The 115,343-nt window shown below is 62.8% G+C and carries 90 protein-coding genes and 1 tRNA gene (2 of these 91 cut by a window edge); 40 read left to right on the top strand and 51 right to left on the bottom strand.

The features are described 5' to 3' along the window. Positions 1 to 766: the final stretch of a M2 family metallopeptidase gene (locus ABIB44_RS17530; protein WP_354585971.1), read on the top strand. 1,100 nt of this gene lie to the left of the window's left edge; only the last 766 of its 1,866 coding nucleotides appear in the window; the start codon falls outside the window, past its left edge; the stop codon is at positions 764 to 766. 184 nt (positions 767 to 950) lie between these two features. On the opposite strand, the gene ABIB44_RS17525 is transcribed toward ABIB44_RS17530, so the two are convergent. Beyond that, positions 951 to 2,501, bottom strand: coding sequence for an alpha/beta hydrolase (locus tag ABIB44_RS17525; RefSeq protein ID WP_354585970.1), 1,551 nt, complete (start codon positions 2,499 to 2,501; stop codon positions 951 to 953). Positions 2,502 to 2,677: 176 nt separating this feature from the next. Then, positions 2,678 to 3,658, bottom strand: a complete 981-nt coding sequence (locus tag ABIB44_RS17520; protein WP_354585969.1) for a fasciclin domain-containing protein — start codon at positions 3,656 to 3,658, stop codon at positions 2,678 to 2,680. A gap of 224 nt (positions 3,659 to 3,882) precedes the next feature. On the opposite strand from ABIB44_RS17520, the gene ABIB44_RS17515 reads away from it, so the two are divergent. Further along, entirely contained in the window at positions 3,883 to 4,788 is a 906-nt protein-coding gene (locus ABIB44_RS17515; protein WP_354585968.1) for a hypothetical protein, read from the top strand. A gap of 97 nt (positions 4,789 to 4,885) precedes the next feature. Here the strand turns inward: ABIB44_RS17515 and ABIB44_RS17510 are convergent, their stop codons facing one another. The 4 genes from ABIB44_RS17510 to ABIB44_RS17495 all read right to left on the bottom strand — a co-directional run bounded on the left by ABIB44_RS17510 (position 4,886) and on the right by ABIB44_RS17495 (position 11,178). Next, positions 4,886 to 5,608: a pirin family protein gene (locus ABIB44_RS17510; protein ID WP_354585967.1), complete on the bottom strand. Its 723-nt coding sequence runs from the start codon at positions 5,606 to 5,608 to the stop codon at positions 4,886 to 4,888. A 213-nt stretch (positions 5,609 to 5,821) separates the two neighbouring features. Then, a complete protein-coding gene (locus ABIB44_RS17505; RefSeq protein WP_354585966.1) occupies positions 5,822 to 6,652 on the bottom strand; it encodes a helix-turn-helix domain-containing protein in 831 nt (276 codons plus the stop codon). A gap of 464 nt (positions 6,653 to 7,116) precedes the next feature. Beyond that, entirely contained in the window at positions 7,117 to 9,858 is a 2,742-nt protein-coding gene (gene recQ / locus ABIB44_RS17500; protein WP_354585965.1) for a DNA helicase RecQ, read from the bottom strand. 96 nt (positions 9,859 to 9,954) lie between these two features. Then, positions 9,955 to 11,178 (bottom strand): THUMP domain-containing class I SAM-dependent RNA methyltransferase, encoded by a 1,224-nt coding sequence (locus ABIB44_RS17495; RefSeq protein WP_354585964.1) that lies wholly within the window; start codon positions 11,176 to 11,178, stop codon positions 9,955 to 9,957. Positions 11,179 to 11,281: 103 nt separating this feature from the next. On the opposite strand from ABIB44_RS17495, the gene ABIB44_RS17490 reads away from it, so the two are divergent. The 5 genes from ABIB44_RS17490 to ABIB44_RS17470 all read left to right on the top strand — a co-directional run bounded on the left by ABIB44_RS17490 (position 11,282) and on the right by ABIB44_RS17470 (position 17,985). Continuing rightward, the gene (locus ABIB44_RS17490; RefSeq protein WP_354585963.1) at positions 11,282 to 12,682 is read left to right on the top strand and encodes a sugar MFS transporter; all 1,401 of its coding nucleotides are present in this window, start codon (positions 11,282 to 11,284) and stop codon (positions 12,680 to 12,682) included. A gap of 46 nt (positions 12,683 to 12,728) precedes the next feature. Further along, positions 12,729 to 13,286 carry a hypothetical protein gene (locus ABIB44_RS17485; RefSeq protein WP_354585962.1) on the top strand — a complete coding sequence of 186 codons (558 nt, stop codon included), beginning with the start codon at positions 12,729 to 12,731 and terminating at the stop codon, positions 13,284 to 13,286. Positions 13,287 to 13,312: 26 nt separating this feature from the next. Next, positions 13,313 to 14,368 (top strand): UDP-N-acetylmuramate dehydrogenase, encoded by a 1,056-nt coding sequence (gene murB / locus ABIB44_RS17480; protein WP_354585961.1) that lies wholly within the window; start codon positions 13,313 to 13,315, stop codon positions 14,366 to 14,368. A 124-nt stretch (positions 14,369 to 14,492) separates the two neighbouring features. After that, positions 14,493 to 15,497 carry a hypothetical protein gene (locus ABIB44_RS17475; protein ID WP_354585960.1) on the top strand — a complete coding sequence of 335 codons (1,005 nt, stop codon included), beginning with the start codon at positions 14,493 to 14,495 and terminating at the stop codon, positions 15,495 to 15,497. 124 nt (positions 15,498 to 15,621) lie between these two features. Continuing rightward, positions 15,622 to 17,985, top strand: a complete 2,364-nt coding sequence (locus ABIB44_RS17470) for a phospholipase D-like domain-containing protein (RefSeq protein WP_354585959.1) — start codon at positions 15,622 to 15,624, stop codon at positions 17,983 to 17,985. A 4-nt stretch (positions 17,986 to 17,989) separates the two neighbouring features. Here ABIB44_RS17470 and ABIB44_RS17465 read toward each other — a convergent pair whose 3' ends face one another. From ABIB44_RS17465 to ABIB44_RS17430, 8 genes are all read right to left on the bottom strand, one after another. Further along, a complete protein-coding gene (locus tag ABIB44_RS17465) occupies positions 17,990 to 18,268 on the bottom strand; it encodes a hypothetical protein (protein ID WP_354585958.1) in 279 nt (92 codons plus the stop codon). A gap of 39 nt (positions 18,269 to 18,307) precedes the next feature. Beyond that, complete coding sequence (locus ABIB44_RS17460; RefSeq protein ID WP_354585957.1) at positions 18,308 to 21,295, bottom strand: MSEP-CTERM sorting domain-containing protein; 2,988 nt, start codon at positions 21,293 to 21,295, stop codon at positions 18,308 to 18,310. Between the two features lie 211 nt (positions 21,296 to 21,506). Continuing rightward, positions 21,507 to 22,133 carry a CDP-alcohol phosphatidyltransferase family protein gene (locus tag ABIB44_RS17455; RefSeq protein ID WP_354585956.1) on the bottom strand — a complete coding sequence of 209 codons (627 nt, stop codon included), beginning with the start codon at positions 22,131 to 22,133 and terminating at the stop codon, positions 21,507 to 21,509. Between the two features lie 21 nt (positions 22,134 to 22,154). After that, positions 22,155 to 22,592 (bottom strand): inner membrane protein YiaA, encoded by a 438-nt coding sequence (gene yiaA / locus ABIB44_RS17450; protein WP_354585955.1) that lies wholly within the window; start codon positions 22,590 to 22,592, stop codon positions 22,155 to 22,157. 250 nt (positions 22,593 to 22,842) lie between these two features. Then, positions 22,843 to 25,287 carry an endonuclease MutS2 gene (locus ABIB44_RS17445; RefSeq protein ID WP_354585954.1) on the bottom strand — a complete coding sequence of 815 codons (2,445 nt, stop codon included), beginning with the start codon at positions 25,285 to 25,287 and terminating at the stop codon, positions 22,843 to 22,845. A 566-nt stretch (positions 25,288 to 25,853) separates the two neighbouring features. Beyond that, positions 25,854 to 26,429, bottom strand: coding sequence for a hypothetical protein (locus tag ABIB44_RS17440; RefSeq protein WP_354585953.1), 576 nt, complete (start codon positions 26,427 to 26,429; stop codon positions 25,854 to 25,856). A 128-nt stretch (positions 26,430 to 26,557) separates the two neighbouring features. Beyond that, the gene (locus ABIB44_RS17435; RefSeq protein ID WP_354585952.1) at positions 26,558 to 26,728 is read right to left on the bottom strand and encodes a hypothetical protein; all 171 of its coding nucleotides are present in this window, start codon (positions 26,726 to 26,728) and stop codon (positions 26,558 to 26,560) included. Between the two features lie 223 nt (positions 26,729 to 26,951). Then, positions 26,952 to 27,389: a BLUF domain-containing protein gene (locus tag ABIB44_RS17430; RefSeq protein WP_354585951.1), complete on the bottom strand. Its 438-nt coding sequence runs from the start codon at positions 27,387 to 27,389 to the stop codon at positions 26,952 to 26,954. Positions 27,390 to 27,638: 249 nt separating this feature from the next. On the opposite strand from ABIB44_RS17430, the gene ABIB44_RS17425 reads away from it, so the two are divergent. Next, positions 27,639 to 27,896 carry a carboxypeptidase-like regulatory domain-containing protein gene (locus ABIB44_RS17425; RefSeq protein WP_354585950.1) on the top strand — a complete coding sequence of 86 codons (258 nt, stop codon included), beginning with the start codon at positions 27,639 to 27,641 and terminating at the stop codon, positions 27,894 to 27,896. A gap of 75 nt (positions 27,897 to 27,971) precedes the next feature. Here the strand turns inward: ABIB44_RS17425 and ABIB44_RS17420 are convergent, their stop codons facing one another. Both ABIB44_RS17420 and ABIB44_RS17415 read right to left on the bottom strand, forming a co-directional pair. Continuing rightward, a complete protein-coding gene (locus ABIB44_RS17420; RefSeq protein ID WP_354585949.1) occupies positions 27,972 to 28,724 on the bottom strand; it encodes a TIGR02757 family protein in 753 nt (250 codons plus the stop codon). 164 nt (positions 28,725 to 28,888) lie between these two features. After that, entirely contained in the window at positions 28,889 to 29,845 is a 957-nt protein-coding gene (locus ABIB44_RS17415; protein ID WP_354585948.1) for a LysM peptidoglycan-binding domain-containing protein, read from the bottom strand. A 192-nt stretch (positions 29,846 to 30,037) separates the two neighbouring features. Here ABIB44_RS17415 and kdsB point away from each other — a divergent pair, with 192 nt between their 5' ends. Next, positions 30,038 to 30,787 carry a 3-deoxy-manno-octulosonate cytidylyltransferase gene (gene kdsB / locus ABIB44_RS17410; protein ID WP_354585947.1) on the top strand — a complete coding sequence of 250 codons (750 nt, stop codon included), beginning with the start codon at positions 30,038 to 30,040 and terminating at the stop codon, positions 30,785 to 30,787. A gap of 77 nt (positions 30,788 to 30,864) precedes the next feature. On the opposite strand, the gene ABIB44_RS17405 is transcribed toward kdsB, so the two are convergent. The 4 genes from ABIB44_RS17405 to gap all read right to left on the bottom strand — a co-directional run bounded on the left by ABIB44_RS17405 (position 30,865) and on the right by gap (position 33,948). After that, entirely contained in the window at positions 30,865 to 31,305 is a 441-nt protein-coding gene (locus tag ABIB44_RS17405) for a DUF1622 domain-containing protein (protein WP_354585946.1), read from the bottom strand. Between the two features lie 152 nt (positions 31,306 to 31,457). Next, positions 31,458 to 31,793, bottom strand: coding sequence for a translation initiation factor (locus tag ABIB44_RS17400; RefSeq protein WP_354585945.1), 336 nt, complete (start codon positions 31,791 to 31,793; stop codon positions 31,458 to 31,460). Positions 31,794 to 31,891: 98 nt separating this feature from the next. Continuing rightward, positions 31,892 to 32,761 carry a diacylglycerol/lipid kinase family protein gene (locus ABIB44_RS17395; protein WP_354585944.1) on the bottom strand — a complete coding sequence of 290 codons (870 nt, stop codon included), beginning with the start codon at positions 32,759 to 32,761 and terminating at the stop codon, positions 31,892 to 31,894. 179 nt (positions 32,762 to 32,940) lie between these two features. Continuing rightward, on the bottom strand, positions 32,941 to 33,948 hold the full coding sequence (gap, locus tag ABIB44_RS17390; protein WP_354585943.1) for a type I glyceraldehyde-3-phosphate dehydrogenase: 1,008 nt from the start codon (positions 33,946 to 33,948) through the stop codon (positions 32,941 to 32,943). A gap of 317 nt (positions 33,949 to 34,265) precedes the next feature. On the opposite strand from gap, the gene ABIB44_RS17385 reads away from it, so the two are divergent. The 8 genes from ABIB44_RS17385 to bglX all read left to right on the top strand — a co-directional run bounded on the left by ABIB44_RS17385 (position 34,266) and on the right by bglX (position 47,073). After that, positions 34,266 to 34,337 (top strand) — tRNA-Glu (locus ABIB44_RS17385). A 120-nt stretch (positions 34,338 to 34,457) separates the two neighbouring features. After that, complete coding sequence (locus ABIB44_RS17380) at positions 34,458 to 35,069, top strand: RNA polymerase sigma-70 factor (protein ID WP_354585942.1); 612 nt, start codon at positions 34,458 to 34,460, stop codon at positions 35,067 to 35,069. Positions 35,070 to 35,199: 130 nt separating this feature from the next. Next, positions 35,200 to 36,243 carry a FecR family protein gene (locus tag ABIB44_RS17375; RefSeq protein ID WP_354585941.1) on the top strand — a complete coding sequence of 348 codons (1,044 nt, stop codon included), beginning with the start codon at positions 35,200 to 35,202 and terminating at the stop codon, positions 36,241 to 36,243. 129 nt (positions 36,244 to 36,372) lie between these two features. Next, the gene (locus tag ABIB44_RS17370) at positions 36,373 to 39,663 is read left to right on the top strand and encodes a TonB-dependent receptor (RefSeq protein WP_354585940.1); all 3,291 of its coding nucleotides are present in this window, start codon (positions 36,373 to 36,375) and stop codon (positions 39,661 to 39,663) included. Positions 39,664 to 39,671: 8 nt separating this feature from the next. Further along, entirely contained in the window at positions 39,672 to 41,219 is a 1,548-nt protein-coding gene (locus tag ABIB44_RS17365) for a RagB/SusD family nutrient uptake outer membrane protein (protein WP_354585939.1), read from the top strand. A 147-nt stretch (positions 41,220 to 41,366) separates the two neighbouring features. Next, positions 41,367 to 42,722, top strand: coding sequence for a glucoamylase family protein (locus ABIB44_RS17360; RefSeq protein WP_354585938.1), 1,356 nt, complete (start codon positions 41,367 to 41,369; stop codon positions 42,720 to 42,722). 159 nt (positions 42,723 to 42,881) lie between these two features. Next, the gene (locus ABIB44_RS17355; protein WP_354585937.1) at positions 42,882 to 44,639 is read left to right on the top strand and encodes a family 43 glycosylhydrolase; all 1,758 of its coding nucleotides are present in this window, start codon (positions 42,882 to 42,884) and stop codon (positions 44,637 to 44,639) included. Positions 44,640 to 44,763: 124 nt separating this feature from the next. Further along, entirely contained in the window at positions 44,764 to 47,073 is a 2,310-nt protein-coding gene (gene bglX / locus ABIB44_RS17350) for a beta-glucosidase BglX (protein WP_354585936.1), read from the top strand. A gap of 19 nt (positions 47,074 to 47,092) precedes the next feature. On the opposite strand, the gene ABIB44_RS17345 is transcribed toward bglX, so the two are convergent. The 10 genes from ABIB44_RS17345 to ABIB44_RS17300 form a co-directional block, all read right to left on the bottom strand. Next, positions 47,093 to 47,701 carry an efflux RND transporter periplasmic adaptor subunit gene (locus ABIB44_RS17345; protein WP_354585935.1) on the bottom strand — a complete coding sequence of 203 codons (609 nt, stop codon included), beginning with the start codon at positions 47,699 to 47,701 and terminating at the stop codon, positions 47,093 to 47,095. A 949-nt stretch (positions 47,702 to 48,650) separates the two neighbouring features. Further along, on the bottom strand, positions 48,651 to 48,917 hold the full coding sequence (locus ABIB44_RS17340; protein WP_354585934.1) for a hypothetical protein: 267 nt from the start codon (positions 48,915 to 48,917) through the stop codon (positions 48,651 to 48,653). Between the two features lie 464 nt (positions 48,918 to 49,381). Further along, complete coding sequence (locus ABIB44_RS17335) at positions 49,382 to 50,749, bottom strand: MFS transporter (RefSeq protein WP_354585933.1); 1,368 nt, start codon at positions 50,747 to 50,749, stop codon at positions 49,382 to 49,384. Between the two features lie 172 nt (positions 50,750 to 50,921). Beyond that, complete coding sequence (locus ABIB44_RS17330) at positions 50,922 to 51,581, bottom strand: beta/alpha barrel domain-containing protein (protein ID WP_354585932.1); 660 nt, start codon at positions 51,579 to 51,581, stop codon at positions 50,922 to 50,924. A gap of 61 nt (positions 51,582 to 51,642) precedes the next feature. Next, positions 51,643 to 52,653: a PfkB family carbohydrate kinase gene (locus ABIB44_RS17325; protein ID WP_354585931.1), complete on the bottom strand. Its 1,011-nt coding sequence runs from the start codon at positions 52,651 to 52,653 to the stop codon at positions 51,643 to 51,645. A gap of 88 nt (positions 52,654 to 52,741) precedes the next feature. Beyond that, on the bottom strand, positions 52,742 to 54,190 hold the full coding sequence (uxaC, locus tag ABIB44_RS17320; protein ID WP_354585930.1) for a glucuronate isomerase: 1,449 nt from the start codon (positions 54,188 to 54,190) through the stop codon (positions 52,742 to 52,744). Between the two features lie 392 nt (positions 54,191 to 54,582). After that, the gene (locus ABIB44_RS17315) at positions 54,583 to 55,404 is read right to left on the bottom strand and encodes a sensor histidine kinase (RefSeq protein ID WP_354585929.1); all 822 of its coding nucleotides are present in this window, start codon (positions 55,402 to 55,404) and stop codon (positions 54,583 to 54,585) included. Beyond that, positions 55,383 to 55,874, bottom strand: a complete 492-nt coding sequence (locus tag ABIB44_RS17310; protein ID WP_354585928.1) for a hypothetical protein — start codon at positions 55,872 to 55,874, stop codon at positions 55,383 to 55,385. Before ABIB44_RS17310 ends, ABIB44_RS17315 begins: the two co-directional genes overlap by 22 nt. 218 nt (positions 55,875 to 56,092) lie before the next feature. After that, on the bottom strand, positions 56,093 to 56,857 hold the full coding sequence (locus tag ABIB44_RS17305; RefSeq protein WP_354585927.1) for a hypothetical protein: 765 nt from the start codon (positions 56,855 to 56,857) through the stop codon (positions 56,093 to 56,095). A gap of 130 nt (positions 56,858 to 56,987) precedes the next feature. Further along, a complete protein-coding gene (locus ABIB44_RS17300) occupies positions 56,988 to 59,729 on the bottom strand; it encodes an alpha-L-rhamnosidase-related protein (protein ID WP_354585926.1) in 2,742 nt (913 codons plus the stop codon). Positions 59,730 to 59,848: 119 nt separating this feature from the next. Here ABIB44_RS17300 and ABIB44_RS17295 point away from each other — a divergent pair, with 119 nt between their 5' ends. After that, positions 59,849 to 60,283, top strand: a complete 435-nt coding sequence (locus ABIB44_RS17295) for a DUF4174 domain-containing protein (protein WP_354585925.1) — start codon at positions 59,849 to 59,851, stop codon at positions 60,281 to 60,283. A gap of 41 nt (positions 60,284 to 60,324) precedes the next feature. Here the strand turns inward: ABIB44_RS17295 and ABIB44_RS17290 are convergent, their stop codons facing one another. The 5 genes from ABIB44_RS17290 to galK form a co-directional block, all read right to left on the bottom strand. Then, positions 60,325 to 62,244 (bottom strand): DUF294 nucleotidyltransferase-like domain-containing protein, encoded by a 1,920-nt coding sequence (locus tag ABIB44_RS17290; protein WP_354585924.1) that lies wholly within the window; start codon positions 62,242 to 62,244, stop codon positions 60,325 to 60,327. A 198-nt stretch (positions 62,245 to 62,442) separates the two neighbouring features. After that, a complete protein-coding gene (locus ABIB44_RS17285) occupies positions 62,443 to 63,159 on the bottom strand; it encodes a 3'-5' exonuclease (RefSeq protein ID WP_354585923.1) in 717 nt (238 codons plus the stop codon). 163 nt (positions 63,160 to 63,322) lie between these two features. Further along, positions 63,323 to 64,354, bottom strand: coding sequence for a LacI family DNA-binding transcriptional regulator (locus tag ABIB44_RS17280; RefSeq protein ID WP_354585922.1), 1,032 nt, complete (start codon positions 64,352 to 64,354; stop codon positions 63,323 to 63,325). A gap of 226 nt (positions 64,355 to 64,580) precedes the next feature. Continuing rightward, the gene (locus ABIB44_RS17275; protein ID WP_354585921.1) at positions 64,581 to 65,630 is read right to left on the bottom strand and encodes a UDP-glucose--hexose-1-phosphate uridylyltransferase; all 1,050 of its coding nucleotides are present in this window, start codon (positions 65,628 to 65,630) and stop codon (positions 64,581 to 64,583) included. Between the two features lie 159 nt (positions 65,631 to 65,789). Next, a complete protein-coding gene (galK, locus tag ABIB44_RS17270; RefSeq protein ID WP_354585920.1) occupies positions 65,790 to 66,977 on the bottom strand; it encodes a galactokinase in 1,188 nt (395 codons plus the stop codon). 208 nt (positions 66,978 to 67,185) lie between these two features. Here galK and ABIB44_RS17265 point away from each other — a divergent pair, with 208 nt between their 5' ends. Then, positions 67,186 to 69,777, top strand: coding sequence for a glycoside hydrolase family 5 protein (locus tag ABIB44_RS17265; RefSeq protein ID WP_354585919.1), 2,592 nt, complete (start codon positions 67,186 to 67,188; stop codon positions 69,775 to 69,777). Positions 69,778 to 69,939: 162 nt separating this feature from the next. After that, a complete protein-coding gene (locus ABIB44_RS17260; RefSeq protein WP_354585918.1) occupies positions 69,940 to 72,444 on the top strand; it encodes a glycosyl hydrolase 53 family protein in 2,505 nt (834 codons plus the stop codon). Positions 72,445 to 72,633: 189 nt separating this feature from the next. Here the strand turns inward: ABIB44_RS17260 and ABIB44_RS17255 are convergent, their stop codons facing one another. The 6 genes from ABIB44_RS17255 to ABIB44_RS17230 all read right to left on the bottom strand — a co-directional run bounded on the left by ABIB44_RS17255 (position 72,634) and on the right by ABIB44_RS17230 (position 80,550). Beyond that, positions 72,634 to 72,846, bottom strand: coding sequence for a heavy-metal-associated domain-containing protein (locus ABIB44_RS17255; protein ID WP_354585917.1), 213 nt, complete (start codon positions 72,844 to 72,846; stop codon positions 72,634 to 72,636). A gap of 248 nt (positions 72,847 to 73,094) precedes the next feature. After that, on the bottom strand, positions 73,095 to 75,506 hold the full coding sequence (locus tag ABIB44_RS17250; RefSeq protein ID WP_354585916.1) for a TonB-dependent receptor: 2,412 nt from the start codon (positions 75,504 to 75,506) through the stop codon (positions 73,095 to 73,097). A 225-nt stretch (positions 75,507 to 75,731) separates the two neighbouring features. Then, on the bottom strand, positions 75,732 to 78,452 hold the full coding sequence (locus ABIB44_RS17245) for a PAS domain-containing sensor histidine kinase (RefSeq protein ID WP_354585915.1): 2,721 nt from the start codon (positions 78,450 to 78,452) through the stop codon (positions 75,732 to 75,734). A gap of 195 nt (positions 78,453 to 78,647) precedes the next feature. After that, positions 78,648 to 79,058 carry a hypothetical protein gene (locus ABIB44_RS17240; RefSeq protein WP_354585914.1) on the bottom strand — a complete coding sequence of 137 codons (411 nt, stop codon included), beginning with the start codon at positions 79,056 to 79,058 and terminating at the stop codon, positions 78,648 to 78,650. 635 nt (positions 79,059 to 79,693) lie between these two features. Then, positions 79,694 to 80,104 (bottom strand): hypothetical protein, encoded by a 411-nt coding sequence (locus ABIB44_RS17235; protein ID WP_354585913.1) that lies wholly within the window; start codon positions 80,102 to 80,104, stop codon positions 79,694 to 79,696. A 272-nt stretch (positions 80,105 to 80,376) separates the two neighbouring features. After that, positions 80,377 to 80,550 (bottom strand): type IIL restriction-modification enzyme MmeI, encoded by a 174-nt coding sequence (locus ABIB44_RS17230; RefSeq protein WP_354585912.1) that lies wholly within the window; start codon positions 80,548 to 80,550, stop codon positions 80,377 to 80,379. Positions 80,551 to 80,775: 225 nt separating this feature from the next. Between ABIB44_RS17230 and ABIB44_RS17225 the strand changes: the two genes are divergently transcribed. Next, a complete protein-coding gene (locus tag ABIB44_RS17225) occupies positions 80,776 to 80,973 on the top strand; it encodes a hypothetical protein (protein ID WP_354585911.1) in 198 nt (65 codons plus the stop codon). 20 nt (positions 80,974 to 80,993) lie between these two features. On the opposite strand, the gene ABIB44_RS17220 is transcribed toward ABIB44_RS17225, so the two are convergent. Then, positions 80,994 to 81,614: a BLUF domain-containing protein gene (locus ABIB44_RS17220; RefSeq protein WP_354585910.1), complete on the bottom strand. Its 621-nt coding sequence runs from the start codon at positions 81,612 to 81,614 to the stop codon at positions 80,994 to 80,996. Between the two features lie 492 nt (positions 81,615 to 82,106). On the opposite strand from ABIB44_RS17220, the gene ABIB44_RS17215 reads away from it, so the two are divergent. Beyond that, positions 82,107 to 82,562: a BLUF domain-containing protein gene (locus tag ABIB44_RS17215; RefSeq protein WP_354585909.1), complete on the top strand. Its 456-nt coding sequence runs from the start codon at positions 82,107 to 82,109 to the stop codon at positions 82,560 to 82,562. 20 nt (positions 82,563 to 82,582) lie between these two features. Here the strand turns inward: ABIB44_RS17215 and ABIB44_RS17210 are convergent, their stop codons facing one another. Next, positions 82,583 to 83,119, bottom strand: coding sequence for an RNA polymerase sigma factor (locus ABIB44_RS17210; RefSeq protein WP_354585908.1), 537 nt, complete (start codon positions 83,117 to 83,119; stop codon positions 82,583 to 82,585). Positions 83,120 to 83,187: 68 nt separating this feature from the next. Then, positions 83,188 to 86,217, bottom strand: coding sequence for a CheR family methyltransferase (locus ABIB44_RS17205; protein ID WP_354585907.1), 3,030 nt, complete (start codon positions 86,215 to 86,217; stop codon positions 83,188 to 83,190). Between ABIB44_RS17205 and ABIB44_RS17200 the strand changes: the two genes are divergently transcribed. After that, on the top strand, positions 86,151 to 86,582 hold the full coding sequence (locus ABIB44_RS17200) for a chemotaxis protein CheB (RefSeq protein ID WP_354585906.1): 432 nt from the start codon (positions 86,151 to 86,153) through the stop codon (positions 86,580 to 86,582). The genes ABIB44_RS17205 and ABIB44_RS17200 overlap by 67 nt on opposite strands. On the opposite strand, the gene ABIB44_RS17195 is transcribed toward ABIB44_RS17200, so the two are convergent. Further along, positions 86,579 to 86,959, bottom strand: coding sequence for a hypothetical protein (locus ABIB44_RS17195; RefSeq protein ID WP_354585905.1), 381 nt, complete (start codon positions 86,957 to 86,959; stop codon positions 86,579 to 86,581). The genes ABIB44_RS17200 and ABIB44_RS17195 overlap by 4 nt on opposite strands. A 540-nt stretch (positions 86,960 to 87,499) precedes the next feature. On the opposite strand from ABIB44_RS17195, the gene ABIB44_RS17190 reads away from it, so the two are divergent. From ABIB44_RS17190 to ABIB44_RS17180, 3 genes are all read left to right on the top strand, one after another. Continuing rightward, entirely contained in the window at positions 87,500 to 87,871 is a 372-nt protein-coding gene (locus tag ABIB44_RS17190) for a DoxX family protein (protein ID WP_354585904.1), read from the top strand. 108 nt (positions 87,872 to 87,979) lie between these two features. After that, positions 87,980 to 89,767: an ABC transporter ATP-binding protein gene (locus tag ABIB44_RS17185; RefSeq protein WP_354585903.1), complete on the top strand. Its 1,788-nt coding sequence runs from the start codon at positions 87,980 to 87,982 to the stop codon at positions 89,765 to 89,767. A gap of 97 nt (positions 89,768 to 89,864) precedes the next feature. Continuing rightward, a complete protein-coding gene (locus ABIB44_RS17180; protein WP_354585902.1) occupies positions 89,865 to 90,704 on the top strand; it encodes an alpha/beta fold hydrolase in 840 nt (279 codons plus the stop codon). Between the two features lie 182 nt (positions 90,705 to 90,886). Here ABIB44_RS17180 and ABIB44_RS17175 read toward each other — a convergent pair whose 3' ends face one another. From ABIB44_RS17175 to tsaD, 5 genes are all read right to left on the bottom strand, one after another. Beyond that, the gene (locus tag ABIB44_RS17175; protein ID WP_354585901.1) at positions 90,887 to 91,954 is read right to left on the bottom strand and encodes a fatty acid desaturase family protein; all 1,068 of its coding nucleotides are present in this window, start codon (positions 91,952 to 91,954) and stop codon (positions 90,887 to 90,889) included. A gap of 84 nt (positions 91,955 to 92,038) precedes the next feature. Next, positions 92,039 to 92,533 (bottom strand): HNH endonuclease, encoded by a 495-nt coding sequence (locus ABIB44_RS17170; protein WP_354585900.1) that lies wholly within the window; start codon positions 92,531 to 92,533, stop codon positions 92,039 to 92,041. 174 nt (positions 92,534 to 92,707) lie between these two features. Continuing rightward, on the bottom strand, positions 92,708 to 93,499 hold the full coding sequence (locus ABIB44_RS17165; protein WP_354585899.1) for a C40 family peptidase: 792 nt from the start codon (positions 93,497 to 93,499) through the stop codon (positions 92,708 to 92,710). A 93-nt stretch (positions 93,500 to 93,592) separates the two neighbouring features. After that, a complete protein-coding gene (gene smpB / locus ABIB44_RS17160) occupies positions 93,593 to 94,051 on the bottom strand; it encodes an SsrA-binding protein SmpB (RefSeq protein ID WP_354585898.1) in 459 nt (152 codons plus the stop codon). Positions 94,052 to 94,137: 86 nt separating this feature from the next. Continuing rightward, positions 94,138 to 95,151, bottom strand: a complete 1,014-nt coding sequence (gene tsaD, locus ABIB44_RS17155) for a tRNA (adenosine(37)-N6)-threonylcarbamoyltransferase complex transferase subunit TsaD (RefSeq protein WP_354585897.1) — start codon at positions 95,149 to 95,151, stop codon at positions 94,138 to 94,140. A 367-nt stretch (positions 95,152 to 95,518) separates the two neighbouring features. On the opposite strand from tsaD, the gene ABIB44_RS17150 reads away from it, so the two are divergent. The 13 genes from ABIB44_RS17150 to ABIB44_RS17090 all read left to right on the top strand — a co-directional run bounded on the left by ABIB44_RS17150 (position 95,519) and on the right by ABIB44_RS17090 (position 113,955). After that, positions 95,519 to 100,132, top strand: coding sequence for a translocation/assembly module TamB domain-containing protein (locus tag ABIB44_RS17150; protein ID WP_354585896.1), 4,614 nt, complete (start codon positions 95,519 to 95,521; stop codon positions 100,130 to 100,132). Positions 100,133 to 100,299: 167 nt separating this feature from the next. After that, entirely contained in the window at positions 100,300 to 101,199 is a 900-nt protein-coding gene (locus ABIB44_RS17145; protein WP_354585895.1) for a cell division protein FtsX, read from the top strand. Positions 101,200 to 101,355: 156 nt separating this feature from the next. Continuing rightward, the gene (locus ABIB44_RS17140; protein ID WP_354585894.1) at positions 101,356 to 101,691 is read left to right on the top strand and encodes a DUF3098 domain-containing protein; all 336 of its coding nucleotides are present in this window, start codon (positions 101,356 to 101,358) and stop codon (positions 101,689 to 101,691) included. Positions 101,692 to 101,773: 82 nt separating this feature from the next. Further along, positions 101,774 to 102,604 carry an undecaprenyl-diphosphate phosphatase gene (locus ABIB44_RS17135; RefSeq protein WP_354585893.1) on the top strand — a complete coding sequence of 277 codons (831 nt, stop codon included), beginning with the start codon at positions 101,774 to 101,776 and terminating at the stop codon, positions 102,602 to 102,604. Between the two features lie 2 nt (positions 102,605 to 102,606). Continuing rightward, entirely contained in the window at positions 102,607 to 103,449 is an 843-nt protein-coding gene (gene truB / locus ABIB44_RS17130; RefSeq protein ID WP_354585892.1) for a tRNA pseudouridine(55) synthase TruB, read from the top strand. A gap of 60 nt (positions 103,450 to 103,509) precedes the next feature. Further along, on the top strand, positions 103,510 to 104,463 hold the full coding sequence (locus tag ABIB44_RS17125; protein ID WP_354585891.1) for a bifunctional riboflavin kinase/FAD synthetase: 954 nt from the start codon (positions 103,510 to 103,512) through the stop codon (positions 104,461 to 104,463). Positions 104,464 to 104,621: 158 nt separating this feature from the next. Next, the gene (locus tag ABIB44_RS17120; protein ID WP_354585890.1) at positions 104,622 to 105,881 is read left to right on the top strand and encodes a carboxypeptidase-like regulatory domain-containing protein; all 1,260 of its coding nucleotides are present in this window, start codon (positions 104,622 to 104,624) and stop codon (positions 105,879 to 105,881) included. An 84-nt stretch (positions 105,882 to 105,965) separates the two neighbouring features. Continuing rightward, positions 105,966 to 107,204, top strand: coding sequence for a carboxypeptidase-like regulatory domain-containing protein (locus ABIB44_RS17115; RefSeq protein ID WP_354585889.1), 1,239 nt, complete (start codon positions 105,966 to 105,968; stop codon positions 107,202 to 107,204). After that, a complete protein-coding gene (locus tag ABIB44_RS17110) occupies positions 107,201 to 107,899 on the top strand; it encodes a CoA transferase subunit A (RefSeq protein ID WP_354585888.1) in 699 nt (232 codons plus the stop codon). The genes ABIB44_RS17115 and ABIB44_RS17110 overlap by 4 nt, the downstream gene beginning before the upstream one ends. A gap of 151 nt (positions 107,900 to 108,050) precedes the next feature. Then, positions 108,051 to 108,710, top strand: a complete 660-nt coding sequence (locus ABIB44_RS17105; protein WP_354585887.1) for a 3-oxoacid CoA-transferase subunit B — start codon at positions 108,051 to 108,053, stop codon at positions 108,708 to 108,710. Between the two features lie 58 nt (positions 108,711 to 108,768). After that, positions 108,769 to 109,935 (top strand): hypothetical protein, encoded by a 1,167-nt coding sequence (locus tag ABIB44_RS17100; protein ID WP_354585886.1) that lies wholly within the window; start codon positions 108,769 to 108,771, stop codon positions 109,933 to 109,935. A gap of 353 nt (positions 109,936 to 110,288) precedes the next feature. After that, the gene (locus ABIB44_RS17095) at positions 110,289 to 111,827 is read left to right on the top strand and encodes a carbon-nitrogen hydrolase family protein (RefSeq protein WP_502916503.1); all 1,539 of its coding nucleotides are present in this window, start codon (positions 110,289 to 110,291) and stop codon (positions 111,825 to 111,827) included. A gap of 445 nt (positions 111,828 to 112,272) precedes the next feature. After that, positions 112,273 to 113,955: an SBBP repeat-containing protein gene (locus tag ABIB44_RS17090; protein ID WP_354585884.1), complete on the top strand. Its 1,683-nt coding sequence runs from the start codon at positions 112,273 to 112,275 to the stop codon at positions 113,953 to 113,955. Positions 113,956 to 114,311: 356 nt separating this feature from the next. Here the strand turns inward: ABIB44_RS17090 and ABIB44_RS17085 are convergent, their stop codons facing one another. Next, a complete protein-coding gene (locus ABIB44_RS17085; protein ID WP_354585883.1) occupies positions 114,312 to 114,857 on the bottom strand; it encodes a GNAT family N-acetyltransferase in 546 nt (181 codons plus the stop codon). A gap of 152 nt (positions 114,858 to 115,009) precedes the next feature. On the opposite strand from ABIB44_RS17085, the gene ABIB44_RS17080 reads away from it, so the two are divergent. Beyond that, a protein-coding gene (locus ABIB44_RS17080) for an SDR family oxidoreductase (protein ID WP_354585882.1) crosses the window boundary here: on the top strand, positions 115,010 to 115,343 show its 5' end (the start). It continues 380 nt past the right edge of the window; only the first 334 of its 714 coding nucleotides appear in the window; its start codon is at positions 115,010 to 115,012; its stop codon lies off the right edge, out of view.

The raw sequence follows: 115,343 nt of genomic DNA, 5'->3' as shown, positions 1-115,343 counted from the left end.
CCTGAACAACGACCTGCGCAGCCTGATGAGCGTGGAGGCCAACACCGAGTGGTACGAAACTTCCCACCACGAGCTCGGCCACATCTTCTACTACCAGAGCTACTCGAACCCCGACGTGCCGCCGCTGCTGCGCCAGGGAGCCAACCGCGCCTATCACGAGGCCATTGGCTCGATGATGGGCCTGGCCGCCAAGCAAAAGCCTTTTCTGGTGGGCCTGGGCCTGATTGATGCCAAAACCCCGACCGACCAGACCCAGCAGCTCCTCAAAGAGGCGCTGAGCTACGTTCCGTTCATCCCTTTTGCCTCGGGTGTGATGAGCGAATGGGAAAACAGCTTTTACGCCGATAAGCTGCCCGCCGACCAGCTCAACGCCAAGTGGTGGGCCTTGTGCAAGCAGTACCAGGGCATGGTGCCGCCCACTACGCGCGGGGAGAACTTCCTCGACCCCGCCACCAAAACCCACATCAACGACGACCCGGCCCAATATTACGACTACGCCCTGAGCTACGTCATCTTGTTCCAGCTGCACGACCACATTGCGCGTAAAATCCTGCATCAGGACCCGCACGCCACCAACTACTACGGCCACAAAGAAGTGGGCGACTTCCTGCGCGACATCATGCGCCCCGGCGCGAGCCGCGACTGGCGCGTGGTGCTGAAAGAAAAAACCGGCGAAGACCTCTCGGCCCGCGCCATGGTGGCCTATTTTCAGCCCCTAATGACCTACCTGCAACAGCAGAACAAGGGCCGCAAATACACGATGTAAAGGCGCAGCCTGGCAGGTTTACCGACAGCGAGTAACTACTCAAAGTAAAACGTCATGCTGAGCGAAGTCGAAGCATCTCGCGTGCAATAGTAACTCAACCGCTAAAGAAGAGAATTACTACTGCACGCGAGATGCTTCGACTCTGCTCAGCATGACGTTCTTTTTCCTGTTTCCTACGCTGCTTCTACTGCCGGCCCAGCTGCAACACCCAGTCGCGCACCGTTTCGAGCATCACAGCCGATATCACCGGGTCCACGGTGCCATCGGCGTTGGGAATGCGCTCGGCGGCGGGCGTCTGGAACCAATGCTGCACGCCGGGCAGCCGGCGCACCGTCACGCGCTTGTTGGCTTTGAGGCCCTTTTCGAGGGCGGTGAGATTGATGGCGGCGTTCACCTCGGCATCGTCGGTGCCGTTGAGCAATAGCACTGGGCATTTCACCTCGGCCAGCGTAGGCTGGGGGTCAAAGGTGAGGTAATAGCGAAACCAAGGCGTAGTCAGGTCTTCAACCCGGCTGCGGATGAGGGCGGCGTCCTGCTCCGGATACCGCTGACGCAGCATGTTGGTAACGATGGCCTGGGCCTGGTCGCGGTTAGCCGTCAGGCGCACAATATCAAACAAAGCCCGCCGGAATTTAAGCGTAGCCTCGGCCTGCTTCCGCTCGGCGCTGCGCAGCTTCAGCGATTGCTGGGCCACGTAAGTATCTACCTGCGCCGAGTTCGAACCACTGGCCCGCAGCACTTTCGCTTGAGCGGCGATATCGGCCAGCGCTTGGCGCCGGGCCGCACCGGCCCGGGCCGTGTCGGCGGGCGTGGCGGGCTCGGGCTGGGCGGTTAGCAGTTCCAGCCCGCCCAGCCCGGCCGCCGCCATCCCCACCACAAAGGCAGGTGGCAGTTGCTGGGCCGCTGCTAGCAGGGCCACGTTGCCGCCCTCGCCGTGGCCAATAAAGCCCGTGCGCGCCGGGTCGATGCTGGGCCGCACGCGCAGAAAGCTCAGTGCGGCCTGGGCATCGCGCACTAGGTCGGCAGTAGTAGCCAACCGGCTGTCGCCGCCACTCTGGCCTATTCCCCGGTCGTCGAGGCGCAGCACGGCAATGCCTTGCCGGGCCAGGCTACTGGCCAGGTCGGCAAACAGGCGGTAGCTCCCCTGCCGGGCATCGCGGTCCTGCCCGCCCACGTCAGAAAGCAGCACGGCGGCTGGAAACGGGCCGGCCCCGTCCGGAATACTAAGCGTACCGGCCAGGGCTACGTTGCCGGCCGGGGTAGTCAGCGTCACCGTCTCGATATGGTAGGTAGTAGCTAGGGGTGCCGGCGCAGCTACCCCAGTGCCGACGGGCTGCACGGCCGCGCGGCGCAACACCAACGGCACCCGCAGGCCCGGCTGCACCCAAATACCCCGGAGTTCCTGGCTACCAGCCGCCAGCACGCAAGCGTAGCGGCAGTTCGCTTTGGCCGCAAAAAACACCACTGAATCCTCTTTCAGCGTTACCGACACGGGCAGCCGGCTCATGCGGCGGGCCGGCAAATCGAGCGTAGCAAGGAGCTTATTGGCGGCCGGCTGTTGCACGGTGAAAGCCACGGGCAGGCTACCGCCCGGAATGGGCAAAGGCCCCTGCCACAGGCCCGCCAGCCCGGGCGCATCGGGGGCGGGCAAAGCCGGCGTTTGGGCCAGAACGCCAACAGGCAAAATTCCGGCCCCAACGAGAGCCAGCGCCACCAGCAAACGGGTATGTTTCATGAAAATGTAGTGCCGCGGCCCTTTAGCGGATTCCGGCGGATAAGAAAACCCGGCGAAAGCCCCGCGGGTAGGCATGTGAAAGGCAGCGGGCACTACCAAAACCCGGCATTGGGCAGTCGAGCAAAAGTAACCGTCAGGCAGAATGCTTTGCCTGGCGGTTGCTTGTGCTCGACTGCTTAGGGCAGCAATACCCGGTCGATGACGTGTACCACGCCATTGGTGCACTGCACGTCGGGAATGCCCATGTTAGCCGGTGTCGAAATACTTTTCGACTTCACCGTGAGCACGCCGTTGCTGAACGCGCCAAGCTGCAGGCTGCCCCCCCCGAACGTGGTTACGCTGGTGCCATCGGGCAGCTCAGGAGTGAACTTATTGCCCAGGCTGCCGGCCAGCACGTGGTTGGCCAGAATGCCGGTGAGGGCCGTTACCTGCGCCGGCGTCATGTTGTTGATGGCATCGACACTGGCAATGCCGGCGTCGCGGAAAGCCTGGTCGGTAGGCGCAAACACAGTGTACGGGCCGGGCTGCGACAGCAGTCCTTCCAGCTTGCATTTCAGCACGGCGGCCACCAGCAGCGTCAGCTCGGGCTTGGTAAATACCTGGGCCGACTGCAAAGCCACGGCCGACTGCACCACGTTGCCGCCGGTGGCAATCAGCACCTTATCAATGGCATGCACCAGGCCGTTGGCGGCCTTCACGTCGGTGCCCAGAATTTTGGAGCCGTTCACGTATTTGCTGCCATCGGCGCGGATGATAATACGGCGCGTGGGCCCGAGCAGCGAAGCCGAGGTATTGCCCACCGTGAGGGAGCTACCCGCCAGCAAGCCGCTATACACGTGGTACAGCAGCGTATTGGTGAGAAAAGCCGGTTGCAGGGCCGTCAGGTCGACAGCTTCGCGGATGCCGAGGCGGTTGAAGGCAGCATTGGTGGGGGCAAAAACAGTGTAGTTGCCCTGCGGGTCGTTGGGGTTTTTGTTGCCCAGCGTGATGGCGACTCCGCCGCGAATCGCGGCGTCTTCGAGCAGCTGAAAATTGGGGTCAGTAACGGCGATGTTAGTAATAGATGGGTCAATATCTTTATTTTTTGCGCAACCGCTGCCGGCCAGGGCCAAGCCCAGCATCAGCACGCCAGCTTTGAGAGGGGTAAAAATTTTCATCGGGTAAAAAAATGGGTTGGTCGAAGATATAGGGTTGTTGAACTCAATTCGTTGATTATAAACGACTCTATCAGCGCTTTGGATTGCGCTAAGCTAAATCCAAAGATTGATATCGCGCCGTAAGTTGCAGCCATTGCTCTTTTTTGGAACTCTTTTAAATAGCTCTCAAACCCTATTACCGTCCGTCCTGTTTCGGCTTTTTTATTACCCCTGTTAAACGTTATATGAAACAATTTTCCACGCTGCTGCTGGGCACCCTACTAATGGCCGGAGCCACTCCAGCGCTCCGCGCGCAAAGCCTTGTGAGTGGCTTCATGGCGGGCAAAGGCCACGGCTCGTTCGTAGTTTCGGGCACGACCGAACGCTACTCCAGCGCCTACCTGGCCCCCGACAAAGTGAGTGGTGTGCCTGTATTTCAGGAAGTGCGCGTCAACTCCGTTAACCTCTATGGCACCTACGGCCTGACCGATAAGATTGACGCCATCCTGAGCCTGCCCTACATTCAGTCGAAAGGCCAGGCGTACGGCACCACTATCGACGACCTGAATAACCTCTACCCCACCCAGGGCTATGCCAACATCCGGCAGGGATTCCAGGACCTCACGGCTTTGCTCAAGTTCAAATCCTACTCCCGCGAAATCGGCAGCAGTATTCTCGACCTGCTGGGTGTGGTGAGCCTGAGTACCCCCGTGAGCAACTATCAAACCAACACCGGCCTGGGCTACATCATCGCCATCGGCAACCAGGCCACCAAAACCACTGCCCTGGGCGTAGCCCACCTCAAAACGGCCTCCGGCGTGTTTGCTACCGGGCAGGTGGGCTACAGCCTACGCACCGGCGACGTGCCCAACGCCCTGGTAGGCGAGGCCAAGCTGGGCTATGCCGGTCCCAAAAACTACGTCGAAGCCTACGCCGCATTCCAGGAATCGAATGGCGGAACTGACATTACCGAAAACGGTTTCGACGGCACGTTTACCGCCACCCGCGTCAACTTCGTGCGCCTCGGGGCCAGCGCCTACCGGCCCATCACCAACGGCTTTGGCCTTACGCTGGGCATCAACACCTACGTGGCCGGTCGCAACATCGGCAAATCGACGGGGGGCTCAGCCGGTATCACCTACAACTTCTAGGTTTTCCAGTTCCAAGCGGTAAGCCCCAGGCGGCCAGCCTCGTCCGAAGTCACGGATGAGGCTGGCCGCCTGGGGCTTACCGCTTGGAACTGAAGGCTTAATAATTAGCTTCCGACGAAGGCAGGTCAATCAGAATAAACTGGGCATCCGTGGAGGCCCGGATTTGCACCACGTCGTCGTCGGTCATGCGGGCCTGGTCGTTGGGGCCAAGCTCAGTACCATTCGCAAAAATGTTTCCCTCTTTTACATAGATAAAAGTGAGGCGAATAGGGAATGTTTTGAAGACGATTTCCTTCTCGGCACTCAGATTCGACCAGTACACGGTGCTGTTCGAGTTCATGTACACCACGTCTTCGAGCACTTTCTGGCCGGTCACCAGCGGCACCAGCTCGTTGGCATTGCTGCTGAGAAAGTTCAGGTCCTTCTGCTCGTAGCTGGGGGCCAGACCGCGCTGGCCGGGCAAAAACCACAGCTGGTAGAGGTGTAGGGGCTTGTCCTGCTTGTTGAATTCGGAGTGGGCCAGGCCGGTACCAGCCGTCATGCGCTGCACCTCGCCGGCCTTAATGGTCGTTTTGTTGCCCATGGTGTCCTGGTGCGTGATTTCGCCGTCGAGCACCAGCGTCACAATCTCCATTTCGGAGTGCGGATGCTGCGGAAATCCCGACTGCGCAGCCACACTATCGTCGTTGAAGACGCGCAACGGGCCGAAATGCATGTTGGTGCGGTCGAAATAATCGGCAAACGAAAACAGGAAGTAGCTGCTGAGCCAGGCGGCGGGGGCAGCGTGGTGGCGGTCGGCGGAGGAAATGTACTTGAGCATCAGGAAGGCATTAGCGTGAAGGCGAGAGTTGCGCACGGGCGGCCAACTCCATACGCAGGCGGCCGGCCGGGGTTGGCCTCATCAGCAGGACGCAAATAAAGCCCTGCCGTAGCGAACGACAGGGCTTTACTGGTGGGCCGGCCGGGCAAGACGAGGAAGGTTGTACGCTCCCTAGTTCCGGCGGGCCGGATTGAAACTTAGGGCTACTTCGCCTTACGCCTTCTTGAGCAAAGCCACCTGCTGCTGCAAATCGAGCACGAGGCTGGCCACGCGCTCCAGCGAAAGCTCGGCAATGGGGAACGTGCTGCTGATGTAGCTCTTGGCTTCCCAGATTTCGAGCACTTCATCTGCCTTCACATCATAGGGCGAAAAGTGCGGGTTGTCGGAGTGCAGCACGAACAGGGAGCCCGAACGCAGCTTGTTGTACACGCGCTTGAACACGATGCCGTCGCGCGAGCTCACCACGATGCAGGGCGTACCGTCCTTCACGCTGGCCCAGTCCTCGACGTAGCGCCCCACGATGACCGTGCCGCTGGCAATGGGCAGCATGGAGTCGCCGGCGATTTCGAAGGCCCGGTACGTGCCCGTGTTCGAAAGCATGGGCAGGCGAAACTTGGGCAGCACCTCCAGGTACTCGCGGTCGGCGTAGCCGTTGAGGTAGCCAGCAGCGGCTTTCTGGGGCACCAGCTCGATGTTCTCGTTCTGGTCCTTGTCCACGGTGAAGGCCAGCACGCGAAGCTTGCCACCGGCAGCCGGCGTGGGCGGCTCGGGCTGGTCGTCGGCGTCGGTGGGCGCGTTGGGGTCGGGCGGGGGCAGCGAGCCAATGATTTTGGTGTTCTTCTTCTTGCTGAAGTCGGTGGTGACGAGCTGGTCGAGCGTGATGCCGAACAGGCGGGCCATGTTCACGAGCGTGGCAATGCGGGGTTCGGCGCGGCCTTCTTCGTAGGCCCCCACCAGCGAGCGTTTGATGCCGAGCTTTTCGGCCATCTGGGCCTGGGTGAGGGCAAGCTCGCGCCGGCAGAATTTTAAGTTGGTATTAATCATGGGGAGGGGGCAGCAGCCGGGAATAGCGTTTGCTTCAACGCAGATTCGGCTGGTCAAGTTAGCAACGCAAGCGCAAAGTTACTAATTCATTTAGTTAATAATTTTCTGCCCACCACTTTAGCGTTTAGCTACTTGCTTTTCAACCCACCATTCGTCGTTCTGCCAACAGGGGTTCCAGCCCAAGCGGGCGTAGCGCGGCCTGAGGTGCACATGGCGGTTGCTAAGTTGGGAGCGCGTGAACACCTAAAGGGCCACGGCCATGCCCTTTTTTAAACGACCGGCACGGTGTCGGCTTCGTACCGAGCACTCACTAGCTAGCAAAAGCTCCACCGCCATAGCGGGTGGCCGGGTGGCGGTGGGCATCGGCAACGGTGCCCGGCCGCTGCTACCGAGCTAAAAAACCGATGGTCAGCCGCGCATCCTGGCAAAACGGCCCTGCGATGCCAGCTGAAACTTACCGCCCGTTACTGCCCGCGCAGGCGCTTGTGGTACAGCGCGGCCATGCGCAGCTGGAAGTAGTCGTACTTCTCGCGCAGGTGGTCGAACAGGTCGCGCAGCGTAGGGTCGCCGCCAAGTTGGGCCCGGGCGGTGAAGACTTCGGCCAGCTCCGCGTCGCTCACAAAATCGTGGATGCGCAGCTCGCGGCCCTTGGCGTAGGCGTTGTAGAGGTGGGTTTTCACGGTACTCAGGGCTAGGCCGCGGCGCTCGGAAATGTCCTCCGGCGTGAGGCCCATCTGGTGGAACTGGATGGTGGCATCCTCCGAGTCGCTCACTGATTTATCGGCTTTGTCGGTCTTGTCGGCCTTACTGGAAGGCGACAGACGCGGGCGCGGTTCCTGGAACATACTGTCCGAATCGGAGGGCACGGCCCCACCGCCTGCTTCCAAAATGAGCTTGATGAAAGCCTCGCCGTAGGTTTCGAACTTCTTCATGCCCACGCCCGATACGCCCAGCATGCCCACGCGGCTCACGGGGCGCTCGGCGGCCATTTCCTGCAGCGTGGCATCGGAGAACACCACGTAGGGGGGCACGCCCTGCTCGTCGGCAATCTGCTTGCGGAGCTTGCGCAGCTTGTCGAACAGCTGCGCTTCGGGCGTGCCGATGGCGGCGCTGGCGGCCGCGTTGGCGGCTTTTTTGCCGGCGCGGGTGGGCTTTTCGGCCTTTTCGGTGGGCTGGAACTTGCGCAGCGGCAGCGGCAGCTCGCCTTTCAATACCTGGTGGCCGCGCTCGGTGATTTTCAGGGCGTAGCCTTCCTCGTAGGCGATGTAAAACAGGCCGTCGTTTAGCATCTGGTGCACGTAGCTGTACCAGTCGAGGTAGGGCAGGTCGCGGCCCGCGCCGTAGGTTTTAATCTGGTCGTAGCCGCCCTGCAGCACGGCCTGGTTGCGCATGCCGCGCAGCACATCAATCAGCAGATTGATAGCAACTTTCTCGCGGCTGCGGAACACGGCCGACAGGGCTTTCTGGGCAATGAGCGTGCCGTCGAACGTGGTGGGCGGGTTGCGGCAGATGTCGCAGTTGCCGCAGTCCTGCGGCAGGGTTTCGGAGAAGTAGTTGAGCAGGATTTTGCGGCGGCAGCTGGCGGCTTCGGCAAACTGCTGCATGCGCTCGAGCTTAGCGGTGTTGAGCTGGGCCTGGCGGGCGGGCACGTCCTTGGTCACCATCTCGCGCATCTGCATCACGTCGGCGAAGCTGTAGAACAGGATGGCGGTGCTGGGGGCACCATCGCGGCCGGCGCGGCCGATTTCCTGGTAGTAGCCCTCGATGTTTTTGGGCAGGTTGTAGTGCATCACCCAGCGCACGTTGCTCTTGTCGATGCCCATGCCAAAGGCAATGGTGGCCACAATCACCTGAATATCATCCTGCAAAAAAGCCTCCTGGGCCTTGCCGCGCTGCAGGGGCGTGAGGCCGGCGTGGTAGTGCGCCGCCTTGATACCCTTGGCAATCAGCTTGGCAGAGATGGTTTCGCAGGTTTTGCGCGAGAGGCAGTAGATGATGCCGGGGTCTTCGGGATGCCGGCCGATGTAGTCGATAACCGCCCCCACGCGGTCCTGGCCCGGGCGCACGTTGAGGTTGATGTTGGGCCGGTCGAAGCTGGAGAGGAACACCCGGGGCTCGCGCAGGTTGAGCTGGGTGATGATGTCGCGCTTGGTGAGACGGTCGGCCGTGGCCGTGAGGGCGATGATGGGCGTGCTGGGAAAGTGCGTGCGCAGGGTTCCAAGCTTGGTGTACTCGGGCCGGAAATCGTGGCCCCAGCTCGAAATACAGTGGGCCTCATCAATGGCAAACAAGCTGATATTGACTCGCGTCAGAAACTGCAGGAAGCCGTCGCTCAACAGCTTCTCGGGCGATACGTAGAGCAGCTTGAGGTAGCCGCCCGTAGCGGCGCGGGCAATGTCGTTGGCCTCGCTCTGGCCCACGCTGCTGTTGATGTAGGCGGCGGCGATGCCGTTGGCTTTCAGGGCCTCCACCTGGTCCTTCATCAAGGCAATCAGCGGCGAAACCACCACGCAGGTGCCTTCGGAAACCACGGCCGGAATCTGGAAGCAGACCGACTTGCCGCCGCCGGTGGGCATGAGCACGACGGTGTCTTTTCCGGCCAGGATGTGCTGGATGATGTCGCCCTGCATGGGCCGGAAATTGTCGTAGCCGTAGTACCGTTTCAGGGCCTGGCGGGCGGCTTGCAGTTGCGGGGCGGGGGCTAGTTCGGGCATGTTGTTCGGGGTCACCTCACCCCCCGGCCCCCTCTCCTGCGGAGAGGGGGAGCCTGATGACTCCTGCGGTGGGGTGAATGATGGAAGGTTTTTCTGGATATCGGCTAGTACTTCGGTCAAATGGTTTAGCACTTGCTGGTTGGTGAAACGCAGTTCGCGGTAGCCTAATGCCGTTAGCGTGAAGGTACGGCCGGCATCGTATTCGGCGTTCTCGGGGGTGAGGTGAATTTCGCCGTCGAGTTCAATGGTGAGAAGGACTTTGGCACAGAAAAAGTCGACGATATAGCCCGCAATGGCGTGCTGGCGGCGGAAGCGGATGCCAAGTTTGCTATTGCGCAGTGCCTGCCAGAGCCGGTCTTCGGCGGGTGTGGGTGCTTTGCGGTTTTGGTGGGCGAACTCCTTGAGGTGCTTACGCCAGGGCTTGACTTCGGTGGTGAACACGAAGTTGGCAACATCTTCGGGACCAGTTGGAACAGGGGGTAGCGATTCCATTTGGGGAAGTTAGCGCGGCGCGACCGAATCACCTCACCCCCCAGCCCCCTCTCCCGCGGAGAGGGGGAGCCTGACGGCTCTTTTCTATTTTCCCTTTTACTCCTCGTCTGCATTGTCTGCGCCGCCGTGGCTCCCCCTCTCCGCGGGAGAGGGGGCCGGGGGGTGAGGTGACGGCGTCCGCCGGCTCCCCCCATACAGCTCATACTTCAGCAGCCGGCAGTCAATCGGCCCGTTGAACAGCGGCACCCGCCGCGCCGGCTTCAGCCCGATGCGCTTGGCCGCTTCCAGATTCCCGGTGAACACAAACGCATTGTAGCCCTGGAAACCTGATTTCAGCGTATCGCCAATGGTTTTGTACAGGGCATCCATTTCGGCCTCCTCGCCTATTCGCTCGCCGTAGGGCGGGTTCATCAGCACGATGCCGGGCTCCTCCTTGGCGGGCGCGGCGGCATCTTTCACATCGCGAACGGACAAGCGAATGCAGTCCTCCAGGCCAGCGGCTGTGATGTTGGCCGCCGCCATCTCGATGGTTCGCGGGTCGAGGTCGGAGCCGGCGAGGTAGGCCTGCGGCTCGTCGAGGCGCTGGGCTTTGGCCTCCTCGCGCACCTTTTCCCACAGCTCAGGGTCGAAGTCGTACCAGTTTTCGAAGCCAAACTTGCCCTGGTGGAACAGGCCGGGCGCGATGCGCTGGCTGATGAGGCCCGCCTCGGTGAGGATGGTGGCCGAGCCGCACATGGGGTCAATCAATGGCTTTTTGCCATCCCAGCCCGAGAGCAGGACCAAGCCGGCGGCCAGCACCTCGTTCAAGGGAGCTTCGTTGGTGTGCTGGCGGTAGCCGCGGCGATGCAGCGAGTCGCCGGCCGCGTCGAGGCTGAGGATGACTTCGTTCTCCGTCATGCGCAGGTGCAGGCGGATGTCGGGGGTGCGGGTGTCGATGCTGGGCCGCTCGCCGGTACGGGCCCGAAATTGGTCCACGATGGCATCCTTGGTGAGCTGGGCCACGAAGAGCGAATGCTCAAACGTGGAGCGGTTGACCACGGGCGTTATGGCAAACGTCTGGCCGGGGCCAATGAAATCCTGCCAGTCGATGCGGCTCACCTCGCGGTACAAAGCTTTTTCATCGGCGGCATAAAAGGCGGCAAAAGGCCGCAGCAGGCGCATGGAAAGGCGGCTCCAGAGCGCGGCTTCATACAGCAGGCGGTGGTCGCCGATGAACTCGACGGCCCGCGAGCCGACGTGGGTAATATCGGCTCCGAGGGCGTAAAGCTCGTCGGCGAGCAGTTCTTCCAGGCCGAACTGGGTGGTGGCGGTAAGGTGCATAGTTCGGCAAAGGTCGGCAGAAAGTGTAGCGCATGCTTTAGCTTGCGCCATCAAACCCGTCACCTTCCCACCGGGCGCACGCCGAAGCATGCGCTACGCACCTATGGCCCTCGCTCCTTCCTCCTCCGCTCCCATCGCCACCGCCGCGCCGGCCCGCTCCTACGCCGGCCCCATGGTGCTGATGACGACCCTGTTCTTTCTGTTCGGGGCCGTCACCAACTTCAACGACGTGCTGATGCCGTATTTGAAAGACGTGTGCCAGCTCACCGATTTGCAGTCCTCGGCGGTGCAGTCGGCTTTTTTTGGGGCGTATTTTCTGATGTCGTTACCGGCTGGCTGGGTCCTGAAGAAGCTGGGCTACCAGCGTGGCATTGTGGTGGGCCTACTGGTGATGGCGGCCGGCGCACTACTGTTCATTCCGGCGGCCGATTCGCGCGCCTTTGCTCTGTTTCTGACGGCGCTGGCCACGCTGGGCGCGGGCATCACGTTGCTGCAAGTGGCGGCCAACCCGTACGTGAGCATTCTGGGGCCGGCGCGGGGCGCGGCGGCGCGGGTGAGCGTGGTGGGCGTGGCCAATAACTTCGGTGGGGCCTTATCGCCACTGGTGGGCGGGCTGGTGCTGTTCGGCGGCTCGGTGGCCCTTAAGGCCCGGCTAGCCGCTTTGCCGCTGGCCGAGCGGCTGGCCGAAGAGTCGCAGCTCGTGAAGGGGCCTTACATCGGCTTAGCTGTGTTTCTGGTGCTGCTGGCGGCGCTGTTTTTCTTCCTGGTGAAGCTGCCCGACATCGAAGGCATCCCCGAAGAGGCGGCCGAGGAGGCACGGCCTATGGCAGCCGGGCGCACGTCGGCACTCGCGTTTCCGCACCTGGTACTGGGCATCGCGGCCATCTTTGTGTATGTTGGAGTCGAGGTTGGTCTTGGTTCATTTCTCATTCGCTACGGCGAGTCGCAAGGCATCAAGCAGCTTTCGGCCTTCACCCAAAGTCTGGTGCAGGGGCTGAACGTGGCCACTAACTACGCGTTGGTGCTATTTGGCAAAGAGCCCTCGGCTATTGATACCACGGCTGGCTTCACCAAGGCGGTGGGCGCGGTGCTGGTGTCGTCGTATTGGTTCGGCTCGCTCATTGGCCGGGTGGTCGGCATTCCCCTGCTGCTCAAATTCCACAACCGGGTGCTACTGGTGGCGGTGTGCGCAGCCGGCACGGCGCTGGTGGGGGCAAGCATTCTAAGCACCGGCGAAACGGCTCTTTGGCTCATCGTCCTCTGCGGGCTGATGAACTCGATTATGTGGCCCGTCATTTTCCCGTTGGCCATTACCGGCCTGGGCCCATTCACTAAGCAGGGCTCCTCCTACCTGATTATGGCTATCGTAGGCGGGGCGCTTATTCCGCCGCTCATGGGCTGGCTGGCCACGCACGGCGGCGGGCTGCGGGTGGCCTTTGTAGTGCCGGCGCTGTGCTACGTGTACCTTTTGTTTTATGCACTAAGCGGCTACCGCGTCCGTTAAAGGCCCAATCACAAAATCTCTTTATCATATTCCCAACTTATTTTTTATGAAAAAAACACTGTTTGCCCCCGCCTTACTCGTGCTGGCGCTGCTGCTGGGCACCGTTGGCTGCAAAAAGATTCTGGGCCTGCTCACCTTCCAGATTAACGACTCCACCAGCTTCCAGCTGCCGGCCACCGGGCCGCTACCGGGCGGTATCGGCCCGGTTATCACCCTGCCAGGCGTCACGGTGAACTCCACGGCCAGCAGCACGTACCAGAACAACAACACGGCCGGCGACTATGTGCAGGACGTGACCCTCGACCGTCTGGCCCTCACCATCACCGACCCGGCCGGGCAGAATTTCGACTTCGTAAAGAGCATCAGTATATCAATCTCGACCGATGCGGCTGGGACCAACAAAGTGCTGCTAGCATCGCTCAACCCCGTGCCCACCGGCCAGACCACCATCGAGCTGAAGCCTGCCGACCAGAAGCTTGATGTGTTTCTGCGCGGCGGCAACTACACGCTGTTCACCACCGTGGAAATGACGCCGCTGGGCCTGCGCCAAGCCACCACCGTGCGCGCCGACTCGCGCTTCAACGTGAAGGCCAACTCGAAGTAGCGTAGCCCGGCCGCTACCTTTGCGGCATGATGCCTCTGCTCGAAGAAAACGTCTCCCTCCGCCCCTACAACACCTTTGGTCTCGATGTGCGGGCCCGCTACTTCGCCCGCTTCGCCTCGGCCGATGCGCTGCGCCAGCTGCTGCAGCTACCACAGGTACAAGCCGCCGAAAAGCTGATTCTGGGCGGCGGCTCCAACCTGCTCTTCACGCAGGATTTTCCGGGCATCGTGCTCAAAAACGAGATTTGTGGGCTCGAAATCATCGGTGAAGATGGGGCCGAGGGCACGGCCCTCGTCCGGGCCGGGGCCGGGGAGAGTTGGCACGGAATGGTCGAATACGCCCTCGACCAGCAGCTGAGCGGTATCGAAAACCTCTCGCTCATTCCGGGTACCGTGGGCGCGGCCCCCTTGCAGAATATCGGAGCCTACGGGGCCGAGCTGCGCGACACCTTCGACCATCTGGAGGCCCTTGAGGTCACGACCGGGGCGCTGCGCGTGTTCTCGGCCGCCGAATGCGGCTTCGGCTATCGCGAGAGCGTGTTTAAGAATGTACTCAAAAATCAGTTCGTGGTCACGGCCGTGGTGCTGCGCCTGCACCGGCAGGCCCGGCCCGCCGGGTACGCCCCCAACGTGCGGTACGGTGCCATTGCCGAAACCCTGGCCGAGCTCGGCATCACAGGCGAGCCCACGCCGCAGCAGGTGAGCCAGGCCGTGGTCCACATTCGCCGCTCGAAGCTGCCCGACCCGGCCGAAATCGGCAACGCGGGCTCGTTTTTTAAGAATCCTGAAATATCCCAGGCTGCCTTCGACCGCCTCAAAAGCCAGTACCCCGACCTGCCCGGCTACCCCGTGCCCGGCGGCGTGAAGGTGCCCGCCGGCTGGCTTATCGAGCGGGCCGGCTGGAAGGGCCTGCGGCGCGGCGCCGGCGACGGCACCCACGGCGTGCACGCCCGCCAGGCCCTCGTGCTGGTGAACCACGGCGGGGCTACGGGCAGCGAAATCCGGGCTTTGGCCGAGGAGATAATCGCGTCCGTGCGACAACATTTTATGGTCGAGCTTCATCCGGAAGTTAACATTTTGTAAAGATTTAGCAAAACGAATCCAAGCCATAATTTTGCGGCCTGGGTGGCGGAGAATGAATATTTTATCCTGAACTTTGCGAAGATGACCTCGTTGTCAGTCTGTTTATTCTCCAATTCCCCCGAGCATGAATTCACTCTTTCTCTTCGCCGGCCTCTTCACCGGGTTCGCCTCCGAAACTCCATCGCCTCCCGGCACGGGCATCCCGCCCGTGCTCACTGTTAAAGCCGCGCGCGCCCTAGCCCCCGGCAGCACCGTTACCATTCGCGCCGTCGTGCTTAACGGCCCTGAGATGGGCAACATCCGCTACGTGCAGGATGCCGACGCGGGCCTGGCCCTGTATGCCCAGCCCGCCAAAACGCCGGGCTTCGGTGAGCTGCACGCCGGCGACAGCATTCAGGTAACCGGCCAGCTGAAGGTGTACAACGGCCTGACCGAGATGGACCCCATTGCCTCGTTTCATAAGCTGGCCAGTGGCGTGCGCGTGCGCGCCCTGCAAGTCCCCGTTGAGCGCGCCACCGAGGCCTTTGTAGAAGCCAACGAAAGCCGGTTGCTGGAGATCAAAGGGGTAACGCGCCTCACCATGCCCACCGGCACGGTAGCCACCACCCTGGCGGGCAACTCCAACTACCTGCTCAACGGCCAGGTCGGTGGCCTGGTCCGAATCATGGCGGCCAGCACCGGCCCCGAAGGCCTGGTCGATGCCACCCCGCCCACCAGCGAAGCCTTCGATGTGCGCGGCGTACTGAGCCAGTTTGCCCCCAGCGGCGTGGGCGGCTATCAGCTAATGCCCCGCCTGGCGACCGATATGGTACGCGGCGGCGGCCTGCCCCGCCTCACCGAGGAGCCGGTACCCGTGAACGTGACCGGTAATGGCTTCACGGTGGTGTTTTCGACGCTGAACCCCGGCGATACCCGCGTGCGCTACGGCCTCGACCCCAAGCAGCTGAAAGACAGCCAGACTGACCCCACCTTAACGACCCGCCACAGCCTGCCCCTCACCAACCTCATTCCCGGCACCACTTACTACGTGGAAGTGAGCTCGCGCAATGCCACCGGCACCGAAACGGCCTCGCCCGTGCCTTTCATCACGGGCAGCGGCAAGCGAGTGCGCCTGGGCGGCAAAAATTAACTTATGGTCAAGCCGGGTGCTTTTGGCGGCCGGCCGGGGTTCGTTTAGCTGAATATCAGCATCTTTGTGGTTCGGCTCCGGCTCCGACCTATTTTATTTTACTCCCACTCAGTTCTTTTTTAGCATGAAAAAATTTACGCTGCTAGCGCTGCTGGCGGGTGTCCTCACGGGCGGCTCAGCGGCCGCCCAAACGGCCATCACCATTGCGGCGGCCCGGGCACTGGCCCCCACCACCAACGGTACGGCCGGCCCCACGGTCACGGTGCGCGGCATTGTCACGAACGGAGCCGAGCTGGGCTCTACGGTGAGCATCATCCGCTACATTCAGGATGGCACGGGCCCGAACTCGGGCGTGGGCGTGTACTCGACGGGCACCGGCACTTTTGCCACTACCCTCAATTCGCTGGCCCTCGGCGACAGCATTGAAGTAACCGGCGGCCTGAAGATGTTTCGCGGCTTGCTCGAAATCGACCCCGTGGCCTCGCTGACCGTGCTGGCCGGCAACCGGCCGGTGCCGGCCCCCATCGTTTTCACGGCGGCCAATGCGGCAGCGGCTTACGACGAGAAATACGAAGGCATGCTGGTGCGTATCAACGGCCTTACCTCGGTGAACACGACCGGCGGGGCTTCGGTCACGTCGTTTGCGGCCAATACCACCTACCGGCTCAATAACAACGCCACGCTGGTGACCTACGTGCCCACCAACTCCAACGGGGCCGATGGCCTGATTGGCAAGCCCAGCCCCACCGGCACATTCGACGCGATAGGCATCGTGAGCCAGTACGCGTCGTCGGCCACCAGCACGACCGGCGGCTACCAGCTGCTCAACCGCAAATACGGCGACTTCATCCAGGGCCTTACGCCCAACCTGACAACAACTCCGGTGCCGAGCAATATTACCACCACGGGCTTCACCGTGTCGTTCAACACCTCGAACACCGGCGACACGCAGCTGGCGTACGCAACCTCACCCACCGGCACCTTCACAACGGTACCGGGCAGCACTACCCTCAGCAACGCCCACAGCCAGGCGCTGACGGGCCTGCAGCCGGCCACCATTTACTACGTGCAGGCCGTGTCGGTGAACAGCGTGGGCCGCTCGGAGTCGCGCGTGGTGCCCATGATTACGGCTTCGCTGTCGTCGGGCCTCATCAAAAACTACTTCAACAACCCCGTGGATGCCACGCTGGCCAGCGCCGGCAACGTGGCCGTGTATACGCCCAACGGCAGCGCCGCCGATACGCTGGCCAAGTACATCGGCCGCGCCACCCAGACCCTGGATATTGCCATCTACAACTGGAACAGCACGATAATTAAGGATGCCGTGATTGCCGCCAAAAACCGGGGCGTGCGCGTACGCATCATCTACGAAGACGACAATGCGAACGTGAGCGTGGGCCAGCTGCCCACCAACATCCCTCGCGTGGCCCGCCCCGCCCAGGTGGGCAGCAGCGGCAGCAGCATCATGCACAACAAGTTCGTGGTTATTGATGCCGAAAGCACCAACCCCAACATTCCGTGGGTCTGGACGGGCTCGATGAACTGGACGCCGGCCCAGCTGGCCACCGACCGCAACAACGTGATTGCCCTGCAGGACCAGGCCCTGGCCCGCGTCTACACCGTCGAGTTTGAGGAAATGTGGGGCTCGCGCACCGACGTGGCCGGCACCATCCTGTTCGGCTCGCGCAAAACCGACAACACTCCCCACTTCCTGATGATTGGCGGCCGCTCGGTCGAGTCGTACTTCTCGCCTACCGATAACGTGAACGGTCGCCTGCTCACCGCCATCGCCTCCGCCGACAACGACCTGCACTTCGAGTCAATGCTCATCACCCGCGCCGACCTGGGCCGGGCCCTGGCCAACCAGGTAATCTCGCGCAACATCGCCGCCTGCTCCGACGGCCTCGTGAACGACACCAGCGGCACGGCCGGCTTCGCGTTCCGCCTCATCAAGGCGGGCATGGGCAACCGCGTGCTGCTCAAGAAAACCAGCGGCATCATGCACCACAAAACCCTGATTGTGGACGCCGGTGCCAATCATTCGGACCCGACGGTGTTCGTGGGCTCGCACAACTGGACCGCCTCGGCCGATACCGAGAACGACGAAAACACGCTGGTGGTGCACGATGCCAAAGTAACCAACCGCTACTACCAGGAGTACGCCGCCCGCATTGCCGAGCAGAACGTGCCCGGCGTGGTGGTGTGCCGCCTCGTGCTGGCCACCAAAGCCGGCAGCATTCAGGCCAAAACCCTGCAAGCCTACCCCAACCCGACCCGCGGCAGCTTCCAGCTGCACCTGACCGGCGCTTCGGCCCGCACCGCCACGGTGGTGCTGCGCGACGTAACCGGCCGCGTGGTACTCACCCAGACCCAGCCCCTGAACGGCACCGACCTCACCATCGACGCCACGTCGCTGAAGGCTGGTCTGTACCTGGTGCAGGTAACTACCCCCGAGGCCGTGCAGACGAGCCGTGTAGTAGTGCAGTAAAGCGTTAGACTTGTTCCCAAATACTGAAAAGCATCAATTTGGCGGTCATGCTGAGCGCAGTCGAAGCATCTCTACCGAGCAAGTAATCTAATTCGGAGCGACGAAGCGGTAGAGATGCTTCGACTGCGCTCAGCATGACGTCCTTTTTTTGTTTTTGCTTATTCGGGAACAAGTCTATTAGGTTAAAAGTGTAAGAGGCGGCTCCCGATGCGGGGGCCGCCTCTTTGCGTTTGAACATAAATGCTTTACGGTAGTGCGCCAGCCCGCACAAGCCAATCAACAAGCCCCCATCAACTAACGGCAATGCATTGCCGGCTCACGGTTACGAATGCAGGACCCGGGCCGCGCCCCGCGAACGCCGCAGATGCCAGCCGGCCAGCAGCAGCCCGGCCGCCAGCAGCAGCAGTGCGCCGCTGTCGATGGGCGTGGCAGTGGGAGCCGAATTCTCACTTTCCACGGTGTCGAGCGAGGCGTTGGCGGCCAGGGTTTGTTCCTGCTTGCGGTGCAGCGCGGCTTTTTGAGCGTCGTTTTCAAGGGCCAGGAAGGAGGTGAAAGGGGTCAGAATACCCGCCCGAAAGCTGGCCTGAATAAACGGCACCCGCTCGCGGTCGGTGATTTCGGGGTGGAAGCTTTGCCACTGGCCGTAGCCGCGCAGTCGCAGCCCCGCGAGCCAGCGGCTGGCCGCCGGGGCATCGGCCGTATGCACAGTGGGCCGGCCGGTTACAACCACGGCAGCCTCGGCGGTGGCGGCCAGGTAGGCGCGCGGGTGGGCGGCATCGGGCCAGGCGCGCACCCGCGCGGGGGCACCCGGGGCGGGCAACGCGGCGGCCGCAGCTGGAGAAAGCGGCTGCCGGGGCGCGTGGCGCAGCGAGTGCGGCACGAGGCGGCCGTCGGAACCCAGCACGTAGAACACGTCGCTTTCGGGGTAGGCACTACGGAAATCCTCAAAATCCGCATCCAGCACGGCATTGTTGAAGTCGTCCGTCACCGCCACCAGCACGGGGTAAGTAGCGCTGGGGTGCTCCTGCGCCGCAAACAACACCCGCCGAATGGCCCCACCGAGGTAGAAGCCGCCGGTGCCGGATGCTGTACCCAAGGCCTCGGCCCAGCTGGTGCCCGCGGGCACGGGCGTGGTAGCGGCATTCACCAGGCTAAAGCGGGCCGGCGCACCGTTGGGCAGCGACTGGGCCAGCTGGCGCGCCAGGCGCGCGCGGAATGCCTTCACCGGCGCGGGTTGGCCCGCCGAAGCATCCAGCAAAAACTGATAGTAGGGCCGGCGCTGCACCAGTGGCAGCCGCAGCTTGGCCGCGCCGCTCAGGTAGGCTACGCCGCTGCCGGGCACACTAATGGGCGCGGTGAGCGGGGCGGCGGCGCTATCGCCCAGGGCCAGGGGGCGGCCGTCCACAGTCAGGGTGCAGGGCTCTTTGTGCAGGAACTGGATGCTGGTGCGGCGCGCCTCGCCCCCCGACACGGGGTAGACGCGCACGGCAATTTCATTGGGGCCCCGGTAGGCCAGCAGGCCGGGGTCGCGGGAACTGTTTTCGCTCAGAATCTGAGCAAAGACCCAGGTGGCGGCCTTCTTCTCGGCCAGGATACCGTGCTCCTGCCGGTTGCCGATGGTGAGGGTGTAGTCGCCCACCCAGCAACCTTCGGGCAGCCGGATGGCGGTGCTGTACTCGCGATTCTGGTAGCTGGGGTTGCGGTTGACCACTTCCAGGTCGACCCAGCTAACCCAGGCCTGCTGTCGGGCATCGTAGGTGCTGCGGACGGCGGCGCGGCGCAGCTGGGGGGCCTCGGGGTCGGGGGCCGGGTCGCTGGCGCCGTCGAGGTCGGCCCCGGAGAAGCGGTGGGCGGTACCCGAAGCGGGGTTGAATCTATTCCTGGCCAGGTAATCCGGGTCGGGCACGGTGCCGACGAACACCAGCTCCAGCTCGTTGATTTTGTGCTCCGACAACATCAGGTTATCAAGCACCAGCCAGTTGAAAAAGGTGGATAGGTAGGGCTGCTGCGAGCCGAAGAACAGCTCCTGGTTCCGGTCCTTGTTCTGCCGCACCTGGGCCAGCGTGGCTGCCAGCGCCGGGGCATCGACGTGCGGCAGCTGGGTATAGTCAGGCGTGTAGACGTAGGCCAGGGCCTCGTGCAATACCCGCCGCCGGTGCCAGAAGCTCCCCGTGAAGTAGAGCGGCAGCACCGCCAGCCCAGCCACCAGCGCCGTGGCCACCAGCCGCGCCGGGTACACGGTGCGCAGCGCGGCCACGTCGTCGCTCAGTTGGCGCACATGCACCACAAACAGCAGCAGCGGAGCCAGCAGCAGAAACCCCACCCCAATGAGAATGATGGCTGGAATGGCCAGCGGCAGAAACGGCAGAAACACCAGGAAAAAGTAAAACGTGAAGCCGAACAGCGCACTGCGACCCAGCAGCTGCGCCAGCCGCAGCCCGGGCCGGCCGCTGTCGGGCAGGCACAGCAGCACCCCGTTCAGAATGGCCAGCCCATAAAACCAAGGACTGCTGAAGTTGCCGAAAATGCCGTTGGCCTCGCGGAAGCCCTGCCCGAAAAACAAGCCGTTATTCACTCCCAGCCCCAGCAGCGGCAGCCCGATGGTGACCACCACTTTCCAGACCAGGCCGCCATCGGCCCAACTCCGCTCGCGGCGGCGCGAGACGATGAACAGCGCCCGCGTGAGAAAGAAAAAGAAGCTGAGCGTGCCCAGCACCAGCGCCACCGCGAGGATAACCGTACCGGCCGTTTCCCAGTGCGTCGGCCCGGTGTACACGTCGGGGCTCATGCTGCCCAGCAGGAGTTCCACCCACTTCAGCACCTCAAACACCAAGCCCCAGCCCATCGGCACCACCACCGCGAGGAGGATGTTGGGGGCCGCCTGCTGCGGCTGGTCGTCGGGCGTAAACTTGGCCACCAGCGCCAGCATGGCGTGGGCCAGCGTGGGCATCAGGAAAGTCCAGGCCATGAGGATGGGGTTGGTGGGCACCATCCAGGCGGGCACGCTGCGGGGCAGCAGCTCATCAGCGTGCCAGGTGAGCAGGCATAGCCACAGGCTGAAAGCCAGCAGCGCCACCACGCTGTACCAGCCGCCCACCGGCTGCCGACGTGCCAGCTGCCCGCCCGCGTAGCCCGCCCCACCCAGGCCCAGCAGCCCCAGCACTGCCCCAAACGCTCGCCACTCCCCCACGCTGGCCGTCGGCAGCAGGGTCTTAATAACCGAAAACTCGCCAGCGCAAATCAGCAGGTACACCAGCAGCGGCGCGGTGCTGGCCAGAAAAATCCATTTGGGAGTGCGCAGGCTTTGCATGGGTTGAGGGGCAGAGAACTGCCGGAAGAGGGTGAGGAAAAGGCACAGGCACTCCCGCCCGGCCACGCAATGCGGCCGGCAGCAAAACCCAGGTATCAGGAACTGGACAAATGTATTTTAAAGAACTTTGTATTTCAAAGTATATTTTCATTCAGCTGGTTGCCTACTAACGAAAAAACCGTTTCTGCATCAGAAACGGTTTTTTTTATTTTTACCCATTGAATAGTTTGTACCGCTTTATGGGCTTGCCCCGCCGCAGCTGGGCAGCGTGCCAGGCAGTGGGCACGTCGTTGGTCCACTGGCGCAGCAGCAGGATGATGGCCACAATTTCGAGCCGGCTCAGTACGCCGAGGTAGAAGGATACTTCGAACAGCCCGCCCGCCTCGCAGCTCGAAACAAGCTGGAGAAGCGCGGCAAACGACACCAGTACCCAGGCTTTGGCCGCCCACGAGTGCGTGGCAATTTCCTTGCGAAATTTCAGGTAGCACACCACGTAGGTCAGCGCTTCCAGCGCCAGCAGGGCCAGCAGCTGCGCGGCGTGCTGCCGGAAAAACCCAGGGCAGGCCAGCCAAGTAGCCCCCACCACCGAAGCCCAGAAAACCTGGTCAATCGTGGAATCGAGCCGGCGCAGCTTTTCCGTCGACACGCCCAGCTGCCGGGCTACAATGCCATCGAAAATATCGGTGAGCAGGCCGGCCGAAATCAGGACCACGGCCAGGGCAGCGAAGTGCGCCACGCCCAGCCATGCCAGCGCCAGCAGCACCAGGCCCAGCGCGAAGCGGGCGTACATCAGGGCCAGGGGTAGCTGGCGTAGGGCGGCCCCGTAACGCGTTTCCATCAGGGAGTTTGGCTACCGCGATTAGGCGATGGGTTCTAACTCAACGGACTCCTGCTTCAGCGTATCGCGCGTGTTTTTCTGCACGGCAATGGCGGCAAACAAGCTCAGCACGAAGGCCATGGCGTAGAAGCCTTTCTCGCTCAGGGTGAGCGTGGCATTCCAGAGGCCCACGGTCAGCAGCAGCACCGTGAGCAGCACCGACACCCAGCTGATACCATAGTACAGGTTGGTAACCGGGATGCCTTCGAGGCGGTCGCGCACGCTCTTCTGCACCGAAATGGCGGCAAACAGGCCGTACATCAGCACCGTGAAGTAGTAGCCCTTCTCGTTCAGGGCCATCGGAGCATTCCAGAGGCCAATGTTGAAAGCGGCAAAGCCCACGAGCAGGGCCACCCAGGAAGCGCCAATAAAAGCGGCGGACGTTTGCGTAACAGACGGACGGTTGGTTGGGGAGTTCATGCAGCTAAAAAGTGGGGGAATGGTGGCTGCTTGCGCCGGGCGCGACTGCGCGGCTTTCGGGAAGCGGAGCAAACATACACCACGCGGTTAGCGCCAATTAACCAATTTTTGCGTTTATCCGACTTTCCAGCGCCCGGGTATGGCGTGCTATCAACGCTTAAAACCCGCCCAAAAACAAACCCAGGCCTTATCCAGACCTGGGTTTACCTTCTTAAGAAGAGACTTTAGCGGCACCGCGAGGCCGCGGCGGCTACTTCAGTACGGCAATGGTAACGCCGTCGCCGCCGCGGTCGGCGTGCTCGTCGGCCACGCTGGCCACGGCGCGCTGCGAGCGGAGGTAGTCGCGCACCACCTGGCGCAGCACGCCGTTGCCGCGGCCGTGCAGGAATTTGATTTCAGGCATGCCCAGCATCACGGCGTCGTCCACGAAGCTCATGGTTTTGGTGATGGCATCTTCAGCACGCTCGCCGCGCAAATCGAGCGTGGGGCTGAAGCCGGCCATGCGGTCGGTGATGTTCACGCCGTTGCCGCCGCCGGTGCTACCGCCGCTCAGCCGCGACTTGGTGGCTTTGGCGGCCTGCTCCCGCTCGCGAATTTCGGCCCGGCCCAGCTTTTCGAGCTGGCTGAGCTTGGTCAGCGTTTTCATGCCCCCGAACAGCACCTCGGCGGTCTGGCCTTTCACGCTCACCACCTCGCCGTAGCCGTCCTGGCCAAAAAGGGCCACTTTGTCGCCGGGCTTGAGGTCGCCGGCCTCGGCGCGCTCGCGGGTGGCTTTGGGCTTGGGCGGCTCGATGTGCAGCTCCTGGCGCACGAAGGTGTCGAGCTTCTCGCGGGCGGCCTTGTTCACTTCCTTGTCGGCGTTGCCGCGCCGGATTTCGCCGATGGTGGCCTCAATCTGCTGGTTGGTATTCACCAACAGGGCCTTAGCCTGCTGCTTGGCGGTGCGCAGGGTTTCGAGCCGGGTGTCTTCGATGTGCTGCTTGAGGTCCTGGTATTCCTGGGCGGCGCGCTTGAGGCGCTTTTCGGCCTTGGCGGCCTCGGCAGTGCGGGTTTCGAGCTCGGTTTTTTCGCGTTCGAGGCCTTCGAGGAGCTGGTCGTAGCGGATTTTGTCCTTGCCCACGAGTTGGGTGGCGCGCTCCACTACTTCCTTCGGCAGGCCGATTTTGCGGGCAATTTCGATGGCGAACGACGAGCCCGGCTTGCCCACTTCGAGGCGGTAGAGCGGCTGCAGCTTCTCGGGGTCGTAGCGCATGGCTCCGTTCACGAGGTGCGGAGTGCGCTCGGCGAAGTTCTTCAGGTTGGTGTAGTGCGTCGTGATAACGCCGTAAACCCGCGCTTTATTTAGCTGGTCGAGCACGGCTTCGGCGATGGCCCCGCCCAGGCTGGGCTCGGTGCCGGTGCCGAATTCGTCAATCAGCACCAGGCTTTTCTTGCCGGCCAGCAGCATAAACTGCTTCATGGCCAGCAAGTGCGAGGAGTAGGTCGAAAGGTCGTTTTCCAAACTCTGCTCGTCGCCGATGTCCAGGAAAATATCCTCAAACACGCCGGCTTCGGAGTTGTCGGCGCACGGAATCAGCAGGCCCATTTGCAGCATGAACTGCACGAGGCCCACGGTTTTCAGGCTCACGGACTTGCCGCCGGCGTTGGGGCCGGAGATGACGAGGATGCGCTGCTCGTGGTTCAGCTCCAAATCCAGCGGCACCACTTCGCGCGGGTCGCCGTTGTCGCGCTTGTGCTGGGCAAAAGCGAGCTGTAGCAGCGGGTGGCGCACGCCGTGCCACTTCAGCAGGGGCTTGTTGTGCAGCACCGGCAGCTGGCAACCGAGCGTGACGGCCAGCCGCGCCTTGGCCCGAATAAAGTCAATCAGCCCCAGATAGGAATAGGCCTTGCGCAGGTCCGGAATGTGGGGCCGCAGCTGGTCGGTAAGGGCCGTGAGAATGCGAATCAGCTCGCGGTGGTAGGCGTTGTCGAGGTCCTTGATGTCGTTGTTGAGCTCAAAAACGGCTTCCGGCTCGATGTACACCGTCTGGCCCGAGGCCGACTCGTCGTGAATCAGGCCCTTCACCTTGCGCTTGTGCTCGGCGATAACCGGCAGCACCAGCCGCCCGCCGCGAATGGTCGGCTCGGCATCGGACGGAATCCAGCCCTCGTTTTTGGCCTGGCGCAGGATGCCGGCAATCTGCTTGCGCAGCTGCCCCTGCCGGGCAATGAGCTCCTGCCTAATCTGGCGCAGCAGCGGCGAGGCATCGTCGCGCACGGCCCCTTCGTCGTCCACTACTTTGTCCAGGGCGGCCAGCAGGTTGCGGTCGACCTGAATGCCGATACCCAGCAGCCGCAGCGTAGGATACAGGCCCGGGTCGGCATCCGAGAAAAAGCTCAGCGCCTGCCGAATGGTGCGCAGGCTCATCTTCACTTCGAAGAAGGCGGCCACGTCGAGATAGGCCCCCGGCAGGGCGGCGCGCTTGAGGTGCGCCTGGGCATCGTGGTAGTGAGAAGCCGGAAAATCGGCCCCCGAGCGCAGCAGATAAGCGAACTCATCGGTTTGCTGCAGCAGCTTCAGCAGCGGCTCGTGCTTGGTCTGGAACTCCATGCGGGCCACGTAGTGCCGGCCGAGCGCCGAGAGGCAATTGGCTTCGAGCTGCTCGCGCAGGGTGGTGAAGCCGATTTTTTGTTCGAAGTGTTGGGGTAATAGCAAGTAAGTCGTCTTTCGGTAATGGGATGCGAAGGTAAACAGCCGGGCGGGGGCGAAAGATTCGTGGGGATTAGACTATAAAGCAAGTCTCTAAGTAATGAGGCAAAGTAACCGGACTCTCCGGTCAAACCGCACAGGCAGTCTGACCGGAGCACACACTAAACAGATGCTTACTGCTGCCCGATTACTTGAGCCTTTCTGCCCACTTTCTATGACCGATTCTGCTACCGCAAGCTCCACCGCTCCAGCCTGCCCAACTATTTTGCCTACCGTGTGACCACCTGCGACGACATGGTACCACTCCCGCCGGCCAGCCAGCCGCCGGTTACCATCGAGGCGCGGGTAGCCAGCGCAGCTGTACCGCTCTCACCCGCCTGGTGTTGCTGCTGTGTGTCCAACTCAAACTGCCTCACTTCCAAGGAATGTGAGAAACTACCGTTTCATTTCCTGCGGTTTTATCCGACTATCCCGGGCGGGATACCTTAAACATAAGCACGAAAACCCTGCCACGCCCGATGGGAGGCATGCATCCGCAGTTCAAGCACCTGGGCTTGGGGAATCACCACGGCTTAGGGAATCACCACCTTGACGTACTTAATTACATCGATGTCGGCCAGGCCACCGTCGTTGTATCGGTTGGCCGCCAGCTGGGCATCGGCTGCGGTGAGGACGAGAGTCTGCACCGTTTGGACGGGTTGATTCGGGGCGCTCTGGCCCAGCAGCTCCAGCGTGACTACCGCGTTGGGGCCGGGGGGGTCTCCATACGCGCCTTCAAACTTGATGATTAGGTAGAGCGTCTGGCCGCTGAGGTTGCTGCCGCCGGTGATGGCGGTGGTGGTAGTTGGCTGGTTACTCGTGTACCAATAGCTGCCGCTGTTGTTCACCAGCAGGTTGCTGCTGCGGGGACCGCAGTTGGTGGAGATTAACTGGCCGTTTACCGGCGAGCAGGGCATGAGTTCCAGCGCCACCCGCGGCATATCGACTCCGGGCTGGCTGCCGATGCCGCTGATGGAAAACCGGGCCGAGTACGTGGCTTGTGCGGCCGGACGGGGATTGTCACGGCCGCCGCACTGACTGACTGCCAGGGGCAGGGCGAGCATCGCGACCACGCGGAGGAGCCGGCGCAAATGGGGAAGGACCATCATCGGAAAAAAGTTATAAGGTGTGATTATAGGAGTCAAAAAGGCGCTCAAACAGCATAACGCCAGTTTCAATTGGCCTGACCGGGTGCTAACGCAAAAGGTTGCTGCACCATGAAAAAAAGGTTGCTGCTTTAGCGCATACTGAAGCGCGACCCGAGTTGCAGCCCAGCACGCTTGAGGTGCGCCTGGGCATCGTGGTAGTGCGAAGCCGGAAAATCGGCCCCGCTGCGCAGCAGATAAGCAAACTCATCGGTTTGCTGCAGCAGCTTCAGCAGCGGCTCGTGCTTAGTCTGGAACTCCATGCGGGCCACGTAGTGCCGGCCGAGCGCCGAGAGGCAATTAGCTTCGAGCTGCTCGCGCAGGGTGGTAAAGCCGATTTTTTATTCAAAGTGTTGGGGTAATAGCAAGTAAGTACGCTTAGCGGTATTTCAGAATAGGATACGAAGGTAAAAAGCTAAGCGGGCGGGAAGATTCGCGGGATGCTTCTGTATCCTCGCGACAGTAGCAGCAACAGCGACCAGCGCGTCAGAACCGAATCACGTCTTCGGCTACGAAGGCGGCCAGGATGGCATACAGGCCAGCGTCGGCCACCGAGGCCGGGGTCATGGGCATGGGGTTGGCCGGGTCGAGGTAACCCTTGAGTTGAACAAAATCGGTGGGGTTCACAGCTTTAAATCCCATCGACCACTGCTCAAACTGACGGTGCTTGATGGGGCCATCGGCGAGCTTCACCACGTGAGCGTGGCGGTTATCGCGCGAAATGCGGGCAAAAATGGCTTGCACCTCGTTGCGCGCGCCCTCCAACACCTGCATTATACCCCCGTCGCTGTACAGCAGAATACCGGTGAGGCCGTGAGCCGAGTTCCAGGCCCGGGACTGGGCCAGTACCCGCTCTAGTTCGGGCTCGCTCATGGGCAGCGTGGCAAAGCTCTGGTAAACGAGGTGATACAATTCTGGGGGCATCGTGATAACAGCGGGAATAAATCCCCAGCGGGGGAATGACAATTAGCAAGCGGTTTCGAATCGGCTGGGGCTACCCGACGGCTCAGAAAGAACGGGGCAATAATACGGCCAATGCGGCCAACTGATTACATTTTTATACACGCTTAGAACGTCTTTCCCCGGCTTCCGAAAAAAACACTCTTGCCAGCCGGCTGCACTACGGCACCCACCGCTAGCCCAAGCCCGGTTCCGGTGGCCAAAAACACGCCCATGATGCAGGTCGTCCAGGGTCATGTCAGCGATGCCGAAGGCCAGCCAGTGCCCGGCGCGACGGTGCTGGCACCCGGTACCCTGCTGGTAACCACCACCAACGCCACCGGCGACTATACCCTGAGCGTACCCGCTGGCACAGCACTCAAATTTGGCTACGCTGACTTCGCCGACGAAGTGCTTCGCCGACGAAGTGCTTCGCACCAGCAGCAGCGCCATCAGCAGCACACACAACGTGGTACTGACCCCGGAGGATGAGCCTGCCAAACGTTCGCGCCGTCGCTGAGCATCACTAAAATCGAAGCTCCGTTGCATCTTTTTTCCTGATTTACGCTACTTATCCACCCCCGCCCCAAACAGCGCGAAGTCGTACTTCACGGGGTCCGTGGGGTCCAGCAGGCGCAGGTTGGCGGTGAGCTCCTCGGCGGCCTGCCAGTCCACGAGCTTGCGGGTGAGCAGGCCCAGCGGGCGGGCCTGGCGCTCGACGTGCAGGTCGATGGGCATGATGAGGTCGGCGGGCGAGAGGCGGGTCCAGAGGCCGAAGTCCACGCCGTGGCCGTCGCGGCGCACCAGCCAGCGCAGGTACATGTTCACGCGCTTGCAGGCCGAGCCCCGGGCTGGGGTGGCCACGTGCTTGCGGGTGCGGGCCGGCGCATCGGGCAGGCTAAAAAAGTGGTTATGGAAGTTGATAAGCCGCTCACGCTGCGAGTGGCCCACCAGAAAAGCAGTTTCGAGCGAGTCGTGCTGCCGGTACCAGTCGCGCAGGAAATGCACGAAGTATAGCAGGTCGGTATCGCAGAACGTGCGGTGGCAGAAGCCCAGCAGGCGCTTCAAGTCCTCGTCCTGGTGCTGGGTGATGAACTGGTGCGGGGCATCGTCCATGCGGCGCAGCAACTCATTGCACTTGTTGATGATGGTGGGCCGCTGCCCCCAGGCCAGTAGCGCCGCAAACAGCCCCGCAATCTCAATATCCGGGCGCTGGGTAAAGCGGTGGGGGATTTGAATGGGGTCGTTGGCGATGAATTCCGGGCGGTTGTAGCGCGCATACTGCGCATCAAGCTGGCGGCGGAGCTGGGGGATATTCATGGGTAGCGTTTGGAAGAGTGCAGAACCGAATAAAAGCCGAACGTCATGCTGAGCTTGTCGAAGCATCTCTACCGCGCAACTAATCAATTTTAGTATGGCGGTAGAGATGCTTCGACAAGCTCAGCATGACGTTCTTTTTATCCAATCAATTCAATCGGTCGCTACTACTCCGGAATGTAGTTCGTTTCGACACGAAAGCGCGAGTCGCTGGTGCCGAGCTTCTGCACGGCACGGGGCGAGAGGCGCACCAGAATGTTGTTATTTTCGCCGGTGTTGGGCAGCCGGCCGATGACGCGCACATACACATACAGCCCGTTCATGGCGTTTTTCACCTGCATGATGGTGCCCACGGGGGCCGTTTTGTGCAGGGCCAGGTACTTCTCGGTCACGCTGTTTTCGATGGGCGCGCCCAGGCCCGCTTCTACCACGCGGCCCAGCAACTCGCCGGCGCGGGTGGGCTTCTCCTCGCGTTCGTCCTTCTTCTCCTCGTGGTCGGCCGGCAGAGCGGGCGTCACGGTTGCCACCTGCGCGGGCTTGTCGGGGGCCGGGCTGGTGGGTGTTTTGCTGGCGGGCACGGCCTCGGTTTCGGCCGGACGCACGGGAGCAGCCGCTTTGGCCGTGGCGGCGGCGTCTTCCGTAGCCGCCAGCAGTAGCTGCTGGCCGGCGCGCACGGTGCCGGCGGCGGGCAGCTTGTTCAGCTTAATCAGCTCCTCGGGCGAAAGCTGATAGCGGGTAGCAATTCCAAACAGGGTTTCGCCCTTGCGCACGGTGTAGCGGGCGGGCACGGGACCGGGCGCGGCGCTGGCGGTGGGGCTTTTAGCCGGCGCGGCAGCCGCGCCGGCTTTGCCAGCGGCGGGCCGGGGCACGTACACAATCTGGCCGATGCCAAGGCCATTTTTAATCTGCGGGTTGGCAGCGTTGAGCTGGGCCAGGGTCACGCCGTAGCGGCGCGTGAGGGCAGTGAGGGTTTCGCCGGGGCCCACGCGATGCTTCACGAAGCGCTGGCCGCCCCGCATTTCCTGGCCAATAGAGTCGGGAGGCGCGGCTTTGGCGTGGCCGGGTTTGCCGGGGCCGGGGCTGTTCAGGGCCAGCACCGTCAGCAGCGAAAAAAATACAGTCATGATAGTAGCCTTGCAAAATTCACGTTTTCCCACGCCCGGGAGGACCGGGCGCACCGCCCGACAAGGCAAAATAACGCAAAAACCGGCGGGGAATTGGCGGCACCTCGTTTCAACTCGCCACGAGCCCGTTCTTTGGCATTCAATCCGGGAGAGTATTCCGCTCCTCACGCCCCACTTCCTGCTCCCAGCCTCATGGTTCTCGGCCTCATTCCCGCCCGTTTCGCCTCCACCCGCCTGCCCGGCAAGCCGCTCATCGACCTCGGCGGCCAGAGCATGATTCAGCGGGTAGTGCGCCAAGCCCGCGAGGCCAACCTGGCCCGGGTAGTGGTGGCTACCGATGATGAGCGCATCCTGCGCCACGTGCAGGAATTCGGCGGCGAGGCCGTGCTCACCCGCCCCGACCACCCCAGCGGCACCGACCGCCTCTGGGAAGCCTTCCAGCAGCTCGGTGCACCGGCCGACGTGCATTGCATCGTCAATATTCAGGGCGACGAGCCGTTCATTCACCCCGCTCAAATCAACGCCCTGGCCGATTTGTTCGCCACTCCGGCCACCGCGCCCACCATTGCCACGCTGGTGAAGCCCGTGGTTTCGGCCGAGGAGCTGTTCAGCCCGCACCTGCCCAAAGTGGTGCTCGACGCGCAGGGCCACGCCCTGTACTTCAGTCGCCACCCTCTACCCTACCAGCGCAGCCGCCCCGAGGCCGAGTGGCTGGCCCACCACCGCTACCTGCGCCACCTGGGCCTGTACGCCTACCAGCCGGCGGTGCTCGGGCGGCTCACGCGCCTACCCGTGTCGCCCCTCGAAGCCGCCGAGAGCCTGGAACAGCTCCGCTGGCTGGAGGCGGGGTATAAAATTCGTTGTGCCGAAACGGAGCTGGATGCCTTCGGGATTGACACGCCCGAGGATGTGGCAAAAGCGCGGGCCCGGCTGGGGGTGTAGCACAGACGCTGCGAGTTCACGTACCGGCGCAGTTGACATAACGCGCTGCGCGACCTCGCCGAACTCAGGCTACAGCCTCAATCAGCCCGTTCTACCGTTTCTTCCTCGGGCGAAACCTGGTGCCGCTCCTCACGCATCTCGCGCGATAAGAAGTAGTTGAGTGCCGTGCGGATAACCGCAATGGCACCGAGCTTGCCAATCTGCTCCCAGCTTGGGGCGATGGCCGTGCTCAGGATATCGGCTCCGAGCTGAAACTCCAGTGCCAGCGCCAGGTAGCGCGCCAGCGCTAGCCGAATGGCCGTGAAATCGGCGGTTTTCTGCCGGCGCAGCGCCTTCAGCAACAGCCAACCGGCGCTGAGGATGCCCAGCGCGATAATGGCCGCGCCTACGGTTTCGATGCCCAGCTTCAGCCATTGTACGCCGTTGATTACGGCTACTTCGGCCCGACCGTGCACAGAGCTCGTGTCGCGCGCGGCTTCGGGAAGGGTAATCAGGAGCAGGGATAAAAAGAAGTGCATCGGAGCGGCGGCAATAGTGGGGGATTAATCTATGGTGGCTGATATAGCGCTCGAGCTTGGGGTTAAATAGTGCCCAGCAAGGCTCGCTGAACAGTTTTATGGCCGGTCTGCCGGCACCCTGGCTCCAGCCAGTTGCCATCCATTGCACTACCTTACCCGCCGGCCTTTTTGGCTTTATAGCCTTCCTTCAATAGCACTTCGAGCACTTTATCGCGAAAATCGCCCTGCACCACCACCTCGCCATCCTTGGCGCTGCCGCCCACGCCGCACTTGGTTTTGAGGAGCTTGCCCAGAGTTTGCAGGTCGGCATCGGTGCCCATGAAACCCGTTACAAGCGTCACCTGCTTGCCGCCGCGCTGCTTCTTATCGAGCTGCACGCGCAGCTGCTGCTGCTGGGGTGGCAGCGTGGTGGCCTCCGTCGGCTCGTTGCCTTGGTAAGTGAAATCGGGATTGGTCGAGTACACGACTCCGGTGCGGTTCTGTTTCATGCTGATTAGTTGGCAGTTGCTAGTAGTCCGTTGCTAGAGTTGGGTACGACTTATCAGGTTGCTAACAACGGACAACGAGCAACTGACAACTTAAACGCTTACACCGCCACGGCCAGCGCCAGCGGCAGCAGGCTCACGTCAAACTCGGTGGCATGGCCCAGGTAATCGCCATCGACGTGGAAGCCGATGGGCGCTTCGGCCACCACGCGCCCGCGCGGCACCCGAAAGTACTCGGCGGCCTTGCTTTGAGGCAGGTTGCCCAGGGCCATGGCCAGGCTCACCCGGAAGGCGCGCAGGGGCGGCAAGTCATCAATCAGGCACACGTCGAGCAGGCCGTCGCGCAGGTCGGCGCGGGGCGCGATGTAGGCATTGTTGCCGTACTGGGAGGCATTGGCAAAGGCCAGCACGTAGCAGTTGGTGCGCACTTGCTGGCCATCGAGGTTGGCCTGCACGCGCACTGGCTGGTAGCGCCGGTATTCGCGCAGCGTCACCTGCAGGTAGGTACTCAGCCCGCGCGAGCCGGCCAGGGCGAAGTGCTGGCTCACGTGCGCATCAAACCCCAGCCCGGCCGTGCAGAAGAATTCGTGGCCGTTGATAACGCCCACATCCATGCGGCTGAACGTGGGCGCGGCCAGTCGGCGCAGCGCGGCGGCTAGGCCCAGCGGCACCTTCAGGTGGCGGGCCAGGCCGTTGCCCGAGCCCTGCGGAATGATGCCCAGGGCCGTTTCGGTGCCCAGCAACCCCCGGCCCACCTCGTTCACGGTGCCATCGCCCCCCACGGCCGCTACTATCGCGAAGCCTTCGGCGGCGGCGGCACGGGCCAGCGCCACGGCGTGCCCGGCGTACGCGGTCGGCCGGATTTCATAGTCGGCCTCCCGCGTGCCGAAATAGCGCGCAATCAGCGCCGGCAGGTCGTGGCGCTGGCTGGGGCCGGCTTTTGGGTTCAGAATGAAGCAGGTTTTGGCCAATTTTTTTTACTGTGGAGGGTAGATATGGGCACTACGAAGAATGAGCAGCATAAGTGACGAATAGCCAGAGAACGGATATGAAGCAAAAAAGCCTGCCATCTGGCAGGCTTTTTTGTTGCTTCGCCGAAAATCCGCGGTTGCGCACATTTTCACCTTCAGCGCCTTTTCACATCGAAAGGCTACCCGTTCATCTGCTCGCCGAGCTTCTGAATGAGGTCGGCGGTGCGGGTCGAGTAGCCGGTTTCGTTGTCGTACCAGCCAATTACCTTGGCCAGCGTACCGTTGGCCGAAGTCAGCTCCGAGTCGAAAATGCAGCTGTGGGGGTTGCCCACGATGTCGATGCTCACAATCGGGTCGGTGGTGTACTCCAGAATGCCTTTCAGCGGGCCATCGGCGGCGGCCTTCATCACGGCGTTGATTTCCTCCTTGGTTACTTCCTTTTTCAGGATAACGGTCAGGTCGGTCATCGAGCCATCGGGCACGGGCACGCGCATGGCCAGGCCGTCGAGCTTGCCCTTCAGGGTGGGCAGCACCAGGCCCACGGCCTTGGCCGCACCGGTGCTGGTGGGGATGATGCTGTAGGCAGCGGCGCGGGCGCGGCGCAGGTCCTTGTGGGGCGCATCCTGCAGGTTTTGGTCCGAGGTGTAGGCGTGCACCGTGGTGATGTAGCCTTTCTCGATGCCGAAAGCGTCATCGAGCACCTTGGCCATCGGGGCCAGGCAGTTGGTGGTGCAGCTGGCGTTCGAAATGATGGTTTCTGAGCCATTGAGGATTTCCTCGTTCACGCCCAGTACCACGGTCGGGATGTTGCCGGTGGCAGGAGCCGAAATCACCACTTTCTTGGCACCGGCGGTGAGGTGCTGGCCCGCGCCGGCCTCGTCCACGAAGCGGCCGGTGCTTTCGAGCACCACGTCGACGCCCATCTTGCCCCAGGGCAGCAGCTTGGGGTCGCGCTCGGCGAGGGCGGCAATTTTCACGCCGTTCACGGTGAGGCTTTCCTCGTCGTAGCTCACAGTGCCGTCGAAACGACCGTGCACAGAGTCATACTTCAGCAGGTGGGCCAACGTTTTGTTGTCGGTCAGGTCGTTGATAGCAACGATTTCCACGTTGTCGCGGCCCAGCAGCGACTTGAAGGTGAGACGGCCAATGCGGCCGAAGCCGTTGATGGCGACTTTAATTTTTGCCATTAGTAAAAACAGAGAAAGATAGGTGGCAGGCTCCCACACTGGCAGCCATTGAAACGCGGGGCGAAGATAACAGCCCGGCGCGGGTTGGCCGCGTGGCCCGGCAGCCCGCCCCGTTCGATTCCCCTACGGACTGCCAATTGGCGAAGTAATGCCCCTTATTTTAGCCTGCCTTCCTCCCCCAACGATGCGCCCTGGCCGGCCCGCCAAAATCTTTTCCCCTGAAAAACAGCACCCTTTGCTTAATTCGGCGCTTTTTTTGGTCTGCCGCTTGCGTAGCAACAAGCACGCCGTACCTTTGCATCATCAAAACGAAAAACGGTCCGTTCGTCTAGGGGTTAGGACAGTAGATTTTCATTCTACCAACAGGGGTTCGATTCCCCTACGGACTACTAAAAGCCACCTCGCAAGGGTGGCTTTTTCTTTGTGCTCCGTGTGCGAATACTGGCCACCTAGCGGGCACACCGCTACCTTGGTCGTACTGCTTGCCTTATCTTGCTGGCATGCATGCCATGGCTCCTCGCCCCGTTCCGTCGTTGCGCCTGTTGGCCGCCTGGGACGACACGGACCTGCTGGCCGCCCTGCCGGCGGGCCACGAGGGCGCATTTGCCGAAATATACCGGCGCTACGGCCTGCTGCTACTGGAGCAGGCCAGTCGCAAAACCGGCTCGCGCGAAGCGGCCGAGGAAATCGTGCAGGACATTTTTACGGCCCTTTGGCAGCGGCGCGAACACGCGGCCAGCATTCAGAAGCTACCCGAATATTTGGGCACAGCCGTAAAATTCCGGGTTATCAACCTGATAAAAAACCGCTACACCCACGATGACTACGCGGCCTACTGCCGCACGCTAGTTACGGAGGCCGACCGCCGCACTGAAAATGAACTGGCCGCAACCGACCTGGCCGGGGCGCTGCACGCGGGCCTGACCCATTTGCCCAGCCACACCCGCGAAATTTTCCAGCTGAGTCGGTTTGAGCACCAGACGGTGCCCGAAATCGCCGGGCGGCTGAAGCTTACGCCCAAAGCCGTGGAGTACCACATCACCCGCGCCCTGAAGCTGCTGCGGGTTTCGTTGAAAGATTTCCTGGTCGTGCTGCTGGTGATAAGCTGCCTAATCTCCTGATTTTCAAAATGTATTTTCCATTTCGCTTGCTGGTATGAGGTTGCGTCAGCCGTAAGCAGCCGTCCTTTTGGCGGTTGCGTTTAGGGGGTGGCGGGGTTTGATTGACTATCAGGTAAGCACTCCCTCCGGTATGGCCTCCAACTCGTCCGAATTCCGCCAGCTATTGCAACGTTACCAGCAGGGTGAGTGCACCCCGCAGGAGGTGCGTCACATCGAGGCCTGGTACCGTCAGCTCGGGGCTGAGCAGCCATTAGACCTGACCAGCAACGAGAAAGAGGCCCTGACGGCGGCCGTGTGGCAACGTATTGCAGACCGCACGGCACGTGATAACGAGCACCGCTTGAAATCCACTGGCTGGGCTTCGTGGCCGGCCAGCGTGCGGGCGGCAGCTGTGGCAGCCGGTGTGCTGGGAGCCAGCGTATTTGGTATTCAACTCGCCAATAGCCCATTGGTGAAAGAAATGGCTCGGCAACGCCTGGCTACCGCACCAACCCCGGCAACCTGGCTACTGTATACCGCGCCGGCCATGGCCCCGGAACGGCGGGTAGCCCTGCCCGACGGCAGCTTTGTGACGCTGGCCCCGGGGGCGACGCTACGCTACCAGCGCGTTAAAGCTACCGGACGCCGCATTGCTTACCTCAGGGGAGAAGCCTTTTTCGACGTGTTTCACGACGCGCAGCACCCGTTTTCGGTGCTAACGGACCAGGTGGTGAGTACCGTGCTGGGCACCAGTTTTCGGGTGCGGGCGGTGGCGGGCCAGCCCGACGTGCAGGTGCAGGTGCGCACCGGGGCTGTACGGGTGAGCCCGCGCGCGGGAGCAGCGGGAGCCGGGCCGGTGGCTGCCATCATAGTGCGCCCCAACCAACAGGCCGTGTATTCGCCTGTGCGCCGGCAGCTGTGGCGCGAGCTGGTAGCGGAGCCGGTGCAACTAGCTCCGCAGTCGTTCGTATTCAACGACCGGCCGGTGGCCGACGTACTACAGGTGCTTTCGGCGGCTTACGGGGTCGAGATTAGCTACGATGCCGAGGCGCTGCGCAACTGCACCCTCAACCTGCGCCTGGGCAGCGAGCCGCTGTTCGACAAGCTGAACCTGGTGTGCGAGGCCCTGGGGGCCCGCTACGAAACGGCCGATGGCCGCATTATTTTTCACGGCCAGCCCTGCGCGGCTGAATAATCCGAATGAACCGAATAGCCTGACTTATTTCTGTCTGCTGCCTATGAAACAACTCCCACAATCGATTCCGGCGTTTAAAACCGCCGCTTAGCGTTGCCTCATTTGTTCCCTAATTCCCACCAATTTCTTATGACAACTCCCTTACCAATTGCCCCCTTGCCGGGCCGCCTGTGGCACCTGGCCCTGCTGCTGCTCCTGCTTGCGGGCCCGGGTGTGGCGCGGGCCTCGGCCGGCCAGCCCCTGCTCGAACAGCCCGTTACCCTGCGCGCCACCGATGAGCGCATGGCCACCGTGCTAAGCAAGATTGAAAGCCAGACCAACGTGCATTTTCAGTACAGCCGCCAGCTCATCGGAGCCGGTCGGCGCGTGAGCCTGAACGCCGTAGACCAGCCCCTGGCCCAGGTACTGACGCAGCTGCTTGCCCCACTGCGCATTGATTATCGGGTAGTGAACGACGGCATTCTGCTGAAGCCGGCCGCGACGGCGATGTCCTCCGACGCGGTGGCCGACCCAACCGTAACCGGGCGGGTAGTGGATGAGAAAGGCACGGGCCTGCCCGGCGTGAACGTGGTAATTAAGGGCGGCACCAACGGCGCGCAGACGGACCTGGACGGCAAGTTCTCGCTGGCCGTGCCCGCGGGCAGCACGCTGGTGTTCAGCTTCGTGGGCTACACGTCGCAGGAAGTGGCGGTGGGCGAGCAGACGACCATCAATATCTCGCTGGTGCCCGATGCCAAGGCCCTGAGCGAAGTAGTGGTGGTGGGCTACGGCACCCAGCGCCGGCAGGATTTGACCGGGGCCGTGGCCCGCGTGGATGCCGCCGAAATCGTGAACCAGCCCGTGCAAACGCCCACCCAGGCCTTGCAGGGCAAGATTGCCGGCGTGCAGATTATCAGTGACGGCACGCCGAACTCGCAGCCTAAAGTACGTATTCGGGGCACGGGCACGCTACTGGGCGGGGCCGAGCCGCTGTACGTGGTAGACGGCGTGCAGACCACCGACATCCGCAACCTGAGCAATGCCGACATTGCCTCGATTGACGTGCTGAAAGATGCTTCGGCCGCCGCCATTTATGGTGTGCGCGGGGCCAACGGCGTGATTATCGTGACCACGAAGCAGGGCAAGCTGGGCAAGCCGGCGCTGAGCTACAGCGGCTCGGTGGGCTTTAGGGAGGCGGCGCGAGTGGTGAAGATGGCCGATGCCGGGCAGTACGTGAGCTACATCACCGACACGGCACCGGGCACCACGTTTCCGGCCTACTCGGGCTCGACGGATTTCTACAACGCTATTCTGCGGCGCGGCACCTACCAGAACCACAACCTGGCCGTGTCGGGGGCTTCGGATAATGTGAAATATTACTTTTCGGGCAACCTGCTGCAGGACGACGGCACGGTGATTAACAACAAGTTTCAGCGGCTCACCATTCGCTCGAACACCTCGTTTGCGCTGTCGGAGAAGGTCACGATTAGCTCGCAGGCCTCGTTCAGCCACGCCAATACGCGCGACGTGAACATCGGCACGGCCTATAACAACGCCTACCGCGCGGCCCCGATTTTCATTTCCAAGCAGGATGGATTGTACGGCAATACTTCGTCGTTCGGCAACGTGGGCAACCCGGTGCTCGACATTGAGCAGAACGACAACCGCTCGCTCGAAAACCGCCTCCAGGGCAACATCGGCCTCGATGTGCGGCCCTTCGCCGGCCTCACGCTGCGCTCGGCCATCAACGTGGACCTGAATTCTGACAACCGCCGCGTGTACGACTACCAGTACGGCAACGCGGGCCTGACCAACGTGTTTCTGACCAGCGGCGGCAACCAGCGCAACGACCGCAGCAACCTGGCCGTGACGCAGGTGAATGGCTACCGCTACCTCTGGGAAAACACGGCCACCTACCAGCGCACCTTCAACGAGAAACACAACCTGACGCTGCTGGCCGGCACCGTGACCGAGGAAGGCCTGCGCAACCAGTTTTCGGGCTCGCGCAAGGACGTGCCCGCCGACCCCAACCTGTGGTACCTGAACACCGGCGACCCCAACACCGCCGTGAACGACGCCGGGGCCGCCAAGGACCGCCGCCTCTCGCTGCTGGGCCGTATCAACTACGCCTACGACGGGCGCTACCTGCTGACGACCAACCTGCGCTACGACGGCACGTCGAAATTCAACAGCAGCCAGCGCTGGGGCTTTTTCCCGTCGCTGGGTTTGGGCTGGGTGATTTCGCAGGAGGACTTTTTGCGCGACAACAAAACGCTGAGCTTCCTGAAGCTGCGCGCCAGCTACGGCCAGCTCGGCAACGACCAGATTCCGGCCGATGCCTACATCCTGACCGCCGACGCCAATATCCCCTACGTGTTCGACGGCAAGCCGGTGCTGGGTAGCGCCATCCGGCAGATTAAGGACCGCAACGTGCATTGGGAAACCACCACCGAGTACGACGCGGCCCTGGAGTTCGGCTTCCTCGACAACCGCCTGACGGGCGAGGTGACCTACTACGACAAGCGCACCACCAACGCCCTGATTCCGGTAAACATCCCGGCCTTTTTTGGCGACCCCGACGGGCAGTACATCACCAACGCCGCCGACATCACCAACCGCGGCGTGGAGGCCGGCCTGAACTGGCGCGCCGCCATCGGCGGCAGCGCCGACTGGAGCTACAACCTGGGGGCCAACGTCACCTTCAACAAAAACCGCATTGCCAACCTGAACGGCGGACAGGCCCTGATAGCCGGCTACAACGGCGTGACGAAATCGGACAACGGCGTGGCCGCCGGCAGCTTCTTCCTGCTCGATGCCATTGGCGTGTACCAGAGCGCCGAGGACATTAAGAACTCGACGCCTTCGGATTTTCCGCGCAACATCGGCGACCTGAAATATGCCGACACCAACGGCGACGGCAAAGTCGATTTGAAGGACCGCGCCTACTACGGCTCGTACCAGCCGCCGGTGTACTTCGGCATCAACGGCGGGCTGAACTACCGCAACGTGGACTTCTCGTTCACCTTCTCGGGCAACCTGAATAACAAGGTGTACAACGCCAAGAAGCAGGCCCGTAGCAGCAACCTCAACAACGTGGAGGCCAGCTTCGCGAACGACCGGTTCACGGTTGCCAAACCCTCCAACACCAACCCCAGTGCCCTGAAGGAAGGTATGCCCAACTCGACCTACTTCCTGGAATCGGGCTCGTACCTGCGCCTCACCAACCTGGCGCTGGGCTACACCGTGCCGGTGGCTTCGCTGGAACGCGTGCACCTGGCCTCGGTGCGCATTTACGCGGCGGGCCAGAACATCTTCACCCGCACCAAGTACACGGGCTTCACGCCGGAGCTGGCCGGCGGGCCCCTCGATTCGGGCATCGAGCTCAACACCTACCCCACCAGCCGCACGCTCACGCTGGGCCTGAACGTTAACTTCAAATAAGTACGCCGATGAAAACCTATACCAACGCCTTCTTCCGCCGGGCCGGCACGGCCGCCCTGGCCGCGTCGCTGGCCCTCGTCAGCGGCTGCAAAGACTACCTGGACGTGCCCCCGCAGGGCCAGCTCAGCGGCGACACCGTGGACCCCGCCACCGCCCAGAAGCTGGTGGACGGCGTGTACAACGCCATGTACCAGGGCGGCTTCGGCAACGACGTTCACGGCCTGCAGTTCGTAATTCTGACCGACATTGCCTCGGACGATTCTGACAAGGGCAGCTCGCCCAACGACTACAAAGATGCCCTGGACGTGGACAACTTCACGCTGGGCTCGACCAACAGCAACGTGAACAACGTGTGGAAGGGTTACTACCAGGCCATTGCCAGCGCCAACCAAGCCCTCGACAAAGTGCCGCTGAGCACGGCCCCCACCGCCACCAAAAACGACCTGATTGGCCAGGTGCGCTTCCTGCGCGGCTACTTCTACTTCAACCTCGTGCGCCTGTTTGGCGGCGTGCCCAAGCTCGACCGCGTGCCGCTGCCCTCGGAGGCCAATAGCGCCGCCTTCCAAACCCGCGCTTCGGCGGCCGATATCTACTCGCTCATCATCAGCGACCTGCAGTTTGCCGTGGATAACCTGCCGGTGAAAAGCGCCACCCAGGTGGGCCGGGCCACCAAGGCCGCCGCGCAGGGCATGCTGGCCAAGGTGTACCTCTACCAGAAGAACTACCAGAAAGCCTTCGACCTTAGCAATGAGATTGTGACCGGCAAGTCGGGCAGCTACGGCCTGTTCCGGCCCTACGCCGACATCTGGCGCACGGCCGGGGCCAACAGCAGCGAGTCGATTTTTGAGGTGCAGACCGGCATAAACGCGGCCTGTAACAACTCGGCCGTCGAGCTGTACGTGGTGAGCCAGGGCCCCCGCGCGGGCGGCAAGGGCGGCTGGGCCGATTTGGGCTTTGGCTTCAACTCGCCCAGCAGCGACCTGGCCAATGCCTACGAAACCGGCGACGTGCGCCGGGCCGGCAGCATCATCTTCATTCAGCCCACGGCCCCGGCCGGGCAGCGCTCGACCGGCACGGTCCTCTGGGACGGTTTCCGCATCCCGAGCAAGGACTCGGTGGAGAACTCGCGCTACAGCTACAAAGCTTACCACAGCCGCAAGCAGGAGCCCAACTGCGGCAACAACGACTTCCTGCCCAAGAATATCCGGGTGCTGCGCTACGCTGAGGTGCTGCTCATCCGGGCCGAAGCTGCCGCCCAGCTGGGCAACGCCGCCACCGCCCAAACCGACCTCGACGCCGTGCGCAACCGCGCCGGCCTCACGACCAAGCCCGCCACGGTGGCCAACATCTGGCAGGAGCGCCGCGTGGAGCTGGCCCTGGAACACGACCGGTTCTTCGACCTCGTGCGCCAGGAAAGCGTGATGCCGGGCCGCATCGTGCCCATTTTCACGGCCCAAGGCAAAACGTTTACCAAGGGCAAAAACGAGCTATTTCCGATTCCGCAGCCGCAGATTGACCTCAGCGGCGGCCTGCTGACGCAGAACCCGGGGTACTAGCGCATTGAAATCACCATACAAGAACGTCATGCTGAGCGCAGCCGAAGCATCTCTACCGGGGAAGTAATTCATTTACTGCTGCGGTAGAGATGCTTCGGCTGCGCTCAGCATGACGTTCTTATTTATTCGACGTTCAAACTCCAATCAATGAACGCAAAACCCCTGCTTCTCGCGCTGCTGCTGCTGCTGCCCGGCTACTCCCAGGCCCAGCAAAAGCCCGCGCCTAAAAAAGCCGCTGCCTTCGACCCACGCCAACGCCCCCGCCACCTCACCGATGAGCAGCTGCTGGACCTGGTGCAGCGCCAGACGTTCCGCTACTTCTGGGATTTCGGGCACCCGGTTTCGGGCATGGCGCGCGAGCGCAGCAACGTGGCCTACGACTACGGCAACGAGGTGGTGACTACCGGCGGCACGGGCTTCGGCATCATGGCCATCATCGTGGCCGCCGACCGCAAGTGGATTACCCGCGAGCAGGCCGCCACGCGCCTCTACAAAATGGTGCGCTTCCTGGAAAAGGCCGACTGCTACCACGGCGTGTTTCCACACTGGCTGAACGGGGCGACGGGCAAAGTCATCAAGTTTGGGGCGAAGGACGACGGCGGCGACATCGTGGAAACGTCTTTCCTCATGGAAGGCCTGATTTGCGCCCGCCAGTACTTCACCGGCGAAAGCGCCGTGGAGCGCGACCTGCGCAACCACATTGGCTGGATGTGGGAGAACGTGGAGTGGAACTGGCAAACCCAGGGCGGCCAGAACGTGCTGTACTGGCACTGGAGCCCGAACAACGGCTGGAGCATGAACCACCAGATTCACGGCTGGAATGAGTGCCTGATTACTTACGTGCTGGCCGCCTCGTCGCCGAAGTACGCTATCGAAAAGCCGGTGTATGACCAGGGCTGGGCCGTGGGGCCGGAGTTTAAGAACGGCAAGGAATACTACGGCATCCGGCTGCCGCTGGGGCCGGATTTGGGTGGGCCGCTGTTTTTCACGCACTATTCCTTTCTGGGCCTGAACCCCCACGGCCTGAAGGACCAATACGCCGACTACTGGACTCAGAACCAGAACCACACGCTCATCAACTACCAGTACTGCGTCGAGAACCCCAAGCACTTCAAAGGCTACGGCCCCAACACCTGGGGCCTCACCGCCTCGGACAGCTACCAGGGCTACGCCGCCCACAACCCCAAGGAGGATTTGAGCGTGATTTCGCCCACCGCCGCGCTCTCGGCCTTCCCCTACACGCCCGAGCAGTCGATGCGGGCGCTCAAGCATTTCTACTTTGACCTGGGGGATAAAATCTGGGGCGAATACGGCTTTGTGGATGGCTTCAGCGAGGAGCACGACTGGCAGGCCAAATCCTACCTGGCCATCGACCAGGGCCCGATTGTGGGCATGATGGAGAACTACCGCACGGGGCTGCTGTGGAAGCTGTTCATGAGCTCGCCGGATGTGCAGCGCGGGCTAGGCAAGCTGGGGTTTGAGAGCGCGCCGGGGAAGAAGTAGGAACGATGGGAAGAGTTGATAAAGAACGTCATGCCTCATCTGGCGTCCGCGCAGTCGAAGCATCTCTACCGCTTCGTTGTTTAGATTGAATTACTTCTGCGGTAGAGATGCTTCGACTGCGCGGACGCCAGATGAGGCATGACGTTCTTTTTTCCAACCATGCGCCGATTCCTCCGCTTTTTCTGCTTCTTTTCGCTCTTCAGCTACGCCGCTCAGGCGCAGCCAAGAGCTACCCCGCGCCCCACCTACTGTAACCCGCTCAACCTCGACTACGGCTACACGCCCATCCCCGACTTCGCTACTGCCGGCCGGCACCGCGCCACCGCCGACCCGGTTATCACCCGCTATAAGGGCGACTACTACCTGTTTTCGACCAACCAGTGGGGCTACTGGTGGAGCCACGACTTGAACCACTGGAAGTTCATTCCGCGCCACTTCCTGCGCCCCGAGCACAAGGTGTACGATGATTTATGCGCCCCGGCCGTGTTCGTGCTCGGCGATACGCTGCTGGTGTACGGCTCGACGCACGAGAAGAATTTTCCCATCTGGATGAGCACCAATCCCAAAGTGGATGATTGGAAAGAGGCCGTGCACGACTTCCAGATTGGGGCCTGGGACCCCGACTTTTTCCTCGACACCGACGGCAAGCTTTACCTCTACTGGGGCAGCAGCAACTCGCTGCCGCTCTACGGCCAACAAATCAGCCGCAAAACTTTCCAGCCCATTGGCGAGCCCCGAATCATGTTCGGGCTGAACGACCAGCAGTTTGGCTGGCAGCGTTTCGGCGAATACCTGGATAACACCTTCCTCGACCCGTTTATGGAAGGCGCGTGGATGACGAAGCACAACGGGCGTTACTACCTGCAATACGGCGCGCCCGGCACCGAATTCAGCGGCTACGCCGACGGCGTGCAGGTGGCCGACGCGCCGCTGGGCCCGTTCCGCCCGCAGCCGCACAACCCCTTTGCCTACAAGCCCGGCGGCTTTGCGCGGGGCGCGGGCCACGGCAATACCTTTCAGGATGCGTGGGAAAATTGGTGGCACGTTTCCACGCTGGTGGTGAACGTGAAGAATAACTTCGAGCGCCGCCTGGGCCTGTGGCCCGCTGGGTTTGATGCCGAAGGCACGCTCTACACCAACACGGCTTTTGGCGACTACCCGCACTACCTGCCCACCGGCCCGGCCAACCACCTCCAGCCGCAGTTCACGGGCTGGATGCTGCTCAACTACCAGCGCCCGGTGCAGGTGTCGAGCACCCTCGGCGGCTACCTGCCCAATTACGCGGTAGACGAAAGCATCAAAACCTACTGGAGCGCTGCCTCGGCCCGGCCCGGCGAGTTTATCCAGACCGATTTAGGCAGCCTGAGCACGGTGCGTGCCATTCAAATCAACTATGCCGACCAAGACGCCGAGTTCCTGGGCAAGTCGCGGGGCGTATTCCATCAATACAAACTTTACCACTCGCTGGACGGCAAAGCCTGGCAGCTGCTGGTGGATAAAAGCCGCAATAAAACCGACGTACCGCACGACTACATCGAGCTGGCTAAACCAGTCAAAACGCGCTTTCTCAAGCTCGAAAACGGGCACATGCCCACCGGCAAATTCGCCATCAGCGGCCTGCGCGTTTTTGGCCTCGGCAGCGGCGCGAAACCCGCGGCAGTGAAGGGTTTCGTCGTGTTACGCACCGAAAAAGACCCGCGCAGCGCCTGGCTCCGCTGGGCACCGGTGGATGGGGCCTACGCCTACAATATTTACTTTGGCCTCGCGGCCGATAAACTGTACTCCTGCATCATGGTGCACGGCGCCAACGACTACACCTTCAAAGGCATGGACAAGGACCGGCCGTATTATTTCACCATCGAGGCGCTGAACGAGAACGGCGTTTCGGCCCGCCCGCCCGTAGTATTGGCCAAGTAATTTTTCGCACAGAGTTGGATGAGTCAAAAGGAGCTTCACAGAGCGTTTTTACTCCATGAAACTCCTTTTAACTCATCCAACTCTGTGCGAAATAATATCCTCATCATTTCACTCTCTCTTCCGCATGAAACGAATTCCTCTTGCCTCGCTCCTCCTCGCCCTGGCCCTCGCCCCCGCCGCCCAGGCCCAGAAAAAGCCGGTGCCAACGGCTGCTACTGACCAGAAGATGAAACAGTACGTCGACGGGCTGATGGCGAAGATGACGACGGAAGAGAAAATCGGCCAGCTCAACCTTGTTTCCGTCGGTTTTGACGTGACTGGGCCGGTGGTGAGCAAGGACGTGGATGCCAACATCCGCAAGGGCCTGGTGGGCGGCGTGTTCAACACCTACACGCCGGTGGCGGTGCGCAAGCTCCAGGAAATGGCCCTGAAGGAGTCGCGGCTGCACATTCCGCTCATGTTTGGCTATGATGTCATTCACGGGCACCGTACCATTTTCCCGATTGCGCTGGGGCTGTCGGCGAGCTGGGATTTGAAGGCCATTGAGCAAAGCGCCCGCATCGCGGCCGAGGAAGCATCGGCCGACGGGCTCGACTGGGTGTTCTCGCCGATGGTGGACATTGCCCGCGATGCCCGTTGGGGCCGCATTTCGGAAGGGGCCGGCGAAGACCCCTACCTCGGCTCGCGCGTGGCCGAAGCCATGGTGCGCGGCTACCAGGGCCCCGGCAACGACCTCACCCAAGCCAATACCGTGATGGCCTGCCTCAAGCACTTCGCCTTGTACGGGGCCGCCGAAGCCGGCCGCGAGTACAACACCACCGACATGAGCCGCCAGCGCATGTACAACGAGTACCTGGCACCCTACCAGGCCGCCGTCGACGCCGGCGTGGGCTCGGTGATGTCCTCGTTCAATGACATCAACGGCACGCCCGCCACCGCCAACAAGTGGCTGATGACTGACCTGCTGCGCAAGCAGTGGGATTTTAAAGGCTTTGTGGTGACGGACTACACCGCCATTCCCGAGCTGATGGACCACGGCCTGGGCAACGCCGAACAGGTGGCCGCCCTGGCCCTGAACGCCGGCATCGACCAGGACATGGTGGGCGAGGAATTTCTGAAATACACGGCGCTGAACCTGAAATCCGGGGCCGTGAGCAAGGCCCAGCTCGATGCCGCCTGCCGCCGCATTCTGGAAGCCAAGTACAAGCTCGGCCTCTTCACCGACCCCTACCGCAAGGTGAGCGCCGAGCGCGCCACCAGCACCCTGATGAAGCCCGAGTACCTGGCCGCCGCCCGCGACATTGCCCGCAAAAGCATGGTGCTGCTGAAAAACGACCGCAACACCCTGCCACTGAAGAAAACCGGCAGCGTAGCCCTCATCGGCCCGCTGGCCAACCGGCAGCGCGACGTGATTGGCAGCTGGAGCGGGGCCGGCGACTGGAAGCAGGCCGTGTCGGTAGAGCAGGGCCTGCGCGCCGCCGCGCCCGGCCTCAAAATCACCTACGCCCAGGGGGCCAACGTTGCCGACGACCAGCAGATGCTGGACCGCCTGCAGGCCCACGGCGGCGAGCTCGAAATCGACAAACGCTCATCGGAAGAGATGATAAAAGAAGCTGTGCAAGTGGCCCAGGCCGCCGACGTGGTGGTGGCCGTGGTGGGCGAGAGCCAGGGCATGACCGGCGAGGCCGCCGCCCGCGCCGACATCAGCCTGCCCGGCCAGCAGCTGGCCCTGCTCAAGGCCCTGAAGGCGACTGGCAAGCCGCTGGTGCTGGTGCTCATGAACGGCCGCCCGCTGGCCCTGCCCTGGGAAAACCAGCACGCCGATGCCATTCTCGAAACGTGGTTTGCCGGCACCCAGGCGGGCCATGCCATTGCCGACGTGCTGTTTGGCGACTACAACCCGAGCGGTAAAATCACGGCCACTTTCCCCGTAGCCGTGGGCCAGGAACCCATCTACTACAACCACAAAAACACCGGCCGTCCCTACGTGGGCGTGAAGCTCGACAAGTACAAGTCGCGCTACCTCGACGTGCCCAACGAGCCGCTTTATCCATTCGGCTTCGGCCTGAGCTACACCACCTTCACCTACGGCAAGCCCACGCTCAGCAAAGCCAGCATCGGCCCCGCCGAAACCCTGACCGTGAGCGTAACCGTGCAGAACACCGGCAGTCTGGATGGCGAAGAAGTGGCCCAACTTTACCTGCGCGATATGGTGGGTTCCATCTCCCGCCCGGTTTCGGAGCTGAAAGGCTTTCAGAAAGTCATGCTAAAAAAGGGCGAGAGCAAAACCCTAACCTTCCGCCTCGCCCCCGACGCGCTGAAATTCTACAACAACGACCTCAAATTCGCGGCCGAGCCCGGCGATTTTCAGGTGATGGTGGGCGGCAACTCCCGCGACGTGCAAACGGCCACCTTCAAACTGGCGGCGCAGTAAGGGGGGCGGCGGGCAGCGGCTAGCGCTTCAACTGCACGCTGGCGGCCTCGCCCAGGCGCAGCGGCGCGCGCGAAGTGAGGCGGATTTCAAGGTTAATGCCGCCGATGGTGTCTTTGGCGGCAGCCGCCACACCGGTTACCACGCGGGTGGGGCGGCTGGTAGCCCACACGCGCACCGAGTCGCCGGGCTGCACGTGGCCGGGGCTACCGGCGGGCACGGCCACGGGCACCAGCAGGTAGCCCCGCTTCGTGATGGAAGTAACGACCGTACCGGGCTTCACATATTGCCCCACCAGCACCTGCCGTGCACCCAGAAAGCCGTCGTGCGGAGCGGTTACGAAGTTGTAGTCGGCCAGCTTGGCAATAATGGCCCCGCGCCGCACGTATTGGCCCGCATCGAAATACACGTTGCGGATGCGGCCGGGCTTTTTGGCCCGCACCGGCTCGGTGCCGCCCGCCCCGACCTTGCCAGCCAGCACCACCGAAGTAGAATCGGGGATGATTGCGGCGGGCGCGGGGCCGGCGGCCAGTATGGCCACTTCACGGTCCGATTTCACCCACCAGCGGCGACCCAGCACAGCCACCGCTGCCAGCACAACTACTAACACAATCAAAGTAGATTTTTTCATAAACGCGTCAATGGCGAGCTTCGGGCAAACGGCATCTGTGGGACCAGCCACACTGGTTGTTCCCGTACTTTCCCCTGCTACGCCGGTTCGGGGTGCAGGTTAAGCGGCACGAAGGTAGCCGGCCGCTTCGGTTAACTGCCGCCGCGGCTGCCACAGCCCACTGCCCTACTTGCGCGCCCACCGCACCGTAGCACCCCGGCTGGGCAACAGATGGGCCCCGCGCCCCGCGATTCACTTGCCGTTGTTACCTAGGCAGCTCCAAGCTATCAACATAAAGAGTACCACCAAAAACCCACCGGTCGGTGGCTGCTTCTCGAAAGCTACCTGATATGATTATGGGGAGCGGGCGTATCATTCGCCATGTTTCTGCCCCTCGGCTACGCCGCCGCCCCTGGGGCCGTGATGCAGGACGAAACCCAGCACCTGGCCGCACAGGTCATCCTGATACGAACGGGTGTACATCAAGTGCAAGTGCCAGGCTTGGTCTGCTTCATCGGAAGGCTTGCCAAGGTGGCCGCAGGTAAGAGCCGGAATATGAAACGCTTGTATTCGAGCACCACGCGCCGGGCAAAGGGGGGTTTCAGCCGTTGTCGCGGGCTAGGCATCGCGCAAACGGCCTTTAGCTCCGACAGCATCGAGGCTAAAGGCTTCGGGGCGGTGCCACGGGTCGACGGTTGCGGCCGGCGGGCAGAGAGTGGCAGGTACCATAGCGGCTGCGGGTATTCGGTTTTTTTAGCGCTGTACAATAAGGTCGGGGAGAGAATTCCGGAATGTGTTCTCTCGAAAGGATGCCATTAGCCTCGGGCACAAAAACATAAAAGCCCCGGCCGCGCAAGGGCAGCCGGGGCTTTTTTGCAGGGCCGCTGGCAGCTTGCCAACACGGCAATCCGCAGTTCAGCCATTGATAGCACCTTTGCCGGTGGTAGGATTATCGGCACCGGCACCTGTACTATAGGGCCGATTTCGCGGGAGTGGGGGAAAAGCAGGAGCCAACTTTGTCGCCATGAGCCAGATGCGCTTGCACTGCGTTCGCATCGACAGTAATTTCCCGGCCTTTGTGGCAGATAACCACCGGGTCGTGCGAAGCCTTCAGACGCTTGGCCAACACTATGGTGCTCGCCTGTTGCTGGCTGCCCGGCTTGCCGGGCAAATTAGTTGAGGCAAAAGCCGCCGCGCTCATGAGGCAGCAGCCAACAATCGTGAATACTTTTTTCATAAATAAAGGGGATGGAGAATGTGGTAATGCAGGCAGCAGGTCCTTCCTACCTATGAAGGGCTACATGAAATGATGTTAAACTATTTCATGCAGCTAGCACAAACATAAGTAAAACCGCCTACAAATTCAACCTCTTTTCATCCTTGATTATCAATTAGTTGATTTGATAACTTTAACAATATTGCATTGCATCAGTCAATACCGAAATTGATTTTTTATTATAACCACACTCAATTAAATTATTTGAATACCTCGGGCCTGCACCCGCACCAAACTGGGTAATTCGCAGCGCAGCTGCACGCCCCGCCACACAGCGCAATGGAAAAGGCAGACAGTGGGTTGAGCCGGCATTTCCCGCCAGAACGCTGGCAGCGCAACGGTTTGGAGCGAAGGCAACGAGCCCGTGGGCAATAGCGAGGCGGATGTTTGGGCGCGAGAAGCAGCCCAGCCGAAAAGCACCGGCGCTACTCGTCGCCGGCGAGCCTGATGGGCTCCATGCGCGGTACCAGCGCGAACATCAGCACCCAAGCCAGCAGGTATGCCCCGCCGCAGATGAAAAACATGATGTAATAGGCCTTGTCAATCTGGCCGATGCTTTCGAAGTGTACGAATAGGCGCTTCTGCACCAGGGCCGTGAGGGCGATGCCGCCCAGCCCGCCGGCCATGCCGCCAATGCCCGTGACCGAGCCCACCGCTCGCTTCGGAAACATGTCCGACACGGTGGTGAAAATGTTGGCGCTCCAAGCCTGATGAGCGGCCGCCGCGATGCCGATGACCAGCACCGCCAGCCACATATTCAGCTGCCCCAGCCACTGCGCAAACACAATCGGAAACACGCAGCAGGCAATGAGCAGCATCGCGGTTTTGCGGGCCTGAAACGCCGGCATGCCCCGCCTGATGAGGCCCATTGGCAGGTAACCGCCGCCCACGCTGCCAATGCTCGATAAAACGTACACGCCCGCCACCGGCAGCGCAATGGCCGTGCCTTTGAGGTGGTACTGCTTGCCCAGGAAATCGGGCAGCCAGAACAGATAGAACCACCACACCGGGTCGGTGAGGAACTTGCCAATGACGAAGGCCCAGGTTTGCCGGTAGCTCAGCAGCGTGGCCCACGAGGCCTTGGGCTTTTCCTCCGTCACGCCCTCGGTGGGCAGGCCCGCCGGAATATCGGCGTTGATGTAGGCAAACTCGGCCTTACTCAGGCGGGCATGGCGGGCCGGGGTTTCGTAATACACCAGCCACAGCACCAGCCACACGAACCCCAGCGCTCCCGTAATAACGAAGGCCCATTTCCAGCCAATGGTTTCGGCGATGAGCGGCACTGTGAGCGGGGCCACAATGGCCCCCACGTTGGACCCCGAGTTGAAGACGCCCGTGGCCAGGGCCCGCTCGCGCTGCGGAAACCACTCGGCCGTGGTTTTGATAGCTGCCGGGAAGTTGCCGGCCTCCGTGAGCCCCAGAAAGCCCCGCGCGATGCCAAAGCCGAAGGTACTGCCCACCAGCGCGTGGCCCATGGCCGCCACGCTCCACAGCGCCGTCGAGAGCGCATAGCCCAGTTTCGTACCCAGCTTGTCGATGATGCGGCCAGCGCCTACCATGCCCACCGCGTAGGCCAGCTTAAAGGCAATTTCGATGTTGGCGTAGTCGCCCGCGTTCCAGTGAAACTCGGTTTCCAGGTACGGTTTCAGCAGCGAGATAACCGCCCGGTCGAGGTAGTTGATGGTGGTGGCGAAAAACACCAGCGCGCAGATGGTCCAGCGGAAGCGGCCCAGCGCGGCACTGGCCGTAGCCAGCGGCGAGTCGGGAGGGCTTTGAGTAGCAAGTGGCATCATCGGGCGGGTGGGGTTGTGTGGGCGGGGTATCAGGAGCAGGCATTCGGCAGAACGTCATGCTGAGCTTGTCGAAGCATCTCTACCGAGGTAGTAATTCAATCGGTCCAACGAAGCGGTAGAGATGCTTCGGCTGCGCTCAGCATGACGTGCTTTTTTCTACTTTCAGGATTAGTTAATTCTTTTTCAATTCGCTAACAAAGGCCATTAGCTCGCCGATGCGGGCGGCCAGCGCCTCGGTATCGTCGGCGTTTTTGAACAGCTGCGAGCCCATGCCCACGGCATTCACGCCCGCCCCAAACCAGGCGGCCAGGCTCTCGCGGGTGGGCTCCACGCCGCCCGTCACCATCAGCTTGATGTGGGGCATGGGGCCGCGCAGGGCTTTCACGTAGTCGGGCCCGACAACATTGCCGGGGAATATTTTCACCACAGCCGCGCCAAACTGGCTGGCGTGGTATATTTCGGTAGGCGTCAGGGCGCCGGGTAGCCACGGAATGTTGCGGGCGCGGCACACGTCGGCGACCTCGGCGGTGGCCACCGGCTGCACCACGAACCCGGCCCCGGCGGCGATGAATTGCTCGGCCTCGGCAGCCTTGTAAATCGTGCCGATGCCCAATATCATTTCCGGGCACTGCTGGGCCACGAAACCCTGGAGTTCGGCGAAAACTGCCAGCGCCTGCTCGCCCCGGTTCACGAACTCGAACACGCGGATGCCGCCGGCGTAGCACGCCTGCACAATGCGCTGCGCGTAGGCCGCGTCGGCGTGGTAAAACACCGGCACCACCGGGTAGCGCAGCAGCGCGGCAAGGGTTTCGGAAGGCGTATGGCGGGGCATGTGTTTGGGTCAATGTCAGCTTTGAATCAGCATGACGTTCTTCTAGGGTTAGGGTGGTTCATCATCGCATCAGGCGGCCGCTGGTATTGCCTTGCATGATTTCCTCCACTTCAGCCACTGTTACCAAATTGATGTCGCCGTGGATGGTGTGCTTGAGCGCCGATGCCGCCACCCCGAAATTGAGGGCCTGCCGCGGGTGCTCGTAGGCCAGCGAGCCGTAGATGAAGCCAGCCATGAAGGCATCGCCCCCGCCGATGCGGTCGACGATGGGATTGATTTCGTGGGTGACGGTTTCGAGTAGCTGTCGGCCGTCGTAACAGATGCCTTGCAGGCCGTTGTGCGAGGCACTGTGGGTGGTGCGGCGGGTAGTGATGACCTGCTTGATTTGCGGAAAACGCGCCATTACCTGCCGCGCTACCGAGACGAACTTGTGGTCGGCACCGGGCTCGGGTACGATGCCGAACAGGTCCTCGGCATCGTTCTCGGAACACACCACCACATCGCAGCCCCGCACCAATTCGCTCATCACGGCCTGGGCCGTTTGGCCGTACTGCCAGAGGTTGCGGCGGTAGTTCACGTCGGCCGATACGGTGAGGCCCCGGCGACGCGCGGCGGCAATGGCCTGGCGCGTGGCCTCGGCCGCAGTGGCCGAAATGGCGGGCGTGATGCCCGTCCAATGCAGCCAGCCAGCATCTCGCAGGATTTTGTCCCAGTTGAATTTCGCGGGGTCGAGGTGGGCGAACGCCGAGTTGGCGCGGTCGTACACCACTTTGCTCGGGCGCATTCCCGCGCCCACTTCCAGGAAATAGAGGCCGAGGCGGTCGCCTTCGTACACCGTCGCGTCCATGTTCACGCCCAGGGCACGAAACTGCCGGGCAGCGGCGCGGCCCAGGTCGTTATCGGGGAAGCAGGTAACGTGGGCGGCGGGCACACCCAGCCCGGCCAGCGAAGCGCCCACGTTGGCATCGCCCCCGCCGTAGGTGATTTCGAGGCCGCTGGCCTGCGCGAACCGGTAGTTCAGCGGCGGCGAGAGCCGCATCATGATTTCGCCGAACGTAACAACTTGCTTCATGGGTTTTTGGGGACTTTATTGAACGTCATGCTTCGACTGCGCGGACGCCAGATGAAGCATGACGTACTTTTTTCAGCAGGATATTCAATTACCCAGCCACTGCCGCTACGACCGCTGCTTTCGTCTCAGCAGTTTTGCCGAAGCCGAAATACGCCTTGGCATTGCCGTAGCAGATGTTCTGCACCATGCCGCCGAGCAGCCCCATATCGGCCGGCAGCTCGCCGTTCTCCACGTCGGTGCCCAGCAGGTTGCACAGCACGCGGCGGAAATACTCGTGGCGCGGATACGAGAGAAAGCTGCGCGAATCGGTGAGCATGCCCACGAAGCGCGCGAGCAGGCCCATGTTGCTCAGGGTGTTGAGCTGTTTTTCCATGCCGTCTTTCTGGTCGAGGAACCACCAGCCGGAGCCAAGCTGCACCTTGCCCGCCACCGAGCCGTCGTTGAAGTTGCCCACCATCGTGGCCATGAGCTCGCTGTCGGCGGGGTTCAGGTTGTAGATAATGGTTTGGGCGAGCTTATTCTGCCCGTCGAGGCGGTCGAGGAAAGCGGAAAGGGCGCGGCCCTGCGGGAAGTCGCCGATGCTGTCCCAGCCCGTATCCGGCCCCAGCTGGCGGAGCATACGGCGGTTGTTGTTGCGCAGCGCACCCAGGTGGTACTGCTGGGTCCAGCCCTTTTCCCAGTCCATTTCGGCCAATAGCACCAGCAGGGCCGATTTCAGCTGGGTATTCTCAACCGCCGTCAGCTCCTGCCCCGCCCGGATTTTAGCGAAGCTGGCTGCCACTTCGGCGGGCGTGTAGGACGCGGCGTAAAGCTGCTCCAGCCCGTGGTCCGACAGGCGGCAGCCCAGGCTGGCGAAGAAATCGTGGCGGCGGCGCAGGGCCGTTTCCAAATCGGCCAGCGTGCAAATGTCGATTTCGGCCACCGCGCCCAGCTTATCGAGGTAGGCGTTGTAGCCGGCGGCCTCGTCCAGGGCCATGGCTTTATCGGCGCGGAAAGTGGGCAGCACGCCAATTTCGAAGCCCGAGCCGGCCAGGGCCTGGTGGTGTTCGAGCGAGTCGGCCGGGTCGTCGGTAGTGCAGAGGGTTTCCACCTGCATCATCCTCAGCAGGTTGCGCACCGAGTACTCGGGGGTTTGCAGCCGGGCGCTGCACTCGTCCCAGATGCGGCGGGCGCTGTCCTTGTTCAGCAGCTCGGTAATGCCGAAGTAGCGGCGCAGCTCCAGGTGCGTCCAGTGGTAGAGGGGGTTGCGCAGGGTATAGGGCACGGTTTCGGCCCATTTTTCAAACTTCTCCCAGTCCGACGCATCGCCGGTGATGTAGCGCTCGGGCACGCCGTTGGCCCGCATGGCGCGCCACTTGTAATGGTCGCCGTAGAGCCAGATTTGGGTGATGTTGTCGAACTGCTTGTCGGCGGCAATCTGGTCGGGCGGCAAGTGGTTGTGGTAGTCGATAATGGGCATCTGCTTCGCGTACTCGTGGTAGAGCAGGCGGGCCGTAGCAGTTTGCAGCAAAAAGTCATCGGACAGGAATGGCTTCATAATCAACGCGGATAAAGAGGCGGATATCGGTTGGAATAGGCGGCGTCAGGCCGCCGAAGGTAGCGGCAAAACCCACCCGCCCCGTTACCGGAAACGGGTCCTGAGGGAGGTTTATTTACGTAAACGGTTGCGGAAGCCACCCGAAAAAGGCGGCAGGCGGAGCAGTCCCGGGCGCGGGGCGGCCAGGCCCGATGCAGTCAGGGCTATGGCCGCAACCGGCAATGCCTTTGCTGGGCGCGACGACCAGGCCCCGGCACCCAGCGCTCCCAGAAGCCTTAAACCGGGCGTGCCGCACGGCCAACAGGCCCGCCAATCGCCAGGGCTGTCCCAACCCGTCGCGCCGGTTCGGGGCGTCTCGTTGATGCAGCCCTTGCCGGACGAGTTGGCACCAGCTACTCCATTGCCAGCGCGGGTTGGTCGAGCTCAACCAGCGTGCGGGTGCCCTCGCCCAGGGCCGTATGCTGCACCAGCCGCGCCCCCAGCAGCTGCACGCGCGCACCAATGCTGCGCAGGCCCACGCCAGCCCGCACCGCTACCCCGGCCGCCGCCTGAGTTTCCGACACGAAGCCGCAGCCATTATCCTCGACGGCCAACACCAGCTTCGTGCTTTCCTGATGCAGCCCGATGCGCAGGAAAGTGGCCCCGTGCGCGTGCTTGAGCGCATTGTGCACCAGCTCCTGGCAAATGCGGTACAGGGCCAGCTCGGCAGCGGGCGGCAGGGCGTGCGGGTAGCGCGCCTCAAAATGCACGGCCAGGCTATCAGAATGCCGGCTGAGGTCGGCCAGCCGCGCCAGCGCATTCACCAGGCCCACGCGGGCCAGGCTGGCCGGATAAAGCTGGTGTGAGGTGCTGCGCACGTCGGCCACGGCCGCGCCCAGCACTTCGCGGGCCAGGCCGAAGAGCACGGCCGGGTCGTCGGTGGCATCGTTGGTAGCGAGGCGCTCGACCAGCATCTGGGCCATGGCTAGGGAGGAGGCCACGTCGTCGTGCAAATCGCGGCCGATGCGGGCCCGCTCGGCTTCCTGCGCTTCGATAACGGCGGCCAGCAGGGCCTGCTGGTGGGCGGCCTCGGCCGTGCGCAGGGCCAGCTGCTGGCGGTAGAGGCGCTGCTGGTAGCTCACCACAAACCACACGAAGCCTCCCGCTACCAATATCATCAGGGCAATGCCACTCAGCAGCAGGGGCGCAAACGTTACTTCTGCGGGCGCAACCATAGAGCCCGAAGATAGCAGCTATGCAGCACGAAAAGCAGCACGGCGTGCACGAACCATACCCACAGGTTCAGCTCTTTGGAGTAGTGCGCCAGCAGGTAGTTGCTGAACAGCCCAATCAGCAGCTTGCCCAGGAAATAAAGTAGCAGGCCGGTCGATACCCAGAACATGGCATCGCGGGCCAGGTTGCGCACGTGCAGCTCGTTCAGCAACTTCCGGAAATACAGCCCCGGTAGCAGCAGCACCAGCAGACTCTCGCCTACCATCAGGGCGGGCTGGAAATGCGCCGGGTCCGGCAGCAGCCAGCCGCTGAGGGCGGCAACGAGCACAAAGGCCCCGGCTACCCACGGCCGCCAGCGCGAGTAAGCTGGCCATTGCAGCGCCCGCTCATACACCAGCGACAGTAGCCATAATTCAACGGCTGCATCGATGGGAATGAGAAATAGGTTGGGCAGATGTTTCGATTGCAACACGACAGCCATTATTTCCACCGTTAACCCAATCCAAACTAACACCGCAAGGTATCGCAGGTTAGTCGGCAGTTTCCGAAATAATAGCAGCCCACTCACCCCAGCCACTGCAAGCGGCAACAACTGAACCTTTGCCGCCAGATTCACCCAAAAAAAGGTATTTTCCATTATCTACCGTTGAAGGCACTGGCGTAAAGCGGCTGGTTGCGACCAAAACCGCCTTAGCATAAAGGCGGGCAGGGATTACCCATATTCACCCCCTCGTCGCCACCTTCCATCTTGCCGGCTTCCGTCCACAGCAGCAGGCCGAAGGTATGCACGAGCACATCGCCCTGGGGCTGCGACTGGTAATAGTCGTGCAGGTCGAATTCCAGGATAATATTTTCGTCGTCTAATGAACCGACATCGCGCAGCAGGCTGATGAACTCCTCTACCCCGTACGAATAGCCGCGCAGTGGGCCATAGCTGGTGGCAAACAATGCCGTCGATGCCCGGGTGACCTTGCTCCAGGCAGTTACCCAGCGGTCGGTCAGCACGTTGGGCATGTCGTAGCGGGCAAGGGCCCGCACGCGCGATTGCCGCACAGGCATGGGCTTCGAAGCGAGGCTCCTGGCCATGCGCTGTTGCTTTGGCAGCCAATACCTATCGGCCAGGTAGTAGGATGACACCCGCTTATCCAGGGCATCGGTGGCAAACAGGGCCAGCGTGAAATGCGGTTGCGCCCGCTCGTCGTACATAATAAGAAAGCGGGCCTTGATAGTCGCCGCACCGACGGTTGACACCAACCGCGCAATCTGCAGAGCCTGAAAATTCAGCGAGGCCAGTACGTCCTTCTTGTTCAACACGAAGCTCTGGGCCAGCACCGTGCCCGCCGGGTCGCTGGCAGCTACGAGCCAGTAGGCCGCCGCCTGGTCGTAGTCGTTTGGGTTGATGATACCGTCGTTTTTACCGGCCGGAACCGGAGTGGGGTAGGGTGGATTTTCCACGGAAGGGCTTTGCAGAAATGGTGAGGGGAAAACCAGCACCGGTAGCACTGGCCTGGCAAAGCTAATCTGACCACGACCATATTCAATTAGTTATTTCCTGCGTTGTACCCACTGTTTCGCGGCCCCGCCGCTACTCCACCCGGCGCACCCGCAGGTAGTCGAGCATGGCCTGGTTCACGGCGATGTTCATGTTCTGGTTGGCGGGCTCGTAGGCCAGCTGCAGGCGGGTGGCACCTTTCTCCAGCCGCACCAGCACGGGGTTCGAGAAGCCCCAGTTGCTCCACTCTTCCACGCCGCGCTGGGGCAGCACCACGGTGCCCAGCAGCTCGGAACCGCGCCGCAGCGTGCGAACCGCGCACTTGTTGTTGGTGTTGATGGGGCCGTTGCCGTTGGCGTAGCGGAAGTCGAGGGCGTAGACGCCCGCTTCGGGCACCGTGATGGGGATGGTAAGGGCCGTATTTTTAGTGGTCGTGGTTTCGATGAAGCCTTTGCCCGAATAGCCTTTGTAGGGCAATGAGGCTTTGCCGGCCACGGTTTCGAGCTGCACCAGTACGCCGCCGGTGGCCTCGCGGCCCAGCTCCAAGGGCTCCGAGGCGAAGGACTCGCGGCTGGCATCGTCCACGGCAATCACCTGCCAGGCGGCGAAGCCCTCGGCCGGCACGGCAAACGCTGTTTCGCGGATGGTGGTAGCGAGCTGGCCGTTTTTCAGTACCAGGTATTCATCGGCTCCCTCCACGGCGGGCCAGCGCAGACTACCATTGGCGAAGGTCACGGCGGGCGTTTCGGGGGCTACGCGGTCGGCCACGCGGGTTACGGGTGCGGGCACTGCCGTAGCCGCATCGGGCGCAGCGAGGGTTATTTTAAGGACGTGGCGGCCGGTGAGCGCACCCGACACGGCCGCGTCGGGCAGCGGCGCGCCGTCCATGGTAATGCTGGCAATGCTGCTGCCGGAGCCGTCCATTTCAATATCAAGCACGGCGCGGCGGTAGCGGAAGTTTTCGAGGCGGCGGTGCCCGGCAAAGGCCGTGGGCACGAAGGGCCGGAACACCAGCCGCTCGCCCTGGTACTGCATCCCAAACAGCACCTTGTACACCAGGCTCAGGCTGCCCGACAAGCTCCAGAGCATGTTGCTGGAGTTAATCTGGGTGCCGGCGTAGTCGCCGTTGCGGGCCACGAAGTTTTCCTTGTTGGTGAGGAACAGCGCCGCCGGCCGGTAGATGGCGGCCATGCTTTCCATCACCGAGGTTTCGTTGCCGGCCCGGGCGGCGGCCAGCGCCCAAAAGCTCTGCACGAAGGGCCACACCGCGTCGTTGTGGTAGGCCGGAATGCCCGGAATCTGGGGGTAGATGCACGAAATACCGAAGGGCGTGGTGGGCGTTTTGCTCACCACGGTTTGGGCCCGCTCGCCCTCGGCGATGCCAAACAACACGCACAGGGCCTCGCCCAGCGCCTCGGCCTTGGGCGAGAGCGAGAGTGCCGTGCGGCCGTACAGGTACTGGCCATAGTAGCCCTTATCGGCCTGCCACAGGTGCTGGTTGATGCCGAACTTAATGGCCTCGGCCTGGCGCTTGTACAGGGCAGCCTGGCCGGGCTGGCTCAGGCGGGCGGCCATTTGGGCCAGCACCACGTTGGCCTGGTAGTGCACGGCGTTGGTGCCCAGGGTTTCGCTTTGGTAAATGTCGGCGGGCTGCATCCAGCGCGGGTAGGTTTGCTCGCGCCAGTCCAGAAACGACGACTCGCCGCGCACGAGGCCCGTTTTTTGGTCGTAGGCATTCTGCACGTCATCGGCCACGCTCTGCTTGATGATGGGGAACACCTTGCGCAGCCAGGCCACGTCGCCGGTAGCCTGGTAGATTTCCCAGGCCGCCACGGCCCAAATCATGCGGTCGGTCGAGCACGGATAGGCCCCGCCGGTGCCGGTGTCCTGAATGATGCGGCCGTCGGGGCTCACTTTGCGCAGCAGGCTGTTCATGGCCACCTTGGGCTGCAGGCTGGCCTGCGCCAGAATGATGCTGTAGCTCACGTCGCGCGTCCAGACGCCCGCCCACTCCTTGCCGGTGCGGAAGGTGCTGTCGGGCTCCACGGCGCGGCGGGCCTCTTCCAGGGCCAAGTTGTAGAGCGCATCGGCAATAGGGTAGTCGGAGCTGTACTGCGGAAAATCGGCGGTATTAACCGTTTTCTGCCAGCTCGAGGCGGTGGTTTTGGCGGCCGCAGGCTGGTTCAGGGTGAGGGTGGCTTCGTAGATGCCGTCGCCGTTGGCATCGGTCAGCTCCAGCTCGGGCTTGTTGGTTAGGTTGTCGAAATCCCAGCTCAGGGGTGCGGTGCCGCCGGCCACGTACACGTGCTTGAAATCCTGCTGATAGATTTTATCGCCCTTGAAAGTCGTGAAGTAGCCGTCCTTTTTGAAGGCGGCCAGCACCGCCCGCATATCGAGCTGGATGCGGACCGGCGTATTCGGGTCTAGGTATTGGTTGGCCGCCACGGGCGTGGCATCCTGGTAGCGCTGGCCAAACACGATGGGCGGCGTTTCGATGGGTCCGCCGCCGGGCCGGGGCACGGCCAGCAGCAGGTGGTTCAGGCCGGGGGCCATCTCATTGTCCTTGCCGTTGATACTGAACTTAAACTCGACGCGCGGGCTCAGCCGGTCGTTCACCGGACTCACGTAGTTGGAAGTCAGCTGCGTAGCCGAGAGAGCACGGCCCTCGTGCGAACCCTGCACCACTTTGTCGCGGTAGAGGCTGTAAGCGTCGGATTGCCAGATGGGTTTCATCACAACGGGAGAAGCAGTGGTGGCCGCCGGCTTGGTCGTCTGGCAGGCGTTAAGCAGGCCCAGCGTGAGCAGGAAGCTGGTGGCAAGGTGCGTAGGTTTCATCGGGAAGAAGCCGCGAATAGGGCGCGGATATGCAAATTACGCGGTTCCGGCCTGCGCCGCACGAACGGAGCGAGGTAATTACGCGTCTCTACATCACTTCCGCACGTCAACGTTGCTCCATGAAAATTTCCGCTCTTATCGCAGTGCCGCTTCTGCTCGGCTTGTTCTTGCTCTTCACCGCCCAAACCCCCAACCCAGGGCCGTTGGAACAAACCCTGCGCGAAAGCCGCGGCCGGAAGCGCGTGCTGCTCATCGCCGCGCCCAATGCCGGGCAGGCCGATTTCAAAACGCAAAAAACCTTGCTGGCCGCGCACCCGCAGGAGTTGACCGACCGCGACTTTTTGGTATTGGAAGTGCTATATGACCAACTTTCACCAGTTGACCGCAATTACTTAATGCAGCGCATCGGCCTCAAGCTGCCCACGTTCTGCGTCGCCCTCATCGGCAAAGACGGCGGTGTGAAGGAAAAAAGCCGGCACCCCATGCAGCCCGCCGACTTATTCGGCACGGTGGATAAAATGCCCATGCGGCGCGAAGAAATGCGCCGGAAGTAGCCTGTAGGGGCGGAGTTATACCCGGCCAGGCTTGCCCGCTCCTACCCCAGCGACTTTGTGAACCCGACTTTAATCTTGAGCTGAAAATCGGCGATAACCTTGAAGATTTCCTTCAGCGTCACCTGCTCTACTTTGGTGAGGATGCTGGGGTCGAGGTAGTTGTCGGGCGCGGTGTGGTCGCGGATAATCTGGGCGGCCTGCTTTTTCAGGCGCACGCCCATCAGGTAGTAGTAGGCTTGCAGCAGCTCCTGGGTTTCGCGCTCCGTGAACACGCCCTGCCGGCGCAGGGCATCGAGGCGCTCGCCGGTGTTGGTAGCAAAAATGCGGTGCTTAAGGGCGTACATGCGCACCAGGTCGACGATGGGCGACATGGTTTTTTTCAGGTTGAACACCTGCTGGTCGCCGTGGGCGAAGGTGCGGATATTGCGGAAGAACGTGAGCGGCGGCTCGTACTGCAAGGCGTTCACGGCCAGGTAGTGGAAGAACCGCTCGTTGGGCTGGTCCAGCTCCACGGCCAGGAACTCATGCAGCTCGTCCATGATGCTGGCGTCGCCGTAGAGGTAGCGGCAGTCGAACGACGCGGCGAACTGCATGCCGTTTTCGGGATTGGTCTCGCTCATCCAGGCCACGTAGTTGCGTTTCCAGTGCGAAAGCGAGTGCGTCCACTTCGGGTTTTTGGCCATGAAGCCGCCGTCGCAGTAGCTGAAGCCGATTTCGTGCAGCTGGTCGCTTACCAATTCAGCGAATTTCAGAAAGTAGGCGCGCACCAATTCGCGCTGCTCGTTGGCCTTGTCTTCGTAAATAATGGCGTTGTCCTGGTCCGTGAGCAGGGTTTGCTCCTTGCGGCCCTCGCTGCCCAGCACCATGTACACGAAGCGGGCCGGCGGCGGGCCCAGCGCGGCAATGGCCCCCTCAATCAGCTTCAGGGCAATGGTATCGGATACCGTGGTGATGACCTGGTTCACGATTTCGGGCTTCACGCCGCGGTTCAGCAGCTGGTACACCATTTCCGGCACCTGCTCCCAGCGGCGGCGCAGCTCGGGCACGGCCTGCGCCTGCTTCACCGACTGGATAAAGATGAACGGCGACTGGGCCTGGTCGTCGGTCAGGAGCTTGTTGCGGCTGATGAAGCCCACGTACTCGCCATCGGTTTCGACCAGCAGATAGCGCGTCTTGGTCCGGAACATCAGCAGAATGGCCTCGTACACAAAGGCCCGCGAGCTGATGCTGACCACCGGCGCATCCACCACTGTTGAGACCGGCAGGCGGGCATCGGCCAGGCCGGCCACTACTTTGTCGCGCAGGGTAATGTCCGTGACGTAGCCGATAACCTGGCCGTCCACGTCGGCATCGGTGATGAAGTAGCAGCTGGTGCGGGCGGCGGCCATGCGCCGGGCCACCTCGCAAATGGGCACGTAGGCCGCGCACAGCAGCACGGGGCGCAGCTCCAGCGTTTCGAGGCGGCGGGAAAACAGCTGGTCCGAAGCCAGGTAACTGGACGCGGAGTTGCCGCCCGTAGCCGGGCGCACGAAGTTGGCGTACTCCTCGTCGAGCATCCGCCGCCCGTAGCGCGCCGTGAAGAAGTGGAAGAAGCCTTCGTAGCCCTGGCACAGGGCCAGAAACTCGCGCCGGTGCAGGAAGTACACGCGGGTGTCGCGCTTGGCCACCACCGTGCGCAGCGAGCGTTTCTTGTTCAGCAGCAGCGAGATGCCGCCGTAGCACTCGCCGCGTCGGGTGTATTCCACCACGCGGCGGTGCTGCTGGCTGTCGTAGAAAAACGTTTCGTACTCGCCCTCGATGATGATGTCGAGCCCACGCAGCTTGGTTTCATCCTGCAAATAGATGGTGGCTTCGCGCGGGTGGTGCACCTCCTGCAAGCCCTCGGCGACCTCGGCCAGCACATCATCAGGCAGCATGTCGAACGGGGCCACGGTGCGGAGGAAGGCAAGTTTGTCGGACATGGCAGGCGAGTAGTAGGTAGGGTTGAGGGTTGAGGGTTGAGGGTTGAGGGCTGAGGATTGAGGATTGAGGAAAAGGACGTCATGCTGAGCGTAGTCGAAGCATCTCTACCGCGTAACTAATCCAATTGATTCAACGAAGCGGTAGAGATGCTTCGACTACGCTCAGCACGACGTTTTTTCATTCATTCACTCCTTCCCTCACGCCAGCAGCCAAAACGCCAGCAGCACCAGCAGCACGGCGCTCACCAGCAGCCACGGAGCCACGCCAATTTGCAGGCGGCGCGCCGGGCCCAGGGGTTGCGGCAGGCCCACCGGCGGCCCTTGCTGGCGCATGGTTTCGTCGGTGATAATGCCCTGCCGCTGCATTTCGAAGAAGCAGCGGGCGGCGGCGTAGGCATCGGCGAGGGCATCGTGGGCGCGGGGCTGGGGCTCTTTGAACAACCGCTGGTAGAGTTCTGGCAGCCGCAGAAAACCCTGCGCCGAGTGCCGCAGCAACGGTCCCGTGGCGCGCATGGTGCAAAAAAGGGGCAGCCCGAGCAGTGGGTTGGTGAGGCCGGCCCGGTGGAAGCCCACACCCACCATGTGGAAATCGAGCTGCATGAAATGGGCCACCACCAGCGGCTGGTAATGCGTCAGGTCGCGGTGCAGACATTGCATCACGGCGTGGCGCGACTCGCCATTCTCCCGCAAAAAAGCCACCGTCAGGCCATGCACGCTGCCGGCCGCCGGGTCCAGGTCGTAATCGCTGGGCTGAATGTAATGGTTTTCGGCCTTCACCTCCGCGCCCTCACGGGTGTAGACTACCCAGGCCAGCTGCGCAATATGTGGCCAGTTGCCCCGGCTGGCATACGGCTGGTTCCAGTCGCGCGGGATGCCTGAGGTTTCGGTATCGACGAACAGGAGGTAGTCTTTCACAGGTTGCAGCAGCTGGAACTATCAGAACGTCATGCTGAGCGCAGCAAAGCATCTCGCGTGCCGCCACTAACTCTTTTTCAACGATTAGATTACTGCTGCACGCGAGATGCTTCGGCTGCGCTCAGCATGACGTTTTTACTTATTCCAAACTCAATCTACGCCCCTACCCCTTGCCCTTCAACGACGACTCCCGCTTCATCAACCTCGGCTGGATGACGACTTTGCGCGGAGCCACGGCCACATCGCCAGTGTCGTGCACCATTTCCATGAGCAGCTGCATGGCGGCCCGGCCCATTTCCTCGGGGCACTGGTCGACGGAGGTGAGGCCGGGCTCGGTGAGCGAGCAGAAGCTCTCGTTGCTGAAGCCGGCCAGCGCCATGTCCTGCGGAATGCGCAGGCCGCGCTCCTTGAGCACGCGCATGGCCCCGGCCACCGAAAAGTCGCTGGCCGAGAACACGGCATCGGGCGGGTTGGGCAGGGCCAGCAGCTGCGTCATACCGGTGCGGCCATCGGCCTCCCACATATCACTGAACAGCACCAGCTCATCCTCGACTTCGATGCCATACTCCTTGAGTGCCTGGCGGTAGCCCCCGAAGCGGTTGATATAAATCTGGAGATGCTGGGGGCCGCCGAAGTGGGCAATGCGCCGGCAGCCCTGCTCCAGCAGGTGCTTCGTGGATTGGTAGCCGCCCTGGAAGTCGTCGAGCTCCACCGCATTCAGCTCGGGGCTGTCCACGATGCGGTCGAAAAACACCAGCGGGATACCACGCTTCTCAATTTTATCGAAGTGGCTGAAATCGTGCGTGGGCCGGGCCACCGACACCAGAATGCCATCGACCTGCGCGTTAATCATGGTCACCACGTTCTTCTGCTCCTGCTCGTAGTCTTCGTTCGACTGGCAGAGCAGCACGTTGAAGCCGGCGCGGTTGGCCACCGACTCGGCCCCCTTCATCACCTGCGAAAAGAAATGGCCGTCGATGTGGGGCACAATCACGCCCAGCGTGTTGCTGTGGCCCTTGCGCAGGGCGGCAGCCAGGTGGTTGGGCTGGTAGTTGAGCTGCTCGGCCAGCGCCTGCACCCGGTCGCGGGTGGCTTTACTGATGCGCGAATGCCCGCTCAGGGCCCGCGAAACCGTCGACACGGCCAGGTTCAGCTCCTTGGCGATATCGGAAATGGAGGCTCGTTTTTGCGACAAAGCGGTGGGAATTTAGGGGTGGTGGGAATTCAAATGTAGCAGCCGGGACTTGATAAACCGACGAGCTCCAGCCGAAGTTGGCGGTCTGTGTCGAGCTTGGTACCAGCCCAATTTCGGCCGTTATGCTGAGCGTAGCCGAAGCATAACGGCCGAAAAGAGTAACTCTTTACTGCGACGGCAGAGATGCTTCGACTGCGCTCAGCATGAGTGTTCATTGAAAAGATGCTTATTCCACCGCGTCCTTATAGTGTACTTCCGACTGCTCGCGCAGCCGCCCGGCGCTGAACTCGGGCGTGATGTCGCGCTGCGGGTCGCCCAGCAGCTCGTAGCCCACCATGAACTTGCGCACCGTGGCCGAGCGCAGCAGCGGCGGGTAGAAGTGCAGGTGCAAATGCCACTCCGGGTGCGCCTGGCCATCGGTGGGGCGTTGGTGCAGGCCGGACGAATACGGAAAGGAAATACTGAACACGTTGTCGTAGCGAATGGTGAGGCGGCGCAGGGCATCGGCCAGCGCGTCGCGCTCGGGCTCGGTGAGCTGGGTCAGGTCCTGCACCGGGCGGCGGGCGATGACGATGGTTTCGAAGGGCCATACCGCCCAAAAGGGCACCAGTACCACGAAATGCTCGTTTTCGAGCACCACCCGCTCCTTTTTCTCCATCTCGATTTTGAGGTAGTCGCTCAGCAGCGTGCGGCCGTGCTCCTGGAAATAAGCCAGCTGGCGCTCCCCTTCCTTGGCGGGCTCGCCGGGCACGGTGCGCTGGGCCCAAATCTGACCGTGCGGGTGCGGGTTCGAGCAGCCCATCATCGGGCCCTTGTTCTCGAATATCTGCACGTAGTTGATGTCGGGCCGCGCGCCGAGCGTCGCAAACTCGCTCGCCCACAAGTCCACCACCTTCCGAATGGCGGGCGTGGTCATCTGGGGCAAGGTCAGGTCGTGGCGCGGCGAGAAGCAGATGACGCGGCAGATGCCCGACTCGGCCTCGGCCCGCAGCAGCCCGCCCTCGTCGATGCTGCCGGCAGGCACGTCGGCCTGCAGCGCACTAAAATCATTGGTAAACATGAAGGTGTCGGCGTAGGCCGGGTTCACCTCGCCACCCACGCGGCTGTTGCCGGGGCAGAGGTAGCAGCTGGGGTCGTAGGCGGGGCGCTCGTCGGCCTCGGGGGCCTCCTGCTGGCCCTGCCAGGGCCGCTTCGAGCGGTGCGGCGATACCAGCACCCACTCGCCCGTGAGGGCATTGAGGCGGCGGTGGGATTGTTCGTTAGAATCGAAAGGCATAAAATCAGTGAACAGTTAACAGTGAGCAGTTATCAGTTTTGGGCGTTGAGTAGTTGAGGTGAGCATTAAAGCAGCGCATTGGGGCACAAAAGCATTATCAGCGAATGGCACGCAGATTTTGCGCCGCACTGCTAACTGTTCACTGCTAACTGTTCACTGCTAACTGTTCACTGCTAACTGTTCACTGCTAATCTCCCCCACCCCATCCACAATCGTGGTTTGGTAAACTTCGGGCCGGCGGCCGAAGCGCTGTTCGTACACGGTGCTCACGCTTTCGATGAAGGCCTCCACTTTGTCCGGGGCCACCAGGTTGATGGTGCAGCCGCCGAAGCCACCGCCCATCATGCGCGCACCAAAAATGCCAGGGGCGGCCAGGGCGGCTTCGGCCAGCACGTCGAGCTCCACGCAGCTTACCTCGTAGTCGTCGCGCAGGCCGGCGTGGCTGGCGTTCATCTCGCGGCCAAAGGCGGCCAGGTCGCCGGCTTCGAGGTGGCGGCAGGCGGCCACCACGCGGGCATTTTCCTGCACCACGTAGGCGCAGCGGCGGAATACGGTATCGCCCATTTCGCCACGGCAGGCTTCGAGCTGCTCCATGGTGGCATCGCGCAGGGCCGCAATGTGGGGGTAGTGCTGCTGCAGCACCGCCACGCCGCGCTCGCACTCGCGGCGGCGGGTGTTGTATTCGGTCGCAGCCAGGCTATGCTTCACGCCGGTATTCACGAGCACGATGCGGCAGGCCTGGGTATCGAACGGGAAATACTGGTAGTCGAGCGAGCGGCAGTCGAGGCGTACGACCTGGCCGGCGCGACCAAACAGGCTGGCAAACTGGTCCATGATGCCGCACAGCACGCCGGCGTAGGTATGCTCGGCCAGCTGCGCCATGCGGGCCAGGTCCATTTTCTCAAACCCGGTTTTCAACAGCTCATTCAGGGCGTAGGCCAGGCCGCACTCCACGGCGGCCGACGACGACATGCCCGCGCCCATGGGCACGGTGCCGGCCAGCACGCAATCGAAGCCCGGCACGGCCACGCCGCGCTGCTGGAACTGGGCCGCCACGCCCAGCAGGTAATTGGCCCAGTGCGTGTCGGTGGGGCTGATATCGGCGGCGTTGGGCAGCTCCAGGCTTTCGGCGAGGTCGTGGGCGTAAAGGCGGATGTGCTCGCCGCCGTTCAGGCCCACGGCAAACACCATTTCCTTGTCGACGGCCGCCGGCAGCACGAAGCCAGCATTATAATCGGTGTGCTCGCCGATGAGGTTGACGCGGCCGGGCGCGCGCACCAGCAGCGGCGCGTAGCCGTAGCGTTGTTGGAAATCGGCCTGCACGGCCTGGGCCAAAGAGTCGGACATGGGATAGCAAGCGGAAAGAAAGGGGTGAGGTAAAACTGCCAGCCAACGGCTTACAGTTTACGCAGGAGGGCGCAAAAATGCCGGCCTGCCCCGGATTCCGCGCTGAAAAGTAGGGGGTATTTTGCGAATTTGCACAATCGTTTGTGTAAAGAATATCACCCGTACCTTCGCCTTCGGATTTCTCCTTTGTCCTTTATCATTGGTTTCTATGGCCGTGCGTTGGGTGTCGCTGCTTTTGTTGAGTCTCATTTTTTTATCCAGCGCACAGCTCGCGGCGGCCCAAAAACCCACGACCGCGCCGGGCGGCGACGTATTTGTGGATAATGCCGGCGTGCTGCGCTGGCAGCAGACCAAGCAGGAAGTGGCGTTGTTCGGGGTGAATTACACCACGCCCTTCGCCTACGCCTACCGGGCCCACCAGCAGCTGGGCGTATCCCACGAGCAGGCCATCCGGCAGGACGTGTACCACCTGAGCCGGCTGGGCGTCGATGCCTTCCGGGTGCACGTGTGGGACGTGGAAATAACGGACACGACGGGCAATCTGCTCGAAAACGAGCACCTGCGCCTGCTCGACTTCCTGATGAATGAGCTCAAGCAGCGCGGTATCAAAATCATCCTCACCCCCATTGCCTACTGGAACAACGGCTACCCGGAAAACGACTCGGGCACCGGCTTTTCGAGCATCTACTCAAAGGGCGCGGCCTACACCAACCCGCGCGCCATCGCGGCCCAGGAGCGCTACCTCACGCAGTTCCTCAACCACCGCAACCCCTACACCAAAAACCGCAACCGCGAAGACCCCGACATTCTGGCCTTCGAGGTGTGCAACGAGCCCAAGTACCACCTGCCGCTGCCCCCGATAACCCGCTTTGCCGACCGGATGGCGGCCGCCATTCGGGCCACGGGCTGCCGCAAGCCGGTGTTCTACAACGTGTCGGAAAATCCCGACGTGTCCGAGGCCATTCTGAATGCGAAAGTCGATGGCCTGACGTTCCAGTGGTACCCGCAGGGGCTGGTGGCCGGGCACACGCTGCGCGGCAATTTCCTGCCCTACGTCGACCAGTACCCCATTCCGTTCAGCGGCGACGCGCGCTTTCAGTCGAAGGCCAAGCTGGTGTACGAGTTTGAGTCGGCCGATATTCTGCAGCCCATTATGTACCCATTCATGGCGCGCAGCTTTCGCACGGCGGGCTTCCAGTGGGCCACCCAGTTTGCCTACGACCCGCTGGCCCTGGCCCCCGCCAATACCGAGTACCAGACGCACTACCTAAACCTGGCCTACACCCCGGCCAAAGCCCTGAGCCTGCTCATTGCGGGTAAAGTTTTCCGCACCGTGAAGCGCGGGCAGCAATCCGGCCGCTACCCGCAGGATTCCGTGTTTGGCGACTTCCACGTCAGCTACCGCCAGCAGCTGAGCGAACTGAACACGCCCACCGAGTTCTACTACACCGCCAACACCAGCACCGCTCCGCAGCAGCCCGCGAAGCTGGCGCATCTGGCCGGCGTGGGCTCCTCCAAAGTGGTGCGCTACGGCGGCACCGGCGCGTACTTTCTGGATAAGCTGGCCCCCGGCGTGTGGCGGCTGGAGGTACTGCCCGACGCCATCGCCATCCGCGACCCGTTCGAGAAAGCCTCGCCCGACAAGATGGTAACCCAGATTTTGTGGAACGAGCAGCCGCTGCGGGTTTCGCTGGCTGAACTGGGGCTGTCGTTTTCGCTGCGCGGCCTAAACGAGGGCAACGCCGCCCAGGCTACGGCCACCGACGGCCAGGCCACCGTGCGGCCCGGCGTGTACCTGCTGGCTGCGCCCGGCAAGTCCACGGCCGCCTTCACGGCCCTCACCGTATTCAACCACATTAAGCTGGGCGAATTTGTGGCTCCCGCGCCCACGGCGCTCGGCCCGCAGGCGCGGCATGCGCCGTTAGCGCAAACTACCGCCGGGCAGCCGCTCAGCATCAGTGCCACCGTCACCGGCGTGGGCGCGGCCGACAGCGTGCTGCTGGTAGCGCAGCACTACTACGGCCGCACCCGCACCGTGCCGATGCGCGCCACGGCCTACGCCACCTACGCGGCCCGCGTGCCCGACGAGCTACTGTATGCCGGCGAACTGCGCTACTGGCTGGTGCTGAAAAAAGGCGCGCAGGCACTCACCTTCCCCGGCGGGTTTGCCGGCCAGCCGCGCGACTGGGACTACGCCCACGCCGAGCACTACGCCGTGCCCATTGTGCCGGCCAGCGCCCCCCTGCTCCTCTACCGCGCGGGCCACGACCAGGAACGCATCGAGGCCCGTGGGCTGGCCCCCAACACCTGGACCGACTACGTGCCCACGCCCGATGGCAGCCTGGCATTGCGCCTGGTGCAGGGACCGAGCCGCGCCGGCCAGCCCGCCGCAACTGGCCCGGCCGCCAGCCTGCGGGCCTTTTTCGGCGACCGGCTAACCGGCCGGGCCGAGGATTTGGACCGGTTTACGCAGGTGGTGGTGCGGGCCCACACCAGCCAGCCCGGGGCCAGCTTGCGCCTGCAGCTCACCACCAAAGACGCCACTAGCTACGCGGCTCCGCTAACGCTGGTGCCGGGCCCGGCGGTGCAGGAAGTGGTGCTACCGCTCAGCGCCTTCCGGGCTGCGCCGGGCTTGCTGGTGCCCCGCCCCTACCCCGGTTTCGGCCCGCTGGAGTACCAGCCCGCCACCCCGCCCCCGCTCAAGCTAGTTGATGCCGAGGTGCTGCAGCTGGTCTGGGATGCGGCCAGCGCAACGGGCAGCCCGGCGACGGTAGACGTGGAGGCGATTTTCCTGCGTTAGCTGTAACGTCATGCCGAGCGCCGCCGAGGCATCTCGCGTGCCGCCACTAACCCAATCGTGCTGCCATTTTGATTACCATCTCAGGCGAGATGCCTCGGCGGCGCTCGGCATGACGTTCTATCCGAGCCGCAGATTTCACACCCGACGATGCCGCTCCATCTTATGAAACGACTTTCACTTTTCCTGACCCTGCTGGCCGGGTTTGTGCACCAGGCCAGGGCCCAAACAACCCCACCCTTCGCCAAAGGAGCCGACGTAAGCTGGGCGACTGAAATGGAGCAGTCCGGCTACCGCTTCTACACCGAAGGCGGCGCGCAGCAGGACTTGTTCCAAGTGCTCAAGGGCTACGATATGAACACCATCCGCCTGCGAGTGTGGGTGAACCCGGCCGGCGGCTGGAACGGCCCGGCCGATGTGCTGGCCAAGGCCCTGCGGGCCCACGCGCTGGGGTATCGGCTGCTGCTTGACTTCCACTACAGCGACACCTTTGCCGACCCCGGCCGCCAGACCAAGCCCGCGGCCTGGGCCGCCTACACGTTTCCGCAGCTGCTCACGGCCGTGTACGACCATACCTACTCGGTGCTCGAAATGCTGAAAAGCAACGGCATCACGCCCGAGTGGGTGCAGGTAGGCAATGAAACCAACGACGGCATGCTCTGGCCCAATGGCCAGGCTTCGACCAACATGGCCCAGTTTGCCCAGCTCTTCGACCGGGGCTATGCGGCCGTGAAGGCTTCGAGCCCCACCACCAAAGTCATCGCCCACGTTTCGAATGGCTTCAACAGCAGCATCTCGCGCTACATTTTTGGCGGCCTGGTGGCTAACAACGCCCGCTTCGACGTGATGGGGCTTTCGCTCTACCCGAGCATTACCGACTGGCCCACGCTCACGGGGCAGTGCCAGGCCAACATGAACGACCTGGTGGGGCGCTACCCCGGCAAGGAAGTGATGGTGGTGGAAACCGGCATGCCCGCTGACGCCCCCATCCCAACCCAGCAGATGCTGCTCGACCTGCAAGCCAAAACCCAGGCCGTGCCCGGCAACAAGGGTCTCGGCGTGCTGTACTGGGAGCCCCAGGCCTATAACTGGATGAACTACAACCTGGGCGCGTGGAACAACGCCGGCCGGCCCACCGCCGCCCTGCGCGCCTTCCGCAGCCCGCCGCCGGCCGCCGGGCGGGTGTATAACCCCGGCTTCGAGTTCACCGGCCCCACCCAAACGCCTCTGGGCTGGAGCACAGCTTCTACCACTGACGCGGATGCTGACTTCACCCAGGCTCCCGGCGTCGCGGGCCTCTACCAGCTCACGCACCAGAAGGCGGCGGCATATCAGGTGCGCACCTACCAGCTGCTCACCAACGTGCCCAACGGCATGTACACGCTACGCGCCCGCGCCCAAAGCACCGGCGGCCAGGCGCAGTGCCAGCTTTACGCCAGCGGCTTCGGCGGGGCCGAATTAGCCACCACGCTACCCACGTCGGCCACCTGGACGGAAGTAGTGGTCAACAGCATCGTGGTGAGTAACGGGCAGTGCGAAATCGGGCTGCGCTCGGTGGCCGGCGCGGGCCAGACGGCCCGGCTCGATGAGGTGGAATTCGTCATTAGTACCACGGCAATAAGTAACCCTCCCTTCACGATTGACGGCCAGGCCTCAGGGGCCGAGCTTGGGCTGGGCATGTACCAGCTGGCCGCCACCTACACTGGTCCGCACGCCGAGGCCGACCGGGGCCTGCAGGCACTCTACGTGGGCAGCACCGCCACCACCCTGAACCTGCTGCTGACCGGCTCGGCCGAATCGGCGGGCGGCAGCTACCGCGCGCTGGTGCTGTACCTGAACACGGCCGGGCAGCCGGGCGCGCCGGCGGGCCAGCAGCTTATGGGCGGCAACAACGGCCCCTCGCCGCTCAAGCACCGCCCCACGCTGGACATGCAGGCCGACTATGGCTTCCGCGTGTCGGTGGGGCCAACTTCGGCCACGGCCAGCGACGTGTACTTCAGCCGCGTTTCGTACGTGACGGGGGCACCCGTGGTGCCGGGCAACGACACCTACCTCGGGGCGGGCACCAAAGCCGGCGGCGTAGTCGTGGCCCCGGCCACGCTCGATTTGGCCGGCGCGCGCTTCGCCTACTTCAACACGCCCGCCCTCACGGCCAACACCGGCAACTCGGGGTTGGAAATCGAGATTCCGCTGGCGGCGCTGGGCGCGGCGGGGGCTTCGGTGGGCGCGGGCAGTCGCATCGAGCTATTTGCCGGCTACACCGATGCCGACGGCGTTTTTCTCACCGATGTGATTCCAACAATTCCGGGCCGCACCACGGTGCTGGGTCCCAACCCTGATTTCACGGCCATTCCCGGCAACCAGTACGTGGCCTTCCAGCTGGGCACCGGCGTGCTGGCCAGCCGCCACGCCGCCGACCAGGCACTGGAGGTTGCGGTGTACCCCAACCCTACTGCGGCGGCGGCCACCCTGGCCTACACCGTGCCCGGCCCCGGCGCGCAGCCCGTGGCGCTGAGCATATACAATGCGATGGGCCAGCGGGTGCGCACCGTAACGGCCCGGCAGGTCGGCCATCAGGAACTGGCCCTCGACCACCTACAAGCCGGCATCTACCTGCTGAAGCTGCAGGTGGGCGGGCTCACGACCAGCCGCCAGCTGGTGGTGGAGTAGCCGACGTGCTCCGGCCCGACCGCCCTAGGCGGTCCGACCGGTTGAAGCACCACCGATGCAGACCCAACGACAACCGGTCGGACCGCCTAGGGCGGTCGGACCGGTGGGGCCGCTACCAGTTTCGATTATAAGCTAAAAAAGGACGTTCCCACACCGGGAACGCCCTTTTTTCAGGATAGCGGGAGCAGCTTAAGCGGCGGCCTGAATCTCGAAGCCGGCCGCTTCCACGGCTTGCACGACCTGTTCGGCGGTGGCCTGGTCGGAGGTTACGGTCAGGATTTTGGCGGGGTTGGCGGTATCGACCTGCCAGTTGCCGGCCCCAACGGCCTGGTTGAGGGCGGGCGTAACGGCTTTGATGCCGCCGCCGCAATTAATGGTGGTTTTAAATTGAAGCGTGGACATGGCGGAAAATGCGTTTTAGTGAGAAATCTATCCGGAAAGCTGGCGGTAAGCAGTGCGCCGACATGGCAAAATTACGCTTCAGACCTACTAAAACCCGTACAGAATTCTCTCCCCAAAGTTGCGTCATCAGGCCCTTAACAAGCCGGTGCCGGTGCACCAGCCTCGTTCTGGCGTTCGCCTCAGACCCTGGCCCCAAAGCCACTTCGGGGAGCACTTGTAGTGGGCCGGTGGTGGCTGGGCAATCAGCTTTATTCAAAGCCTTTGCCGCCGGCATCGTCGGCCTGGTCCTCCCGGCGCTTGGGGCGCGGAGCGGCGCTGGCGTTGCCAAACCGGTAGCTGAAGCCCAGGTACACGATGCGCGACTCGCGCTTGTTGCGGCTGATGGACTCGAAGCCGGTGCCGTAGGCGTTGAAGTTGTATTGCAGGGTGTTGAAGATGTCGGAAACCCGCAGCGTAATACTGCCTTTCTCCTTTAGCACGCTTTGCTTGGCGGCAAAGTCGGCGTTGAACTGGGTGAGGCGCTGGCCCTGGGCCGACACCACCGGCGAGCGGTAGTTGGCCGAGAGCTGCAAATCGAGCAGCTTGGTGGGCGACACCGTGGTGTTCAGCCGGCTCGTGTAGACGAAGTTGCTGTTGTTGAAATCGAGGTTGGTCGGGGCCGAGCCCTTGATGATGCGCCGGAAGGCCGAGGCGTTCAAACTCACCTTCCAGCGGCTGGTGAGGGGCGCGCTGGCCACCGCTTCCAGGCCGTAGTTGGTTTCCTGGCCCACGTTCAGGCGGGTGGTTTTCGTGACGACGGATTTGGTGACGGAATCGAAAAAGAACGGGTCGCGGATATTGGTAATCGTGTTTTCCTCCAGCCGGTAAAACGCCGTGGCGCTCACCGAGCCGCCGGCCCCGAAAAAATGCTGGTCGCCCAGCTCGAGCGAATGCACGAACTCCGGCCGCAGCGAGGTGTTGCCGGCGCGCAGGTTCAGCGGGTCCGAGCGGTCGGGGAAAGGGTTGAGCTCGTCGGCCCCCGGGCGCTGCACGCGGCGCGAGTAGCTGAGCTGCACCCGGTGCTCCTTGCTCACGTCGTAGGCCAGCACGGCGCTCGGAAACAGGCTCAGGTAGTTGCGCGCGAAGCTGGAGTCGGGCAAGGCGGCCGCCACCAGGTTGCCGCGGGTGTTGGTTTGCTCCAGGCGCAGGCCGAACTGGTAGCTGAACGCGCCGGCCGCGTTGGCATAGGTACCGTAGGCCGACTGAATGAGCTCGTGGTAGATGAAGCGGTTCGAGGGGTTATAGGCCAGCGCGGGCTGGCTGGCGAAGCGGTAGTCGTTGTCGGAGCGGCGCGAAATGCTTTTGGCCCCCAGCTCGTAGCGGCCCTTCTCGCCCACCGGCCGCACGTAGTCGAGCTGGGCCGAGGCCAGGTCGTTCTGCGTATCAAACTGCTGCTGCTGGTAGCCGGTGGCCTTGTCGAAATAATTCACCGTCGAGCTCACCCCAATGTTGCTCTGCACCGGCGTGTAAATCATGTTGGCGGTGAGTTCGCGGCCTTTCTGCGCGGGCCAGAGGCGGCGGTAGTCCAGGCTGAAATCGGCCTGCCGGGCGGTACCGGCGTTGGTGTTGGCGCGCGTGGTGTTGCCCAGCGAGGGCCGGTCGCCGGTGGTCTGGTTGGTTTGGGTCGAGAAGATATCCTCGCGGTTGTTCTGGGTATTGTAGCGCGGCTGCACGGTCAGGGTCAGGGTCTGGTCGGGCGTGAGGGCGTAGTCGAGGCCTAGGCGCACGGCGTGCGACACGCCCGTGCTCACGCCGGTGCGGTCCTGGTTCAGCACCACGGGGCCGGCGGCCGTCTGGCTGCGCTGGCGCACCGAGCCGGAGCCGGTGCGGCGGTCGTCGCGCCAGTCGTAGCTGCCGAACACGTTGAGCTTGCCCCGGTGGTAGTTCAGGCTCAGGGAGGTGTTGTACTTGTCGCCGGTACCGGCCGTGGCGCTGGCCTGGCCGTTCAAGCCGTCCTGCCGCTCCTTTTTCAGCACGATGTTGATGATGCCGGCCGAACCCTCGGCATCGTAGCGCGACGAGGGGTTAGTAATTACCTCAATGGTCTGAATCGAACTAGCCGGCAGCTGGTCCAGCGTCACGCCGGTGGGCTTGCCATCCACCAGAATCCGCACGTTGGCCGAGCCGCGCAGGCTCACCGCGCCGCTCTGGTCCACCGTCACGCTGGGCACGTTCTGGAGCACGTCCACGGCAGTGCCGCCGGTGGCGGTCAGGTCCTTGGTCACGTCGATAACCTTTTTGTCGAGGTTGTCGGTCACGATGGCGCGCTGGCCCTTTACCACTACTTCGGCCAGCTTGGTGGCGGCCGTGCGCAGGCGCAGCGGGCCCAGGTGCAGCTCGGGCGCGGCGCTGCTCAGGGCCACGGCACGCAGGCCGGTGCGGTAGCCCACCACGGTGGCTTTGAGCACGTAGCTGCCCAGGGGCACTTTTTCGAGCACGAAAGCGCCGCTCTCCAACGATTGCGCGCCGGTCACGAACGTCGAATCGGCGGCCCGCAGCAGCACCACGCCCGCGTAGGGCAGCGGCTGCTGGCTGGCCGCGTCGAGCAGCAGGCCGTCAATCCGGCCCGTAGTTTGGGCCTGCGCGCCCAGCGGCCCGGCCAGCAGCAGCAGCAGCGCCACTAGTTTCAGCCATCGTTTCCCCTCGCAGCCCCGCGGTTGCGCGTATTCCCGGTAGTGTTTCCGCATCATCTCAATCGCACTTTTCGCTGGTCGCCTCATTTATGCGCCCCATCATCCGGACGCGGTTTGCCCGGCCGGGTTGCAAATCAGGCCCCGAAAGTCGGACGAGAATCTGGGCGAAACCTGTGCTCCGCCTATTTTGACTGGTGCTCGGCCCGCGCCCGCCTACGCCGCTACGTCGAAGCTGATGATGGTGCCCCGCCCGCGCTGCGAGCGCACGGCCAGCTCGCCGCCCAACAGGGCCACCCGGTTGCGCACCCCCGCCAGCCCGATGCCGGCCAGCGGCTCGGCCGCCACCGAGGCCGGCTCGAAGCCGCGGCCATTGTCCTCCACGCTCACGTAAAGGCGGCCGGCCTCGTGGGCCACGTGCACTTCGACTTCGGTAGCCTGGGCGTGCTTCATCACGTTGTTCAGCAGCTCCTGCACGGTGCGGTACACGGTTATTTCGACCGGCGCGGGCAGGCGATGGTCGAGGTTGCGCAGGTGCAGGTGCACGGGTAACCGGGCCGGGGCAATGCGCTTGACGAGGGCTTCGAGGGCGGTGCGCAGGCCGAAATCTTCCAGAATGCCGGGCGTGAGCTCGAAGGAGATGGTGCGCGTCGTCCGAATGGCTTCTTCGAGCAGGCGCAGCGCGTCGCGCGGGGCCGGGGGCACGCCGCCGGGGCCGTCGAGGCTGAGCTTGGTAGCGTAGAGCAGCTGGCCCAGGCCATTGTGCAGGGCCTCGGCAATGCGCTTGCGCTCGGTTTCCTGGGTGGCGAGCACGGCGGCCAGCACCTCCTGCTGCTGGCGCAGGCGCAGCTGAATGGCTTCTTCGGCCAGGCGCTCGCGCTCGGTCACGTCGCGCATGATGATGAGCACCCCCCCCGCCTGGGTCCCGGCCGGGGGCGGCAGGGGCACGAGGTGGGCATCGTAGCGCCCGGTGCGCAGCCGGAACGCCCGGTTGTAGCGGTCGATGCGCTCGCCGGCCAGGGCCCGGGCCACCTCGTGGCGCACGGTATCGTCCAGCCCGGGCAGCACCTCAAACAGGGGCCGGCCCAGCGCCTGGGCCGCACTCGGGCCGAAGAAGTGGGTGGCTTCGGCGTTCCAAACGGCAACGCGGCCGGCCGGGTCGAGCGAAATAATGCAGTCGACGCTAATTTCGAGCAGGCTTTGGCTAAACTCCTTTTCGGTTTGCAGCTGCTCGCGCTGCTGCTCGGTGGCCGTCACGTCCACGGCCAGCACCACGGCCTGCTGGCCCTGCTCATCAAAAAAAGCGTATTTCTGAAACGTCACGGGCAGACCGGCTATCGGTACCTCCACCCTGAATTCGGCCTGCCCCCCCTGCATCACCTGCACGAACGCGGGCTCCACTACCGGGTACAGGTCGTATACGTTCTGGCCCTTCATCGCATTGTCGGTCAGGCCCAGGGCCCGCAGGCCCGCCCCCAGCGATTCGAGCACCAGTCCATCGTGCCGAATACGGCTCAGCGAGATGGGCATGCGGCTCAGCATCCGTTCCAGCACCAGGCTTTTGTAGTGCAGCTCCTCGTCGGCGACGCGCTGCCGGGTCACGTCGCGCACCATGCCCGCGAAGCCCGTCGCATGGCCCTCGGCGTTGGCCACCACGCGGCCGGCTAGGCTCAGGTGGTGCACCGAGGCATCGGCCCACACCACCCGGAAATCCAGCTCCAAGGGCTCCTGCACGGCAATGGCCGCCTGCAGGCTGCCCCACACCCGGGGCAGGTCGGGCCGGCAAATACCGCTTTTAATCAGCTCCCGGGGAATGAAGCCCGCCACCGGCGCGCGGCCGAATATGGCCTGCACGCGGGCATCGCCCTCGACCTGGTCCGTCGCGAAATCCCAGGTGAACACCCCCGTTTGCGAGGCTGCCAGGGCCTGGCTCAGGCGGGCCTCGCTGGCGTGCAGCCGCTGGGCGGCGGCGCGGCTGGCCGTGATGTCGCGCCACACGATGTGCACCAGCGGCGCGGTGCCGCCCAACTCCATGGGCGTGAGCACGGCCTCGACCCAGATTTCCTCGCCCGTGAGCCGGTGCATCAGGGCTTCGCAGCGCGTCGAGCCGGCCTGCATGGCATCGGCCACGGTTTGGCGAAACAGGTCGACGGTGCGCTGGCCATTGGGCTGCCGCTCGGGCGCGTGGCTCCAGGCGGGCCGGCCCACCACCTGCGCGCGGGCCGAGGCCCCGATGAGGTGCAGGGCGGCGGCGTTGCAGTCGACAAAAAGATGGCCCTGCAGCAGGGTCACCGCGTCGTGGCTGTCGGTGAAGAGCCTGCGGAAGCGGGCCTCGCTGGCGACCAGCGCGTCGGCAGCCCGGCGGCGCTCCGTCACGTCGAGCACGGCCAGGCGGCACTGCGGGCCGGTGGCCGTGGCCACGCACAGGCCTTCGAGCTGGCCGTAGAAGCTCGTACCATCTTCGTGCAGCAGGGCCAGCTCGATGCTTTGCGCGCCCTCCGAGCGGAACACGCGGGCCAGAAACTGGCCGAAATTCAGGCGCTGGGCCGGGGCCACGAACAGGGCGAAGCGCCGCCCCGCCAGCCGCTGCCGCACGGCCCCCAGCAGCTGGGCGGCGCGCAGGTTGAGCTGCTCGATGAGGCCGGTTTCGCTCAGTGAGCAGTAGCCCACCGGCGCAAACTCGTAGAGGTCGACGTACTGGGCGCGGGCGTTTTCGGCTTCGGTCTGGGCGCTCAGCAGCTCTTCGCACTGCATTTCCAGCTCCAGCTGGTGCGTCTGCAGCTCCTGCACCAGGCGCTGGGTTTCGGCCGGGGTTTGTGGGGCGGGCACCTGCGTTACGAGGCGGCGGCTGGTTTCGGCGCGGTCGCGCAGGGCCAGCAGCGTCGCGTGGGGAGTGGCGGCTTCAGGGAATAACTCGTCGGGGGTGGCGGTGGGCATCGCGGGGGCGGTGGAAAACGGTAATGAAGGTAAGCCCTTTGGTACGGGCAGGCAAGCCAGGGCGGCAAATACCGTATTTTAAACCCGGTCAAATCCGTGTTTACCCCCTGCCCGACCGGCTTGGTTGCCGCGCCCTCCCAAGGCCGAAGCCAGGCGCTTGCGCCCACCGCCGTGCTCTTGGGCGACGCGCCCGGCTCAGGCCAGCAGCCAGTGGCGGGCACGGGCCTCGTCGTCGAACAGGGCCACGCGGTAGTGGCGGTCGGGGGCTAGGGCGTCGTGCAGGTAACCCGCCAGGTACGTGTCGGCGGCGAAGGCCGTGGCCCGCTCGGGGGCCACCAGGTAGGCCACCGCCAGGCTGCCCGGCGGGTACCGGGCCGCCGCCCGGGGCAGCCAGTTCAGCACAATCCAGTTGAGGAGGTCGAGCGGCGGCATGGCCCGGCGGCGCACGTCGAGCAGCCAGCGCGAGGCGTGGGCGGTGGTCGCCTGGCCGAGCAGCGCCTCGTATTCGGCCTGCAGCGCCACCGGCGACGACTCGCCGGGCCAGCGGGCTACCAGCAGGCCGGGCTCGGCCACGAAAGCAGGTTTGGGAACAGCAGGTTGCGCCATAACAGGCCCAAAGCTACGCCCTGGCCCCATTAGCCGGCTCCAAAGCCGCCGGCAATGCCCGCACGGTACATGGCAACATCAAGTTCCTGGCCGGGAACTTCCAGCCCGGGACCCAGGCCGCCCCCGATGACCTGGATGTGCGCTTTCCCGGCGACTCCGGAGCCGGCCGCAAGCCAAATCCGGCTAAGGCCCAAGCAGCCAGTCGAGCCAGTCAGAAAGGAGTAGCGACGCACCCAGGCGTCTCGTCGCTGAATGGGCGAGGCCGCGCCAACTGCTCAAATCAAACAACATTAGCAACGATGAGACTCCAACTTTCAAGTAATCGCGCAGAAGTAAGCGTAGCAAAAAGGCGGTTATGCTGAGCCTGTCGAAGCAGCTCTACTGCTTCGTTGAACGGCAATTGCGAAGCGGTATAGCTGCTTTGGCAGGCTCAGCATGACGTTCTATAATCAGTAAGCTTACTTCTGCACGACTATTTTAAATCGCAACCCCATTGACCCGCTTTTTTCGCCAACTCAGACACCTTCTTAGGCCAGCAGCCAGCGCACGCCCTCTCCTTCGTCGGTGAAGATGCGAAGCGGGTGGGCGCGGGCTGCAAAACCGGTGGGCTACGTGGTGCCGCCGCCGCGGGCCGTCTACGCGGCGGGGGCCTGCAACCAGGCCAGGGCATCGGTCTCGGTCGTGAACAGGGCCGCGTCGTAGGGTTGGGTGGCTACGAGGGCGGCCTGCACGGCTGGGGCCACGCTGGCGTCGGTGCGCATTTGCTCCAGGCGCTGCATCGAACTGAACACGGCCAGCCGCAGCGGATGCGGGGCCAGCTGCGCCACGGCGGCCGGAAAAAATACGCGGGTGAGCCAGGCCGTTTCGAACAGGTCGAGGGGACCGCAGCGACGCGAGTCGAGCAGCCAGTTGCCGCAGCGGTGCTCCAGGGCCAGGGCCAGCGCGGCCTCGTACGACGCCTGGGCCTCGGCCAGGGTATCGGGGGCCAGCCAGCGTAAAAACACGATATCGAGGTCGGGCCGGTAGGTAAGGTTATAAGTGCTCAAGGACGTAGCAATAAGAATATAGGGAACACAACCCGGCGGCGCGGGCTATGTTTTGGCCCGTTTCGGGGTTTTGGCCGGGGGCGGCAGCAGGGGGGCCTGCAAGGCGCGGTAGGCGGCAAACAGAAACTCCAGCCGCGCGAGCTCGGTGGCGAAGGCGTCCGACCAGTACCTGCGCGGCGGCGGCTTCCATGGCCGCCACCTGCTTCGGGCTAGGCGACGGAGGGAAGGGGAATAAACTACTCGGCCGGATTATCCGGAATCGACTGGCCAAATTAAAGCAGGTTGGCGGCACCCCTGATATTAGCCACCCGCCGCCGCTTCACGTCGAAAACGTGGAAGAAATCAATCCAGAACGCCTGGGCGTCGGCGCGCTCGTCGGTGGCGGCCTGCCACTCCTGGGCGAAGCGAATGGCGCGGTCTTTTAACTCGGAAAGGGAAAGGGGCATGGGGCAGCTTTTGGGCGACAAGATAGGGCGGGGCTGGCCGGAGTGGCGCCGCCCTACCCCGGTTGCCGCCCTTCGGCAGCCACCCGAACGGCTTTGCGGCGTTGGTGGAATCCGGGCTCGCAGCGTACGTATTTTACTAACGCAATATCCGTATTAATGCTCTTGCCTCATCTGCCAATACCTCCGAAATTTGTCCTACTCCTTCTTTGCTTTCTCTCCTACCCGATGGAATACGACGCCCGGTTCGGCCCCTACGCCCAAACCCCGCAGCAGCGGGCCTACGTACTGCAACAGCTCCAGGCCACCAAGCCCCACCTGAGAACGAGGGCCAGCGCCCGCGCCCTGGGCCTCTACGCCCGCTACGTCGCCGGCGAAATCACCTGGGCCGACGTGCGCCAGCTCCTCGACACTGAATTAAGTTAAAGCCTGCCCGTGCAGGCCCGTTAGCCGGCCCCGGCGGCAGGCGCGGGCGGCCCGGCCGGCATCCCAATGCCGAAGGCGCGCAGCAGCGCCAGCAGGTTCGGGTCTTCAATGGCCGGGCCGGGCACCACGGGCCGCGGGCCCTGCACGGCCACCAGCACCCGGTCCAGGTCGGAAGTGGTGGCGTGGCCAAAGGCCATGCTCCAGCCGGCGAAGTGCCGGTCGGCGGCCTGGCCGGCGCTCACCGTCACCACCTGCGTGTGTCGGGTATCCTGCTGAATGCTGGCGTACAAGTCGCGCACGGCCTCTTCGGGCCCTTCCAGCGCCTGCACGAAGTACCCGGCGCTGTAGAGCAGCATGCCCGAAATCCGGTGTTCCACATTAAAGCGGCGCGCCTCTTCGAGCAGCTGCCACAGCGCATCGTCGCTGAAGGGCACGGTGGCCCGGCTGCGGTACAGCACCTGGTACACGCTGGTATCGAGCAGCTCAATCACCTGGTCGATGGTGAGCTCGCCCTGTTGGTAGCGGGCCAGCAACTGGCGCTCGTAGCGGTGGGGCGCGAGGCGGGTATTTACCGTCATGGCGACGGCCCAGTCTACGGCCCGGCGGCGCTGGATTTCGGTGGTCGGAAGGGCGTGGTCCATAGCCCTACTCATACGCCGTTTTCCCCTGGGCGGGTTTTCTATATATGCCCCGGATAAATACGGATTTACCGCACCGGTCTTGTTCGGCTGGCACGCCCGGCAGCAGGCGGGCACGGGCTCTCCGCTCAAAAGAGGGCTGGCTACAACAAGCTAACACGGGCAGAAACAGGGGCGGAAGAAGGAGCGCGAAGGTCATTTGGCGGCGCGGGCCGGGGCCGCGGCGGGCGGCCCCGCCGGGCAGGCGCGGGACGCCCGCAGTTTATTTTGATTTTGCTATATTTAGTAGCTGATGGGACGCTTCCCCTCCTTCAGGCGAGGCTGGGGGGGTAGTGCGAACCTGAGCATCCACGGTTCTGCGCCGGCAAGGCCAGACAATGGCGCACGGATGCGAGCTGCCGGGTCCGCACCACCAGCGCTTTTCTCTCCCCACCACCTCCGGCACGGGGGTGCGCGCTACCGATTGCCGCTATTCACCACTTACTTCTCCGAGCTATGAGCACTTATCAACTCATTTATCAGAGCCAGGCCACGGTGCCCTTCGAAGCGCCCGAGCTACGGGCCCTGCAGCGGCAGGCCGTCGCCAGCAACCGCAGCCACGGCATCACGGGCGTGCTGCTGCACACGGCCGACGGCCGGTTTCTGCAGCTACTCGAAGGCGACGAAGCCGCCGTGCGCCAGCTCTACTGCCGCCACATTGTGCCCGACCCGCGCCACCGCGACTGCCACATCCTGGCCGCGGGCCCCTGCCCGGAGCCCAGCTTCACGGGCTGGCACATGGCGCTTCGCTTTGCCCAGCCCAGCGAGGTGCGCGACCTGCTGGCCCACGTGCCGGCCTGCAACCTGGCCCTGTGCGTGCCACGCGCCCGCACCGCGCCCGAGCTGGCGGCAGCGCTGCGCGCCTTCTTCGCCGCCGGCCAATCCGGGATATTCGCGCTCCAGCTGGCTTAGGGCGCAATGGTGCGGCGCGGCTAGGCGCACTTTTGCCGGAAGCCCAGCAAGTACCGGGCGCGGCCCACCCAGGTTTTCACGGTGCCCACCGGCACGCACAGGTGGGTGGCGGCCTCGGCCTGGGTGTAGCCTTGCAGGTAAATCAGGTCCATCACCAGCCGGTACCGGGGCTTCAGGGGCAGCAGTAAATCCACCACGCCAATGTGCTCGGGCCGAAAACCCTCCGTGGGCAGCAGCAGCAGCTGCGGCGCGTCGTCGAGGGAGGCCGTGCGCGCCAGCAGGCGGTTACGGCCCAGGCGCAGGTGGTCGATGGCCGTGTTGGAGCATACTTTGGCCGCCCAGGTGAAAAGGCCGCTCTGGGCGGCATCGTAGGTGCCGATGGCGAGCCAGACCTTCACCATGCTTTCCTGAAGCACGTCCTCGGCCGTTTGTGGGTTGCGCACAATGCGCAGTAGCAGCGACAGCAGCGCCTGGCGGTGCTGGTGGTAGAACTGGTCCATCACCCGCTCATCGCGGCGGAGCAGGCCCCGTACAAGTTCTTCGGAAGATAGCGGCACGGAGGGGTAGGAAAGGACAGACCTCCCTTACGCACACGGCCGGGCTTTGTTTCCCGGCTACGCGGGGCTCAGGCTTCCTGCACGCCCAGCAGCAGGCAGCCCGTTTGGGCCCCGTGGCTAACAAGGGCCCGCCCGTTGAGCAGCAGCGTGCGGGGCCCAGCCCCGGGAAAATCGGCGGCGTAGCTAAAGTTCTCAAACGGCTGCCCGGGGTGGGCCAGTGCCTCTTCCAGCTGCCGGCGCAGGGCTGGCTGCTGCCAGGCCCCGCCGTCGAGCTCGCGCAGCGGCAGCCCTTTGATGGCCGCCACATCGAGCCCGAACAGCTGGCCAAACGCCCCGCTGATGGCCAGCACCCGCTGGCTGGCATCGAGCACGAGCAGGGGCTCGCGCATGCTTTCCACGATGCTCTCGGCGAAGCGGGTGCTTTCCTGAAGCTGGCTTTCGAGGGTTTTGAGGGCCGTGATGTCGGTGAAGGTGATGACGGCCCCGCTGATGTAGTTATCGAGGGTGCGGTAGGGCAGCACGCGCATGGCGTACCACTCGCCCTGGATGGTCTGAATGTTGGCCTCGATGGGCACGAGGCGGTCGAGCACCAGGCGCAGGTCCTGGGCCAGGCGGTCGTAGCGCAGCAAGCTGGCAAAGTGCGTGATGGGCCGGCCCACGTCGGCGGGCAGCAGCGGCACAATGCGGTGCACCGGCGGCGTGAAGCGCTTTATCACCAGGTCGTGGTCGAGGAAGATGGTGGCTATTTCCGTCGCATCGAGCAGGTTTTTCATGTCGTTGGCGGCCTGGCTCAGCTCCTCGGTTTTGTTGAGGTACTGCAGGTTCAGGGTCATCAGCTCCTCGTTCAGGCTCTGCATCTCCTCCTTGTTGGTCATGGCCTCCTCGTTGGTGCTTTGCAGCTCTTCGTTGGTGCTCTGCAGCTCCTCGTTGGTGCTTTTGAGCACTTCCAAGCTACTTTCCATCTCCTCGACGGTCGATTGCAGGCGGTGCTTGGTGTACTGCAGCTCCTTTGCCAGGGCCAGCGCCTGCCCGGGGGCATCGGGCGCGGGCGCGGCGGCCTTGCGCTGGCGGCGGGGCGTGGGCTGCTCCTCAAACACCACCAGCAGCAGGCCGGCCAGGGCCTCGCCCTCCTCCAGCAGCGGCTGCACCGTGAGGCGCAGCCGCTGCACGCCCGCCTCCACGCGCAGCTGCACACTGGCCAGCACCACGGCTTCGCGGGTGGCCAGGGCCTGGTGCACGGCCGCGCTCAGCTCGTAGTTGAGCTCCTCACGGGCCATGTCGAACACGTTCATCGCACCCAGCCCGGGAGCCGGCTCCAGGAAGCGGCCGGTGCGCCCGTTCACGTACAGAATGTCGCCTTTGAGATTTATCACCACGGCGGGCGGCGTGTACTGGCGCAGCAGCAGGCGCTGCACCAGCGCGGCAAACGGGCCGTCTTTGGATGTGATGGCGGGGAGCATAGGGCCGGGCAAAGTAGCAAGAGGCAGGGCCGAGAGCAGCGGCTGGCCCATCAAAAAAGGAAAATTAGCCAGCCGCGCCCGGGACGCCGGCGGCTCGGTGCGGCGCACGAGCTTCCATTTCACGTCCAGGGCCTGAAACAGGTCCTGAAAGCCGGTCAGGTTCTCGCTGGGGCCCAGCAGCAGCAGCCCGCCCGGGTTCAGGGCGTAGTGAAAAACCGGAATCAGGGCCTTCTGCAGTTCGGCGCTGAAATAGATGAGCAGGTTGCGGCACACCAGCAAGTCGAGCTTAGTGAAGGGTGCGTCCTTGTTCAAATCGTGCACGGCAAACACCACGGCGTCGCGCACTTCCTTCTTCACGCGGTAGCCGCCCTCGGTTGGCACGAAAAAGCGGCGCAGGCGCTCGGGGCTCACATCGGGCACCAGGCTGCTGGCGTACTCGCCGGTGCGCGCCGCGTCGATGGCATCGGGGTTGATATCGGTGGCGAAAATCTGGATACTCAGGTGCCGGGGGCGCACCACCCCGTCGAGGGCTTCGAGCAGCACAATGGCCAGGCTGTAGGCCTCCTCGCCCGTCGAGCAGCCGGGGGCCCACACCCGAACGGTGCTGCCTTTGGGTTTCTGGCGCAGCAGTGGCAGCAGCCGGGCTTGCAACTGCTCAAACGCCTCGCGGTCGCGGAAAAACCTGGTCACCCCAATCAGCAGCTCCTTGAACAGGGCCGTAACCTCCGCCGGGGTTTCCTGCAAAAAGCGCACGTAGTGCGCGAAATCGGTGAGCTGGTGGGCGCTCATGCGCCGCTCGATGCGCCGAAATACCGTGTTGCGCTTGTAAAAGGAGAAGTCGTGTCCGGTCTGGGCCCGGATGAGGTGAAAAATCTTTTGCAGGGCATGGGCCGGCCGGGGCTGGCCGGAGGTGCCGACCTCGCGCCGGGGCCGGTGCGGCGGGTGGCGCACATACTCCAGCAAGCGGGCCGGCAGCTCGCCGGCCGGCAGCACGTAGTCCACAAACTCGGTGGCCAGCGCCGAGCGGGGCATCGAGTCGAACTCGGCCGTGGCGGGGTCCTGCACCATCACCATCCCAACGTTTTCCATCACCATCCTCAGCCCCAGCGTGCCATCGGTGCCCAGCCCCGAGCAGATGATGCACACGGCCCTTTCGCGGGCATCCTTGGCCAGACTCTGAAAAAAGAAGTCAATGGGCAGGCGGCGGCCCGGTGGCTGCGTAGGCGTGAACAGCAGCAGCGTGCCGTGCAGGATGCTCATGTCGCGGTTGGGCGGGATGACGTACACCTGGTTGGGGCGCACGGGCAGGCCGTCGGTGGCCTCTTGCACCGGCATGGGGGTGAAGTGCTGCAGCACCTGGGCCAGCGCCGATTCCTGGCCGGGCGAGAGGTGGGTGATGACCACGAAGGCCATGCCGCTGCCCGCCGGCAGCGCCCGAAAAAACTGCTCAAACGCCGTCAGAGACCCCGCCGAGCCCCCCAGCGCCACCACCGGAAACGAGGCGGCTGACGCGGCGCGGGCGGCCTCGCGGCGCAGGGCGGGCAGGCGCAGCTCATCGCCATCGCGCGGCATTGCCTCGGGGGAGTTGCTGCCAAGGCCGGGCTCGGTGGCGGGCGCAGGGGCGGCGGGTTCGGTCATGGAGCGGCGAGCGGCGGGGAGCGGCCCAGGCCACCCCGGCAAATTTACCGCTAATCCGGGGCCCGCGCGAGAACTATTACCGCCCGTCGGTCGATGCGCTGTTTCGGTCGGCGGCCGTGGCCGATGGGCCGCGCACGGTGGGCATCGTGCTCACGGGCATGCTGCACAATGGCACCGCCGGCCTGGAGTTCAGTAAGCCCTGCGGCGGCATTGCCATCGTGCAGGAGCCCGCCGAGGCCGAGTTCCCCGGCATGCCCCAGAGCGCCCTGCAAAACGTCGACATCGACTACGTAGTACCGCTGCACATGCTGGGCCAGCTGCCCTGGGCCCGCACCAACCCACAGGCCCCGTCCGGGGGGGGTTAGTTGTGGGCCAGCTGCCGCACGTTGGCTGCCCATCGCGTGGCCGGGGCCTGCCGCACGGCGTCAAGCAGCGTGGGCACGATGCGCGGCGTGGGACCCAGGTACTGCGCCAGCAGGGTTTTCCTCACCGGTTCGGCTACGTGCACCAGCACCAGGTGGGCAAATCGCTCCTGGAGCTGATAGTGCGCGTCCCACAGCAGGCGGGCCGCTTCGCCGGATAGCTCGGTCAGCAGCCCACAATCGACCCACACTTCGGGCTTGCCGCTACGCTCGGCGCACCGCAGCCGGCGAGCCAAGGCTACCTCGGAGGTATCGACCGGGCCCGGGGCCAGGGTAATCAGGTAGCTATCAGGCAGTAGCTCGTGGAAAACCGTTGTCATCGTGGGGGTTGGCTGAACAAAAGGAGGCTGGGCGGGAGGCAGAGAATTACTTGTACGCCCATAACTCTTCCCAGAATAGTTATTTACGACACAAACTTCGTAATATTTAATCGTATTTTAATCCGTTTAACTACGAATTCTATCAGGGATAAATACTTAAATTTTATCTGCCATTAATTCAATTCCCTTGGGCTCGCCGGCTTGGAATGCCAAGCCGGCCCCTGCCCGCTCCATCCCGAAGCAGCCAAGAGCCGACGGACGCCCGCACCGGCTATTCGCCACGATGCCCGGTTCCGGCCGCTGGCGGCCTCAAAGCCGTACCAGCTGCTGTTGCGAAAAAGCCATGTCGGGCTATGTCGGGCCACGTCAGGCAACCCGAGCCAGTCGGCCCATCGCCCTCCGTCGTAGCCCGAATACCGGGATTAAGCCAGCAACCGATAAAGTATTTGCGCCCGTCCAGCGTCTGCCGGAGGCAGGTGCACCGCCGCAATTCGCAACTTTGGCACTCACAACGCGGTATTCACCATTTTCTGATTTTTTATGAGTCCTTCCGTACGCAACATCATCGCCTGGATTTTGCAGGCCCTACTGGCCGCCTCCTTCGTTTATGGTGGCAGCCAAAAGCTCCTAAACCTCGACGGTACCATGGCCATGTTTGGCCAGCTGGGCTTGCCCGGCTGGTTTGGCGGCTTCATTGGCGTAGCCGAGCTGCTGGGCGGCATTGGGCTGCTGGTGCCGCGCACGGTGCGCCCGGCGGCCATGGGCCTCATCATTATCATGATTGGGGCGGTGTTCATGCACGCCACCAAAATCCCCGGCGGCCTAGCCAATGGTGTACCGGCCATCGTGTCGTTGGTGCTGCTGGTGGTGGTACTAGTGCTGCGCAGCCGCACCGAAGCCCGGGCGGTATAAGCCACGCTTCGGCCCGGTCGTGGGCCAAACGTTTTCCCAAACCATTGCCAACCGGCCGGGTTGCTTGCCTTCTGGCCGGCCCGGCCGGACAACTTGTGTGTTCCCCTTATGAAAATCCTTTATAGCTACCTGCGCAACTACTGGCCGCTGCTGGTGCTGGCCCTCGGGCTGGCCACCGTCAACCAGGTGTTCTCGCTGCTCGACCCGTATTTCTTTCGTAAGCTTATCGACCACTTTTCGCCCAAGGGCAGCGAGCTGGCGGCCGTTCGGCTGGTGCCATTCGGGCCGTTTCTGCGCGAGGCCCTGCCCTACATCGGCCTAATGCTGGGCGCGGCCATGGTATCGCGCATCGCCAAGAATTTCCAGGATTACTACGTCAACGTCATCACCCAGCGGCTGGGGGCCAAAATGTACTCCGATGGCCTGCGCCACTCGCTGGAGCTGCCCTACCAGGTGTTCGAAGACCAGCGCTCGGGCGAGACCCTGGGCAAGCTCCAGAAGGTGCGCATCGACGTGGAGAAACTGATTCAGAGCTTCGTGAACGTGCTGTTTACAGCGATGGTGGGCATCATTTTCGTCATGTGGTACGCCATCACGGTATACTGGCCCATTGCGCTGGGCTACTTCCTCACCATTCCGCTGCTGGGCATTCTGAGCTTTTTTCTGAGCAAGCGCATCAAGGTGATTCAGAAAACCATTGTGGCCGAAACCACGGCCCTGGCCGGCTCCACCACCGAAAGCCTGCGCAACATTGAACTCATCAAGAGCCTGGGACTGGCCCAGCAGGAAACTGAGCGCCTGAACGCCACTACCAACAAAATCCTGAAGCTGGAGCTGCGCAAGGTGCGCTACCTGCGCTCGCTCAGCTTCGTGCAGGGCACTTTCGTGAACCTGCTCCGCAACGTGATTGTACTGCTGCTGCTGTACCTGCTGGTGCAGCGCCACATCAGCCTGGGGCAGTTTTTCTCGTTCTTCATCTATTCGTTCTCCATCTTCGGGCCGTTGCAGGAGCTGGGCAACATCATCGGCGTGTACCGCGAAACCGAGATTTCGCTCGGCAACTTCCAGTCGATTCTCGACACGCCCAAGGATGTGAAGCCACTGCACCCGCAGTCGGTGGCGCACATCGAAAACCTGGCCTTCGAGCACGTCAGCTTCCAGCACCTCACGGCCAAGGGCAAGGCCCTGTCCAACATTTCCTTTGGGGTGAAGCTCGGCGAAACCATCGCCTTTGTGGGGCCCTCGGGCTCGGGCAAAACCACGCTCGTGAAGCTGCTGGTCGGCCTCTACCCGCCCCTCTCGGGCGAGATTCGCTACAACGGCATCCCCGGCTCGGAAATCGACCTCGATGAGCTGCGCGAGCAAATCGGCTTCGTGACGCAGGACACCCAGCTGTTTGCCGGCACCATCCGCGAGAACCTGCTGTTCGTGGCCCCCCACGCCACCGACGAGGAATGCCTGCACGCCCTGCACCAGGCCGCGGCCGACACCCTGCTGGCCCGCGCCCCGCTCGGCCTCGGCACCGTAATTGGCGAAGGCGGCGTGAAGGTTTCGGGCGGCGAGAAGCAGCGCCTCAGCATTGCCCGCGCCCTGCTGCGCAAGCCCACCCTCATGGTGTTCGACGAAGCCACTTCAGCCCTCGACTCGCTCACGGAGGAAGAAATTGGCAAAACGGTACGCGAGCTGTCCGGCTCGCGCCAGCACATGACCATTCTCATTGCCCACCGGCTCAGCACCATCCTGCACGCCGACCGCATTTTTGTACTCGAGCGCGGCCACATTGCCGAGCAGGGCGGCCACGCCGACCTGCTGGCCCAAAAGGGCCTGTACTACGCCATGTGGCGCCAGCAGATTGGCGAGCGCAAAGAGCCCGAAACCTCAGCGGCCCTGGTCTAGCGGCGGGCAGTAAAACCCGGGCATTTCGTAACCCTGCCCACCGGCCGGGGGTAAGAGAAGAAGTGAATATAATTTCACTTCAACGACTCTTTCAAACATGGCGCATATCAAAGCAGGCAACGACAAGGCCGGGCATCCGGTAAATATTTTCTACGAAGACTGGGGGCAGGGCGCGCCGGTGGTGCTCATCCACGGCTGGCCCCTCGACCACACCATGTGGGAGCATCAGGCCGTGGCGCTGGCCCAGGCCGGCCACCGCGTGATTGCCTACGACCGGCGCGGATTCGGCCGCTCGTCGCGCCCCTGGGGCGGCTACGACTACGACACCCTGGCTGCCGACCTCAACGCCCTGCTCACCGAGCTCGACCTGACCGGCGTGACGCTGGTGGGCTTCTCGATGGGTGGCGGCGAAATTGCCCGCTACATCGGCAACTACGGCCAGCAGCGCATTGCCCGCGTGGCCTTCGTGAGCGCCGTGACGCCCTACATGCTGCACACCGGCGATAACCCCGAGGGCGTACCGCAAAAGGTATTCGATGGCATGCACAAGGGTATCAAAGAGGACCGTTTTGCTTTCCTCGAAAGCTTCGCCAAGGACTTCTACGGCCAGAGCCTCATCAGTCACCCCGTGAGCCAGGCCGTGCTGAACTGGAACCAGACCGTGACCACGCTAGCCGCCCCCAACGCTACCGACGACTGCGTGACCTCCTTCTCGGGCACCGACTTCCGCGACGACCTGAAGAAAATCACGGTGCCCACCCTCGTCATTCACGGCGATAAGGACCAGACCGTGCCCTTCCCCGTGAGCGGCGAGCGCACTGCCAAAATGGTGGCCGGTGCCGAGCTGAAAGTGTACGAAGGCGAGCCCCACGGCCTGTTTTTCACGGCCAAAGACAAGCTGACCAAAGACCTGCTAACCTTTGTGGGCGGCAAGTAATTAGTTAATTTCTGCACAAGCAAAAGGCCCCGACACAATTGCGTCGGGGCCTTTTCTGTGGGCGCTGGTCTGACCGCCCTAGGCGGTCTGACCGGTTGAAGAACCACCAGTTCAACCTCCCGACAACCGGTCAGACCGCCTAGGGCGGTCAGACCAATTTAGACCTAGACCGGCGCATAGCCTTAGGCCGCGCGGCCCATCTGGCGCAGGTAGCCCACGTGCGAGGCAATGGCGGTGCGGGTGTGCTTGTAGTTGTTGTACGTCACATCGAACTCGGCGCAAACCTGCTGCACAATTTTGCTGATGGCCGGGTAGTGTACGTGCGAGATTTTGGGGAACAGGTGGTGCTCAATCTGGAAGTTTAGGCCGCCTACCAGCCAGCTAATCACTTTGTTGTCGGTCGCGAAGTTGGCGGTGGTGCGCACTTGGTGAATGGCCCACTCGTCCTCCAGCTTGCTCGTAACGGCGTGGGGCACCGGGAAAGCGGCATCTTCCACGGTGTGGGCCAGCTGGAACACCATGCTCAGTACCAGGCCAGCCACGGCCGTGCTCAGCATGAAGCCGGCCAGCCAAGGCAGAAAGCCCACCATGTAGATAGGCAGCGCCACGTACAGCAGCAGGTTCAGCGCCTTGAAGCCCCAGAAGCTGACGTGCTCACCGGCGTTCATGGGCTTGAGGCCAATGGCTCCAATCTGGCGCGAGAAGTACTTCTGGTAGTCCATCGCGAAAATCCAGGAGATGTAGAGCATGCAGTACAGCGCCCAGAAGTAGAAATGCTGGTAGCGGTGCAGGGCATGCTTGGGCTGGTCGGGCGTCATGCGCATCCAGGGCTGGATGTTGATGTCATCGTCGTGGCCCTCGATGTTGGTGTAGGTGTGGTGGATGAGGTTGTGCTTGGAGTTCCACATGTAGGGGCTGCCGCCGAGCACGCCGAGCGTGTAGGCCGCCAGCTTATTCACCCAGGCAAAGCGCGAGAAGCTGCCGTGCGCCCCGTCGTGCATCACATTAAAGCCAATGGCCGCGATATCGAGGCCCACCAATGCGCATTCCAGCAGCGCCCAGCCGGTGGGCGGCGTGAAAAACACCAGATGCACGTAAAGCGCAATCAGAATACTGACCAACAACACCGCCTTGAATAGAAGGCTGAAGTTGCCCGTCATTCGCTGCCCCGACTCTTCGAAGTATTGATTGATTCGGGTTTTGAGCTCGGTATGAAACGAGCGACTGGCAGCAAAGCGGGGAAGGGCCATAGGCGGAGAGATGGGAATATTGAGCGGTAAAGATACCCCTCCTCAACACCATCCATGCCAACATAGTTGGCCAAGGCCCGAAAGTTAGTTCAGGTACGCATGCCAGTTCTGGTCAATCGTGCCCGCCGACAGGCGCAGAAAACCCGCCAGCGTGGGCTTTTTGGGCTGCTGCCGAATGGTTAGGCCGGCCTCGCTGGGCGTGTGATGACCCTTGGCGTGGTTGCAGCGGGCGCAAGCCGTGAGCAGATTCGTCCAGCTCGATTCGCCGCCGCGCGAGCGGGGCAGTACGTGGTCGAGGGTCAGGTTTTTGAGCGAGCCGCAATACTGACACTCAAAATGGTCGCGCTTGAAAATATTGTGGCGGCTCAGCGCGATGCCTTTGTAGGGCACGCGCACGTAGCGTTGCAGGCGGATGATGCTCGGCTTGGGATAGGCGTGCGAAATAGTCCGCAGCGTGCCGTGTTCGGACTTCGCTATCATTTCCGCCTTGTCCAGAAACAGGAGTACAAACGCCTTTTGCACGCTGCACAGGGTGATGGCGGTATAGTCGCCATTCAGCACTAACACTTTTTGGTCCATACACACTTTTGGGTTCGGATAACCCGCCGAAAGCTAGCGGTTTCCGGCCAGATAAACAAGTGCGGCAGGGTTAAGTTCAGTGAGCGGTTGGGGAAGGAAAAACGAACGTCATGCTTCGGCTGCGCTCAGCATGACGTTCTGTTCACAAGCTGCTCGCGCCTCCCCCTCCTCTCCTTACTCCGGCAGCAGGCGCTTTATCAGGCGCAGCTGGTGCGAATACTTCTGCCGACCGCGGTTGAAGATGCCGTTGTGGTCGAGCGGGTCGAGGCGCACCTCGCCGTGGGCGTGCAGAATCTGGCCTTCGTCTAGCACCATGCCCACGTGCACGATGCGGCCCTCGGCGTTGTCGAAAAATGCCAGGTCGCCGGGCTTGGTCTGAGTCACGAAATGCACCGGCCGGCCATGGTCGACCTGCTGGCGGGCATCGCGCGGCAGCTGAATGCCCACCAACCCGTAGAGCTGCTGGCACAGGCCCGAGCAGTCGAGCCCGAAAACGCTTTTGCCGCCCCACACATAAGGGGCCTTCAGGTACATGAGGGCAATTTTGCGCAGCAGGGCCGTTTGGCGGCCCAGGTCGGGCGCGGCGGTGGGGTTGGTGGCGGTGCCGTTGTAGAAGTACAACTGGTCGCCGATGCGCACGTTCATGCCGTCGAAAAACGGCAGCCGGCAGCCCAGCGTGAGCGGAATTTTAGTAGTGGCATCGCTCACGGCCTGCACCACGTCGAGGGCGCGGGGATGGTCCTGCGCGCCCCAGGCAGCATAATACTCCGGCGAAACGGGCGTATGCTGCTTGAAATCCATCCAGCCCACGTAGTCATCGGCGGCCAACTGCACCTGAAGCCAGCTGCCTTGGGTGGCCAAAATCTGATAGCACTCGCCGAAGAGCAGCTGGGTAACGAGCTCGGCCCGGTCGTTGGGCTCGGCGCGAACGGGGACGGCGCTGAGCGCGCAGATGCCGGGATTCAAAGTGGTGAGGTGGTGAAATGGTGAGCGGTGAGTTGATGCAAAGAACGGTAGCTGGGGGCTTACTCACCATCTCACCACCCCACCATTTCACCGCTACAGCCGGTCCATGTCGCGCTTCTGGGCTTTTTCCTTGAGGTCGTTACGCTTGTCGTAGAGCTTTTTGCCCTGGGCGAGGGCTATTTCAATTTTAGCGAAGCCGCGGTCGGTCACGAACAGGCGCAGGGGGATGATGGTCAGGCCCTGGTCCACCGCTTTGCCGGCCAGCTGCTTCAGCTCGCGCTTGTTGAGGAGCAGCTTACGGGCGCGCATGGCGTCGTGGTTGTTGTAAGTACCTAAGGAATAAGGCGCGATGCGGATGCTGTGAATCCAGAGGTCGCCGCGCTGGTCGAAGGTGCAGTAGCCGTCGGTCAGGTTCACGTTGCCCTCGCGGATGCTTTTTATTTCGGTCCCTTGCAGCATCACGCCCGCGTCGTACTTGGCCAGAAAGGTGTATTCGTGGCCCGCGCGGCGGTTTTTAATGTTGATGATGACGGGTTTAGCTTCTTTGGCCATTGGGCTAGTTGTCAGTTATTCGTTGTCAGGTGCTAGTCTAACGGCGGCGGATGAGGCGGCAAAGGTAGAACGATAGTGCCGGGAGGTTACGTCAGCTTCAGGCGCGGGTTGGGGCTGGTGAGTTGACTGGCAAAGTCGCCGGCCTCGTACTGGAAATGCGCCGTCATGGCCACCATGGCGGCGTTATCGGTGCAAAAGGCGAAATCGGGGATGAACACCTGCCAGCCCTGGGCCACGGCCTCGGCCTCCAACGCAGTGCGCAGGCCCGAGTTGGCGGCCACGCCCCCAGCCAGCGCCACCTGCGTAAGGCCGGTATCGGCGGCGGCGCGACGCAGCTGGCGCAGCAGCGTGGCCACGATGGTGTGCTGGATGCCGGCGCAGAGGTCGGCCAGGTTTTCGGCCACGAAGTCGGGGTTGGTGGCGGTCTGCTTTTTCAGGAAGTAAAGCACCGCCGTTTTCAGGCCGCTGAAGGAGAAGTCGTAGCCCGGCATGGCCCCCACCGGGAAGGCGAACCGGAGCGGGTCGCCCTGGCGGGCCAGCTTGTCGAGATGCGGGCCGCCGGGGTACGGCAGGCCGAGCAGCTTGGCGGTTTTGTCGAAGGCCTCGCCAGCAGCATCATCAATCGTCGAGCCGATAACGTCCATTGCCAGCGCCGACTTCACCACCACCAACTGGGTGTGCCCGCCGCTCACCGTCAGGCACAGGAAGGGAAATGCTGGCTTGGGGTCGCGGATGAAATGGGCCAAGATGTGGGCGCGCATATGGTTCACGGCCAGCAGCGGCTTGTCGAGGGCCAGGGCCAGGGTTTTGGCAAACATGCCACCTACTAATAAGGAGCCCAGCAGGCCGGGGCCCTGGGTTACGGCCACCGCGTCGAGGTCAGCCTTGGTGATGCCGGCCTGCTTGAGCGCGGCCGTGACGACGGGCAGCAGGTGTTGCTGGTGGGCGCGCGAAGCCAGCTCGGGCACCACGCCGCCGTATTGCTCGTGTACCTTCTGGGTGGCCACCACGTTGCTTAGCAGCTCACCACCGGCCAGCACGGCGGCCCCGGTGTCGTCGCAAGATGATTCGATGGCGAGGATGATGGGATAGGCGGGCATGGTATCAGAAATGAGAAAAGCAAAAAACGTCAAACAGCAGATTACGCATCTGTTTCGCCTGCCATCCTGAGCGAAGCGAAGGACCTTACCGCGCTCTAACGATTCGTTCCGGCGTCATAGGGTCCTTCGCTCGGCTCAGGATGACAAATGAAACAGGCGCATTGGCACTGGATGAGCATGCAGCTGCACCGCCAACACCGTTTGGCCCAACCCTTGCGAAGGCGCAAAGTTCGGGCACGAACGGCGAACCCGGGTCGCGCCCCGGCCGTTCCTGTGCGTAGCCAACCCAAAGCATTTGGCCTAACTGGCTAAAAAGCCGCAACTTTGCGGATTATCGGTCTTTTTCGTTTTCTTCCCTCCTGTCCCGGTGCGTCGTTTCCTCGCCATTTTGCTGAAAGTACTGCTGGGCCTCGGGCTGCTGCTGGTGCTGGCCGTGGTGGGGGCGCTGCTGGCACTACGGGTGCCGAGCGTGCAAACCCGCCTCGCCCGCGAGGCCGCCGCCGTGCTCACCCGCAAGCTGGGCCAACCCGTTACCATCGGGCGGGTCGACGTGCGGCCCTTCTCCAGCGTGCTGCTGGAGGGCATGCGGGTGCAGGACCGGCGCGGCGGTGAGCTGTTCAGCGTTGGGCGGGCCGATGCCGACATTTCGCTGTTCTCGGTGTTCGACCCGCGCCACCTGCACGTGGCCACGCTCACCCTGAACGAGCCGCGCTTTATCCTGCGCAACCTGCCCGGCCAGCCCGACACCACGACTTTCAGCCATTTTATGCGGGCTGTGAAGCGCCTCATCGGCCCCTCAACGGACACGACAAAGTCCGCCCCATTCGATTTCCAGGTGGCCAAGGTGGCGCTGCGCAACGGGCATTTCGCCATTTTGAAGGACGACGTGCCCCGGTCCAAAACCTACGGCAAGAGCATCGACTACGCCCACATGGTGGTTGACAGCATCTACGCCGACATCTCCAATATTCACCTCGGCGACACGCTCGGGCTGCGCATCAGCCAGCTGCACGCAGTGGAAACGCCCTCGAAAACCCAGCTGCGCGAAATCACGGCCGACATGACGTACGGGGCGCATTTCTGGGAATTTAAGGATTTGAGTCTGCGCGTGGGGCGCAGTCAGATTAAGGATTACCTGCGGTTTGAATTCCGGGTGTTCAGCAACTTCACCGACTACAACGACTCGATGAAGACCATTGCGCGCCTGCGCAATTCCAAGATTTATTCCGAAGACATTGCCAGCTTCGCACCGCAGTTGAGCGAGCTGCACGAGTCGGTCGCGCTGTCGGGCGATGCCTCGGGCTACGTGCGCGATTTCAAAGTAAACAACCTCGATTTGCGCTACGGTACCGGCACGCACATCGTGGCCAAGCGCGCCCACGCCGACGGCCTGCCCAACTACAAGGAGAGCTTTTTTGATTTTCGCCTGCTGCCCTCGGTGGTGGAGGCCCGCGATTTGAAGAAGTGGCTGCCGGCCTCGGCCAACAAGATGGTGCAGCCGCTGGGCCGCGTGAAAGTGCAGGGCCAGCTGCTGGGCTTTTACAGCGACTTTGTGGCCAACGCCTCGTTCGACACCGCCCTGGGCTTTGTGGCCACCGACGTGAACCTGAAGACCAAAACCGACCTCACGCACGCGACCTACGAGGGCACGGTGCGCAGCCAGGCCTTTCAGCTGGGCAAGTTTTTGGGCGATGAAAGCGTAGTGCGGGACGTGACGTTGAACGGGCGCGTGGCCGGCACGGGCTTCCTGCCGGCCTTCGCCACGGGCCGGGCCAAGCTCACGGTGCCCGCCATCTGGCTGAACGGCTACCGCTACCGCAACATCGCCTTCGACGGCGTGTTCAAGCCCCTGCACTTCGACGGACACGCCAGCATCAACGACCCGGCGGTGCGGCTGGTGGCCGACGGCCACGTGGACCTGGAGCGCAAGCACGAGAACGTGAACGTGCAAACCAAAATCGACTACGCCAACCTGCGCACCCTGGGCCTGACGAGCCAGCCGCTGACGGTGAGCACCACGGCCAACGTGAAGTTCAAAGGCATTCAGCTCGACTCGCTTATCGGCTACGCCTACCTGCGGAACTCGCGCTTCGGGCTCGATGGCCGCGTGCTGCGCCTCGACACGCTGGACGTTGTCAGCACCCGCAACCGGCTGAACTACCGCACGGTAACGGTGCGCTCGGAGGCCCTGAACGCCAACGTGGCCGGCACCTTCAACACCTCCGACGTGGTGCGCGACGTGCAAACGCTCATCACCGAGTACCGCCTCAATTTCGAGAGCAACGCCGCCGCCACGGCCGCTTACTACCAGCGCAAGCAGCAGCGCACGCTGCCCGTGTATCAGGTCGATTTGCTGCTGAACCTGAAGAAGCCCAACCCGGTGCTGCAGCTATTTGTACCCGAGCTGGAGGTGGCCGGCGGCAGCCGCATCGACGGCTCGTTCCGGAGCGGCAGCACCAGCATTTTTCAGCTCGGCGGGCACCTCGACAGCCTGCGCTACGGGCCGGTGCGCACCGTGAACGACGATTTCGACTTCCTGACCTCGAAGCTGCCCTACCAGCCCGACATCCTGGCCCAGGCCAGCATTACGAGCGACCGGCAGGTGCTGCCCGGGCTGGGCCGCACCGAAAAGTTTATCGTGGAAGGCGTGTGGGACCAGCAGCGCATCAACTTTTCGACCTCGTTGGCCCAAACGGGCACCACTAACAAAGCCACCATCAACGGCTCGCTGGGCTTTTTGCAGCGGGCGGTGGAGGTGATTTTTCGGAAGTCGGATGTGCGTTTGCTGGACAAGGACTGGACGATTGCGGAGAACAACTCGGTTAAGATTTCCAACTACGGCAAGGAGTTCGACATCAAGAACCTGACGTTCAGCAACGGCGAGCAGTTTGTGGGGGCGCAGGGCTTTATCTCGCCCGATGCCACCAAGCCGCCTTTACAACTGCAAATCAAGGACTTCGAGCTGGCCAGCCTCAAAACCCTGACCGGCCAAAACCTGGCCGGCCGCCTGAACGCCCAGGGCACGGTGAGCGGCGTGTACGGCCCCCTCACGATTACCAGCACGCTCGGCGTGGATTCGCTGAAGTACGACAACACCCTGATTGGCCAAGTGGCCGGCCGGGCCGATTGGGACAATGCCGCCGGTAAGCTGCGCACCAACCTCGACGTGGCCCGCAACGGGCAGTCGGTGCTCACGGTGCTGGGCGACATCGCGCCGGGTAGCAAAACCAACCAATTCAACCTCACGGGCACCCTGAATGATGCCCCCCTGGTGCTGGCGCAGCCGTTTTTGGGCTCGCTCTTCAAAAACATCGGCGGCACGGGGCGCGGCGAGCTGCGGCTCACGGGCCTGTTTGCCGCGCCCAACCTGCTGGGGGCCGTGGACGTGAGCAACGGCCGCCTCACGTTCGGCTACCTGGGCACGACCTACACCTTCTCCGACCGCATCAGCTTCACCAACACGTCGATTGAGTTTCGCAACGTGCGGCTGCGCGACGTGCTGGGCAACACCGGCACCGTCGACGGCATTGTGCGCCACCAGGGGTTCAAAAACATGAGCCTGGACATTGCGGCCAACTTCCGCAAGATGCAGGTGCTCAACACGACGCGCAAGGACAACGAGCTGTATTTCGGCACGGCTTACGCCACCGGCACGGCCCGCGTCACGGGGCCCACCAACGACCTCGATATCACGGTGCGAGCCAGCAGCGAGGCTGGCACCCGCGTGAGCCTGCCCCTCGACAACGCCGCCAAGGCCGAGAAGGCTGGCTACATCAAGTTCGTGAACAACAACCCATTGCTTGACACCACCAAAACGAAGAAAGTGGTAGTAGCGGCAACCGAAAAGGTGGACTTGTCGGGCCTGCGCCTGAACATGAACCTGACCATCACGCCGGAGGCCTACGTCGAGATTCTGCTCGATGAGAGCACCGGCGACGTAATTCGGGGCTCGGCGGCCGGGCAGCTGCGGCTGGCCATCGATACGCGGGGCGAGTTCAACATGTACGGGCAAGTCGAAATCGTGCGCGGGGCGTATAATTTCACGCTGCAGGGCCTGGTAAACAAGGAGTTCGTGGTGCGCCCCGGCGGCATCATTTCCTGGAATGGCGACCCGCTGGCCGGCGAGATGAACCTCACGGCTACCTACACGCAGCGCACGTCGCTGGCCCCGGTGCTGGAGAGTGGCGCGTCGGGCAGCGTGGCTGTGGTGCCCGTGACGGCCGTGATGAACCTAACTGGCCCGCTTCTGCTGCCGGCCATCAAGCTCAACCTCGAATTCAACGACGCGCCGGGCACGCTACAGGGCGATTTGGCGGCCTTCACGGCCTCACTCCGCAACGATGAGCAGGAGCTGAACCGCCAGGTTTTCAGCCTGCTGGTGTTCAAGCAGCTGTCGCCGCGTGGGTCGTCGCTGGGCAGCACCATTTCCATCAAAGGCCAGGACAATACAGTGTCGAACAGCTTGGGCCAGATTCTGAGCACCCAGCTGGGCCTGCTCACCTCGCAGATTGACCAGAACCTGGAAATCGACTTTAACATCAACGGGCTCACCGCCGCCCAGCTGCAGGCCCTGCAGGTGCGCCTGAGCTACTCCTTCCTGAACGGCCGCCTGCGCGTGACCCGCGAGGGCGGCTTCACCAACAACCCCAACCTGGTGAGTCAGGGCACGGGCACCGGCACCACTCCTTCCACTGCTAATACCGCCGGCCAGGCCTCGCTGCTCGGCGACTTGAGCTTGGAATACTACTTGCGCCCCGACGGCAAGTTCCGGGCGAAGCTGCGCTACGAAACCACTCCGCGCGATTTGGAGACCATCAACCAGCCCCGGGCCGGCTTCTCGCTACTCTACACCGAGCAGTTTAACACGTTCGGGGAACTGTTCACGCGTCTCATTCCGAAGAGCAAAGAGCGTAACATGCAGAAGGCCCGCGAAAATAAAGAGGTGATGACCGTGGACGAAGACCCTAGAACGACGCTGTAAGGACTATTAGAATCCAACTAAACGTCATGCGGAGCGCAGCCGAAGCATCTCTACCGCCATACTAAAATGGATTAGTTGCGCGGTAGAGATGCTTCGGCTGCGCTCCGCATGACGTTCTCGCCTCCCGCATACCCCCATATCCGCTTCCCTGCTACCTTTGCCCACATATGGCTGCCCCCTCCACCCCACATACCCGTAAGAAAAAGCTCGGCTCTTACCCCACGCTGCTCGTGGTGTTCAGCATCACGCTGGCTCTAGTGGTCATCGGCTTGTTCGGGCTGCTGCTGGTGCATGCCCAGAAACTAAGCGAAGTAGTGCGCGAAAACCTGGAGGTGCAGGTGTACCTCGACCGCGACTTACCCGAGACTGAATTGTTGCGTTTGCAGCAGGATTTGGGCCAGCAGGCTTTCGTGGCCGAGCGCAACGGCAAGCCCCAGATTCGCTTCGTGAGCAAGGAGGAAGGCGCGCGCCAGCTGCTGCAAAGCACTGGCGAGGACTTCCGCCAGTTCCTGGGCGACAACCCGCTGCGCGATGCCTACGTGCTGAAAATCAAGCCCGAATTCACCGACACCTTGCACCTGCGCCAGCTCAACCGCAGCATCAGCACGCAGCGCGGGGTGTTTGAGGTGCAGTACCCGCAGGATTTGTTTGCCAGCATCAACAACAACCTGACGCGGGTGAGCTTGGTACTGCTGGGCTTCGCGGCGGTGCTGGTGCTGGTGGTGGTGATTCTGATAAACAATACGATTAAGCTGGCGCTGTTCTCGCAGCGCTTTCTTATCCGGTCCATGCAACTGGTGGGCGCGACGCGCCTCTTTATCCAGCAGCCGTTCTTGCGGCGCGCCACCTGGCAGGGCCTGGCCAGCGGCGTACTGGCCGCGCTGCTACTCGTGGCGCTGCTGCAATACGCCTACCTCGAAGTAGAGCCGCTGCGCCTGTTGCGCGACGACCTGCGCCTGGGCCTGCTGCTGCTGGGCGTGGTGGTGCTGGGCGTGGTTATCGGCTTTTTCAGCTCGGCCCGCGCCGTGCACAAGTACCTTCAAATGTCGCTCGACGACCTGTATTAAATTCTTTGAAACAATCAGGAACGTCCTGCTGAGCGCAGCCGAAGCATTTCGCGTGCTTCAACTAATGCTAATAAATTGAATTACTGCCCCGAGCGAGATGCTTCGGCTGCGCTCAGCAGGACGTTCTATTGACAACGACCCATCGACAACTGCCTTATGCAACCAACCACTTTCCGCTTCGCCTTTGGCCCCCGCAACTACCGCCTGATGTGGGCCGGCCTGGCCCTGCTAGCCGCCGGCTTCATCACGATGATGTTTGGCGACAAGGCCAATTACGGTGAGGACTTCGTCGGCATCACGCTGGGGCCACTGCTGCTGCTGGCGGGCTTCGCGGTCGAGTTTGCCGCCATTATGGTGCGCGATAAGTCGCTGGTCGTTGCGCCCGTAGCGCCCGCCTTCACGCCCACCCTCACGGCCGAGCAGATAGCCGCCGCCAATGCGCCCGTAGCGCCAGCGGCACCAACCACCGCGCCCACCTACAAGCGCCTCTAAATTAGTGGTTAACGGTTAGTGATTAATGGTAAATCCCAGCAAGTCATTAACCACTAACCGCTAACCATTAACCGTTGATTAGATGACTTACTGGCACGCGCTGCTCCTCGCCATCGTGGAGGGCATAACTGAGTTTTTGCCCGTTTCCAGCACCGGGCACATGATTATTGCCTCGGCGCTGCTGGGCATTCCGCCCACGCCGTTTTTCAAGCTCTACCTCGTCCTGATTCAGTTGGGGGCCATTCTGTCGGTGTTGGTGGTTTACTGGAAGCGTTTTTTTCAGAACATCGACTTCTACCTGAAGCTGCTGGTGGCCTTTCTGCCGATTGTGGTGGTGGGGTTGCTGTTCAAAAAGCATATTGATGCGCTGCTCGAATCGGTTACGACCGTGGCCGTGATGCTGGTCGTGGGCGGCGTGGTGCTATTGTTCGTCGACCGCTGGTTTCCGCAGGAGGACCCCAAGGAAGGCGGCCACCCGGTTACCAACCCCAGCTTCAAGGAAGCACTGATAATCGGGCTGTTCCAGTGCCTGGCGGTGGTGCCGGGTACCAGCCGCTCGGCGGCCACCATCGTGGGCGGCCTCACCCAGAAGCTGACGCGCAAGGCGGCGGCCGAGTTTGCCTTCTTCCTGGCCATGCCCACGATGGCGGCGGCGGCGGTGAAGGACATTTACGACTACTACAAGGAGGCCAAAGCGGCCGGCACTGATGTGGCCCATCTGTTTTCGGCGGCCGAGGTAAAGATGCTGGTGCTGGGCAACGTGGTGGCGTTTGTGGTGGCGCTGCTGGCCATCCGGCTGTTCGTGGGGTTCGTAGCGAAGTACGGTTTCCGGGCCTTTGGCATTTACCGCATCATTGCGGGCGGTATTTTGTTGATTATGTTGGCGTTGAAGCTGCCGTTGAACGTATTGTAAGGATGACGACGAAAACCCTGGCCGATTACGATTTTGAAACGGGCGAAGTGCTGCTGCTCGACAAGCCCCTGACGTGGACTTCGTTCGACGTGGTGCGCAAGGTGAAAGGCGCGCTGCGCATTAAGAAAATCGGCCATGCCGGTACCCTCGACCCCCTGGCCACCGGCCTGCTCATTCTCTGCACCGGCAAGAAAACAAAGGAAATCGACCTCATTCAGGCCCAGGAAAAGGAATATGCCGGCACCTTCCGCCTCGGCGAAACCACGCCCAGCTTCGACCTCGAAACCGCCGTGGACATGGCCCGCCCCTTCGCCCACCTCACCGATGAGCAGATTCGGGCGGCCACGGAGCAATTCACCGGCCTCATCCAACAAATACCGCCCATTTTCTCAGCCGTGAAAGTGGATGGCAAGCGCGCCTACGAGTTGGCCCGCACCGGCCAGGAAGCCGAAATCAAACCCAAGACGGTCGAAATCAAGACCTTTGAAATCACGCGCATCGAGCTGCCGGAAATTGATTTTCGGGTAGTCTGCTCGAAGGGCACCTACATCCGCAGCCTGGCGCGCGACCTGGGCGTGGTCCTGGGCTGCGGCGCGCACCTCACGCGGCTGGTGCGCATGCGCATCGGCGAGTTTCGGGTGGAGGACGCGTTTTCGCTCGAAGCCCTTGAGGCTCTGCGCCCACCTCGGCCCGAAGGCGACGGCCCCGCCCGCCCCCGCCGCGAGCGGCCCGCCACCGCGCCCAACCGCGCCGGCCTGCAATATTTCGCCGCCCTGCAAGCCGATGCGCTGGCCGCCCAGCACCTCAAAGACGCGGCCGAAAAGCCCGAAACCAGTCCGGAGTAGGGCCCGGCCGCTACCTTCGTAGCTCGTTCCGCTTCATCTTACCCGCTTCCCCGGTGCCTTATGCACGTCATCCACGACCCGGCCCAATTCCCGTTTCTTGGCAATGCCGTCGTCACCAGCGGCACGTTTGATGGCGTGCATGTTGGGCACCAGCGCATTCTGGCGCGGCTGCGTGAGGTGGCACAGGCCAGCGGCGCACCGTCGGTGGTGATTACCTACTGGCCGCACCCGCGCCTGGTGCTGGGCCCGCCCCCCTCCCACCCCGAGCTGCTGGAGCTGCAGCTGCTGAACACGCTGGAGGAGCGCATTGCCCGGCTGGCCGCGCTGGGCGTCGACTACCTGCTCATCGTGCCCTTCACCAAGGAATTCGCCCAGTGGACTTCGGAAGATTATATCCAGAAGCTGCTGCTGCAAACAGTGGGCGCGCAGCAGCTGGTGATTGGCTACGACCACCGCTTTGGCAAAAACCGCGAGGGCGGCTTCGACTACCTCCGCCAGCACGCCGACCGCTACGGCCTGACGGTGGAAGAAATTCCACGCGAAGACGTGGATGCCGTGGGCGTGAGCAGCACCCGCATCCGGCAGGCGCTGCGACAGGGCGACGTGGCCACCGCCAACCGCTACCTGGGCTACCACTACCCCCTCACCGGCCGGGTGGAGCACGGCCAGAAGCTGGGCCGCACGATTGGCTACCCCACCGCCAACCTGCGCGTGGAGGAGCCCTTGAAGCTGGTGCCGGCGCGCGGCATTTATGCGGTGTGGTGTATTACGGCGGCCGGCACCCGGCACCCGGGCATGCTCAGCATTGGCGTGCGGCCCACCATTGGCCACGGTTTGGCCCAGACGATTGAGGTGAACCTGCTGGATTTTAGCGGCGATTTATACGAGCAGCTGCTGACGCTGGAGTTTGTGGCCTGGCTGCGGTCCGAAGAAAAATACGACGGGCTGGACGCGTTAACGACCCAACTGGCGTTGGATGCGCAGAACACCCGCGCGGCGCTGGCGGCGGGGTAAGTGTTTTGGCCGTATTGCCAGAGACGCCTGGTTGCGGCGCGGTCCGGAATGAATTGTGGCAGGACTGTTGAGAGCGTTTGCTCACCGATGAGACGCGAACAGGCATTTTTACTGTCGTTCGCCAATACGACTACTTACTATCAACTTATCTTCTTTCAATGAATTATCTGCGATTGTTGCTCCTGTGCTGCGGCGTATTGTTTTCCTTCGCCGCACAGGCGCAGAGCAAGATTACCGGCGTGGCCCTCGATTCGGTGACGCACGAGCCGCTGGCGTTTGCCAGCGTGTTTCTGGCCAATACCACGCTGGGGGCCACCACCACCGAGAAGGGCGAGTTTGAGTTTCCGCGCGTGCCGAAGGGCACCTACGACATTGTGGGTTCCTACGTGGGCTACCGCCTAGGCAAGCAAACCATTACGGTCGAATCCACGCCGCTCAAACTGACTATCAACCTCGCCCCTACGGGCAACCAGCTGGGCGAAGTGGTGGTGCGGCCCGAGCCCAACAAGCCCGAGCAGTACCGGCAGTTTGCCACGCTGTTCCTCGGCGGCAGCACGTTTTCGGAGCAGTGCCACATCAGCAACCCCGACGATGTGCGGGTGATGCTCGACGACTCGACCCAAGAGCTGACGGCCCGCACCAAGGAGTTTTTGCAGATTGACAACGACGCCCTGGGCTACCGCCTGAAATACTACGGCCTGTACTTTGCCTACGACAAAGAAGCGGGCTCGATTACCTACTACGGCCAGCCCGTGTTCGAGGAAATGAAACCGCGCGACGAGGGCCAGCGCCGGCTGTGGGCCGCCAACCGCCTCGCGGCCTACACGGGCTCGTTCATGCACTTTCTGCGCTGCGTGTACACCAACCGCCTGGAGGCCGGCAGCTTCCTCACCCAGCAGGTTAAGGTGATGCCCAACCCGCGCTACGAGCGCGCCCAGCAGCAGCGCGAAGCCCTGCTGGCCGCCGGCGCGGCCGGTGCCTACTCGCCCGCCGAAAAAGACTCGCTGCGCCGCTGGAGCCGCGAAGCGCCCGAGCTGGCCACGCTCTATTCTGAGCCCCGGCCCATTGACAGCCTGCGCCGGATGAAGCCCAACGGCCGCACCTACCTGCGCTACACCGGCGAGCTACAGGTGGCCCACTTCGGCGAAGCACCCGACCCGCGCTTCAAGCAGCCAATGAACACGCTGGGCTACTCGCGCACGCCGTTCCCGCCGCTGCGGCAGGTTTCGCGCCTGCAGCTGACCGACGGCGAGGCCGAGATTCAGGCCGACGGCTCGCTGCGCAACCCGCTCGCCGTGGCCATTGGCGGCTACTGGGGCTTCGAGAAAATTGGCGAGTTTCTGCCCTACGACTACGTGCCCACGGGCATGCCCGCACCAGCCCGGGCACCGGCCGCGCGGCCGGTGCGGCGGCGCTAGCACGCACATCGCGTGGCGGTAACTACCTTGGCGGGGTGGCCCCATTGGCGGCCGGCTTTTCTTATGGGTTTTTCTCATTTTGCTATGCCCCTCCCGGCGCGGCAGTGGCTGGCGCTGCTGCTAAGCCTGCTGCTGGCACCCGTGGCGGGGTGGGGGCAGGCTTCCGTGGCGGGGCAGGTGCGCGACTCGCTCACGCACGCACCGTTGCCGTTCGCCAGCGTGTTTCTGGCCAACACCACGCTGGGGGTGACGACCACCGACCGGGGCCGTTTTCTATTCGATAACGTACCGGCTGGCACCTACGACATCGTCGTTTCCTATGTGGGCTACCACTTGGCCAAGCAAACGGTGGTGGTGGGCAGCACGCCGCTTGAGCTACTGCTGCAGCCGGGGCCAGCCGCCAACCAGCTGGGCGAAGTCGTGGTGCGGCCCAACCCCAACCGGGCCGCCGACTACCAGCGTTTTGTGGAGCTATTTCTGGGCCGCACTTCCTTTTCGCAGCAGTGCCGCATCAGCAACCCCGACAACCTGCTGGTTGATTACGACCCGGCCCAGAACGTTTTGACGGCCTCAGCCTATAAGTTTGTGCAGGTCGATAACCAGGCACTGGGCTACCGCATCAAGTATTATGGCTTGCGCTTCAGCACCGATTTCGAGCGACACATTGTGCGTTTTTACGGTCAGCCGGTTTTCGAAGAAATGACGCCGCGCAACGCCCGCCAGCAGCAGCGCTGGCAGGCCAACCGCCGGGCGGCCTATTCCGGCTCGCTTACCCACTTTCTCAAGAGCGTGCGCGATGGCAGTGTCACGGCCGAAGGGTTTGTGGCCCGGCGGCTGCGCATCGTCCCCAACCCAAATTTCGCCCGGGCCGACAGCCTGCGCAAGCTGCTGTTGCGGCGGCGCCTGCACGAACAGTTGACGGCTACCGAAACGGACTCCCTGACCCGCTGGCACCTGGTGCCGTGGGGCCATTCCCTGCTGTACACCACCCCGCACCCGCTCGATAGCCTACGCCGGGTGTCGGCCGATGGTACCCACACGTTTCTGCGCTTTACCGACCACCTGCAGGTGAGCTACTTGCGCGAGGCTCCCGACCCGCTGTATCCCAGCGCACGGCGGCTGCCAGGTACGCCGGCAGCCAGCCAGCAGGTTTCGGAACTGGTGCCTTTGCTGCGGGAAATCGAGATTCTACCCAATGGCCAACTGGCCAATCCGCTGGGCGTATTGACCAACGAATACTGGGGATTCGAAAAAATGGGTGAATTTTTACCCCTGAATTACCTGCCGCCCGCGGCTACCAGCCCTTCCCACCCCACCCCATGATTGATAAAACCGTTCCCAATGCCGAGGCCGCCCTGCAAGGGCTGGCCGACGGCATGACCCTGATGCTCGGCGGCTTCGGCCTGTGCGGCATCCCCGAAAACGCGATTCAGGAAATCCTGCGCCTCGGCGTATGCAACCTGACCTGCATCAGCAACAACGCCGGCGTCGACGACTTTGGCATTGGCCGGCTGCTGCAAACCAAGCAGGTTCGGAAGATGATTTCGAGCTACGTGGGCGAAAACGCCGAGTTCGAGCGGCAGCTGCTCAATGGCGAGCTCGAAGTGGAGCTGATTCCGCAGGGCACGTTGGCCGAGCGCTGCCGGGCCGGGGGCGCGGGCATTCCGGCCTTCTTTACCCCGGCCGGCTACGGCACCGAAGTGGGCGAGGGCAAGGAAAGCCGCGAGTTCAACGGCAAGATGTACCTGATGGAAACTGCCCTGCACGCCGATTTCGCCTTCGTAAAAGCCTGGAAGGGCGACACCGCCGGCAACCTGGTCTACAAAGGCACGGCCCGCAACTTCAACCCGATGATGGCCACGGCTGGCAAAATCACGGTGGCCGAAGTGGAGGAGCTGGTGCCCGCCGGCGCGCTCGACCCCAACCAGATTCACACCCCGGGCATTTTCGTGCAGCGCATTTTCCAGGGCGAACAGTACGAGAAACGCATCGAGCAGCGCACGGTGCGCCAGTCATAAACCATGAAAATCAAGAACGTCATGCTGAGCGCAGTCGAAGCATCTCTACCGCAGCAGTAAACTCAATCGAAAGGATTAGTTGCACGGTAGAGATGCTTCGACTGCGCTCAGCATGACGCTCATCTACTCCTCCCCCATCCCACCCGAAACCATGCTAGACAAACACGGCATCGCCCGGCGCATCGCGCAGGAAGTTCAGAACAATTCCTACGTCAACCTCGGCATCGGTATTCCGACGCTGGTGGCCAACTACATCCCGGCCGGCATCAACGTCGAGCTGCAATCCGAAAACGGCCTGCTCGGCATGGGCCCCTTCCCCACGGAGGACCAGGTCGACCCCGACCTCATCAACGCCGGCAAGCAGACCGTGACCACCCTGCCCGGCTCCAGCATCTTTTCCTCGGCCGACTCGTTCGGCATGATTCGCGGCGAGCACGTCGACCTTACTATTCTGGGGGCGATGGAAGTTTCGGAGCGCGGCGACATTGCCAACTGGAAGATTCCGGGCAAGATGGTGAAAGGCATGGGCGGCGCGATGGACCTTGTGGCCTCGGCCAAGAACATCATCGTGGCCATGCAGCACGTAGCCCGCGACGGCTCCAGCAAGCTCTTGTCCGATTGTACGCTGCCCATCACGGGCCTGCGCTGCGTGAAGAAAATCGTGACCGAGCTGGCCGTGCTCGACGTGACGCCCGACGGCTTTGTGCTGCGCGAGCGCGCCCCCGGCGTATCGGTGGCGCAGATTGTGGCTGCCACCGCCGGCAAGCTGGTGGTGCCCGAAGGCGACGTCCCGGAGATGACCGGCGTGTAGCACCAGCGGAAGCTTACGGCACGGCGTATCTTCGCAAGTACCCTTTGCCCCCGAAGCCATGCGCCAACTCCTACCCTTGCTCCTGCTGGCGGCTGCGCCGGCTCTCGCCCAGACGACGTCCCCCGTCATCGACCGCACCGATTTCCCGTCGCTCACGGCGGGCGTCGACAGCCTGCGCCTGAGCGTGGCCAGCCCGGTGCTGCCGGCCAGTGCCCCGCCCCTGAGCCGGCGCGGGGCCAACCAAACCTGGAACTACACCGGGCTGGTACCCGTGAGCCAGCGGGTCGAATCGTTCGTGCCGGCCAGTGTTGTTACCGCTACTTCGCTCTTCTACTCCTTCACGTTTGGGGCGCTGGGCGGGGCCAACCGTGCTACCGTGGCCTCGCCCCAGGCCCTGCCAATACCGGCCGGGGCCAATTTGCCCATTGCCGTTACCGATACCTATCAGTTTTATAACCTGGCCGCCGCCGGGGCCACGCCGCAGGATTTCCGCTCGGTGGGTTTCGGCGCTTCGCTCAACGGCACGGCAATTCCGGTGACGTACGCCAGCGCCACCCAGCAGGACGTTATTTACCGCTTTCCGCTGAGCTTCGCCAGTCTGGCCGATTCCAGCAACTCCTTTTTTTCGACTCCGGCGGCCATTGCTTCGGCCGGCTACCTTAGCCAGAAGCGCAAGCGCGTGAACAAGCCCGATGCCTGGGGCGCGCTCACCACGCCCTTCGGCACGTTCCAGACGGTGCGGGTCGTTACTAAGCTCCTCGACCACGACAGCGTGGCCTTTGGCGGCATGCCCGGCCAGGGTTTCGATGTGCCGCTGACGCGCGAGTACAAGTGGCTGGCTAAGGGCCAGCACGTGCCGGTACTCACCATCACCACGCGCCTGCTGGCCGGCCAGGAAGTGGTGAGCGGCGTGGAATACCGCGACATCTACCGCCGCATCATTAGCCTGGCCACCCGCGACGCGGCCCTCGATGCCGGACTGGCCGCCGCGCCCAACCCTTCGGCCGTGGGCAGCGCGCTCGCGCTCAGCGTGCCGGCGGGCAGCGGGCCGCTCACGGTATCGGCGACCGATGTGGTGGGGCGGGTGCTGTTTCGGCGCAGCTACGCCGGCGGCCCGGCCAGCGTGCGCATCGAGGCAGAGGCCTTTGGCAGCTTCCGCGGGGTGGCTTTGCTGACGGTGCAAACGGCGCGCGGCACAGCCACCCGCCGGGTAGTGCGCGAGTAGGCCGGACCGGAACATTGCACCGTTTTGGCAGTTTTGCCGTTTAAGTACCCGTTGGCGGCATTCGCCAACGGGTTTTTTCATGGGTAAATTTGTGGGCCCGATAACCGCGCCGGCTCGCTTGGCTGGCGGCGGCATCGGCTTCCAAATAGCTCTTTTTCGATATTATGGCAACTTCTTCCAACGGCAAATCTGCCGCGTCTTCGGCACCTAACGGCAAGGCCACACCCGGCGGCACGCATCACAAAAAAGTCGGCAAGCCCGCCGATGAGCTACTGACGCCCACCGCCGTACCGGCCCACAAGCTCGTTCTTCGGACCCTGCGCCGTTCCGATTTCAAGGCCATCAAGGAAATCATGGACCAGGTGTATTCCAACATGGAAGGCGCGTGGTCGGCTGATGAGTTCAGTGCCCTCATCCGCAAGTTTCCCGACGGCCAGATTGGCATCGAGGACAACGGCCGACTCGTAGCTGCCGCGCTGGCCATCATCGTGGACTACGATAAGTATGGCGATAAGCACACCTACGCCAAAATAACCGGCAACGGTAAGTTCGACACCCACGACTCGGACGGCGACACGCTCTACGGCGTCGACGTGTTCGTGGACCCGGAGTACCGCTCGCTTCGCCTGGGCCGCCGCCTCTACGACGCCCGCAAGGAGCTGTGCGAAAACCTGAACCTGCGCGCCATGGTGGCCGGCGGCCGGATTCCCGGCTACGCCACCTATGCCAATGAGATGACGCCCGCCAAGTACGTGGAGAAGGTGCGCAATAAGGAGCTCACCGACCCCATCCTCACTTTTCAGCTCTCGAACGACTTCTACGTGCGGAAAATCATTCGCGGCTACCTGCCCTACGACTCGGAATCGAAGGCGTACGCCACGCTGCTGGAATGGATTAACGTGTACTACGAGGAAACGGAAAAGCTCATTGGCAACGAGAAAACCAACGTCCGTATTGGCATTGTGCAGTGGCAGATGCGCGCGACCAGCAGCCTGGAAGACCTGCTGCAGCAAATTGAGTTTTTCGTGGATACGGTGAGCGGCTACAAAGCTGACTGCGTGATGTTTCCGGAATTTTTCAACGCTCCGCTCATGGCCCTCACCAACCAGGATTCGCCGGCGGTGGCCATCCGGGCCATGGCGGCGTTCACCGAGCCCATCAAGGCCAAGATGATGGAATTGGCCGTGAGCTACAACATTAACATCGTGGCGGGCTCGATGCCGGTATACCTGGACGAGAAGCTGTTCAACGTGGCCTTCCTGTGCCGCCGCGACGGCACCGTGGACGAGCAGTACAAGCTGCACGTAACCCCCGACGAGGCCAGCTACTGGGGCATGCGCGGCGGCGATAAGCTGAAGTGCTTCGATACGGACTTTGGTAAAATCGGCATCCTGGTGTGCTACGACGTGGAGTTCCCCGAGCTTTCGCGCATGTTGAGCGACGAGGGCATGAAAATCCTGTTCGTGCCCTTCTGGACCGATACCAAGAACTCCTACCAGCGCGTGCGCCTCTGCGCCCAGGCCCGGGCCATTGAGAATGAGTGCTACGTGGCCATTACCGGCTCGGTGGGCAACCTGCCCCGCGTCGAGAACATGGACATTCAGTACTCCCAGTCGGCCGTGTTCAGCCCTTCCGACTTCGCCTTTCCGCACGACGCCATCGTGGCCGAAGCCACCCCGAATACGGAAATGACCCTGATTGCCGACCTCGACCTGGACCTTCTCAAGGACCTGAATAGCAGTGGGGCCGTGCGCAACCTGCGCGACCGCCGCAAGGACCTGTACTCGGTGAGCTGGGTAAAGAAAACCGAGCGCGACGACGAGCTGCTGGCTCAGGGCGAGGAGCGGATGCCCAAAACCAGCTCGCGCCGCAAGGCCATCGCGGCGGGATAAGGCGGGGTAGCTTGTGCTTATTCCCAAAAAAAGAGCGGCCATTATCATGGCCGCTCTTTTTGCTTGCAAAGAAATGTTGCTACATATCGGGAATCAAGCTCAAGACGAAAACCACTGTGGCTGTTGCAGAACTCCATACAATACTCCAATTCGTAGCTTTCCGAGCTCACCCAATCCAAAAAGGGGGCATGGTTGGGCCTTTTCTCCCCTTTTCCTGACAACCTACTCGGTTTATTAGCCATCGAGCGGGTTCTGCAACAGCCACCACCGTTTTCGTGAACAAAAAACATCTAGTCGGTAGTAGCATTTTGGGTGCACTGATTGATTATTAACCTGCTAGGCTTTAGGAAGCGTTGAATTGCGTTGTAGCTTGCCCGTCAGACGCGCCGTTTATCTTTAGTAGAATCTCCCACGCGTTGCGTTTGCGCTGGGACCCTTGCTTCTCATGCACACGATTTCCTGTATCCTGCTCACCTTACTCGTAGGAGGTCTCAACCTTACGGTAGTGGCGCAAAATGCGCCCGACTGGCTTGGTGTTCAGCTAGTGGGTAACGGCTACCCCAACATGAGCAACTCTGTGGTGGACTCCTTTGGCAACACTTACGTGGCGGGCGCTTTTTCTGAGCCTATAATGGTGGGCGGCACGGTACGCTACAGCAAGGGGAACTCGGATGCCTACTTGGCGAAATACGCTTCCGATGGTACGATGACCTGGTACCAGCAGCTTGGTTCAGCAGGCTACGAATCCATCAGTGGTATTGCCCTGGATGAGGCGGGCAATGTTTACATCACCGGCGTTTTCGGGCGCTCCATTCCGTTAGGTAATCAATTAGTACTCCTCGGCAGTAATGCCGACCAAGCCAAACTGTTCGTGGTTCGCTACTCGCCGCGCGGCACGCCGGAATGGGCGCGACAAAGCAACGGCGATGCACAGGGCAGCCGTACGGCCTATGGGGGCAGCATTGCGACGGATGCTTCCGGCCAGGTGTATGTGGTGGGCAATTTTGATAACGTCATGACCATTGGGGCCGTCAGCACGGCGAACCCAGCCAACACAACGGGCGCCTTTTTGGCGCGCTTTTCTGCCGCTGGGGGCGCCCTGCGCTCGCTGACAACGGCCTTCTCCTACGCCGTGCCTCCCCCCGGCTCCATCAATTATTACAGGCCGCTGCTGGCCGTTACCGCTCTAGGGGAAGCGTATGTATTGAACTCGTTTACCGTACCGGTGACCGTGGGCACGACCACGCTCACCAGTCGGGGCCGCATTGATGGATTGGTAGCTAAATTCAATCCCCAAGGCCGGTTCGAGTGGGTGCAGCAGTTGGGCGGCACCGGCGACGATTGGCTCAGTAGCTGCGCGGTGGATGCGGGCGGCAACGTGTACGCAACCCTTGCCTTCAACGCGGCAAGTGTATTGGGTGCCACCACGTTGCTTCCGGCCGGAGAATACGACGGGGGCCTGGCGAAGTACTCCCCCCGTGGCGAGTTGCTATGGGCGCAATCGGGCGGCGGCCCGGGCTACGACCGCTACAACGGCATTCACGTAGACCCGGCTGGCAATCCTTTTATCGTCGGCTATTTTGAGCATACCGCACAGTTTGGCGGCTTGGTTCTTACGAGCACCGGCGGCCTCGATGCGCTGGTCGTGGCCTATACTCCCGGCGGCCAAGTACGCTGGGCACAGCAAGCCGGGGGGGGCGGGTCCGATGTCGGCGACGTGCTGGGCCAAGATGCCCGAGGCGACCTGTACGTGATGGGCAGTTTCTTTCGAGCCGCTGACTTCGGTGCTATCCAACTGGGTACCAGCTATAATAATCACTTCGATAACTGTCTGTTCGTGGGACGACTGGGAAGGGCAGCCCAACCATCTCCAATGCCTCAGGTACCGCAAACACCCCAGCCAGCCTCAGGTTTGTACCCCAATCCTGCTACGGAACAGGTCAATCTGCCCGGGCTTGATGTCGGAAGCCGCGTGCAGTTTTTCGACGCGGTGGGCCGGCTGGTGCGGGAGGAATCGACGAGTGCTGTTCAACAGGCATCGGTGCAGGGCCTAGTACCCGGCCTATACATCCTACAGGCCACAGCGGCCACTGGCCTACGCTACACCGGCAAGCTCATCGTGCAATAAGTTGCGAGTTAGCCAACAAGCTACACAGGCAGACGTCTGACATAAGCCGGTCAAATCCAAACCGCCGCGTAAGTAACCGTCTGCTTCTACCCTCCTTCCACTGAACAGCAGAAATCAGCCTGGCACCTGGTGGCTAGCTGGCCCCAATAAAGCAAGGCTAGTTTACGAAACTCGTCTACGATTCAAAGTTTACGAAATGCCCGATGGAAATGAGTTTCGTAAACGCCCAAAATGGAGCTTGGTCACCCGCCAAAATACCACGTCGGCAGCAGGCCGCGCAGGGAAGCCAAAACCACCACTTTTCCAAGGTCGTGGGTATAATAGATGTCATGTGAAGGAATAAATCAGTTACCTGCTTACTCCTCGCCCTTATCAATCAGCAATTTATAATATACCGCCGTAGCATGCGGCTGGCCATCGTAGTTGATGAAATAGGCGGGAATAGCGCCTACGAACTGGTAGCCCATGTTTTGGTAGAGCAGTTCGGCTCCGTCGCCATGCCGCGTATCGAGCACGAGGGTGCTGCGGCCTAGGTGCGCAGCCTGCGTCTCCAGGGCCACCAGCAGCTGGCGGGCCAGGCCCTGGCGGCGGGCCCGCGTGTGCACCAACAGCTTCGAAACCTCGGCACGGAGCAGCGAATTGGGCCGGGTAGCCAGGTCGAGCTGCACGGTGCCCAGCAACTGGCCGGCGGCACCGGGCTCGTGGGCCACCAGCAGCACCCGGTGTCCGGCTTCGATGGCCGCGACGACGCTCTGCCAGTATTCCTGGGCTTCGGCGGCCGACAAGGGCGGCAGGAAACCGACCGACGCCCCCGAGTCGACGGCATCCTGGAGCAGCTGGTGCAGCTGCGGCAGCAGGGCGCGGGCTTCAGCAGCGGAAATGCTGGCAATGGCAACGTTCATAATAGAGAGCGGTTTTTAATGGGTTTATGGGGCCTAGGATACCGCCAAATTAGCACTATCTGCAAGAAGCGCTTGCGCAAACGTTACCACCGGGTGAGCTTTTATGCGTAAACTTGAGGTTCCATTCCACTTGCCAAGCCCCAACTCATCACATGCGCGCTTTCATCACCGGAGCCAACCGCGGCCTGGGCCTGGAGCTCACCCGCCAGTACCTGGAGCGGGGCGACCAGGTTTTTGCCGCCTGCCGGCAGCCAGCCGCCGCCACCGAGCTCCAGACCCTGAAGCAGCAGTACGCCGACCGCCTCGTGCTGCTGCCCCTCGACGTGACCAGCGCGGCCTCCATTGCCGCTGCCGTAGCCACAACCCAAGAAAACACCGACGCCATTGATGTGCTCATCAACAATGCGGGGGTATACCCACACGCGGGTTCGGGCGATGCCCACCAGCGCCTGGGCCAGCTCACCCACGACGATGCCCACGAAACCA

This window comes from Hymenobacter sp. UYCo722, assembly GCF_040547115.1.
Lineage (GTDB): Bacteria > Bacteroidota > Bacteroidia > Cytophagales > Hymenobacteraceae > Hymenobacter.
The sequence above is the reverse complement of the archived record's forward strand: the minus strand, read 5'-3'. Positions and strand labels throughout refer to the sequence as shown.

Excerpts from the sequence above, each read along its gene's own strand:
- ABIB44_RS17525 (WP_354585970.1), bottom strand. The coding sequence starts at position 2,501 with ATGAAACATACCCGTTTGCTGGTGGCGCTGGCTCTCGTTGGGGCCGGA.
- ABIB44_RS17520 (WP_354585969.1), bottom strand. The coding sequence starts at position 3,658 with ATGAAAATTTTTACCCCTCTCAAAGCTGGCGTGCTGATGCTGGGCTTG.
- ABIB44_RS17515 (WP_354585968.1), top strand. The coding sequence starts at position 3,883 with ATGAAACAATTTTCCACGCTGCTGCTGGGCACCCTACTAATGGCCGGA.
- ABIB44_RS17510 (WP_354585967.1), bottom strand. The coding sequence starts at position 5,608 with ATGCTCAAGTACATTTCCTCCGCCGACCGCCACCACGCTGCCCCCGCC.
- ABIB44_RS17505 (WP_354585966.1), bottom strand. The coding sequence starts at position 6,652 with ATGATTAATACCAACTTAAAATTCTGCCGGCGCGAGCTTGCCCTCACC.
- recQ (WP_354585965.1), bottom strand. The coding sequence starts at position 9,858 with ATGGAATCGCTACCCCCTGTTCCAACTGGTCCCGAAGATGTTGCCAAC.
- ABIB44_RS17495 (WP_354585964.1), bottom strand. The coding sequence starts at position 11,178 with ATGCACCTTACCGCCACCACCCAGTTCGGCCTGGAAGAACTGCTCGCC.
- ABIB44_RS17490 (WP_354585963.1), top strand. The coding sequence starts at position 11,282 with ATGGCCCTCGCTCCTTCCTCCTCCGCTCCCATCGCCACCGCCGCGCCG.
- ABIB44_RS17485 (WP_354585962.1), top strand. The coding sequence starts at position 12,729 with ATGAAAAAAACACTGTTTGCCCCCGCCTTACTCGTGCTGGCGCTGCTG.
- murB (WP_354585961.1), top strand. The coding sequence starts at position 13,313 with ATGATGCCTCTGCTCGAAGAAAACGTCTCCCTCCGCCCCTACAACACC.
- ABIB44_RS17475 (WP_354585960.1), top strand. The coding sequence starts at position 14,493 with ATGAATTCACTCTTTCTCTTCGCCGGCCTCTTCACCGGGTTCGCCTCC.
- ABIB44_RS17470 (WP_354585959.1), top strand. The coding sequence starts at position 15,622 with ATGAAAAAATTTACGCTGCTAGCGCTGCTGGCGGGTGTCCTCACGGGC.
- ABIB44_RS17460 (WP_354585957.1), bottom strand. The coding sequence starts at position 21,295 with ATGCAAAGCCTGCGCACTCCCAAATGGATTTTTCTGGCCAGCACCGCG.
- ABIB44_RS17455 (WP_354585956.1), bottom strand. The coding sequence starts at position 22,133 with ATGGAAACGCGTTACGGGGCCGCCCTACGCCAGCTACCCCTGGCCCTG.
- yiaA (WP_354585955.1), bottom strand. The coding sequence starts at position 22,592 with ATGAACTCCCCAACCAACCGTCCGTCTGTTACGCAAACGTCCGCCGCT.
- ABIB44_RS17440 (WP_354585953.1), bottom strand. The coding sequence starts at position 26,429 with ATGATGGTCCTTCCCCATTTGCGCCGGCTCCTCCGCGTGGTCGCGATG.
- ABIB44_RS17435 (WP_354585952.1), bottom strand. The coding sequence starts at position 26,728 with ATGGAGTTCCAGACTAAGCACGAGCCGCTGCTGAAGCTGCTGCAGCAA.
- ABIB44_RS17430 (WP_354585951.1), bottom strand. The coding sequence starts at position 27,389 with ATGCCCCCAGAATTGTATCACCTCGTTTACCAGAGCTTTGCCACGCTG.
- ABIB44_RS17425 (WP_354585950.1), top strand. The coding sequence starts at position 27,639 with ATGATGCAGGTCGTCCAGGGTCATGTCAGCGATGCCGAAGGCCAGCCA.
- ABIB44_RS17420 (WP_354585949.1), bottom strand. The coding sequence starts at position 28,724 with ATGAATATCCCCCAGCTCCGCCGCCAGCTTGATGCGCAGTATGCGCGC.
- ABIB44_RS17415 (WP_354585948.1), bottom strand. The coding sequence starts at position 29,845 with ATGACTGTATTTTTTTCGCTGCTGACGGTGCTGGCCCTGAACAGCCCC.
- kdsB (WP_354585947.1), top strand. The coding sequence starts at position 30,038 with ATGGTTCTCGGCCTCATTCCCGCCCGTTTCGCCTCCACCCGCCTGCCC.
- ABIB44_RS17405 (WP_354585946.1), bottom strand. The coding sequence starts at position 31,305 with ATGCACTTCTTTTTATCCCTGCTCCTGATTACCCTTCCCGAAGCCGCG.
- ABIB44_RS17400 (WP_354585945.1), bottom strand. The coding sequence starts at position 31,793 with ATGAAACAGAACCGCACCGGAGTCGTGTACTCGACCAATCCCGATTTC.
- gap (WP_354585943.1), bottom strand. The coding sequence starts at position 33,948 with ATGGCAAAAATTAAAGTCGCCATCAACGGCTTCGGCCGCATTGGCCGT.
- ABIB44_RS17380 (WP_354585942.1), top strand. The coding sequence starts at position 34,458 with ATGGCTCCTCGCCCCGTTCCGTCGTTGCGCCTGTTGGCCGCCTGGGAC.
- ABIB44_RS17375 (WP_354585941.1), top strand. The coding sequence starts at position 35,200 with ATGGCCTCCAACTCGTCCGAATTCCGCCAGCTATTGCAACGTTACCAG.
- ABIB44_RS17370 (WP_354585940.1), top strand. The coding sequence starts at position 36,373 with ATGACAACTCCCTTACCAATTGCCCCCTTGCCGGGCCGCCTGTGGCAC.
- ABIB44_RS17365 (WP_354585939.1), top strand. The coding sequence starts at position 39,672 with ATGAAAACCTATACCAACGCCTTCTTCCGCCGGGCCGGCACGGCCGCC.
- ABIB44_RS17360 (WP_354585938.1), top strand. The coding sequence starts at position 41,367 with ATGAACGCAAAACCCCTGCTTCTCGCGCTGCTGCTGCTGCTGCCCGGC.
- ABIB44_RS17355 (WP_354585937.1), top strand. The coding sequence starts at position 42,882 with ATGCGCCGATTCCTCCGCTTTTTCTGCTTCTTTTCGCTCTTCAGCTAC.
- bglX (WP_354585936.1), top strand. The coding sequence starts at position 44,764 with ATGAAACGAATTCCTCTTGCCTCGCTCCTCCTCGCCCTGGCCCTCGCC.
- ABIB44_RS17345 (WP_354585935.1), bottom strand. The coding sequence starts at position 47,701 with ATGAAAAAATCTACTTTGATTGTGTTAGTAGTTGTGCTGGCAGCGGTG.
- ABIB44_RS17340 (WP_354585934.1), bottom strand. The coding sequence starts at position 48,917 with ATGAAAAAAGTATTCACGATTGTTGGCTGCTGCCTCATGAGCGCGGCG.
- ABIB44_RS17335 (WP_354585933.1), bottom strand. The coding sequence starts at position 50,749 with ATGATGCCACTTGCTACTCAAAGCCCTCCCGACTCGCCGCTGGCTACG.
- ABIB44_RS17330 (WP_354585932.1), bottom strand. The coding sequence starts at position 51,581 with ATGCCCCGCCATACGCCTTCCGAAACCCTTGCCGCGCTGCTGCGCTAC.
- ABIB44_RS17325 (WP_354585931.1), bottom strand. The coding sequence starts at position 52,653 with ATGAAGCAAGTTGTTACGTTCGGCGAAATCATGATGCGGCTCTCGCCG.
- uxaC (WP_354585930.1), bottom strand. The coding sequence starts at position 54,190 with ATGAAGCCATTCCTGTCCGATGACTTTTTGCTGCAAACTGCTACGGCC.
- ABIB44_RS17315 (WP_354585929.1), bottom strand. The coding sequence starts at position 55,404 with ATGGTTGCGCCCGCAGAAGTAACGTTTGCGCCCCTGCTGCTGAGTGGC.
- ABIB44_RS17300 (WP_354585926.1), bottom strand. The coding sequence starts at position 59,729 with ATGAAACCTACGCACCTTGCCACCAGCTTCCTGCTCACGCTGGGCCTG.
- ABIB44_RS17295 (WP_354585925.1), top strand. The coding sequence starts at position 59,849 with ATGAAAATTTCCGCTCTTATCGCAGTGCCGCTTCTGCTCGGCTTGTTC.
- ABIB44_RS17290 (WP_354585924.1), bottom strand. The coding sequence starts at position 62,244 with ATGTCCGACAAACTTGCCTTCCTCCGCACCGTGGCCCCGTTCGACATG.
- ABIB44_RS17275 (WP_354585921.1), bottom strand. The coding sequence starts at position 65,630 with ATGCCTTTCGATTCTAACGAACAATCCCACCGCCGCCTCAATGCCCTC.
- galK (WP_354585920.1), bottom strand. The coding sequence starts at position 66,977 with ATGTCCGACTCTTTGGCCCAGGCCGTGCAGGCCGATTTCCAACAACGC.
- ABIB44_RS17265 (WP_354585919.1), top strand. The coding sequence starts at position 67,186 with ATGGCCGTGCGTTGGGTGTCGCTGCTTTTGTTGAGTCTCATTTTTTTA.
- ABIB44_RS17260 (WP_354585918.1), top strand. The coding sequence starts at position 69,940 with ATGAAACGACTTTCACTTTTCCTGACCCTGCTGGCCGGGTTTGTGCAC.
- ABIB44_RS17255 (WP_354585917.1), bottom strand. The coding sequence starts at position 72,846 with ATGTCCACGCTTCAATTTAAAACCACCATTAATTGCGGCGGCGGCATC.
- ABIB44_RS17245 (WP_354585915.1), bottom strand. The coding sequence starts at position 78,452 with ATGCCCACCGCCACCCCCGACGAGTTATTCCCTGAAGCCGCCACTCCC.
- ABIB44_RS17240 (WP_354585914.1), bottom strand. The coding sequence starts at position 79,058 with ATGGCGCAACCTGCTGTTCCCAAACCTGCTTTCGTGGCCGAGCCCGGC.
- ABIB44_RS17230 (WP_354585912.1), bottom strand. The coding sequence starts at position 80,550 with ATGCCCCTTTCCCTTTCCGAGTTAAAAGACCGCGCCATTCGCTTCGCC.
- ABIB44_RS17225 (WP_354585911.1), top strand. The coding sequence starts at position 80,776 with ATGGAATACGACGCCCGGTTCGGCCCCTACGCCCAAACCCCGCAGCAG.
- ABIB44_RS17220 (WP_354585910.1), bottom strand. The coding sequence starts at position 81,614 with ATGGACCACGCCCTTCCGACCACCGAAATCCAGCGCCGCCGGGCCGTA.
- ABIB44_RS17215 (WP_354585909.1), top strand. The coding sequence starts at position 82,107 with ATGAGCACTTATCAACTCATTTATCAGAGCCAGGCCACGGTGCCCTTC.
- ABIB44_RS17205 (WP_354585907.1), bottom strand. The coding sequence starts at position 86,217 with ATGACCGAACCCGCCGCCCCTGCGCCCGCCACCGAGCCCGGCCTTGGC.
- ABIB44_RS17195 (WP_354585905.1), bottom strand. The coding sequence starts at position 86,959 with ATGACAACGGTTTTCCACGAGCTACTGCCTGATAGCTACCTGATTACC.
- ABIB44_RS17190 (WP_354585904.1), top strand. The coding sequence starts at position 87,500 with ATGAGTCCTTCCGTACGCAACATCATCGCCTGGATTTTGCAGGCCCTA.
- ABIB44_RS17185 (WP_354585903.1), top strand. The coding sequence starts at position 87,980 with ATGAAAATCCTTTATAGCTACCTGCGCAACTACTGGCCGCTGCTGGTG.
- ABIB44_RS17180 (WP_354585902.1), top strand. The coding sequence starts at position 89,865 with ATGGCGCATATCAAAGCAGGCAACGACAAGGCCGGGCATCCGGTAAAT.
- ABIB44_RS17175 (WP_354585901.1), bottom strand. The coding sequence starts at position 91,954 with ATGGCCCTTCCCCGCTTTGCTGCCAGTCGCTCGTTTCATACCGAGCTC.
- ABIB44_RS17170 (WP_354585900.1), bottom strand. The coding sequence starts at position 92,533 with ATGGACCAAAAAGTGTTAGTGCTGAATGGCGACTATACCGCCATCACC.
- smpB (WP_354585898.1), bottom strand. The coding sequence starts at position 94,051 with ATGGCCAAAGAAGCTAAACCCGTCATCATCAACATTAAAAACCGCCGC.
- tsaD (WP_354585897.1), bottom strand. The coding sequence starts at position 95,151 with ATGCCCGCCTATCCCATCATCCTCGCCATCGAATCATCTTGCGACGAC.
- ABIB44_RS17145 (WP_354585895.1), top strand. The coding sequence starts at position 100,300 with ATGGCTGCCCCCTCCACCCCACATACCCGTAAGAAAAAGCTCGGCTCT.
- ABIB44_RS17140 (WP_354585894.1), top strand. The coding sequence starts at position 101,356 with ATGCAACCAACCACTTTCCGCTTCGCCTTTGGCCCCCGCAACTACCGC.
- ABIB44_RS17135 (WP_354585893.1), top strand. The coding sequence starts at position 101,774 with ATGACTTACTGGCACGCGCTGCTCCTCGCCATCGTGGAGGGCATAACT.
- truB (WP_354585892.1), top strand. The coding sequence starts at position 102,607 with ATGACGACGAAAACCCTGGCCGATTACGATTTTGAAACGGGCGAAGTG.
- ABIB44_RS17125 (WP_354585891.1), top strand. The coding sequence starts at position 103,510 with ATGCACGTCATCCACGACCCGGCCCAATTCCCGTTTCTTGGCAATGCC.
- ABIB44_RS17120 (WP_354585890.1), top strand. The coding sequence starts at position 104,622 with ATGAATTATCTGCGATTGTTGCTCCTGTGCTGCGGCGTATTGTTTTCC.
- ABIB44_RS17115 (WP_354585889.1), top strand. The coding sequence starts at position 105,966 with ATGCCCCTCCCGGCGCGGCAGTGGCTGGCGCTGCTGCTAAGCCTGCTG.
- ABIB44_RS17110 (WP_354585888.1), top strand. The coding sequence starts at position 107,201 with ATGATTGATAAAACCGTTCCCAATGCCGAGGCCGCCCTGCAAGGGCTG.
- ABIB44_RS17105 (WP_354585887.1), top strand. The coding sequence starts at position 108,051 with ATGCTAGACAAACACGGCATCGCCCGGCGCATCGCGCAGGAAGTTCAG.
- ABIB44_RS17100 (WP_354585886.1), top strand. The coding sequence starts at position 108,769 with ATGCGCCAACTCCTACCCTTGCTCCTGCTGGCGGCTGCGCCGGCTCTC.
- ABIB44_RS17095 (WP_502916503.1), top strand. The coding sequence starts at position 110,289 with ATGGACCAGGTGTATTCCAACATGGAAGGCGCGTGGTCGGCTGATGAG.
- ABIB44_RS17090 (WP_354585884.1), top strand. The coding sequence starts at position 112,273 with ATGCACACGATTTCCTGTATCCTGCTCACCTTACTCGTAGGAGGTCTC.
- ABIB44_RS17085 (WP_354585883.1), bottom strand. The coding sequence starts at position 114,857 with ATGAACGTTGCCATTGCCAGCATTTCCGCTGCTGAAGCCCGCGCCCTG.